Genomic DNA, 112,692 nt, shown 5'->3' on the forward strand with positions numbered 1-112,692 from the left:
TTCTACGCGACCGCCGACTGGTGTACACACGACAGGTCGTCGCTGGCCGACGAGGGCTTCATCGACAACGGCCAGATCGAATGTGGCTGGCATTTCGCCAAGTTCTGTGTGCGCACCGGCGCGGTCACCGCGCCGCCTGCGGTCCAACCGCTCGCGACCTATTCGGTCCAGGTGATCGATGACGTGGTGTACGTGGACGTAACCGGCTGAGTGACGTTCCGGCGTCCAGAACGGTTGCATCGACTGGCATTTCGCATGCTGATTAGCTCAACAAACAGTCCTCGAATGTGAACTGAAGGGAAATGATCGTGGCCATTGATGCCGGCTATCTTCGCTCGTTGGTGAATTGGGAGGAAGGCAAGATCGGGCCCGAGATCTTCGTCAGCGACGAGATCTACCGGTTGGAGCAGGAGCGCATCTTCGGGCGATCCTGGCTCTTTCTCGCCCACGACAGCATGATCCCCAAGCCGCACGACTTCTTCGCCACCTACATGGGCGGAGATCCCGTGCTCGTGACGCGGCAGCCCGACGGCAGCGTGAAGGCGTTCCTGAACGTATGCCGGCACCGGGGCATGCGGGTCTGCCGGGCCGAAGAGGGAAATGCACGGTCCTTCATGTGTACCTACCACGGCTGGACCTACGACAGTGCGGGCGAGTTGGTCGGTGTTCCGAACCTCGACGACGCGTACGACAACAAGCTGTCCCTCGGCGACAACGGCCTGGTTCAAGTCGCTCAGATCGCGAGTTACAAAGGACTGATCTTCGGCAACTTCGACCCGGCGGCGCCACCGCTCGACGAGTACCTCGGCGCGCTGAAGTTCTACATCGACGGCTGGGTCGACCATGCCGAGGGCGGGATCGAAATCCTGCCCGGCGCCATCAAGTGGACGATCAACGCCAACTGGAAACTGGCCGCCGAGCAGTTCGCCGGCGACACCTACCACGCGACGACCAGCCACCTGTCCTCGCTGCTGGCCTTCGGGCCCGGGTTCGACGCGAAGGACGGCGCACATGTGTCGCTGCGCGAAGGACACGGGGAGAGCTTCCTGTTCGAGCGGCACACCCGGTTCTCCGACGACCCGCTGGGACAGTACAACGAGAACAAGCGGCGGATCGCGCGGGAGCGGGTGGGCGACCGCGCCGACATGGTGGCCAACTTCAACGCGTTCCCGAACTTCGCCGGCCTACCCGGCTCGGCCAACATCCGCGTGTGGCATCCGAAAGGGCCGACGAAGTTCGAGATCTGGTCGTTCACCGTCGTCGAGAAAAACGCCCCTGAGGAAGCCCGTCGGGCCCAACAGATTTCCGCATCGTTCACCGAGGGTGCGGCCGGTGTCGTCGAGACCGACGACGGCGAGAACTGGGGAATGATCGGCGGCGTGCTCGAGCAGGGCTACCAGGCCCGGAAAATGGCATGGAACTACGAGATGGGGCTGGGCAGCGAGCGGGAGAACCTGGACTTCCCCGGTGAATACCATGATTCGTTCTTCGGCGAGGCCGGACAACGCGGTTTCTACCGACGCTGGCTGGAGTTCATGACGACCGAGTCCTGGCCGGTCATCCCACCCGAGGAGCGCAGTGTCGCGGTGCCCGCGGTCGCCATGAGCGATGTGGCGGGTGCCCGATGAGCGTCGGAGAGATGGTTCAACCCACCGGGGTCGGCGAGCTCGAGCAGGTTCTGCTGCAATACCGCGTCGAACAGTTCCTCTACCGCGAGGCGCAGCTGCTCGACCATTGGCAATGGGCCAGCTGGCTGGAGTTGTTCGATGAGGACATCCTCTACTGGATGCCGGTGCGCCGGAACCGGCTTCGCCGCCAACGCGGGCAGGACGAGGTTCCCGAGGGTATCGAGATGGCGCATTTCTACGACGACTACTCGTCACTGCAGATGCGAGTGAACCAGATGCACTCGGGCACGCACTGGGCAGAAGACCCGCCGTCCCGGTGCCGGCATCTGGTGACGAACGTGATCGTGCAGCCGCGGTCCGAGGTCTCCGGTGACGCCGTCGAGTACGACGTCTGGTCCAACTTCCTCGTCCACCGCAATCGGCTCGAATCCGAAACCGATATCTGGGCAGGGGAGCGTCGCGATGTGTTGCGGGTGGTGGACACGGGCTTCAAGATCGCCCGCCGGACCATTCTGCTCGATCAGAACGTCGTGCAGTCGAAGAACCTGAGCGTCCTGTTCTGATCCGCTGAGAGGATACGAAAAACCATGGTAGCCACCGAACTTCAAGTACCTTCGGAAGCCGAGTTGCACGCCGCTCTGGTTGAGCGCGCCCGGGCCCTGGCGCCGGCGATCCGCGAGCGGTCCACCCGCACCGAGGATCTGCGGCGCGTGCCGTCCGAGTCGATCACCGAGATCATCGACGCCGGGTTGGGCGGCCGCATGCTCGCGCCGCGACGGTTCGGTGGTGACGAGTTGACGCTCGACACCATGTACGAGGTCGCTGTCGAGCTCGGCCGGGCCTGCGCGTCCACGGCCTGGTGTGCGGCGTTGCTGCCCCATGACGCACACATGGTCGGGTTTTTCCAGCAGGCCGCGCAGGAGGCGGTGTGGTCGGACGGTCCCGACACCTGTATCGCGGCATCGCTGGCGCCCGCGGCCACGGTGCGCAAGGTCGACGGAGGTTATCGGCTGACCGGCAGGCATGGCTTCGCCAGCGGGGTCGACCATTCCTCGTGGGTGATCGTCAGCGGGCTGATCAAGGAGAGCGATCGCGCGGCGAATCACCACTTCCTGATCGGGCCGGGTGAGTATTCGATCGACGACGACTGGTACGCGGCAGGCATGCGGGGGACCGGGAGCAAGACGATCGTCATCGACGACGTGTTCGTTCCGGATGAATTCGCGCTTGCCGCAGCTTCTCTGGTCGCCGGCGACGGTCCGGGCAGTGAAGTGAACCGAGGCCCGCTCTACCGGCAGCCCCTGGCGCTGCACGCCGGGTTGACGTTCCTGGGCCCGATGGTGGGCACCGCTCTGGATGCCTACGACCACTTTGTCGAGTGGGCGCGCGGTCGGAGCGCCACCGCGGCATCCGAAGTCGTGCAGGAAGTGATCGCCCGCACGGCGGCCGACCTGGAGCTGGCTCAGCTGGCCGTCGGGCGGGTGCTCGCGGATGCGCGGGTGCCCGGGCGCATGGAACTCGCGGACCGGGCCGTCACGCTGCGGGACTACGACCGAGTGGCCGAACTGCTGACCGACGCGGTCGACCGGTTGTTCAAACTCAGCGGAACCTCCGGCTTTCGGGACAGCAGTCCCATGCAGCAGAAGTGGCGCGACATCCACATGATGGCGAGCCACGTGTCGTTCACCCGGGCCAACTACCAGCACTACGGCCGTATGGTGCTCGGTCTGGAGCGCGACCCCAAGCTAACCGTCTTCTGAGTCTTGCCCACAGCGTTCCCGAAGGATCATCCATGGCTGTAGTCACCCAATTGAGTTATGTGGTCGGGACGTCGAGTGACGTCCCGGCGTGGAAGAAGTACGCATCCGATGTGCTGGGAATGGAGGTGTCCGGCGACAGCGACGACAAGCTGCTGTACGTGCGCGCCGACGATCGCCATCACCGGATCGGGGTGCGAGCCGGTCACGACGAGGATGTCGCATACATCGGCTGGGACATGGCATCGAGGGAAGCGCTCGAATCGGCCGCCGCGCGTCTGGAGGAGGCCGGCGTACTCGTGACGGCGGGCAAGCCCGACGAGGCGGCCGACCGGCGCGTCATGGACTTCGTCCACTTCACCTGTCCGTACTCGCAGGTGAGGATGGAACTTGTGCTGGGGCACGAGCGGGTGTTCCGGCCGCCGTTCCGTCCGACCAGGGATCTCGCGGGCTTCAACACCGGCGAACTGGGGATGGGCCACGTCGTGCTCTACACCGCCGACCTCTACGGCGCCGCCGAGTTCTACTGCCGGGTATTGGAGTTCGGGGTCACCGACTTCGCCCACCTACCCAACTCCGATCCGTTCGCCGTGTTCCTGCACTGCAATTCCCGGCATCACTCGCTGGCGTTCATGAACATTCCCGGGGCACCGCGGCGCATTCAGCACGTGATGTTCGAGACGGTCACCATGGACGATGTCGGTCACAGCTACGACGTGTGTCTGGATCGGGGGATCACCAGTACGTCGACCGGCCGCCATCACAACGACCGGGTGTTCTCGTTCTATTTCCGCAATCCGTCCGGCTGGCATTTCGAATACGGCTGGGGTTCACGGACTGTCGATCCGCAGACCTGGACGCCCGAGAACTACACACTCAAACCAGGTTTCGCCTGGGGCCATGACGGATTGATGAGGATGGTGTGAGTACCACGATGGAATCCGCGACACAACCGTACATCGTCGGGCTCGGCGGAACACTGCGGCGCGGCTCGTCGACGGAGTCGGCGCTGCGGATCGCTCTGGACGAGGCAAGGGCAGCAGGCGCGCGCACCGAGCTCTTCGGCGGGGATGACCTCGCGCGGCTGCCGATGTACGACCCGGAGTCGGAGAACGTCGACGAGGCGGTGCGGTTGGTCGAATCCCTGCGGCGTGCCGACGGGGTGATCATCGCCTCGCCCGGGTACCACGGGTCCGTCTCGGGGCTGGTCAAGAACGCACTCGACTACATCGAGGACTTGCGCGAGGACGCGAGCCCGTACCTGTCCGGCCGGTCGGTCGGCTGCGTCACGACCGCATACGGTTGGCAGGCGGCGGTCACCACGCTGCAGACACTGCGCAGCATCGTGCATGCCCTGCGCGGCTGGCCGACTCCCCTTGGCGCGGCGATCAACTCGGCCACCACCCGTATCGCGTACGGGGAGGAGCCCGAGGATCGGGTGGGTTTCCAATTGCGCACCGTCGGTCGTGAGGTGTGTATGCGGAGTCTCGCCGCGCCCTCGGTCACCAGCGGATTGGCCGCAACCACCGGCTGAGGTTCGCACTCGGCGGTTCCATCGTTGCGGCAGACACGGCGTCAGCACCACCGGGTGCTGTCTTGATTCAGGCGTGGCCGTCCGGCCTGCGCTCTGCAGGACACTCAACGAAGAGGAGACCCGATGGCGCTGTGTCATCGTGCTGTTCGGCCATGTTCGGCCCGCCCCAGAGTTTCATCGAAGAAAGTCATGGCGGCAGCGGTGCTGTGCCTCCTCGGGTGGTCGGCGAACCCCGCCCTGCCGATCGCGTACGCCGACGAAAGCCAGTACGAGGCGTTCTACACCCCACCGGACCCGCTGGGTGACGGCGCGCCCGGGCAGTTGATCCGTTCCGAGCCTTCTCGCCTGGTGCTGGAGCCCTCCGGACAGCTCGGGGCCTACGTCGCGACCGGAACCCGGATCATGTACCGCAGCACCGACAATCGCGGCGGCCAGGTCGCGGTCACCGGTACCTACTTCGAACCGGACAACCCGTGGCCCGGCGGTGGCCCGCGCCCCCTGGTCGCATTTGCCACCGGCGTCTATGGAATCGGCGATCAGTGCGCTCCGTCGAGGTTGTTCAATCAGGGCATCCACTACGGCGGGGGACTGGACCTCACCTTCGGGTACGAGGAGATGTTCGTCGCGACGATGGTCGCGCGGGGATTCGCCGTCGTGGTCACCGACTATCAAGGGGTCGGCACACCAGGCGTCCCGCCGTCGTTCATGCGGCTCAATGCCGGTCACGCCCTCATCGACGCGGCCCGGGCGGTGTTCGCACTGCCGGACACCTCACTCGAACCTCGTGGCCCGGTGGCGTTCTGGGGATACGGCCAAGGCGGGACCGCGTCGGCGTCGGCGGTGGAACTGGCGCCACGGTATGCCCCCGAGCTCAAGGTCGTCGGAGCCTGGGCCGGTGCGCCCGCCGCCGACCTCGCCCTGGTACCACCGTTCGCCGACGGCAGCATCTTCGCCGGCGGGCTGGGCTATCTGCTCAACGGCGTCGGGGCGGCGTACCCCGAGCTGGTTCCCGGGCTGACCGGTGTGTTGACGGACAAGGGGGTGAACCTGCTGTCCCGGACCCAGAACGAATGCGTCGGCGAGACCGTGATGAGGTTCGGATTCCGGCACTACCAGCAGTATTTCACCGCCGACGTCGCCGAGCTGATCAACTCCGAGCCGTTGCGAACCGTCCTGAGCGAGCAGCGGATCGGCACGCTGAAACCCACGGCCCCGGTGTTCATCGATTCGAACCGGTTCGACCCGTTCATACCGTGGGGCGGCGCACGCCAGCTGGCGCTGGACTGGTGCGCGAAGGGCGCGGACGTCCAGTTCTGGACCAACGAGCAGCCGCCGTTCCTCAACAAGTTGGCGATCAACAACCTGCTGCCCTACTTCGTCGACGGAGAGCAGGGGATGCAGTGGCTTGCAGACCGATTCAACGGCCTACCGACGACGCCGAACTGCACGGCGATCCCGGCGTGACAGGCCGGCCGAGTAAGGAGATATCCCAGCAGATGCCTGAACACAGTTCACCGATCGCAAGGGCGTTACTGGACGCCTACGACACCCGGATACCGGTCGATCCGCCGAGCGAGAACGAGCCCGAACTCACCGTCGCGCGGGCATACGAGCTGCAGCTGCAGCAGGTCGACCACTGGGTCAGCCAGGGCAGGGTGATCAGAGGCCACAAGGTGGGCCTGACGTCGGCGGCGATGCAGCGTCAACTCGGCGTCGATCAGCCGGACTACGGCCACCTGTTCGGCGACATGTTTCATCTGGAGTCGATGCCGATCGATACCGCCGCCTTCATCAGCCCGAAAGTCGAACCGGAGATCGCGTTCGTCTTGGATCGGGATCTGTCCGGCCCCGGTGTCACAGTCGTGGATGCGCTGCGCGCAGTCGGGTACGTTTTGCCCGCATTGGAGATCATCGATTCCCGGATCCGCGACTGGCGAATCACGTTGCCGGACACCATTGCCGACAACGCCTCGTCGGGCGGTGTGGTACTGGGATCGAGGCCGGTTGCCCTGAGCGGCATCGACCTACGGCTGACCGGCTGCGTGCTGTCCTCCGGCGGCCAGGCCGTCACCACCGGAGCAGGCGCCGCGGTGCTGGGTTCCCCGATCAACGCACTCGTCTGGCTGGCGAACACCCTGGGGCCACTCGGTGTGACCCTGGCGGCGGGTTCGGTGATCCTGCCCGGTTCGCTGACCACCGCGGTGCCGGTCGCCGGAGGATCGACGGTCACCGCCTCGTTCAGCGGAATCGGCTCGGTAACCGCATGTTTCGCTGCTGACGGAGAAGGATGACAATGACCACTGCCGCGATCGTCGGCCCCGGAAACATCGGCGCCGACCTGCTGCTCAAACTCAAGCGGGCCGAGAACATCGACGTTCGGTACATGGTGGGGGTGGATCCGGCGTCCGACGGGCTCGCGCTGGCGCGAGAGCTCGGGGTCGAGGCCTCGGCCGGCGGAGTCGACTGGCTGCTCGGCCGGGACGAGCTTCCCGATCTGGTGTTCGAGGCAACCTCGGCGGCCGCGCACATCGCCAACGCGCCTCGATATGCGGAAGCCGGGATCACGGCCATCGATCTGACCCCGGCGGCGGTGGGCCCGCTGCTGTGCCCGGTGGTCAATCTTGACCTCAACCTCGATGCCGAGAACGTCAACATGATCACCTGCGGGGGCCAGGCGACCATTCCGATGGTGCGCGCCGTTTCCAGGGTTGTCGACGTCCCGTACGCGGAGATCGTCGCCTCGATATCGTCACGCTCGGCCGGACCGGGCACCCGGGCCAACATCGACGAGTTCACCGAGACCACGGCGGGCGCGCTGCAGAGCGTCGGGGGCGCCCGCCGCGGCAAGGCGATCATCATCCTCAATCCGGTGGAGCCGCCGTTGATCATGCGGGACACGGTGTTCTGTGCGATACCGCCGGACTCGGATCGCGACGCCATCACCGAATCGGTGCACCAGATGGTGGCGGCGGTGCAGCGGTACGTCCCCGGCTATCGGCTGGTTGCCGACCCTCAGTTCGAGGATCCGCAGGGCGCCTGGCGCCAGAACATGCGGGTGTCGATCTTCCTCGAAGTCCGGGGCAACGGTGATTATCTGCCGCCATGGGCGGGCAATCTCGACATCATGACCGCGGCTGCCATGCGGGTCGGTGAACTCATTTCCGCTGCCCGTCAGGGTGATTCGAAGGTAGGAGCTCGATGAACGCACCGGTTCGGTTGACCGACACCACCCTTCGTGACGGCAGTCATGCGGTGAAGCATCAGTTCTCGGTGGCGCAGGTCCGGGCGGTGGCCGCAGGCCTGGACGCTGCCGGTGTCGAGGTCATCGAGGTCACCCACGGAGACGGGCTCGACGGCTCGTCGTTCAACTACGGCTTCAGCGGCACCGATGAGCTCGAGTTGATCCGCGCCGCGGCCGAGACGGTGACCAGGGCCCGGATCGCCGTGCTGCTGCTGCCGGGGCTGGGCACGGTGCGCCATCTCCGCGCAGCGTGTGACGCGGGCGCGTCGATCGCCCGCATCGCCACCCACTGCACCGAGGCGGATGTGTCCATTCAGCACTTCGGCGCCGCGCGCGAACTCGGGATGGAGACAGTCGGTTTCCTCATGCTCTCGCACCGCGCATCGCCCGAACAGCTCGCGCGGCAGGCGCGAATCATGGCAGATGCCGGGTGCCAGTGTGTGTACGTCGTGGACTCCGCGGGTGCGCTGATGCCCGACGACCTCGCGGACCGGGTCGCGGCGTTGGTCGCCGAACTCGGCGCCGATGCACAGGTGGGCGTGCACGCACACCAGAATCTGTCTCTGGGAGTGGCCAACTCGATCGCCGGATACCGTGCCGGAGCGCGGCAGATCGACGGAACGCTGTGTGCGCTCGGTGCCGGTGCAGGCAATGCGCCCATCGAGATTCTGGTCACCGCGTTCGAGAGGATGAACGTGCCGACCGGGGTCGACGCGGACGCCATCCTCGCGGTCGCGGAGGAGATTGCGCGACCGATCATTCCGAGACTGCCTGTGTGCGACCGGAATTCGATCGTGCAGGGCCGGTACGGCGTGTACAACTCGTTTCTGCTCCATGCCGAGCGTGCGGCTGAACAGTACGGCGTTCCCGCCCACGCGATTCTCAGCAGGGTAGGCCAGCTCGGCTATGTGGGCGGACAGGAAGACATGATCATCGACGTGGCGTTGTCGCTTGCCGCGGCTCGTCCGGAGGAGGTGCTGACGTGACCAGCGCAACGCAGTGGAGTGTCTCGAAGGCCGCGGGTGTGTTGCTCGATGCGGAGACCAGCCGGGCCGACCGTGGCCCGATCACCGCCGACTGGCCGGGTCTCGACCTGAGCACCGCCTACGACGTGCAGGCCGAACTGATCGCCCGCAAGGTGGCGGCCGGGCAACACATCGTCGGGATGAAACTGGGTCTCACCTCACGGGCGAAACAGCTACGGATGGGGGTGGATTCGCCGCTGACGGCCTGGCTGACCGACGCGATGAGCCTGCCGCTCGGAGTGCCGCTCGACACCTCCGAGCTTATCCACCCCCGGGTCGAACCCGAGATCGTGTTCGTCCTCGGCAGGGAGCTGAGCGGACCGGGGATCACCGCCGCCCAGGCGATGGAATCGGTCGATGCGGTGTATGCGGGGCTTGAGGTGATCGACAGCAGGTACACCGATTTCAAGTTCACCCTGCCCGACGTCGTCGCCGACAACGCCTCCTCGGCACGGTTCGTCATCGGTGGCCTCAAACGACGGCCGGCCGAACTCGATCTGGCCCTGGAAGCGTGTGTGTTGCAGGTCGACGGGGCGGTGGTCGACACCGCCACGGGTGCGGCCGTCCAGGGGCACCCGGCCGAAGCCCTCGCGTTGGCCGCGAACGCGCTGGGCCGTCGTGGCGTCGTGTTACGGGCCGGCTGGACGGTGCTGACCGGTGGGCTGACCGATGCGGTGTTCATCCGTCCCGGCCAGCAGGTGAGCGCTCAGTTCACCCACCTCGGCACCGTCGCGCTCGGCGCGGAGTAGCGGCGCTTCAGAATCCGGGTGGACGCCGAAAACCGCCGAGCACCTCGGACAGACACTGCACGAATCGGATGGCCGTGCGGTCGTGCAAGTAGGGCGCGATCACCTGGATTCCGATCGGAAGCCCCTGACTCGTGGATCCGATCGGCGCGACCGCGGCCGGCAGATGGTTGAGCGACGCCGGTGCCACCCACGTCAGCATCTCCCGGTACGGTCGTTGCTCACCGTCGACCTGAAGCGTCCGGACCGACCACCCGGCGTCTGGGCGCTGATCGTGCGGGAAGGCGGCGGTCGGGCTGACCGGGCAGAGGAGCACGTCGACATCGTCGAAGAACTCCGCCCAACGCCGGCGGGACCGTTGGCGACGTTCGTCGAGCGCGTGCCAGTCGCGGTAACGGACTGTCAGCTCCGAAGCGAACCCGGGGATCTCTGCTTGCGCGGCGGCGTGTTCGACGAGCGCATCGTATGACGCATTCGGCTCGATCAGCCCGCTCTGTGCCATCAACAAGGGCCGGTAGAGCGCCATCGTCTCCTCAAGTCCCACTGGCCCTTTGCGCTCGGTCACCGTGGCACCCTCCGACCGCATTGCTGTCACCACGATCTCCATCGCCGCGACGAGTTCCCGGTCAACCGGACAGAACGGGTCGTCGAGCCAGGCCACCACGCGGAACTCCCGTAGCGTGCGTGCCCTCGACGGCGGCAGGTCCAACCGCCAAGCCGGTGCGTTGTCTCGGTCCGGCCCGGCAATCACATCGAGACCCAAGCTCAAGTCCTCGGCGTGCCTGGCGAGCGGGCCGATTACCGCCATGTCGAATTCGGCCAGCGAGCCGGGCGCGTGCCCGGAAACGCTTCCGTGTCTGGGCACGACACCGTAGGACGGGCGCAGTCCGTAGACACCGCAGAAATGAGCGGGCACGCGGATCGAGCCTGCGGTGTCACCGCCGAGCTCGAGTCCGGTCAGGCCCGCGGCCAACGCGGCTGCGGAACCCCCTGACGAACCGCCGGGCCCCCGCGTCGGATCCCACGGATTGTTCGTGGTTCCATACACCTCGTTGTAGGTTTGCCAGTCGCGGGCGTCGGCAGGCAGATTGGACTTACCGAATACGATCGCACCCGCCTTCCGGAGCCTGGTGACAGCATCGGCATCGATGGTCGAAACGTGGTGGCCCCAGCGCGATGAACCCCCGGTGGTCCGCATGCCTGCGACCTCGAGGCTGTCCTTGACGGTGACAGGGACGCCGTGTAATGGGCCGAGGGGTTCGCCCTGGGACACCATGCGATCGGCTTCTCGCGCAGCCGCTTTCGCCTCCCGTTCGTTCCGCGCGACGATCGCGTTGAGCTGCGCCCCGATGTTGTCTCCGCGGGTCAGATAGTGGTCGAGAAGTTCGACGCTGGACACCTCTTTGGTTGCGACAGCAGTCGCGAGCGCGCGTGCGGAACGGAATGCCAAATCATCCATGTAAACCCTCCGTGGGAAATCTGAAGCGGACGAACCTACGCGGTTGAACAGCGGTTCAGGGTCTCCGAAATGTGCTGTCGCGCACCAGTGCGACGTTCCGCCTGGCGGTCCGTTGGTTCGGATAGCCCTCAGAAGCAAGGGTTTCCGATTCGGGCGGCGTCACTTCGTCCGCCGGATACGAAATGCTCCGGCTACCAGACGGGATGGTTGCTGCGGAAGACGCCCTCGGGATCGCGGCAGCGTTTGACCGATTGCAATCGGGCAAGGGTGGCAGTGTCGAAGGCGTCGGACGCGCTCTGTTCGGGTGCGAGGAAGTTGAACGGCACCTTGGCGGTGTCCGCCTGCGCCAGTGCGTCGAGGTAGATACCCGTGCGGGCGGTCAATTCCGCGCCCATCTGCGAATTGGCCTGAGCACCGATGAAATTCACCAGGTACGGCACCGCGACGGAGCCCGCAGGAGTATCGGACGGGCGTTGCAGCGCCCCACCGAGATGGCGGATCTGCACGTTCATCAGCGGTGCCATCGACTGGGTCAGCAGCGCGTCGACGAACCGGTCCGTCAAGCCGGTGACGAGGGTTCCCTGTTGCCGCGATGCGGCGGGTTTGGTGGGCTCCTCGGCGATGGTTCCGATGTCGGTCACTGGCAGTACCCGGCGGGTGTCGGAAAGCGACCCACCGACGCGGTCGAGCGGTTGCAGCAGGGCGATGCCCGCATCGGCCCGGCCCAGATAGGTCGTGTCGATGCGGACAAGTGCAGGCGCGCCGGGAAACTGGGTGAGACTGCACCACAGGCTCAGTTCGTCGGGTGCTGTCGCGGTGATGTCGCGAAACGCTGAGAGCACCGCGGAAGCTCGCTCGGCAGGCCAGACCATCGTGCCGCCGTACACCGACGGCGCCGGTTTGAGTGCGAACTCGATTGAGGTTACGAGTGCATAGTCGCCGCCTCCGCCGCGCAGGGCCCAGAAGAGGTCCGGTTCACTGGCGTCGGTCACCGTCAGGCGCTCGCCCGCCGCGGTGATGACTTCGAAGGCGACGACACTTTCCGCGGCCCAGCCGAATTTCCGGCTGAACCAGCTCAAGCCGCCACCGAGGGTGTAACCCGTGATGCTCACCGTGGGGGAACTGCCGGCCACCCCGGTCAGGCCTGCCGGGCCTGCCACTTCCTGGACCTTGGCCCACGAGACACCCGGCCCCACCCGAGCGGTACCAGCTGCGGTGTCCACTTGCGTGTCGTTCAGTGCGGCGGTCCGGACGAGGATAGCGCCGTCCAACGCATCCGAGGCGCCATGGCCGTTGGGCTGCACGGCAATCGGCACACCTGCGTTGCGCGCAAAGTGGATCAACGCCGCCGCATCGTCAGCGTCGACAAGGTCGACGACCGCCCGCACGGATTGATCGACCGCGAGATTCCACGGGGTTCGGGCGGCGTCGAAGCCGGGGTCGCCGCTCAGCAGAACACGGCCGCGCACCGCCGACCGTAGCCCGGCCAGGCTTTCGGCCCGCGCATGGGGACGTCCGGCCGAAACCGCCGCGACGGCGAGTCCTCCGCCGATCAGGAAGTTCCTGCGACTGAACGTTGTTCCGGCCACGGTCAGTGCGCTCCGGGGCGCACGGCGCGACTCTCGACATTTGTCGCCCTTGTTGGTTCTGCCACAAGCATCTCCTGGATAAACCGGCATGAGTCAGATGCGCTGTCGCGCACCCGCACAACCATGCGTCAGGGCACTTGCCGGCGTCCAATATCGAATCGTGCTGGCTGTCATCACCTTCAGTGATGGAACCGCACGAGATTGGGCGGGCCTGAGTCAGTCGGCGCTGTCCTGCAGGCCGGTTCTGATCAGCGCCCACGCGAGTCTGCGAGCCTCTGCTGCCCGTTCGTGCATGAGCCGCCCTACGTCGGTGACCGGATTGGTCTCGGGCACGCGCCCTTCGATCACGTCGGCGTGCAGCTCCTCGGCCACTTGAATCGCCATCAGCACAGCGTCATTGACGCGATCGAGCGCGTGGCTCAGTCGGGTGTCCTCGCTCAGCAGATACGCGTTGTCCAACTCGACCGAGACCTCGTTGACCACCTGGGCGATCTGCTCGAAGATCGCGTTCATCGCGGCCTCGCGCTCGTCGCGGTCCTCGTTGCCCAGGATTCGCGCGCCCTCGCTCCACAGCGTTGCCAGCATCCTGGTGTGTGCGCCCACGGCGCGGGAGACCTCGATCATCGCCTGCCGCTGGAGCTGGCCGACGAGCTGGGTGCGCTCGGCGCGGGCCAGCGCGCGCTGCGCATCCAGCTCGGCACGGTGCGATTTCTGCTGAGCCTCCAGCTCGGCGCGGTGCCATTTCTTCGTCAGCGCGAGTTCCACGGCCGAGCGCTCGTCGGCCGCGGCCAGTTCTCGGCGCAGCCGTTCGGCGGCGTCGGCGGCATCCCGGTTGGCTTGCCGCTGGATCGTGTGCGTTTGCCAGATGGTCACAAGCACAACGACAAAGACGACCGCGCCGAAGAACCACTCCGACCTGCTGCCGAGTTCGCCCGGGCCCAGAAAGACAAACCACGCGATGGCAGCTGCTCCGGTCGCGCCGCAGACCAGCCCCAATGTGACGAGCCTGCCACCGGTCGGACGGGGAGTTTCCTGGTCGCCCGGACCAGGTACGGGAATCGGCTCGGTCACCGCGATCGACTCGCCACATTCGGAAGCGTCGGTGGCCGTTGCCGATTGCGCCAGTCCGGTCATCTTGACCTCCCGTCGAGCGAGCCGGATACCCGTTCACAATAGGGGCCACAGCGCGTGCCGCACCCGCGGGCCGCGGCGGCGTGATGTCCCAAACTGCCCGTCGCATACTCCAATTCGCGCCATAGTTCAATCCCCCCTAGCGCTGACGGACGGCCGCGCAGCCGCTACTCTCTGGTCCGACGCCATTGCATGTGATCGCAGAAGGAATGAGGGGCCCATGAGACAGAGCGCATCGTCGGACGGCGATTCGTCGATCATCGTCAGCCTCTCTGAGGCCGCGATGCACATGTACTCGGCCGCGATCGATGCCCTGCCGTTCCAGGAGGACAAGAAATTCCACAAGCGTGCCGACGTGGTGCTGTCGGGTCTGCGGAAGCTGCGGGCCGCGCTGACCGATGCGGCCGCCAGCTCCAGGCCGTCGCCGGACGTGATCGTGGCGCTCAGCGGGGTGCGCCGCCGCTACGACTCGTTGATGGCGCACGCCGCGGCAGCACCGGGTTCGAGTCTGGGCCAGCAACTTTACGTGATCCGGGTGCACGCGAAATTGTCCGCGCACGAGGTCGCCAACGGTGCCGGGCTGCGAGCAGACCTGCTCGACGAGTTGGAGGCAGGCGCGACACCGACCGATGACGAGGCAGCAAAGATCACGGCGGTCATCGCCGCGCTCGGCGGCCTGCCCGATGTCGATCACGAGGTGACGCCCGAACCGCGGCACCGCGACGAGGACCACTCCGACGAGACCCACGTCAACGGCTGGGACGACCTGGTCCTGGCCGAGAATGCCAGCTGAACAACGTAATTCGTAGGCTCGGCGGAGGCCGGGCAGTTCGTCGGCATCGCGGCGCGACGGTAGTCTCACGCCATGACAGCCGATCTGAATCTGAACCTCTCCGCCGACGAAGTCCTGACCACCACGCGCTCGGTGCGCAAACGGCTGGACTTCGACAAGCCCGTCCCGCGTGAGGTGCTGCTGGAGTGCCTCGACATCGCACTGCAGGCACCGACCGGTTCGAACGCCCAGGGCTGGCAGTTCGTCTTCGTCGAGGATCCGGAGAAGAAGAAGGCGCTCGCCGACATCTACCGGGCGAACGCCACTCCATACCTCGATCTGCCCAAGCCCGAGCGCGGCGACATCCGCGACGAGCAGATCGACTCGGTGATGAACTCGGCCAAATATCTCAACGAGAATTTCGAGAAGGCCCCGGTGCTGCTGGTTCCGTGCCTTGAGGGGCGGCCCGACGGCGCCCCGGCCGGAATGTCCGCGTCGTACTGGGGGTCGCTGCTGCCCGCGGTGTGGAGCTTCATGCTCGCGCTGCGGTCGCGCGGGCTCGGGTCGGCATGGACGACACTGCATCTGCTCGGTGAGGGGGAGAAGCAGGCCGCCGACGTTCTCGGCATCCCGTTCGATCAGTACGCGCAGGCCGGGCTGTTCCCGATCGCCTACACCAAGGGCACCGATTTCAAGAAGGCCAAGCGTCTGCCGGCCGAGCAGTTCGCGCACTGGGACACCTGGTGACCACGACAGGTGTATGAAGCCTCTGAGAAGTTTCCGGTCAAGCGCCGCACCGGTTTCGGGTCCGCGGCGTAACTGGACTCAGCCCGACGCCGTGATCAGACGGCGCCGGTGAACCCGTGTTGGCGCCACGCCTCATACGCGGCGACGGCGGCGGCGTTGGACAGATTCAGCGACCGCCGCCCCGCCAGCATCGGAATCCGCACCTGTGCGGTGATGTGCGGGTCGGCGAGCGTCTCGGTGTCCAGCCCGGTGGGCTCCGGGCCGAACATCAACACATCGCCGGGTTGATAGGCGATGTCGGCGAACGGTGTCGACGCGTGCGCGGTGAACGCGTACACGTGCGCCGGCATCAGCGCGGCCCAGGCGCTGGCCAAATCGGTGTGCACCGTGACCGACGCCAGGTCGTGGTAGTCGAGGCCGGCACGACGCAGCTTGGGCTCGGACAGGTCGAAACCGAGCGGCTCCACCAGGTGCAGCTCGCAGCCGGTGGCGGCGACCATTCGGATGGCATTGCCGGTGTTGGGAGCAATCCGGGGCGAGAAGAACAGCAGCCGAAACATTCGACGATGATCGTATGTCCGCGTGCCGCGCAGCCAGCCGGCATCCTAGGCAGCGATTGCAACGTGGTTTGCTCGATTACCACACAATCGCGCTACAGCTCGGTCACGAACTCTGTCTGTTCAGTAAGAATTGTGGAAACGGCTGCGTGTGGCTGTCATACTCGTGCAATTGCCAGGCGTTTGACGCCCGCCCGAGCGTGGGCGAAAACAGCAGGAAGCCTTATGAATCACGCCCTAGGACTGAAATGCGGACAAGCGGCCGGCAGCAGGGTCGGGCGCCGATGACCGCCTTTACCCACCTCAAACAGGCCGACGGCACGGTGGTCGAATTCGCCCCGTCCGAAGCGCTGGCCAAACGGCCGTCACGGTGGTCGCCGGCGAACTGGCCCGTTCGCTGGAAAGTGCTCGCGATCGTTCTGGTGCCGCTGATCCTCGCCGCGACGTTCGGCGGTCTGCGGATCTACGGCAGTGCCACCCAGGCGTCCGAACTCCGGCTGGCGGCCGACCGGGCCGAGTTGATCCCGGACATCGACAAATACCTGGCCGCGATGGAAGCCGTCATGGTGACGGCGACCGAGGGCGGTGACGGCACGGACGCCATGGCCGAGTTCGACGCCCGGCGATCTGACCTGCAGCAACGGCTCGACTCGACCGATGTCGTCCCTGACGTCAAATCCGCCGTGGACACCTTGCTCGGCAAGGGGCAGGAACTCGTCAAGGCCGTGGCGTCCAACTCGATCGATCTGCGTCAGCGCATCATCGGTTACGGGCCGCTCCTGCTGACCGGAGAATCCGCGATCACCGGCTCGGTGAGCAGCAACGACCACGACGTACAGGCTCAGGTCGAGGGCCTGGCGCGCGCGGTGGGCGCGCGCGGTCAGATGGCCATCCAGCAGATGATGGTCAACCGGGGCGGCGACGAGCCCGAGCCACTGTTGCGAACCTCGATGATCACGATGGCAGGCACCGAGCCGTCGACGGTCACGGCCCTCGGCAAGCTCCTCGGCGAAGGTTCCGACGAGGCCGCGTCGCTGCGCTCGGAGATGGTCAAGCGCCTCGCGATGATGTCCAACCCCGAGGTTCCGCTCGTCGGTAACCCGGAGTTGCTGCAGTCGCTGCAGACGACCGACAAGATCGCCAAGCAGATCGTTGCCGACACGACCACAGCAATCCCCGCGGCGGTCGAGAAGGCGGCCGCGGATCAGACCAGCGACGCCATCCGCGACGCGATCCTGGTTGCCGTCGCGATCATCAGTGCGCTCGTGATCGTGTTGCTGGTGGCGCGTTCGTTGGTGCGCCCGCTGCGCACCCTGCGCGACAGCGCGCTCAAGGTCGCGCACGAGGATCTGGCCAGCGAGATCGAACGGGTCCGTTCCGGCGGTGAACCCGGGACCGTCACGCCGCTGCCCGTGTACACGACCGAAGAGGTCGGTCAGGTCGCGCACGCGGTCGACGAACTGCATCAGCAGGCCGTGTTCCTCGCAGGCGAGCAGGCGCAGTTGCAGACGCAGGTGTCCGACATGTTCGAGACCCTGTCGCGGCGCAGCCGGTCCCTTGTGGACCAGCAGCTGTCGTTGATCGACCGGTTGGAGCGCAACGAGGACGACCCGGAACGCCTCGAGAGCTTGTTCCGGCTCGACCACCTCGCGGCCCGCATGCGGCGGAACGGCGCCAACCTGCTGGTGCTTTCGGGTTCCAAGGTGACCCGCGAGCACAGCGAACCGGTCCCGATCGCGACGATCATCAACGCCGCGACCTCCGAGGTCGAGGACTACACGCGCGTCGTCGCGGCCACCATTCCCGAGACCGAGATCGTCGGCTCGGCCTCCGGCGACCTGATCCACCTGCTTGCCGAACTGCTCGACAACGCCCTGCGCTACTCACCGCCGATCTCGCAGGTGCGCGTGACCGCTGTGCACGCGGGCAACGGCGGAATGGTCATCGAGGTCAGCGATGTCGGGCTGGGCATGACCGAGTCCGACCTGCGGGTCGCCAACATCCGGCTGCAGTCCGGCGGTGAGGTCAACCCCTACACCGCGCGCCACATGGGCCTGTTCGTGGTCGGCCGGCTGGCCGGCCAGCACGGCCTGGTGGTGCGGTTGCGTAGCACCATCCCGGACGAACCGAACTCGGGCACCACCGCAGGCGTTTACGTTCCGGCCGAGCTGCTGGTGCGCGACGGCCAGTCGCTCGGCACCCCGAAAGCAGACGTGGCCACCGGCGCCGCGGTCGAGAGTCTGAACGGCTCGACGCCGTCGTTCGGCGCCACCCCGCTGACCGCGGCCGGCTTCTTCGGCGCCGGCGAGCCCGAACAGCACCTGAACGGTCACGCCGATGTCCCGTTCGGCCTTTTGCCGCAGCGCAGTCCGGGAGCCAGCGGAATCTCCGAGCTTCCCGCGACTCTGGCGCCGGTCACCGCCGAGGAAACCGTTCCTGAGGAGACCGTTTCAGGGGAGACAGGGGAGCCTGCCGCCGAGTGGCCCCAGCAGTGGCCCATGGCCACTGAGGACACCGCTGCCGCAGACGATGCAGGCGATGACGAGGACGCCGAGGATGCCGTGGGCGCCGAGCGTCCCAATCAGGTGCCCACCAACACGTCGTCGTTCTTCGCGTCGCGGATCCAGGCCACCAACGGTGTGCATGTGCCCGCCGAGGCGTTCGAGCAGCCCGTCGAGGAGGCGTCGCAGACGTCCGTGGGCGACGGGGATGCGATCTATCAGTCGATGGTCACCGAGTGGGACATCGATCCGACGACGCACGCCCGCAGCGAGGATCTCGACTGGAAGACCGTATGGGAAAAGGGCTGGTCGGTGGCTGCGGCGGCGCAGGATGCGCCCGTCGAGCAGCACACCGAGGAAGGCCTGCCCATGCGTACGCCGGGCGCCAGGCTCGTGCCCGGCGGCGTCGCTGCCGCCGCGGGTGTCAACGGCCGTCACCGCAACGGTGGCGCACACCGGACCGACGACAGTGTCGGTTTCGAAGTAGCATCAACAGCCGAACCTGACAGCGGCATCTTTGCGGTGTTCCCGCCGCGCGATCCCGAAGCAGTCCGGGCGAGCATGAGCAGCCATTTTGGCGGCGTGCACGCCGGCCGATCGCACGCCCGAGAGACCAGAGGAACCGATAGCGAATGACCCGTCCATCCCAGCGCGACTCCCTGGACTGGTTGGTGTCCAAGTTCGCCCGCGACGTGTCCGGTGTGTCGCACGCGGTGCTGGTGTCAGCCGACGGGCTGCTGATGGCCGCCAGCGAGCACATGCCGATCGAACGCGCCGATCAGCTCGCGGCGGTGGCGTCCGGGCTCGCGAGCCTTGCCACGGGCGCGGCCCAGTTGTTCGACGGCGGGCATGTGCTGCAGTCGGTGGTCGAGATGGAGAACGGCTATCTGCTGCTGATGCGCGTGGGCGACGGATCCAATCTCGCGACGCTGGCCAGCCGCTCGTGCGACATCGGCCAGATCGGCTACGAGATGGCGATCCTGGTCGAACGCGTGGGCGCCGTGGTGCAATCGTCGCGTCGGACCCCGGCACGTTCCTGACAGAACTTCGTGAAAGACCTTCGAGCCCGTGGACGAATCGGAATCTGAACGGCCCAGTCTGGTACGGCCGTACACCCTGACGGCCGGCCGCACGGACTCGCGCATCCATCTGCCCCTGGAAGCGCCGGTGGAGACGCTGGACACCACGAAGGAACCGCGGTGGCCCGGCCACGACGTTCGGGGCCGGATCGTCGAACTCTGCGCCGACAGCCCGTCTGTGGCGGAGATCGCTGCACATTTATCCTTACCGCTCGGCGTGGCGCGCGTGCTGATCGGGGATCTGGTGACGCAGGGTTATCTACGGGTGCACACGACCCTCGACGACTCCGCGAGCTTTGACGAGCGCCGCGAACTGATAGGAAGGACCCTGCGTGGCCTACGAGCACTCTGACAGGCGCTCGGCCGGGGGAGCGGCCCGGCGCGCGGCCGCGTCGACGAAGATCGTCATCTCCGGCGGATTCGGTGCCGGCAAGACGACGTTCGTGGGAGCGGTATCGGAGATCATGCCGTTGCGCACGGAAGCGTTGGTCACCAACGTGTCCGAGGGCGTGGACGCGCTGGACGGAACCCCCGACAAGCGCACCACCACCGTGGCCATGGACTTCGGCCGGATCACCCTGGCCGAGGATCTGGTGCTGTACCTGTTCGGCACGCCCGGGCAGCGGCGGTTCTGGTTCATGTGGGACGACCTGGTGCGCGGCGCGATCGGAGCCATCGTGCTCGTCGACGTCCGGCGGCTGCAGGACAGCTTCGCCGCCGTGGACTTCTTCGAGGCCCGTAACCTGCCGTTCCTTGTTGCGGTCAACGAATTCGACGGTGCGCCACGGCATCCCACACAAGCCGTGCGCAAGGCGCTGGCGCTGCCCGACCACATCCCGGTGATCACCGTCGATGCGCGTGACCGCGAATCGGCGAAGAACGCGCTGATCGCCATCACCGAGTACTCGCTCAACAGCCTCACCGCACTGCCCGGCTGAGGGCATGCCGGAATTGTCTTGGATTGACGAGGAGTTCGTCGGGCGTGACTTTCGCGATGACGACCTGAGTCGGCTCCGCACCGAGCGCGTGGTCTTCACCGAGTGCGACTTCAGCGGCGTCGACCTGTCCGAGTCCGAACATTCCGGCTCGGCGTTCCGCAATTGCACGTTCCGGCGGGCCACGTTGTGGCACAGCACTTTCACCAACTGCAGCCTGCTCGGGTCGGTGTTCACCGAGGCGCGGATGCGGCCCATCAAACTCGTGGAGTCGGACCTGACCCTTGCCGTGCTCGGCGGGTGCGACCTGCGCAGCGTGGATCTGTCGGACTGCCGGTTGCGCGAGACCAGCTTGGTGGGTGCCGATCTGCGCAAGGCAGTGTTGCGCCGCGCCGACCTCACGGGAGCCCGGGTACAGGACGCCAAGCTCGAGGAGGCCGACCTGCGGGCCGCCCGCGTGGATCCCACGTTCTGGACCACGGCGAAGGTGCGCAGCGCCAAGATCGACATCGAGCAGGCGCTGGCCTACGCCGCGGCCCACGGTCTGGTCGTCGGCGGGTGACCGGGTTGGCAGGGCTGGCTGGTTCGCGTCGGAGGTCGTGAATGGATCCCCGGCTGTCGGGTCTCGACCTCCCACAGCTCTATGCGTTACACGCGTTGCTCACCGAACGCAGCGTGAGCGGCGCTGCCGCGCGCCTCGGTCGCAGCCAACCCACGCTGTCGAGTTCGCTGGCCCGCTTGCGCAGGCATTTTGGCGACGCCCTGTTGACGAGATCCGGCAATCACTATGTGCTCACCCATTTCGCCGAGCAGATCGTGCCGTTGACGAGCGTGGCGATCGCTGCTGTCGAGCGGGTGTTCGGCGCCGAGGCCGAGTTCGATCCGGCGCAGACGCGGCGCGAGTTCACGATCGTGTCGTCCGACCACGGGATGAGCGTGGCCGGCGGGCCGCTGGTGGCCCGGCTGTCGCGGGAAGCGCCAGGTGCACGTATCCGATTCACTCCGGTGACAGCATCGGCGATCAGTCGGGACGACGAGTTCTACCGCACCGTCGACGGCGTGCTCATGCCGCACGGCTATCTCGACCTGCCGCGCCGCTTGGATCTCTACACCGACGAGTGGGTGTGTGTGTTGTCGTCCGACAACACCCGCGTCGGTGACCAGTTGACAATGCAGAATCTGCAGGAATTGCCGTGGGTGACCACGTTCGTCGATCCGCTGGGCAGGGCCGCGGCGTGGCGGCAGATGGAACTTCTCGGGGTCGTCCCACGGGTCTGCGCGGTCGCCGAGTCGTTCCTCGTGCTTCCTCAGCTGCTGCGCGGATCGGACGCGATCGCGCTGGTGCAGTCCAGGGTCGCCGCGCTCAGCGCAGCCGGGTCCGAATTCCGTGTGCTGCCATGCCCTTTCGATGCGCTCCCACTCGTCGAGGCGTTCTGGTGGCATCCGATGCACGATGCGGATCCGGCGCACGCGTGGCTGCGGCAGTGCCTTTCGGAACTCATCCTTTGATATAGACAGCATCTATATATGTCATAGCCAGAATTGGCTTCCTTTCCTATGTTGGCGGTTCGAGAATCGTTGACAGCGAGGTTCTCGCTTCTCAAAGCCCAACTTCCGGGAGGTAATCGATGGCGGCGCCGACGCTGGATGTCCACGCCCACGTGTGGCTCGACGACGTCGAGGAGATTGCCCGCGCGCACCGTGGATACCAGGAGTCGGCTGAGCTCGAAAAGCGTCGCCTGGGCCTCCGATCAGCGGCGGTCAACGCCGAGCAGTGGGCCCACCTGCACGCGCTGCTAACCGACGTGACCGCACGCCTGACGGCGATGGACTCCACCGGGATCGACGCGCAACTGGTGTCGGTGGTGCCGACGCAGTATCACGGCTGGGCCGACCGAGGCCTGGCGGCACAGCTCGCCGACGCGACCAATGCAGGCGTGGCCGCGCACTGCGCGTCGGCGCCCGACCGCCTCGCCGGCCTTGGCGTTGTGCCATTGCAGCATCCCGACCTCGCGGTGGCAGCCCTGGAGAGTGCGGTGCTCGCTCACGGCCTGAAAGGAGTCGAGATAAGTTCGCACGCAGTAGATCCCGGCGGCGGAACCATCGAACTCTCCGATCCGCGACTGGAACCGCTCTGGCGCACCGCATGTGACCTCGGTGCGGTGGTGTTGCTGCATCCGTGGGGCTGCACGCTCGACGAGCGGCTCGACCGCTGGTATTTGGCGAACTCCGTCGGTCAGCCCGTCGAGCACGCGGTCGCCTTGTCGCACTTGATCTTCGGCGGCGTGCTCGACCGGTTTCCGGGTTTGCGGTTCATTGCCACGCACGGTGGGGGCTATCTACCGGCCTTCGCGGCGCGGGCCGATCACGCGTGGCGCAACCGGCGCGACGCCCGCGAATGCCTCGCACCGCCGAGTTCCTACTTGCGTCGCATGTGGTTCGACTCGCTCGTGCACACCCCCGAAGCCCTGCGCCGGCTCGTCCACGTCGCGGGCGCCGACCGCGTCCTGCTCGGGTCCGATTTTCCGTTCGACATGGGGGAGCCCGATCCGCTGGGCGCCCTGCGGACCGGTGGCCTCGATCCCGCCGAGGTGATTGCCATCGCGAGCGGTAACGCGGCCGATCTGCAGCTCATGGCCGACAAGGTCCACCTGGTCAGGAAGGAACAGTGATGACACCAGATCAATTGACCCGCGTCCGTTGGTCATCGGACGACCCAGCCCATCGGTTCGCCGTCGAAAACCCGGCGACCGGAACAACAGTGGCGACGATCCAGGGATGCGGAGCCGGCGAGGTCGACGCCGCCGTCCGCGCCGCGTTCCATGCCCACCACAACTGGAAGGCCCGCAGCCCCCGCGAACGCGGCGCGTGGTTGCGCCGGATCGCCGATGCGGTACGCGAGCACGCCGACGAGATCGCCCGGCTCGAATCCACCGACAACGGAAAGCCGTTCACGCAGGCCAGGCAGTTCGACCTCGAGGCGGCCATCGCGATCTTCGAGTTGTTCGGTGCGTTGTGCGAGAGCCTGCCCGGTGCCGTACGCGATGCCGGGCCCACGATCGACATCACCATGCTCGAGCCGTTCGGTGTCGTCGCGGCGATCGTGCCGTTCAACTGGCCGCCGCTGCACACCGCGGGCAAATTGGCACCCGCACTGGCCGTCGGCAACGCGGTCGTCCTCAAACCGCCGGAGCAGGCGCCGCTTTCGGTGCTCGGAATGATCGAGATCGCCCAGTCGATACTGCCCGACGACGTCGTGCACGTCGTGCCGGGCGGAGGCGAGACCGGTGCGGCGCTGGCCGGGCATCCGCTGGTCGGCAAGATTTCGTTCACCGGTGCGCCGTCGACCGGGGCCGCCGTGCTGAAGACCGCAGCTCACAACCTCACGCCCACGTTGATGGAGCTGGGCGGAAAGAACCCGTTCGTGGTGTTCGACGACGCCGATCTCGGTTCGGTCATCCCGTGGGCCGTGGAAGCTGCGTTCTTCAACCAGGGCGAGGCATGCACCGCGGCATCACGCATCCTGGTACACAACGATATTCACGACGAGGTCGCCGACCGCCTGGCCGCGGCGGTGACCCGACTGCGGGTCGGAGACGGTGCGGACCCGGACACCCACGTGGGCCCGCTTGTCACCGCACAGCAGCGGCGCCGCGTCGAGGAGTACATCGCCATCGGACGCGCCGAGGGTGCCACACTGCGCGCTCAGGCCGCCCTGCCCGGCGACCCGCGACTGGCCGAAGGCCATTTCGTGGCGCCCACGCTGTTCACCGGAGTGCGCCACGACATGCGGATCGCGACCGAGGAGATCTTCGGCCCGGTGACGTGCCTGATCCCGTTCGAAACCGAGGACGAGGCCGTCGAAATCGCCAACGGAACCGAATTCGGCTTGGTCGCCGGGGTCTTCACCGCCGACGCCGAGCGCGCGATGCGGGTGTCGCGCGCCATTCGGGCCGGCATGGTGTTCGTCAACCACTACCATCGCGCGTTCACCGGAACACCCTTCGGGGGTGTCGGCCACAGTGGCTACGGGCGCGAACACGCCCTGGAGACACTGCACGAATTCGGTTACAGCAAAAGCCTTCGCATGCCGTCCGGAGCTACCCCGATACCGCGCTGGGCGCCTTCGGTCGCCGTGTGCGAATTCTGATATCACCCCACCCATCCTTCAACGAGGAAGGACGCTCCATGCCCACATCCGTCGCGGTATCGCCGACACTGCGCCGCGCCGCCGTCGCTAGCTCTGTCGGCAGCGCCGTCGAGTTCTATGAGTTCACGATCTACGGATTCCTCGCCGTGGTCTTTGCGCCGCAGTTCTTTCCGGCCGACGATCCCGCGGCGTCGACACTGGCCGCACTCGCGGTGTTCGGGGGCGGGTACCTCGCCCGGCCTGCTGGGGGAATCCTGTTCGGTGCCTTGGGAGATCGGCTGGGCCGGCGCAGTGTGCTGATGGCAACCATCTTCTTGATGGGGGTGGCGTCGAGTGTCATCGGCATCCTGCCGACGTACGCAAGCGTCGGGCTCGCCGCGCCGGTACTGCTACTGGTGTTGCGGCTGCTGCAAGGAATATCGGCGGGCGGTGAGTTCACCGGCGCCCAAACCTACATCGTCGAGATGGCGCCACCTCATCGACGCGGCCTGTTCGGATCGCTGCCCGCGCTCGGCATCGGTCTCGGGTTCGCGTCTGCGGCGTTGGTCGTGGCCGCCACCACCGCGGCACTCGATCAGCAACAGATGGCCAACTGGGGTTGGCGGATGCCGTTCCTGCTGTGTCTGCCGATGACCATCGGATGCCTGTTTCTGCGGTTGCGCCTTGAGGACAGCCCGGAGTTCGTGGCGATCGTCGAGCACGCCGAAGTCAGCCGTACACCGGTGCGTGACGTGTTGAGCCGTCATCTCGGTGACGTGCTGAGAGTCGCCGCCTTGACCATCGCGGTGCTGGGGCCCGGTTTCCTGGCCAAGCTCTACCTCGGCATCCACCTCGTACAGGCGCAGGGGTTCGCCCCGGTGGCGGTGTACTCGATGCTCGGCGTCGTGCTCGTGGTCACTGCAGGGCTGTTTCCGTTGATGGGTCAGGTGAGCGACACGCGCGGCCGCAGGCCGATCGCGGCCATCGGATTCGCGGCGTCCGCGTTGCTTTCTCTGCCGCTGTTCTTGGTCGTCGACCGCGCGAGCGGCCTTTGGGTACTCGTGCCAATCGTGTTGCTGTTCAGTGCGATCGAACCGTTTGTCTCAGCCGCGGTCTACACCACGTTCGCCGAGTTGTTCCCTGGGCGTAATCGCTACACCGGCACATCCATCGGCTTCAACCTGGGCACCATCGTCGCAGCGGGGTTCGGTCCCTACCTGTGTGGGCAGTTGATCGCGGTCACCGGGTGGAACGCTGCGCCGGGTCTTTGGGGCACGGCGTGCGCGGTGCTGGGGCTGCTGGTCCTGATGCGCACCAGTGAAACCAGCGGCGGCCGGCTCGCCCGGTGAGAGGAGACATCATGCGCACACTCATCGACATCTCGGTGCCCCTGCAAGCCGGAATCGCCTCCGATCCGCCGGGTTTGCTACCCGAGATCGACTACTTCACTCATGACGACACCGCTGGCGACATACTGTCGTTCTTCCCTGGGGCCACCCGCGACGACCTTCCCGACGGCGAAGGGTGGGCCATCGAACATGTTCGGATAACGACCCACAACGGGACACATCTCGATGCGCCATACCACTATTCGTCGGTGATGGACGGCGGTGCACGCGCCATCACCATCGACGAGGTGCCGCTGGAGTGGTGCCTGCAACCGGCGGTGAAACTGGACTTCCGCCATCTCCCGGACGGCTATGTCGCAACCGCCGACGACGTGGCCGGCGAGCTCGACAGAATCGGTCACGAGCTACGGCCGTTGGACATCGTCGTGGTCAACACGTCTGCCGGAACGCGGTACGGCGCTGAAGATTACGTGTCGTCCGGGTGCGGAATGGGTGCCGAGGCCACCTTGTACCTGCTGGAGCGGGGCGTGCGGCTGACCGGAACCGACGCCTGGAGTTGGGACGCGCCCTTCGTGTACACCGCCAAGCGATATGCCCGTGACCACGATCCTTCCGTGATCTGGGAAGGGCACCGGGCCGGCCGCCGTATCGGCTACTGCCATATCGAGAAGTTGCACAACCTGGAGAGTCTGCCGGCCACCGGGTTCGAGATCGCCTGCTTCCCAGTGAAAATCGACGGCGCGTCGGCGGGCTGGACCCGCGCCGTCGCGATCGTGCCCGATAGATCGGAGTCGTCATGAGCGTCGTCATCACCGTTGCTCCCACAGGGCCCGTCGCGAGTAAGGCCGACAATCCGCATCTGCCGACTCAACCCGACGAGATCGCCGCCGCCGTCGCCCAGGCCTATCGTGCGGGTGCCGCTGTCGCGCACATCCACGTGCGCGACGCGCGCGACCGGCCCACCGCGGATCTGGCCATCGCCCGCCGCACCATGCAACTCATCACCGAGCAGTGCCCGATCCTCATCCAGCTGTCCACCGGCGTCGGGCTCGATGTGCCGTTCGAGCAACGCGCTGCGCTCGTCGAGCTGCGACCGCGGATGGCGACACTTAACCCGTGCAGCATGAGTTTCGGCACCGGTGAATTCCGCAACCCGCCTCACGAGGTGCGCCGGTTGGCCGCGCGCATGCAGGAATTGGGGGTCAAACCAGAATTGGAGATCTATGACACCGGGCACCTCGAGGCCTGTCTCCGGCTGCGTGATGCCGGCCTACTCGGCGACGGGCCGCTGCAATTCTCGATCGTGCTCGGGGTCGCAGGAGGGATGGCGGCCACCGCCGCCAACCTGGTGACGATGGTCAGCCGGTTACCCGAGGACGCGATCTGGCAGGTGATCGCCATCGGCAGAACCAATCTGCAACTGACCGCAATAGGACTGGCCCTCGGCGGCAATGCCCGCGCCGGACTGGAGGACACCCTGCACCTGCGCAAGGGCGAGCTGAGCCCCGGCAATCTGCCTCTGGTCCGGCGCGCCGTTCAGCTGGTCCGCGATCTCGACCTGCCCGTGGCGTCGGTGGACCAGACCGTGGCACTGCTCAAGCTGCCCGCCCGCTGAGCCGGGGTACCGGTACGCGAACGGCTCAGCCCTTGAGGCGGATCTTCCACCGCACGAAGCCGATGTAGAACACCGACAGCCCGGCGAGCATGGCCATGTTGAAGAGCCACGTTCCCGACGTGTGCTTCCACAGCGAGTCGTCGGGCATGATCGGCGGCTTCACCAGATCGGTCAGGCCGATGGTCGAGGCTGTCGTCGCGAAACCCCAACGGGCGGGGGTGATCCAGGACATCTGATCCAGCCCGGCCCGGCCCGTCACCGGGATCATGCCGCCGGAGAACACCAGCTGGCTCATGACCGCCACCACAAGTAGCGGCATGATCTGTTCGCTGGTCTTCGCCATGGCGGACAGTGCCAGGCCCACCGTGGCGGCGCAGACGGTACATGCGGCCATGCCGACGAACAGCTCGAACGACGCGTTGCCGAGCACGTTGGCGCCCTGGGTGGGTGCGCCGACACCGATGATCGTGATGGCGGTGACGATGCCTGCCTGGATCACGGCGAAGATGCTGTACACGCAGATCTTGGCCAACAGATACGCCGACGTGGACAGGCCGACGGCCTGCTCGCGCAGGAAGATCGCGCGCTCACCGATCAGGTCGCGCACGGTCAACGCGGTGCCCATGAAGATGGCACCGACGTTGAGCAGCACCAGCACCTGCCCCGGCTGGTTCGGCGCGTCGCTGGCCGGGTTCGGCGGCCCGAAGCCCGTCTCACCGGGCACCGACAGCGACAGCACACCCATGATGAACGGCAGCAGCGCCAAGAAGATGAAGTAGCCGCGGTCGGAGACGATCAGCCGCATCTGGCGCCTGCCGATCGTCGAGAACTGCCGCAGCAGGCTGGTGTGCGTGGGCTCGCCCAGGCTCGCCGGCTTCTCGGCGGGCGGTTTCGGCGGCGGCGGCCCGTGTTTGGCGAGATACCGCTGCTTGGCCCCCTCGGGATCACCCGCGACGGTGCTGAAGATGTCCGCCCAGTTGGTGGTGCCCAGCTCCGGGCCGATCTGGCTCGGCGGCCCGCAGAATGACGTCTTCCCGCCGGGCGCCAGCAGCAGCACCTGATCGCAGACGTCGAGATAGGTCAGCGAGTGCGTGATGACGAGCACCACGCGGCCAGCGTCGGCCAGCTGGCGCAGCATCGTCATGACCTGCCGGTCCAGCGCCGGATCCAGGCCTGAGGTCGGTTCGTCGAGGATCAGCAGGGACGGGCCGGTCAGCAGCTCCAGCGCCACCGACGCGCGCTTGCGCTGACCGCCCGAGAGCTTGTCGACGCGGGTGTCGAGATGCTTGGTCATCTCGAGTTCCTCGAGCACCTGCATGACGACCTGTTCGCGGTCAGCCTTCGTGGTGTCGGGCGGCAGCCGCAGCTCGGCGGCGTACATGAGCGCTTGCCGGACCGTGAGCTGACCGTGCACGACGTCGTCCTGCGGCACCATGCCGATACGGGATCGCAGCGAGGCGTACTCGGCGTGGACGTCGTGACCCTCGAACGTGATCGTGCCGCTGGTCGGATGCGTCAGACCGGCGACCTGGCGTGCGAACGTCGACTTGCCTGCACCGGACGGGCCGATCACCGCCGTCAGGGTGCCGGGACGCGCATCCAGCGAGATGTTGTCCAGCAGGGTCTTGTTGCCCTCGATGGTCCACGTCAGCGCGCGGACCTCGAGGCCGCCCGTGCGGGTGTCGGCCTCGGTCTCGGTGCGCCGCACCAGTGTGCCACCCGTGAAGGTGAGGTCGACGTTGCCGATGGTGACGACGTCACCTTCGTGCAGGATCGCCGAGTCGACCCGGGCGCCGTTGACGAACGTGCCGTTGATGCTGCGCTCGTCACGGATCTCGGTGCCGCCGGGCATCGGCATCAACGTGGCATGGTGCCGCGACGCCAGCACGTCGGGGATCACGATGTCGTTGTCGGTGGCCCGGCCGATCTTGACGGCTCCGGCGGGTGCGGCCGTAGTACGTCCCGGCCGCAGGATCTTGAGCATGCTGGTGGCCAGGTTGCCGCCCGGCTCACTGGTGCCGCGGCCCGCGGCAGGCGCCATGGCGGTCTGCGCTTGCGCGGCCGGTGCCGGCGGTGCCGTGGTGCGGACCGGCTGCGACTGGTAGGACTGCGGGCTGCTGGGATAACCCTGTTGCGGTGCGCTCGGATATCCGGTGTGCTGCGGGCCGCTCGGGTACCCGGTCTGAGGCCCGCTGGTGAAGCCAGACTGCGGGCCCGACGGATAGCGAGCCTGCTGGCCGGACTGGTAGCCGGTGCGGGGGCCGCTCGGTGGCTGCGTGTACGGCTGCTGCCAACCGCCGCCCGTGGGTGCCTGCGTGGGCCAGGCCCCGCTCGGGCGGCTCGCGACGGGCACCGCGGTGGTCGGCGTGCGGCCCACGTTGCCCTGGTGGCGGCCGACCTCGAAGCTGATCTGCGGCCCGTCGGGGTTGCCGATGTTGATGGTCTGGCCGTCCTGGATGTCGACCGACGGCACGCGGCGACCGTTGACGAACATGCCGTTGAGGCTTCCGTTGTCGATCGCGACCCAACGGCCCTGGTCGAAACGCAGCACGAGGTGCGCACGGGAGATCAACGGGTGGGCGATGCGGACGTCGGCGCGCAGGTCGCGGCCGATGACGACATCGTTGCCTGGGGCAAAGGTACGGGTCGACCCCTCGTACCGAACGGTTAGCGCAGGTGGGGCTGGTCGGCTCATCGGCACCAACTCTAACCGTCGTGTCACCCGAATTGCCGCGTCACGAAGGCGTGGCGCCGCGGAGCTGGTGTGATGCGTCCGCCGCGCGGGCCCGGCCGTGCAGATCGACGGCTATCGTGCGGCCTGACTCGCGTCCGCCAGTGCGGGCACGGCTTCTTCGGGGTAGCGGTCGGCGGCGTCCCACACGTCCCAGGTCTGCACTGCCCAGAAAACCCCGAACAGCAGGATCAGGGCGACTTCCACGGTGATCACGCCGTACTGGAAGTGCCTGGCGAGGAACACGACCGCGAGCACGACGGTCGCCAGCATGAGCACCGCGATCGTGGCGTAGAACCGCGCGAGGCGTTGCCGCACCGCGGCCCGCGCGTAGCACGCGTGGTACACCGCGACCAGCGTGATCGCGAGGAACATCGCGACCGCTGCGATCACGTGCGAATGCGCCATGAACCAGTCCCACAGCAGCATCGGAGCTCCTGCGATCGCGATGACGAAGAGCCCTGCGGGAAGCCACTTTTCGACACTCAACAGCGCGGTGGCGACGGTCTTCCACAGTGAGGCGGCCTCGGCGCAGTCCGGGGCCTCCGCGGTGGGAGGGGCCTGGGTGGGGCGCCACCTGCTGAGTCCCAGGTACAACGCGGCGCCTGCCGCTATCGCGACGAACAGCGCGGTGATGTTGTTGGCCACGCCACCGAACGGGTCCGGCACGGTCGGCAACCAGGGCTCGCACAGCCCGTCGCCGCCGGTCGGGATCAGCGCCACGATGAAAGCCATGAACCCGGCGAAGTTCAGCAATGCGTCTTCGCCGATGCGGCTGCCCTTGTAGGCGATCAGGCAGATACCCACGGCGCACAGGGACGCCAAGAACACCGCGTGGGTACGGGTGTAGTAGAACGCGCTGATCGAGCCCTGCAGGCAGGTGCTCTCCCAGGTGAGCACGAGTGAGACGAGGAGGAATACCACCAGCGCCACCAACCCGACCCGCACATAGCGGTAGGTGACCATGGTGTCACTGGGGGTGTTGGGGCTCACGTTACGAGTGTGTCGGGTGCTCCCGTCACGACGCAATGGGTATGGCGGTAGATCGTGGGCATACACCGATTGCAGTGTGTGCATGCCGATTTGATCGAGCTGTCCGCTTTGATGCGGTTGATCAGGTCCGGTTCGGCAAGCAGCGCCCGGCCCATCGCGACGAAGTCGAAACCTTCGGCCATCGCGCGGTCCATGGTCTCGCGGTTCGTGATGCCGCCCAGCAAGATCAGCGGCATCGTCAGCTCGGCGCGGAACTTGCGCGCGTCGCGCAGCAGATACGCCTCGTGGTACGGGTATTCGCGGAAGAACTTGTTGCCGCTCATCCGGATACCCCAGCTGATGGGCGGCTTGAAGTTCGCGGCGAATTCTCTGACCGGCGCGCCGCCGCGGAACAGGTACATCGGATTGACCAGTGAGCTGCCCGCGGTCAGCTGCAGTGCGTCCAGACCGCCGTCTTCCTCGAGCCATTTCGCGGTCTGCAGCGACTCCTCGATCGGGATGCCGCCACGCACGCCGTCGCTCATGTTGAGTTTGGCCGTCACCGCGATCTGGTCGCCGACCGCCTGACGTACCGCCCGCACCACGCCGCGGGCCACCTTGGCGCGGTTCTCCAACGATCCGCCGAACTCGTCGGTGCGCCGATTGATCAGCGGCGACAGGAACGAGCTGGCCAGGTAGTTGTGGCCGAGGTGGATCTCGACGGCGTCGAATCCGGCGTCGATGGCCAGCCGGGCCGCGTTGGCATGCGCGGCCGTGACGTCGCGGATGTCGTCGATGGTCGCCTTCTTCGCGAACCGCATCGACAGCGGATTGAAGAACCGGACGGGCGCGAGTGCTGTGGCCTTGTTGGTCCTGGCATTGGCGACCGGGCCCGCGTGCCCGATCTGCGCGCTGATCGCGGCGACCTCGGCGTGGACGGTGTCGGTGAGTTTGCGAAGCCCGGGGACGGCTTCCGGGCGCATCCAGATCTGCCAGCCGTCGGTCCGGCCGCCGGGCGACACCGCGCAGTAGGCGACCGTGGTCATGCCGACGCCGCCGGCCGCGGGCAGCCGGTGGTAGTTGATCAAATCCTCTGTGACCAGGGCGTCCGGCGTCGATGCTTCGAACGTGGCGGCCTTGATGATGCGGTTGCGCAACGTCACCGGGCCGAGCTTGGCCTCACTGAAAACATCAGTGAACACATTGGGCTGAGTGTTCATCCTGATGAGACTGCCATGCGGCCTGACACAATGGCACCCGTGGGTGCGATTGTGTTGGACGGTAAGGCCACGCGCGACGAGATCTTCGTCGACCTCAAGCGGCGAGTGGCGAAGTTGACCGAGTCGGGTCGGACGCCCGGGCTCGGCACGGTGCTGGTCGGTGACGACCCCGGGTCGCAGGCGTATGTGCGGGGCAAGCACGCCGATTGCGCCAAGGTCGGCATCAATTCGATCCGCCGGGATCTGCCTGCCGACATCACGCAGGCTGAGCTCGACGCGACCATCGACGAGCTCAACGCCAACCCGGACTGCACCGGTTACATCGTGCAGCTGCCGCTGCCCAAGCATCTCGACGAGAACGCCGCGCTGGAACGCATCGACCCGGCCAAGGACGCCGACGGTCTGCACCCGACGAACCTGGGCCGGCTCGTGCTCGGCAAGGACGCGCCGCTTCCTTGCACGCCTAGGGGCATCGTGCACCTGCTGCGCAGGTTCGACGTGCCGATCGCCGGCGCCAACGTGGTGGTGATCGGGCGAGGTGTGACCGTGGGCCGCCCGATGGGCCTGTTGCTCACGCGGCGTTCGGAGAACGCCACGGTCACGTTGTGCCACACCGGAACCCGTGACCTGCCTGCGCTGACCCGGCAGGCCGACATCATCATCGCCGCGGTCGGGGTGCCGCACCTGGTGACAGCCGACATGGTCAAGCCGGGGGCGGCGGTCGTCGACGTCGGCGTGAGCCGTGTCGACGGCAAACTGACCGGCGACGTCGCGCCCGATGTCTGGGAGGTGGCGGGCCACATCTCGCCCAACCCGGGCGGCGTCGGACCGCTCACCCGCGCCTTCCTGCTGACCAACGTCGTGGAGCTCGAAGAGTCGAAACTGGCATGACGCTCAAGGAGTTCGCCCGCAAGGTGTTCGCCGGACAGTGGCCCATCCTCGTGGTCGGGCTGATCTTCGTTGCGGCGTTCGCATTGGTCGTGGCGGGCTACTGGCGTCGCGGGGCGCTCGTCATCGGGATCGGGGTCGGAGTGGCGGCGGCGTTGCGGCTGGCCCTGACCGATGACCGGGCCGGGCTGTTGGTGGTGCGGACCCGGGGGATCGACTTCGCCACCACCGCGACGGTGAGCGCGGCCGTGCTCTACATCGCCTGGACCATCGATCCATTGGGCACCAGCTAGCACCGCTTCGCCTCGCTCGTCACCTCGAACAGAGCTGCCCACTGCGCGGCCGTGAGATCCCTCGGCAGCGCCGACGGTGTGATGCCGTTGTGGCGCAACCAGTGCCGCGGGACTCGTGGACCCACAATCTGCGCCACACCGCGGCCGCGCCCGGTGAACACTGCATGGACCAGCGCCTGGTAGCGCCGGCGGTCGGCGCCGTCGATCAGCGGTTCCCGGCGCCGCGTGATGGTCAGCAACCCGGCGTCCACGCTCGGGCGGGGACGGAACGCGTCGGCGGAAACCTTACGGGCCAAGCCGAATTCGAACCACGGCCACCACTGCGCGGTCATCATCGTTGCGCCGCCGACCGCGGCGCGGCGGCGCGCCACCTCCCACTGCATGAGCAGCACCGCGTCGGTCCATGCCGGGCTGTGCAGCAGCCGCCGCAAAATCGCGGTGGTCAGGTGGAACGGCAGGTTGCCCACCACCACGTGCTCGGTGGGTGGCAGGCGGTAGCGCAGGAAATCGGCGGTGACGACATGCGCCGTGGTACGGCGAGCCAGGCGCTCTGCTCGTCGACGGTCGATCTCGATGGCCGTCAACGGCCGCCCGAGCCGCTGCATCGGGACGGTCAGCGCACCGTCTCCGGCGCCGATCTCGACGATGGAACCTGTTGTGTGCGAGACGATTTTGACGATGTCGGCGACCACGCGACGGTCGCACAGAAAATTCTGGCCGTGCTCATGCCGGCCTTGATTTTTGGATGACACGAATACTCCGCAATCGCAGGGACGAAGCTGCTGCGGCGGATGTGTCGAGAAAGAGCAGATCCGCCGCTAGGAGATGCGGATGCGGATGAAGAAGCACGCGGCTGACATGGCCACCACCGTAGATATCCGAGCCCTTGTCGTTCAACTCATTTTCATCGGACTCACAGAAACTTGCCCGTCAGGAAATATTGCCCAGTGGGCAACATTTGGTAGTGTGGTCGGCGTGGGGCTGAGGGAGCGCAAGAAACTGGACACCCGGCGGGCGCTGAGTGACGCCGCGCTGAGGCTGATGTTCGAGCGCGGCCTGGAGAACGTCACGCGCGAAGACATCGCCAACCTGGCGGGCGTCTCCTTGCGCACGTTCACCAACTACTTCAACGGCAAGTACGACGCATTGGCGTACCGCCAGGTCGAACGCATGCGGCGCAGCATCGAGACGCTGCGCAATCGTCCGGTCGGTGAGCCGTTGTGGACGTCGGTCATTGAGGCCGTGTTGGAGCCGCTCGACGAGGACTTCGAGGACATGTATGGAGCGGAGAACGTCCTGCCCACTCGCCAGCAGCTCGCCGAGGTCCGAAAACTGTTGATGGTGCCGGAGATCCGCGATGCGACGTTCCGTGCGATGTTCGACGAATGGGTTGCGGTCATCGCCGAACGTACCGGCACCGATCCCGCACATGACATGTATCCACGACTCGTGGTGGCCGTCGTCCGCGCGGTGGGCGACGTCGCGATGGACCAGTACGCGAACGCCGATCCACCGGTGTCCTTCACCGAACTACTGCGTCAGGGGTTCGCGGCCGTCACCGCGGGACTGCCTGAACCCGAGAGGAAGAAATGAACGAGAAGACGGACGTCGTCATCGCCGGTGCCGGGCCCAACGGTCTGCTGCTGGCCGGGGAACTGGCGTTGGCCGGGGTGCGGCCCGTGGTACTGGAACAGCTGCCCGCGCCGGATGCCGAGCTGAAAGCCAACGGCATTGTCGGGCAGGCGAATCGCGTGCTCGACCTGCGCGGTCTCTACGAAATGCTCAGCGGGTCGGATCAGCCCCCGCAACCGATGGACGCCTACATCTTCGCCGGCATGCACGTCCCGTTCGGCGACCTGGCCGGCAATCCCATGTACGGCATGCTGATTCAGCAGCCGCGCGTGGTGCGTCGGCTGTCCGACTGGGTGCGTGACCTGGGCGTGGACATCCGGTGGGGGAATGAGCTCACCGGCATAGAACCGCATTCCGATCACGTGAGGTTGTCCGTGACGGGGCCGGACGGCGACTACGGTCTCGACACCACGTACCTGGTGGGCGCCGACGGTGGGAAGAGTCGCGTCAGGAAGGCAGTCGGAATCGAGTTTCCCGGGCTGACCACCGATGTCGTCGCGCGCGTCGCACACGTCAGCCTGCCCGACGAATACCGGACGGGCTACGGGGCCGTCGACGTGCCAGGCATCGGGACGATCCCCTTCGGCCACAACAGGTTCGACAAGGGGGTGTTCATCTACGTCGAGTTCGAACCGGGACGTGCCATGGTCGGCACGATCGAGTACGGCACCCTTCTGCCCGAGAATGCACCGCCCCTGACGATCGTGGAGTTGCGGGAGAGCGTTGGGCGGGTGCTCGGCGTGGATCTGCCGCTCGAGCCGCCGATTGGTCCGGGGCCGCATGCGTTGCGTCGCATCAACGGCCAGAACACGCGGCAGGCGGACCGATACCGCGAGGGCAACGTGTTCCTGGTGGGCGACGCCGCGCACGTGCACTCGGCAATGGGCGGACCCGGCCTGAACCTGGGTATGCAGGACGCGATGAACCTGGGCTGGAAGTTGGCGGCCACGGTGCACGGCTGGGCGCCACCGGGATTGCTGGACACCTACCACACCGAGCGGTATCCGGCCGGTGAGCGGGTCATGATGCACTCCATGGCGCAGGCCGCCCTGATGGCCGCGGGCCCCGAAGTCACAGCACTGCGAACTCTTTTCGGTGAGCTCGTCGCGACACCCGACGGCACGTCGCACATCGCGAACCTGCTGGCAGGATCCGACGTGCGCTACGACGTCGGTAACGATCACCGGCTGGCCGGCCGGCTGGTACCGGAACTCACCCTCGCCGATGGCCGCCGGGTCGCCCAACTGCTGCACCACGGGCGGCCCGTGCTGCTCGACCTGTCCGGCGGTGAGCACGCCGGGGCGGTGCAGGGTTGGCAGGACCGGGTCGACGTCGTCGTCGCGACCGCGACCGATCGGCCCGCTGCGGCGCTGCTGATCCGCCCCGATGGTTATGTCGCGTGGGCGGCAGACGAATTGGACGAGGACGGACTGCGCGCGGCGTTGGCCCGCTGGTTCGGAGAAGAGTCCGACGTGACCGCCCTCAGCGCATGAGGGCGCGCCGCAGGACGCCAGGATGACGGCCGAGTTTCGGGCCGAGCGCCAAGGCGAACACCGTGATCGCGAGCCACGGCCGCAGGTGTGGCCGTAGCCGTCGAATTCGCCCGTTCCCGTCGAGTTCGAACACCAGCGCATCGGTGATGGTGACGCCCGCGACCCGGGCCTCGCTGACCGCGACCCGCGTAGCGCCGTCACCGATCACCTCCTGCCAGGTCAGGTTCCGTAGGCCGCCGTACACCGTGCCGAGCAGCACTCGAAGGTCGTTGTGCCCGCGGAAAACCATCCGGCCGGACAGCGGTGAGATGAGCTCGGCGTCGGGAGCGAGTGCGGCCGCCATGGCGTCGAAGTCGCGGGTGCGGGTGGCTTCACAGAAGGCGGTCACCGAATCGGTGGTCGTTGTCATCGGGGGCGTCCTCCGGAGTCGATTGCGAATTGCAACCTACCTAACCCTAGTTCATTGTGAATTGCAATGGACTACTGTGGGCGCCGTGCCCAAGCAATCCCTCGGCGACATCGCGTGCTCCATCGCGCGGGCCGCCGACGTGGTGGGGCAACGGTGGACGCCGTTGATCCTGCGTGACCTGTTCGCGGGGATGGCGCGGTTCGAGGACATTCGCCGCGACCTCGGCATCGCATCGAACATCCTGGCCGTGCGGCTCGATGAGCTCGAACGCCACGGGATCGTGCAGCGGCATCAGTACCAGAGCACGCCACCTCGTCATGAGTACCTGCTGACCGACAAGGGCCGCGATCTCTATCCCGTGATCGCGACGCTGCTCGCGTGGGGCGACAAGTGGCTGGCCGGCGCCGACGGGCCGCCGGCGTTGCTCGTCCACACCGAATGTGGTTGCGTCACAACGGCCAAAACGGTGTGCGCACACTGCGGAGGTGAGCTCGACGCCGCAACTGCCACCGCGACGGCCGGGCCAGGCGCTCGGCCCGGCCCTGGCACCGCCGTCATCGGCGAGTTCATCCTCGGCGAGCGCCGAAAGTGAGCTTATGTGCGAGATTTCGCCGAATTCTCGTACACGAGCTCAGATTCGACGCCGTCCGCTACGGCAGTGTGGCCCGGATGCTGACCGTGACGTAGGGCAGTGCGAGCCCGGTGCTGTTGGCCAGCGCGGGGTGCGTCGCCAACAGCTCGCGCACCTGCCCGAGTGTCTTCTTGCGCACCTGCTCGGGTGAGGTGATGCAGTAGCTGCGCGACGCCACCAGGTCGATGAGGGCCTGCGGCGTCAGGTAACTCGTCCACTCCACCTGATGCCGCTCGGTGTCCGCGAACGGCTCGGGCAGCGTCACCTGATGGTTGAACGGGTCGTCCTCGTGGCCGATGATCTGGCCCAGATCCTTGACCCAGCCGAGCCGTTCGTCGCGCGTGTTCCACACCAGGCCGAGCCTGCCGCCCGGCCGCAAAACCCGGCTGACCTCGGCCACCGCACGCTCCGGATCGAACCAGTGCCAGGCCTGGGCCACCAGGACCGCGTCAACGCTGTTGTCCGGCAACGGAATCTCCTCGGCCGTCCCGAGGAGCGCAGGCGTTTCCGGCAGCGAATTGGACAGCAGCTCGAGCATCTCGGCGATCGGATCCACCGCGACCACCTTGAGCCCACGCTCGACCAGCCGCGTCGTGAGTTTGCCGGTGCCTGCACCGAGGTCCAGCACGTCACGGGCGTCGTCGGGCAACAGCCAGTCGATCGCTTCAGGTGGATAGGACGGGCGGCCACGTTCGTAAGCCGCTGCCTCCGAACCGAAGGACAGGGAACGCTGTCGCTTGGACTGGCTCACCGTTGTGCCAACTCCAGTGTTCGGCGGATCAGCTTCCCGACCAGTTCCGTCTCGACCAGGAAGCCGTCGTGTCCGTAGGCCGAGTCGACCACGTCGAGGCCCGCGCAACCCGGCAGCAGGTCGGCAAGCTCCTCCTGCAGGCGGATCGGGTACAGGCGGTCGGACGTTATGCCGCCTACCACGACCGGCACCGGACAACTCCGCAGCGCGGCGGCGACTCCGCCGCGTCCGCGCCCTACGTCGTGGCTGGAGAGCGCGTCGGAAAGGACCACATAGGTACCGGGGTCGAACCGGGCGGCCAGCTTGCCGCCCTGGTACTCCAGATAGCTCTGCACCGCGTAGCGCCCGTCGACACCGGGCTCCTCGTCGCCCTGGGCGTCGTTGCGGAACCTGGTGTCCAGCTCTTCCTCGCCGCGGTAGGTGAGGTGGGCGAACCGGCGGGCGATCTCCATGCCCGCGAGCGGGGCCCGGCCGGTGCCGTAGTAGTCGCCGCCCTGCCAATCGGGGTCGGCTTTGATGGCCGCGACCTGGCTGCTCTGGGTACCGATCTGATCGGCAGTGGCCCGCGCGCCCACGGCAAGCACCAGGCCGGCCCGGACCTCGTCGGGATGTCCGACGAGCCATTCCAGCGCGCGGGCACCGCCCATCGAACCGCCGACCACGGCGGCCACTTCGGTGATGCCCAGCGCCGCGAGTGCGGCCCGGTCAGCCTTGACCTGATCACGGATGGTCACCTGGGGAAACCGTGAGCCCCAAGGCTTTCCGTCGGGCGCGGGGGAGCCGGGACCGGTGGACCCGCGGCAACCGCCGAGCACGTTGGTCGAGATCGCGCACCAGCGGTCGGTGTCGATGGGCGCGCCGGGTCCGGCGACGCCGTCCCACCAACCGGGTGTCGGATGATCGGCGTCGGCCGGTCCGGTGACGTGCGAGTCGCCGGTGAGGGCGTGCAGCACCACCACGACGTTGTCGCGCGTGGGCGAGAGTTCGCCCCACCGCTGCACGGCGATCGACACGTCCGGCAGGACCGTGCCGTTCTCGAGGGTCAAGTCGCCGATGTGCACGATGCCGATCTCGCCCTCGGCAGGCAGTGTTGTGGTGATATCGGTTGACACGTTTGGCAATTCGATGATCGTCACTTTGCTACCACGTCGCTATCCCACGGTCGCCGCGCTAGGCGACGCCTCGTTGAACGGGCGGGCCGCGGCGAATCCCCGCTCCAGGTCGGCCAGGATGTCGTCGATGCCTTCCAGGCCGACCGCCAGCCGGACCAGGCCCGGCGTCACGCCGCTGGCGAGCTGCTCGGTCTCGTTGAGCTGCTGGTGTGTGGTCGAGGCCGGATGGATGACCAGTGACCGCACGTCGCCGATGTTGGCGACATGGCTGTGCAGCGTCAGCGCGTTCACGAACGCCTTGCCCGCTTCGATGCCGCCGGCCAGCTCGAACGCGAGCACCGCGCCGGTGCCCTTGGGCGCGATCTTGCGGCCGAGCTCGTACCACGGGGACGTGGGCAGGCCCGCGTAGTTCACCGACACGACGTCGTCGCGCCCGGCGAGGTACTCGGCGACCCGCTGTGCGTTGGCCACGTGCCGTTCAACCCGCAGCGACAGCGTTTCTAATCCCTGCGCGATGAGGAACGCGTTGAAGGGTGCGGCGGCACTGCCCAGATCGCGCAGGAGTTGCACGCGCGCCTTGAGCGCATACGCCGGCGCACCGAGCTCCGCGAACACCACTCCGTGGTAGCTGGGATCAGGTTCGGTAAAGCCCGGGAACCGGCCGTTGGTCCAGTCGAAGTTGCCGCTGTCGACGATGACCCCGGCGATCGCCGAGCCGTGGCCACCGAGGTACTTGGTGGCCGAGTGCACGACGATGTCGGCGCCGTGCGCGATCGGCTGGATGAGGTATGGCGTCGCGATGGTGTTGTCGACGATCAAGGGCACGCCGTTCTCGTGCGCGACCGCGGCGACGTTCGGGATGTCCAGGACATCGATCTGGGGATTGGAGATGGTCTCGGCGAAGAACGCCTTGGTGTTGGGCCGCACCGCGGCGCGCCACGACTCCAGGTCGTCGGGATTCTCGACGAAGCTCACCTCGATACCGAGCTTGGGCAACGTGTAGTGGAACAGGTTGTAGGTGCCGCCGTAGAGCCTGGGGCTGGACACGATGTGGTCGCCTGCGCTCGCGAGGTTGAGGATCGCGAAGGTCTCGGCGGCCTGCCCTGAGGACAGGAACAGCGCGGCGACTCCGCCTTCCAGGGCCGCGATGCGCTGTTCGACCACGTCGGTGGTCGGGTTCATGATGCGCGTGTAGATGTTGCCGGGTTCGGCGAGGCCGAAGAGCGCAGCAGCGTGGTCGGTGTCGCGGAACGTGTACGACGTGGTCTGGTAGATGGGCAGCGCGCGGGCGTTGGTGGCGCTGTCCGGCGTCTGGCCGGCGTGGATCTGCTTGGTTTCGAACGACCAGGTTTCGGGGTCCGGGGTGCTCATGGTTTGTTGTCTCCTCCGCGGAAAAGGGGTGAGAAAGGTGGGTGAAGTCGGTTACCGGGGGTCGCACACCTGCGGACGGCAGGTTCGACACGAACAGGTCACGGACAACAGCACATGGGTGGCCTCCATCAGGTTTCCCTGTCTCTCTGGGGGCCCGTACCGGACCCGCGCTTGCCTTACAGTCGCTGACGACTGCTCAACCTGGTCATCACCCGGGGCACCCCACCGCGGTTGGAGGGTTGCCGGCCAGCAAGCCGGGGCTTGTCGCTGGCGCTCATGACCGATACGAAGCCTAGCTCACAGCCTGAGGTTGAGGCCAGCCAGATCCGTACGGCGCGCCTGACCGCCTGTTCAGCTGCGTCGTCTGCGTGGGCGCCCACGCCGGCAAACCCGCTGAAGGTGGCCGCACCAAAAAGCTACTGGTCAGTAGCCAAATGTTTCACCGACCCCGTCGCACGCGAACGTGTTCCCACCGCGATACTGATAGCCGCCGAGAATCGAAACTGACGTCGGGAGTACAACACATGAGCGCCGAGCAGCCGACCATCATCTACACGCTGACCGACGAAGCCCCGCTGCTGGCGACATACGCCTTCCTGCCGGTGATCCGCACGTTCGCCGAAGCGGCCGGAATCGATGTCAAGACCAGCGACATCTCCGTGGCAGCACGCATCCTCGCCGAGTTCGGCGACTACCTGACCGACGAGCAGCGTGTCCCGGACAATCTGGCCGAGCTGGGCGAGCTCACGCAGAAGCCCGAGGCCAACATCATCAAGCTGCCCAACATCAGCGCCTCGGTGCCGCAGCTGCTGGCTGCCATCAAGGAGCTCAAGGCCAAGGGCTACGACCTGCCGGACTACCCCGGCGAACCGAAGAACGACGACGAGAAGAAGATCAAGGAACGCTACGCCAAGGTGCTCGGCAGCGCGGTGAACCCCGTTCTGCGCGAAGGCAACTCGGACCGGCGTGCGCCCAAGGCGGTCAAGGAGTACGCGCGCAAGCACCCGCACAGCATGGGCGAGTGGTCGCAGGCGTCGCGCACCCACGTGGCCACCATGAAGGGCGGCGACTTCTACCACGGTGAGAAGTCGATGACGCTGGACAAGGACCGCAAGGTTCGCATGGAGCTGGTGACCAAGTCCGGCGAGACCATCGTGCTCAAGCCCGAGGTCGCGCTCAAGGACGGCGACGTCATCGACAGCATGTACATGAGCAAGAAGGCGCTGTGCGACTTCTACGAGGAGCAGATCGAGGACGCCTACAAGACCGGCGTGATGTTCTCGCTGCACGTCAAGGCCACCATGATGAAGGTGAGCCACCCCATCGTGTTCGGTCACGCCGTCAAGGTGTTCTACAAGGACGCGTTCGCCAAGCACCAGAAGGTGTTCGACGAGCTCGGTGTCAACGTCAACAACGGCATGTCCGACCTGTACGCCAAGATCGAGGCGCTGCCCAACTCGCAGCGCGAAGAGATCATCCGCGACATCCACGCCTGCCACGAGCACCGTCCCGAGCTGGCCATGGTGGATTCGGCCAAGGGCATCACGAACTTCCATTCGCCCAGCGACGTGATCGTGGACGCCTCGATGCCCGCGATGATCCGGCTCGGCGGCAAGATGTACGGCGCCGACGGCCGCACCAAGGACACCAAGGCCGTCAACCCCGAGTCGACGTTCAGCCGCATCTACCAGGAGATGATCAACTTCTGTAAGACCCACGGCCAGTTCGACCCGACCACCATGGGCACGGTGCCCAACGTGGGCCTGATGGCGCAGAAGGCCGAGGAGTACGGCAGCCACGACAAGACGTTCGAGATCCCCGAGGACGGTGTCGCCAACATCGTCGACAACGACAGCGGCGAGGTGCTGCTGACGCAGAACGTCGAAGAAGGCGACATCTGGCGCATGCCGATCGTGACCGACGCCGCGATCCGCGACTGGGTCAAGCTGGCCGTCACGCGCGCGCGGCTGTCCGGCATGACCGTGGTGTTCTGGCTCGACACCGAACGCCCGCACGAGGCCGAGCTGCGCAAGAAGGTCAAGACCTACCTCAAGGACCACGACACCGAGGGCCTGGAGATCCAGATCATGCCTCAGGTGTGGGCCATGCGGTACACCCTGGAACGCGTCATCCGCGGGCAGGACACCATCGCCGCGACCGGCAACATCCTGCGCGACTACCTGACCGACCTGTTCCCGATCCTGGAGCTGGGCACCAGCGCCAAGATGCTCTCGATCGTGCCGTTGATGGCAGGCGGCGGCATGTACGAGACGGGCGCGGGCGGTTCGGCCCCCAAGCACGTACACCAGCTGGTGGAGGAGAACCACCTGCGGTGGGACTCGCTGGGTGAGTTCCTCGCCCTGGGCGCCAGCCTGGAGGATCTCGGCAACAAGACCGACAACGCCAAGGCCAGGGTGCTGGCCACGACGCTCGACGCCGCGACCGGAAAGCTGTTGGAGGAGAACAAGAGCCCGTCGCGCAAGACCGGTGAGCTCGACAACCGCGGCAGCCAGTTCTACCTCGCCCTGTACTGGGCCCAGGAGCTGGCCAACCAGACCGAGGACAAGGAACTGGCCGAGCACTTTGCGCCGCTCGCCAAGACGTTGGCCGAGAACGAGGCGACCATCGTGTCCGAGCTCAACCAGGCACAGGGCAAGCCGGTCGACATCGGTGGCTACTACTACCCGGACAGTGAGAAGACGACCGCGGTGATGCGTCCGAGCGAGACGTTCAACTCGGCGCTGGCCTCGGCCCACAAGTAGCCCGCCCGGACGGGGTGCGGCCGCCCGCCGGCTGTACCCCTTTCCGGACCCTCCGGTGCTTGTAATGTGGCGCGCGAGCCACGAACACGTCGAGCCGGAGGATCACGCCGTACATGTCCAAGATCAAGGTCGAAGGCACGGTCGCCGAGCTCGACGGTGACGAGATGACTCGCATCATCTGGCAGATGATCAAGGATCAGCTGATCCTGCCGTACCTCGACATCGATCTGGACTACTACGACCTCGGCATCGAGCACCGCGATGCCACCGACGACCAGGTCACGATCGACGCGGCCAACGCCATCAAGCGGCACGGCGTGGGGGTCAAGTGCGCGACCATCACGCCCGACGAGGCGCGCGTCAAAGAGTTCAACCTCAAGAAGATGTGGCTGTCGCCCAACGGAACCATCCGGAACATCCTGGGCGGCACCATCTTCCGTGCGCCCATCGTGATCAAGAACGTGCCGCGGCTGGTTCCCGGCTGGACCAAGCCGATCATCATCGGCCGCCACGCGTTCGGCGACCAGTACCGCGCATTCAACACCAAGGTCGACAAGCCCGGCACGTTCACCGTGACGTTCACCCCGGACGACGGCAGCGAGCCCATGGTGCACGATGTCGTCGAGATCCCCGAGGGCGGCGGCGTCATCATGGGCATGTACAACTTCCGCAAGTCCGTCCAGGATTTCGCGCGGGCATCGTTTTCCTATGGGCTGCAACAGAACTACCCGGTGTACCTGTCGACCAAGAACACCATCCTCAAGGGCTACGACGGGATGTTCAAAGACGAGTTCCAGCGCATCTTCGACGACGAGTTCAAGGCCGAGTTCGACAAGCGCGGCCTGACCTACGAGCACCGGCTCATCGACGACATGGTGGCCTCGTGCCTCAAGTGGGAGGGCGGCTATGTCTGGGCCTGTAAGAACTACGACGGTGATGTGCAATCGGACACCGTCGCACAGGGTTACGGCTCTCTGGGCTTGATGACCTCGGTGCTCATGACGCCGGACGGCAAGACCGTGGAGGCCGAGGCCGCGCATGGCACCGTCACCCGGCACTACCGCCAGTTCCAGCAGGGCAAGCCCACGTCGACCAACCCGATCGCGTCGATCTTCGCGTGGACCCGGGGCCTCGAGCATCGCGCCAAGCTGGACAACACCCCGGATGTCGCGCGGTTCGCCGAGAGCCTGGAGCGGGTCGTGATCGATACGGTCGAGGGTGGCGCGATGACCAAGGATCTGGCGCTGCTGATCGGTCCGGAGCAGGCGTGGCAGACCAGCGAGGAATTCCTCAACACCATCGCCGGTCAGCTCAAGCGGGCACTGGAGGCCTAACCCGTCGCGCGCGCCTGGTCGGTGTGGCTGTCGACGAACTCGGTGATGAGCTTGGTGATGCGGTCGGGCGCCTCGAACATCGGCACGTGCCCGACGCCGTCCAACGTCGTGACGACCGCGTCGGCGGCGAGGCTGTTGGTGAAATGCCTGGTGAACCGCGGCGTCGGCAGCACCCGGTCCTTCTCGCAGATCACCAGGTGGGTGGGTGTGCGCGAGTCGGCGATCTCCATGAGCCCCGCCGTGGTCAGTGCCTTGACCATGAGCTTGAAGTACGCAGGGCAGTGCGCCAGGTCATCGATCAGATCGCGCCGGTCGCTGTCGGTGATGCCGTCGGGGGTGGCGCTGACCGCCAGGTAGGCGATCTGCCGGGAGAACGGCAACCGCAGAATCCGCTCTCCGAACAGGGTGGCGGCCAATACGATTGGCATCCCGGCCATGAACTTGGCGATGATCTCGTACTTCGCGGGCGTGAAGCGGGCCCAGCCGCCCGCGGGCGCGATACCCGTCAGGGTGCGGGCACGGCCGCGGCGTTCCAGTTCGAACGCGACCCAACCGCCCAGTGAGTTGCCGACGATGTGCGCGGTGCACCAGCCGAGTGCGTCCAGGCGCCGCTCGACGTCATCGGCCAGGGTGGCGACGTCGAGCAGGAGCGGCGCGTGTGGGCCGCCGTGGTGGCCTGCCATGGTCGGGGCGAACACGTCGTAGCGGCCCGTGTCGGCGAGTTGCGGTGCGACGTACTTCCACACGCTCTGGGACAGCAGGAACGGGTGCAGCAACAGGATCGGCTCCCCGTCCGGAGTGCCCAGGTGTATCGGTGCGCGTTCGGCCATGCCGCCCGACATTAAGGCGATACCGCCGGTACCGCAAGAGGCCACCCGTGACTGTCGGTGGCCACCGGTACGGTCTATGGGCGTGAGTCCTCTGACCGTCACCACCATCAACGTCAACGGCATCCGGGCCGCGGTCAAGCAACGGTCCACCGACAACCTCGGCCTGCTGCCGTGGTTGAAGGAGACGACGGCCGACGTGGTGTGTCTGCAAGAAGTCCGGGCCGACGACGAACAGTTGGCCGATGCGCTCGCCCCCGCACTGGCCGACGGCTGGAACCTCGCGTCGGCCGAACCTCATGTGAAGGGCCGCAACGGTGTTGCGGTGTTGTCTCGGCACCCGATCGACGCGTCGCGGCGGCTGGTGTCCGACGAGTTCGCCGCGCACGGCCGTTACCTCGAGGTCGACACCGCCGACGTGACGGTGGTGAGCATGTACGTGCCGACGGGGGAGGCCGAGACCGACCGGCAGCTGGAGAAGGAGCGGTTCATGGCGACCGTCGCGGCCCGCATGGCCGAGCTGCGTCGTAAACGGCGGGACGCCGTGGTGTGCGGCGACTGGAACATCGCGCACACCGAGAACGACATCAAGAACTGGAAAGGCAACCTCAAGAAGTCGGGCTTCCTGCCCAGTGAGCGGCAATGGCTCACCGATCTGCTGGCCACCGGCTGGGTCGACGTGGTGCGGCAGCTGCACCCCGATGTCGCGGGCCCGTACAGCTGGTGGTCCTGGCGTGGCAAGGCATTCGACAACGACGCCGGCTGGCGCATCGACTACCACCTGGCGACGCCGAAGCTGGCGCAGCGCGCGATCGCGGCGCGGGTCGAGCGGGCCGAGGCCTACGCGCTGCGCTGGTCGGACCATTCCCCGGTGACGGTTCAGTTCGGCTGACGCCAATCCGGGCGCCTGCCGAGGTGGGCCAGCAGACGGTCGAAATCCGTTGTCGCCGCAGTGTTCACCGCATGCGCGAACGGAGAATTCGCGGCGTCGCGGATGTCGCCGTCCGGAATCGCCATGACCAGTGGCAGCACGGCCGCCACGACGTCGGCAGGCAGGTCGTACGGCACGCCAAGGGCGGCCGCGACGTCCCAGCCGTGCGCCACGTAGTCCACGAAATGGAAGCCGATCGCCATGGCGCCGGGGAACGTCGCGCCCGGCCCGAACTCGGGTAGCGCGAACGTGGCCTCGGGCACTCCCTCGGCGGCGAACGCGTCGAGCACGTCGCGGGCTGCCGCGGCGTAGGCGCCCGCCGGGTCGGCCCGCACCGCGTCGGCGACCGTTTCCGGGCGCCAGACCGCGTCGTCGGCGCCGTTGCCGCGCGCCGCGGCCGCGAAGCCGCGGTGTTGCACGGTCATATGGGTGAGCAGGTCGGCGAGTGTCCAGTCGGAGCACGGAGTCGGCCGCGACAGATCGTCGGGTTGCACGGTGTCGACGAGCTCGATCGATCGGAGTACGGCGGTTCGGTGGTGGGTGCGAATGTCCGCTTCAATAGTAGGCATGCGCTTACGATAAGCGCATGCACATAATATGGCAACGCTTACGCTGGTCCCATGTCGAAACGCCCGGACCTGGCGGCCATGATCGCCCCGCTGATGCGGGAGCTGATGGCCGCCGAGGAGCCCGTGCTGGCCGCCCACGGCCTGACCATGTGGGGATATGTCGTACTGCTGGCGCTGGACCGGTCGTCGATGCGAACGCAGGCCGCGCTGGCCGACTCGATCGGCGCAGACAAGACCAGGATCATTCGCACGCTCGACGAACTGCAGCGGCAGGGTTTCATCGAGCGGGAACCCGACCCCGATGACCGGCGGGTACGCCTGCTGGCGATCACCGAGGCGGGCCGAGCGGTCAAGGACGCGGCGCAGCGGGAGATCCAGCGTGGCGAGGAACGTTGGCTGGGCCAGCTGACCGCTGAGGACCGTGCGGTGTTCCTGCGGGTGCTGCGCCAGCTGACCCGCGAAGAAACCGGATGACGCCAGTGCGAAAATCGATCCATCATGAGTAGCAAGCAGGTCGTATTCTCCGGCGCCCAACCCACGTCCGATTCCCTTCACCTCGGCAATGCGTTGGGGGCCGTCACGCACTGGGCCGAGCTTCAACACGACTACGACGCGTTCTTCTGCGTCGTCGACCTGCACGCCATCACCGTCCCGCAGGATCCCGAGACGCTGCGCCGCCGCACGCTCGTGACCGCCGCGCAGTATCTGGCGTTGGGCATCGACCCGGCCCGGGCGACCGTGTTCGTGCAGAGCCACGTGCCGTCGCACACCCAGCTGGCATGGGCATTGGGCTGCTTCACGGGCTTCGGGCAGGCCTCGCGCATGACCCAGTTCAAGGACAAGTCCCAGAAGCAGGGCGCCGATGCCACCACGGTCGGCCTGTTCACCTATCCGGTGCTGATGGCCGCCGATGTGCTGCTCTACGACACGCACCTGGTTCCGGTCGGTGAGGATCAGCGCCAGCATCTGGAACTCGCGCGCGACCTCGCGCAGCGGATCAACTCCCGGTTTCCCGACACGTTCGTGGTGCCCGAGGCGATGATCCCCAAGGCCACCGCCAAGATCTACGACCTACAGGATCCGACGGCGAAGATGAGCAAGTCCGCCACCACCGACGCCGGGCTCATCAACCTGCTCGACGACCCCAAGGCCACGGCCAAGAAGATCCGCTCCGCGGTCACCGACAGCGAACGCGAAATCCGGTTCGATCAGGAAGCCAAGCCGGGCATTTCCAACCTGCTGACCATCCAGTCGGCGATCACCGGCACCGATGTCGACAAGCTCGTCGACGGCTACGCGGGCCGCGGATACGGCGATCTCAAGAAGGACACCGCTGACGTGGTCGTCGATTTCGTGACACCCATCAAGACCAGGGTCGACGAGCTGCTGGCCGACACCGCCGAACTGGAGGCCGTGCTGGCCGCAGGCGCGCGGCGGGCCAGGGAAGTGTCGGGCAAGACCGTCGAGCGGGTCTACGACAGGTTAGGGTTTCTTCAGCAAACATCGTGAACGCCGGCACGGGAGGGTGGCCGTGAACGACGAGGAGAAACCGGGGATCGTCGACCGGCTGCGGGCTCGATACCGCTGGTTCGACAGGGTGATGCGGGCGCAGGAGCGCTACAACGAGTGCAACGGCAACTTCTACGCTGCGGGCATCACGTACTTCACCATCTTTGCCCTGTTCCCCCTGCTGATGGTCGGGTTCGCCGCGGGCGGGTTCGTGTTGGCCAGCCGGCCCGACCTGCTCGCCGAGCTCGAAGACCGGATCCGCGGTGCCGTATCGGGGGATCTGGGCCACCAACTGGTCACGCTGATGGACTCGGCCATCGCGTCCCGTGGCACGGTCGGTGTGATCGGCCTGGCGACCGCGGCCTGGGCGGGCCTGGGCTGGATCGGAAATCTGCGTGAGGCGCTGAGCCAGATGTGGGAGCAGCGCGTCGAGAAGAACGGATTCGTCGGAACCAAACTCTCCGACCTGTTCGCACTGGTGTCGGCCTTCCTCGCCATGGTCGTCACCATCGGGCTCACCGCGCTCGGCGACCCTGCGCTGATGCGCAAGGTGCTGCGCTGGATCGGGCTCGGTGACGTCGCCGCGTGGGGCGGTGGCCTGCGGGTGCTGTCCATCCTGGTGTCCGTCGGGATTTCCTGGCTGCTGTTCACCTGGATCATCGCCCGGCTGCCCCGTGAGTCGGTGAGCTTCCGGAGCTCGGTCCACGCCGGGTTGCTCGCCGCCATCGGATTCGAGATCTTCAAACAGGTCGCGTCGATCTACCTGCAATCGGTGCTGCAGGGGCCCGCAGGCGCGACGTTCGGCCCGGTGCTGGGTCTGATGGTTTTCGCCTATGTCACGGCCCGGCTGATCCTGTTCGCGACGGCGTGGGCGGCGACGTCGAAAGAGAGCCTCGAAGCCATGCCGGTCCTGCCGCCGGACCCCGCGCAGATCGTCACCCGCCTGCAGGTCCACGAGGGCATCGGCGTGTCCGGCGCGCTGGCCGCCGCCGCGATGGGAGCCCTTGGTGCGCTGGGTCTTTCCCGGATATGGCGGCGTTAGGCGTCAGTGCGTGACGAGCTTGAGGCCGACGATGCAGCCGATCACGCCGAGGATGAGCAGCACCTTGAGCAGCGACGCGCCTTCCGCGCCGGTGAGCATCGCGTAGCCGACGGTCAGCGCGGCGCCGACGCCCACCCAGACGGCATAGCTGGTTCCCGGCGGCAGGGTGCGCATCGCGATTGCCAGGCCGCCCATCGAAAAGAACAGCGCCACACCGAAAACCACCGACGGTGTCAGCCGGGTGAAACCGTCGCTCTTGCTCAGCGCGGTTGCCCAGACGGCCTCCAGGACACCCGACACGATGAGAATGAGCCACGCCATGAGGAAACCTCCAAGGCTCCGTCTTGTCGCTGGCCGGGTACGGTGCCGCCTCGTCCGGTGCCATGTGCAGGCAATGTCAGTGTAACAACGCCGTAACATCACTGATTGTGACCCTGGCAACCACGTGGTCGACGGCGATGCGCCTCGACGTACCAATTGTGAACGCTCCCATGGGCGGTGCGGCCGGTGGTCGCCTGGCCGCCGCGGTGTCGACGGCGGGCGGGCTGGGCATGGTCGGGATGGGCAGTTCGGCCACACCTGAGCAGCTGAAGGCCGAACTCGCCGCGCTGGGGGAGCTCAGCCGACCGTTCGGCATCGGTCTGGTGCACTGGGTGATGCAGGACCGACCGGAGTTGCTCGACATGGCCGTAGCCGCGCGACCCGCCCTGCTCAGCGTCAGCTTCGGTGCGGACTGGGCCTGGGTCGCGAAAGCGCACGATGCGGGTGTCCGCGTCGCGACCCAGGTCGCGACCGTCGAGGCTGCACGCCGCGCCGTTGACGCCGGCGTGGATGTCGTCGTCGCGCGGGGCGCCGAAGGCGGCGGGCACGGCGAACCCACGGTCGGAACGCTGCCGCTGCTGTGCGATGTGCTCGACGCCGTCGATGTGCCGGTGCTCGCCGCCGGCGGAATCTCGTCGGCGCGTGGCGTGGCGGCGGTGTTGGCGGCCGGAGCGGCGGCCGCCTGGGTGGGCACGGCCTTCGCGGCATGCGTCGAGGCGTTGACGCCCGAAGCCGCGCGCGAGGCGCTGCTGGCCGCCGACGGCGACGCCACCGAACTGACCAGCGAATACGACGTTGCCGCCGGATACCGTTGGCCCGCAAGCATTCCTGAACGGGTTCTGCGTGGCTCACCCGTCAACGCCGGCCAGGGCGTCGGCGCGGTGCGTCACACCGTCGGGGCCGCCGACGTGGTGGGCTCACTGCGCGACGGCGCGGCGGCGCTGCTGGGGCGCTGGTCGGCGTCCTGAGCGACGATGGCCGCCAAACCGCCGAGAGCGGGCGGCGGTTTGGCGGTCGACAATGGATTTAACCTCAGCGGCAATTAGTTGTCAGGAGTTCTGGCAAATTTCTTGTCGTCTTCGAAAACAACCCATTCGCCAGTGGCCATGACGGCGGTCACCTGAAGGTCGCCGTCGAGCACCACCAGGTCGGCGGCCAGCCCCGGTGCCAGCCTGCCGACCTCGTCGAGTCCCAGGGTCCGCGCGGGTGTCGTCGCCGTCATGGCGACCGCGGCGGCCAGTGCGCCGTTGTCACCCGCGTCGGCGACGGCGGCGCGGAAGATCCGGTCCATCGACGCGGTGCTGCCCGCGATGGTGGACTGCCCGCGCACCCGCGCGACGTGGTCTGCCACGTCCACGTCGAGGGTGCCGAGCCGGAAGGAGCCGTCGGGAAGACCCGCTGCGGCCATCGCATCGGTGATCAGTGCCACCCGGCCGGGACCGGTCGTGGCGACGACGTGGCGTAACAGCGCGTCGTGCACGTGCACGCCGTCGGCGATCAGCTCGACGGTCACGCGGGGATCCTCGAGCAGGGCCAGGGCGGGTCCGGGGTCGCGGTGGTGTAGCGGGCGCATCGCGTTGAACACGTGCGTGCCGACCGTGGCGCCCAAGTCGATCGCGGCCCGGGCCTGATCGTAGCTCGCATCGGTATGTCCAACGGCGACAACGACTCCCGCCGCCACCAAGCGTTCGATGGCGTCGGAGCTTCCGGGCAGTTCGGGTGCCAGCGTGACCATACGGATCGCGCCGTCGGCCGCGCCGAGCAGGCTGTCGATCTCGGCAGGGTCCGGATTGCGCAACTGGCTGGCGTCGTGCGCGCCGCAGCGTGCCGAGCTCAGCCACGGGCCTTCCAGATGGATACCGGCGACCACGCCGGCCCGCGTCGCGTCGGTGAGGGCCGCCACCTCGGTGCGCAGATCGGTGGGCGAGGCCGTGACCAGGCTGGCCAACGTGGTCGTGGTGCCGTGTTCGCGGTGAAACCTTGCGGCCCGGACGATCTCGTCGGCCACGCCGTCCGTGTAGGACGCGCCGCCACCCCCGTGCACGTGGATGTCGACAAAACCGGGCACCACGATCGCGTCGGCGAAGTCGTGGTCCGGTCGCCGGGGCGGGGTGCCGGATCCCACGGCGACGATGCGGCCTGCCGTGGGCTGAGCCGACAATCCCGCTGGTGCCGTCTCGACCCAGCCGGGCCGGTGCACCCCTTCGGCGGTCACCACGGTGCCCGCCGCGATCAGTGTCATAGCGTCTCCGTGACCTTCCGCAGCCCGCGCGGCTGGTCCGGATCACCGCCGCGGGCGAGCGCGAGGTGCAGCGCAAGCTGTTGCAGCGGAAGGATTTCCAACAGCGGGGACAGTTCGTCGGGCACACCTGAGGGTAGCGTGATCCCGCCCGCCAGTCCGGTGAGCGCCGCGGCCGCGCCGACCCCGAACACGTCGGCGTTGCGTTCGGCCAGGCGTTCCAGCACCGGCCCCATCGCCTGCCCGCCTGCGCCCTCGGGGACGACGGCCAGCACCGGAACCTGCGGATCCACGGTGGCCAGCGGACCGTGCAGCAGGTCGGCGCCCGAGAAGGCCTGTGCCGACAGGTAGGACGTCTCCATCAGCTTGAGCGCGGCTTCGCGCGCGGTCGGGTACGAGTAGCCCCGCGCGGTGGTGATGAGCCGCTGCGCGAACCGGTACCGCTGGGCGACCTCGCGCACCAGCTCACCCGAGCCGAGCACATTCTCACCGAGGTCCGGCAAGGCGTCGACGTCGTCGGTGCCGCGGCCGAGCAGTAGTTGCAGCGCCAGCAGCTCGGCGGTGTAGGACTTGGTAGCGGCCACCGAACGCTCGGCGCCGGCCAGTACGTCGACGTGGATCTGCGCCGCCGCGGCCAGATCCGACGCGGGGTTGTTGGTGACGGCGACCGTGAGCGCACCTTGCTTGCGCGCGACTTCCACCGAGCGCACCAGATCGGGCGAACCACCCGATTGGCTCACCGCGACGTAGAGCACATCGCGAAGATCGGGACGCGCGTCGTAGACCGTCATGGTCGACGGGGACACCAGCCCGGCGGGTAGGCCGTGGTTGATCTCGACGAGGTACTTCGCGTAGAGCGCGGCATGGTCACTGGTGCCGCGGGCCACGAAGAGCACGAACCGGGGTTGGGCCGCCGCGATCTCGGCTGCGGCAGCGCGGATGCGGTCACGGCCCTCGTCGAGCAGCCGGCGCCAGACCTGCGGCTGCTCGGCGATCTCGGCGGCCATCAGCTGGCCGGGGGCGGTTGAATCAGGGCTCACTTCGTCTCCTTGTCGGCGTCACATTCCAGTAGTAGTCGTTGGGCGAGTTCTACGGCACCCCGAACCGGGTCGACCGAGAGCACTCTGACATCGGTGAACTGTTGCTCGGTGAGTCGTTGGCGCACGGCTTTCTGCAGGGCGGGCTGGTGCACCGCAAGGCCGCCCGCTAGCACCACCGGACCTTTCGATCCCAGCCGGTTTCCGACCGCGACCGCCAAGCCGGCCAGGGCGGCGCCCGCTTGGTCGACGATCTGGCGGCTGACCACGTCGCCGTCGCTGGCCAGTTCGAACACCACGCGGGCCCGGCCCGCCCAGTAGCGCCGGTCGGGCTGGGCGTAGAAGTGGTCGAGCAGCTGGCCGGGAACTGCAGGCCGCAGTCGGCGGCCAACTGCTGGCCGAGGCGGTCGGCGGGCTCGCCGTGATCCACGCGGGTGAGGCTGCGTCGCACCGCTTCCCGGGCCACCCAGTAACCGCTGCCTTCGTCGCCGAGCAGGTAGCCCCACCCGCCGGTGCGGGTCTGCCGGTCACCCCGGCGGCCCCATGCCACCGAGCCGGTGCCCGAGATGAGCGCGATGCCGTCCATCACGCCTGCGGCGGCGAGGATGAGCTGGCTGTCGTGCACCACGCGGACCCGCGCACACGGTAGGCGCACGGCGAGCAGGTCGCGCAGCCGGGCCTCGGCGGCCGGGGTCTCCACGCCGGCCGCTCCCGCGCAGACCGCCCGGATTCCGTTGGCGCCGAGGCGGTCCAGGATGACGTCGAGCTGACGACCGGCTTCCTCGATTCCCACCGACGAGATGTTGGCGCTGCCGGCCAGGGCCTCGGCGGTGACGATGCCGTTCTCGACACGCACGGCCTGGGTCTTGGAGCCGCCGATGTCGAATCCGAGTACCGCGGGCGTTGTCACTTGGTCACCGTCTCGGCGGCCGGGGACTCGGCCGGCCACGTGCCGCCGTTCTCCCAGAAGTGCCGGATATCTTCGAGCTGGCGGCCCTTGGTCTCGGGGGCGAAGCGGTACACGAAGATGAAGGCCAGCAGGGCCAGTGCACCGAAGACCACGAATGTTCCAGAACCGCCCAGGGTTTGGAGCATGGTGAGGAAGAAGCCCGCGACGATCGCGTTGGCCACGAGGTCCGAGGTCAGCATGGCGCTCGACCCCATCGACCGCAGCCGCGACGGGAAGCTCTCACCCGCATACACCCACACCAGCGCACCGAACCCGAACGTGAAGCCGACCGTGAACAGCACCGGTCGACGAGCACCAGCGACACGAACACCGCGATCAACGCGGCGACCTGGACCAGGGCGGGCAGGATCAGCAGGGCGAAGTTGCCCTGGAAGCCCATGGCCTCGAACAGCTTGGGGCTGTAGTAGACGATCGCGTTGATGCCGGTGATCTGGATGAAGAATCCCAGCACGACGACGAAGACCGTGGCGCGCCGGTAGGGCGGCCGCAGCATTTCGCGGATGGCCCCGCCGCTCTCCTCGTTGAGCGCACGGCTCATCTCGGCGATCTCCGCGTCGACGTCGGCGTTCGGTTCGACGCGCTGCAGGGCCCGGCGGGCCTCGTCGACGCGGCCTTTGAGCATGTACCAGCGTGCGGTGTCGGGCATGCGCAGCAGGATCAGGGTGACCACGATGGCGGGGACCGCGGCCAGCCCGAGCATCCAGCGCCAGCCTCCGGTGCCGGCCAGGGCATAGGCCGCCAGGTAACCGATGATGATGCCGACCACGGTGGCCACCTGGTAGGCGACCAAGAGTGATCCGCGGATGTTGGCGGGGGACGATTCGGCGACGAAGACCGGGACCACCACGACCGAGACGCCGATGGTCAGGCCCAGCAGCAGGCGGGCCACCAACAGCATGGGGACCGATACCGAAAGCGCGCACATCAGCGCGAACGTGGCGTAGGTGGCGCCGACCAGCACCATGGACTTCTTGCGGCCGATCCGGTTGGCCAGCCAGCCGCCGATGATCGCACCCGCGATCTCGCCGATCACCACCATGGTGGTGATCCACTGGACGCCCGCGGTGTCGAGGTCGAATTCCTTGGGGATGAACAGCATTGCGCCGGCGATGTTGGACAGGTCGTAGCCGTAGATGACTCCGACGCTCGCCGCGGCGACGCCCACCAGCAGGCCCAGTCGCGAGGGTGATCGGGTTTCGGTATTGCCCACTGGCGGTTCCTCTCACTGGGGGCTAATTGGTATACGCCAATTTGATGCAGGTAAGATTGGCATACACCAATTTGGCCCGTCAAGAGGTAAGTTGAAACTGATGTCCGAACCAGCTGCCCCGACCGCTCCACCTCGGTATTTCCAGGTCAAACTGGCGCTTGCCGAACTCATTGCCGGCCTCGACCGCGGGGTTTCGCTGCCGCCCGAACGCCAGCTCGCAGAACAGCTCGGCACGTCGCGCACCACGCTGCGCAAGGCGCTCGCCGAACTCGCAGGCGAAGGCGTGCTGCGTCGCACGCAGGGCAGCGGCAACTTCGTCGCCCCGCCCAAGGTGGTTCACGTCCGCCAGCTGTCGTCACTCACCGACGACCTGAAAGCCGAAGGGATGCAGGCATCTTCACAGATCCTCGGGCTGCAACGGGTACGCGCCGAGGCTGCCGTCGCCGAGCATCTGGAGATCGCTCCCGGGGAGCGTATCCACCTGCTGACGCGGCTGCGCCTGGTCGACGGCGAACCGTTGGCCATCGAAGAGGCGCACCTGCCGGGCGCGCTGCCGCGGCTCGAGGCGCACCTGACCGAGAAGGGTTCGCTGTACGCCGCGATGCGGGATTGCTACGACCGCGTCGTGCACTCCGTGGAGGACACCGTCGAGACCGCGCTGGCCACGCCGCACCAGGCCGAGTTGTTGGGGATCGCGACCGGGCAACCGCTGCTGCTGGTACACCGCACGAGCCGTGACGAGGCCGGCAACGTCATCGAGTGGACCAGGTCGGTGTACCGCGGCGACCGCTTCCGCTTCGTCGCGCGGGCCTGATTTTCTCGGCCGAGTCAGGCGAGCAGTTCCTCGACGAGTTTGAGCACCCGGCCCGCGCCGTCCTCCGCTTGCATATGGTCAGACACCCGCGCAGCGTTGGTCCGGAACCCGTTGTCGGTCATCGCCGCCCGAATCGCCGCGCCGAGGTTCTCGGAGGTGAGCCGACGCTGCGGTATCGGGGCCGGGCTCGCCCCAAGCTCGGCGAGCCGACGCGCCCAGAACGGCTGGTCACCCATCGCAGGCACCGCGACCGCGGGGACGCCCGCACGCAATCCGGCCGCGGTCGTGCCGGCCCCGCAATGATGGACCACTACGGCGGCCCGGGTGAACAACCAGTCGTGCGGCACCTCACCCACGCACAGCACGTCGTCACCCGCCACGTCCAAGCCCGCCCATCCTGACTGGACCACTGCACGCGCGCCCGCGACCTGCACCGCGTCCCGGATCACACCCGAGATTTTCTCGGCCGCGGCCCTGCTGTTGACCGTGCTGCCGAAGCCGATGACAACCGGGGCTGGCCCGGCGTCGAGGAAAGCGGTCAGTTCGGCGGACGGCTGCCATCCGGACGGACGGGCCGGCCACCAGTAGCCCACGACCTCGATGCCCGGGCGCCAGTCCGCGGGCCGCGGCAGGACCGTGGGGGAGTAGCCGTACAGGATCGGCCAACGGGCATCCGTGCGTTGTCGTCGTAGGCTCCGCGCGGGCACGTTCGGCAGCTCGAGCTCGGCCCGAAAACCGTTGATGGTCTTGCCGTACAGCGCATCGAGTACGGTTTCGCCGACTCGTGCGGCGGCCCGGTTTGTGCGCCGGCCGGCCGACCACGCGCCGAGCACGGAGGGTGGATGATCCCCGGTTGCCGACAACGGTTGCAGCCGCACGCCGACACTGGGAATGCTCAGCGCCTCGGCGAGCGGGTGGCCGGCCGGTTCGGCGAACGGCGACAGCAGCAGCACATCGAAAGGTTCGTCATGCACCGCTGCGAGCACCTGGCTGCCCAGTGCCCGCATGCCGCTCGGAGACAGAAACCTGGCCAGGCCCTTGACCGCGTCGAGCGGAGACACATCGCCGAGGGCGGCACCACCGTCGGCGAGTGGCCGGAAATCCAGTCCGCAGCCGATCACCAACTCGGCGAACATCTGGTAGGCGACCATGGTCACGCGGTGGCCCGCGTGCTGCAGTCGTACGCCCAATCCTGTCAGCGGCGCGACGTCGCCGTGGCTGCCGATAGCGATGATGCCGATGGTCGCCATCTAGCCACCCGGGGTAGCGAACACGAACAACGCCATGAATGCGATGTTGATGAAGAACGTGGCCTCCACCAAACTGACCGTGATGAGAAACGGTGTGAACAGCCGGGACTGAGCTTCGGGCTGCCGTGCCACCCCGGCGATGAACTGAGACCCGGCCAGTCCGTCGCCGATGCCTGCGCCGATTGCGCCGCCCGCCAACACGATGCCCCCGGCCAGCAGCGCATGACCCATCAGTGCGTCACTCGCCATGGGCTACCCCCTGTCTCGCGGTGGCCATCTCGAAAACCTCGACAAGCGCTTCACCGTGCCCGATCACGTCGTACTCGGCATCGCGCGCGTACTCCTGCGCAGCACTGTCGAGGGCGCCGCGCAGGATGTTCTTCATCAAAAGCGGAGGAACATCCCGGAATTCGCCGCTGCGCACGCCCTGGTCGAATATCGCCAGCGGGTCGAGAGCGGCGAGATCGCCGGTCGGCGGATGTTCCTGCACGGCCTTCGCGGCGGCCTGGTCGAGTCGCAATCCGTCGGCGTCGCGATAGCCGGCCATGAGTTCGAGCATTGCGACTGCAGCTGACCGATTCGCCGCGACGAATGCCACGTTGGCTCTGATGTAGGCGGAGAGTTTCGCCGCCGAGGTGTTCTCCGCGCGCACGGCAGGCACGATGACCGCGGCACCACGGTTGAAGATCTCGGCGAACACCGCGTCGACCACCTCGGACTTCTTGGTGAAGTGATACAACACAACGCTTTTCGCGACACCGATGTGTTCGGCGATGCGGGCCAGGGAGGCCTGCGCGTAACCGGACTCGGCGATTACCTCCAGTGCCGCATCGACGATCTGGCGGCGTCGCGCTTGCTCGGTGAAGGTTGGAACGCGTTCAGACCGCATGGTCTGAGATTAGACCGATCGGTCAGACAATCGCAAGGATCCTCCGCCCGGCAGTCCCCCGCATGCGGGCGGTACCCCCAGTGGCGGTACACCAAATCGCGCGAAATGGGGTATCGCGGCGTCTGCTCGGCAGAGAAGTCCGGCCGGGAAGTCTGGCAGGGGGAGAACTCAGTGCAGCGGGCGGCGGTTCAGTGACCGGGCGCCCATCATCAGCGCGAACACGATGATGGCGCCGACGATCGCGACGCCCACGCGCACCGGCAGGGTGTCGGCGTCAGGCAGGACCGACGCGGCCTGCGCGGCCGACGGCTCGTCGGCCTTCGGTGCCGTGAGGGAGGGGTCCGGTTCGACGAGCGTGCCGACCTTGGTGCCGGGAGGTGTCGCGAAGCCGTAGTCGAGCAGGCGAGCGGCTTGTTCCCACGGCGCGATCGGTACGCGGGTGCCCTTCATGAGCACAGCCACCAGCCGGCGGCCGTCGCGATCGGCGGCGCCGACGAAGGTCTGCCCGGCATCGTCGGTGTAACCGGTCTTGCCGCCCAGCGCGCCCGGGTAGTTGTACAACAGCTTGTTGTCGTTCTCCACCGGATAGGGCGGATTGCCGTCGCGCCCAGGGAAATCGAACGTCTGGGTGGCGACGATGTCGGCGAATACCGGGTTCTGCCAGGCGTATCGGTAGAACAGCCCGATGTCGTAGGCCGACGTGCTCATGCCGGGGCCGTCGAGGCCTGACGGTGTCGCGGCGCGGGTGTCACGCCCACCGAGCTTGCCTGCCAACACATTCAGCTTCTGCAGTGCGGCGTCCATGCCGCCGAGCTGCATGGCCAGGGCGTGCGCGGCGTCGTTGCCGGAGTGCATGAGCAGCCCGTGCAACAACTCGTTGATCGTGTACTGGCCGCCGGGGCCGACGCCGACGCGGGTGCCTTCGGCATTCGCGTCCTCCTGGGTGCCGGCAACCCGCTTGTTGAGGTTGAGCTCGTTGAGCGCGGCGGTGGCCACCAGCACCTTGATGATGCTCGCGGGGCGGTGCCGCCCGTGCGGATCCTTGGCGGCGATGACGTCTCCGGTGTCCAGGTCGGCGACGAGCCAGGCCTCCGCGGAGACGTCGTTGGGCAGCGGCGGTGTATCGGGTGCCGTGATCACGCCGCAGCTGCCGAGCGCGTCGCCGCCCATCGGCTTGGCGGGCACGGGCAGGGGACCGGGGGTGGGGTCGCCCGGTTTGGGCACCTCCGATGCGTCCACCGCGGGTGGCGTCGTCACGCGGTACGGGCAATCGGGGGCCGGATCAGCGCCCGCCACACCGGCGGTCATCACGGCGGGTACCGCCATCACTGCCAGTGCCGCGCATGCCGCAAGCGCGCGCTTCGAAGTACTCCGCCAGGTCGCCATCGTGTCCGAAGGTTAGGCGATCGAGCCCCGGATTCCGGTTTGCCACGCTGTGACGCGTGTGACTGATGTTAAAGATGGGTGTATGCGAGCGCGGGATACTCGATGCTCGACATCCATAATCTGCCGTCGCTCTCCACGACGCCCGTGACGACGCCGAAGTCTGGATGCGTCATGCGGACACCGCCGGTCGGAGCCCCGGTGTCCGGGTCGAACGCCACCACCCACACCTGCGGTTTGATGCGCGGCTGCAGCGCATCGGGCAGTCGCCAGACGAGCTGACGCAGCAGTGGCGAGAGCGGTGCCAGCTTCTCGGCCGCGGCGTTGACGGGGCTCACCAGCGCGACCCAGATGCGGCCGTCGGAGCCGGTGGAGATGTTGTCGGGCATGCCGGGTAGGTGCTCCGCCAGCGGTGTCACGGTCCCGGTGGCCGGTCCGCTCAACCAGTACTTGGAGAGCCTGCGGCCTTGGGTCTCGGCGAACACCAGCGCAGAGCCGTCGGCGGTCACGGTGACGCCGTTGGTGAAGTAGAGCCCGGTGACGAGGGTGGTCACTGTGCCGTCGGTGGCCAACCGGAACAGGCTGCCGCGGCCGCGCGCCTCGAGGATCGCCCCGGCGAAGTGCTCGTAGTGGAACTTGCTGGTGGACTCGGTGAAATAGATTGTGCCGTCGGAGGTCTCGGTGACGTTCGAGCAGAACATCAAGGGACGGCCTGCCACCGATGAGACCAACGTGGACAGTGCCCCGGTGTCCGGGTCCAGCGCCAGCAGCCCTCGGTGGCTGTCGCAGATCAGCACGCGCCCGTCACTGGCGACGTGCAACCCGAGTGGACGCCCTCCGGTGTCGGCCACCACCGCCGCGGCGCCGTCTGGCGAGACACGCACGATCCTGCCGTCGACCAGACCCGTCCACAGCTGTCCGGCCGCATCGACGACGACGTCTTCGGGTGCGTCGCCGGGCATCGGCACCACGGTCAACCGGGCGGGCGGATATTCCGGGAGCGTGCCGACGGGTGGCGGGGTCCAGCGGACCGGATCGATCGGTGGTTTACGTGCCATCCGCTTGACGCTACGCCCGAAAAGACAACGGCCGGACGGTTTCCCGCCCGGCCGTTCCTGACTTCACGTCTTACAGCAGCTTGCCCGCCTCACCCAGCACGCTGTGCAGGATGTCGTAGATCGCGTCGAACTCGGCCTGCCCGCTGATCAGCGGCGGCGCGAGCTGGATCACTGGGTCGCCACGGTCGTCGGCGCGGCAGTACAGGCCGGCCTCCCACAGCGCGGGGGTCAGGAATCCGCGCAGCAGCCGCTCGGACTCTTCGTCGTTGAACGTCTCCTTGGTGGTCTTGTCCTTGACCAGTTCGATGCCGTAGAAGAATCCTTCGCCACGGACATCGCCGACGATCGGCAGGTCGTAGAGCTTCTCCAAGGTGGCCCGGAACGCAGGAGCGGCTTCCTTGACGTGGTTGTTGAGGCCCTCGCGCTCGAAGATGTCGAGGTTGGCCAGCGCAACCGCGGACGAAACCGGGTGTCCGCCAAAGGTGTAGCCGTGGCCGAAGGTCGTCTTGCCGTCGTTGAACGGTTCGAACAGCCGGTCGCTGGCGACCATCGCGCCGAGCGGCGAATAGCCGGACGTCAGACCCTTGGCGCTCGTGATGATGTCGGGCACGTAGCCGAAGTCGTTGCACGCGAACATCGATCCGATGCGGCCGTATGCGCAGATCACCTCGTCGGATACCAGCAGCACGTCGTACTGGTCGCAGATCTCGCGTACCCGCTCGAAGTACCCCGGCGGCGGCGGGAAGCATCCGCCCGCGTTCTGCACCGGCTCGAGGAACACCGCGGCGACGGTGTCGGGGCCCTCGAACTCGATGGCCTCGGCGATCCGGTCGGCACAGTAACGCCCGAAAGCCTTCTCGTCATGCGCGTATTCGGCAGGCGCACGGTAGAAGTTGGTGTTGGGTGCGCGGAATCCGCCAGGGGTCAGCGGCTCGAACGGAGCCTTGAACGCCGGGATGCCGGTGATGGCCAGCGCGCCCTGCGGCGTGCCGTGATAGGCGATCGAACGCGAAACCACCTTGTGCTTACCGGGTTTCCCGGTCAGCTTGAAGTACTGCTTGGCCAGCTTCCATGCGCTCTCCACGGCTTCGCCGCCACCGGTGGTGAAGAACACGCGGTTCAGATCACCCGGTGCGAATCCGGCGACACGCTCGGCCAGCTCGATGGCCGGTGGCGTGGCGTAGGACCACAGCGGGAAGAAGGACAGTTTCTCGGCCTGCTTGGCGGCGGCCTCGGCAAGTTCCTTGCGGCCGTGGCCGACCTGGACGACGAACAGGCCCGACAGTCCGTCGATGTAGCTCTTGCCCTTGTCGTCGAAGATCCGGACACCTTCGCCGCGGGTGATGATGGGCGGTGTGATGCCTTCACCATGGCGGGCGAAGTGCCCCCACAGGTGCCGGTTGGCTTTTGCGGCGAGATCGGCCGATGCCGTCTCGGTGGTATCAGCGATTGTCATCGAGTTCCCCAATTATATTGCTGCTTAACAAGTTTCAAATACACAAGCGTTTCGGTGGATATCACTCCCGGCAATGCACGGATTTTGGTGTTGAGGAGTTCGAGCAGGCTGTCGTCGTCCTCGCAGACCACCTCGACGATGGCGTCGAAGGATCCTGCGGTCAGCACGACGTAGTCGACCGATTCGATGTCGGCCAGCTTCTCGGCGAGCTTCAGCGTGTCACCGGTGCACCGGATGCCGATCATGGCCTGCCGGGCGAACCCGAGCTGCAGCGGATCGGTCACCGCGACGATCTGCATGACGCCGGCGTCGACCATGCGCTGCACGCGCTGGCGCACCGCGGCCTCCGACAGCCCGACGGCTTTGCCGATGCCCGCGTACGAGCGTCGGCCGTCGGCCTGCAACTTCTCGATGATCGCTTTCGACAATTCATCGAGCTGGAAGGCGGCTCCCGGCCGAGAATGGTTCACGCGCAACGGGACGGGCTGAAGGTCGTGACCATCAGGATTGGTCATGCTCCGATTGTGCACGGAATCCGTCGTTTTAGGCAACCTAATCGATGAATTCACGCGTCTGAGGGGGCTCCGGCTGTCGTATTGCGTAGCAATCCGGTACGGCGATCGGTTAGCGTTGGGCCATGAGTGTTGCGGTGAATCTCGCGAGCAGCTGGATCGACGGGGCCCCGGTCGCGACCGGCGGCCAAACACACCGGATCATCGATCCGGCGACCGGTGACGGCGTTGCCGACTATGCCCTGGCGACCCCGGCAGACGTGGACATCGCGGTCGCCGCGGCCCGCAAGGCATTGCCGGAATGGTCGGGTGCAACGCCCGCCGAGCGTTCCGCGGTGCTCGCCAAACTCGCGAAACTGGCCGACGAACACGCCGACCAGCTGATCGCCGAGGAGGTCAGCCAGACCGGCAAGCCGGTGCGCTTGGCCACTGAGTTCGACGTCCCCGGCAGCATCGACAACATCGACTTCTTCGCGGGCGCGGCGCGGCACCTGGAAGGCAAGGCGACCGCCGAATACTCGGGCGACCACACGTCGAGCATCCGGCGGGAAGCCGTCGGCGTCGTCGCGACCATCACGCCGTGGAACTATCCGCTGCAGATGGCGGTGTGGAAGGTCATCCCCGCGCTGGCGGCCGGCTGTTCGGTTGTCATCAAGCCCGCCGAGATCACGCCGCTGACCACCTTGACGCTGGCGCGCCTGGCCACCGAGGCCGGCCTGCCCGACGGCGTGTTCAACGTGGTGACGGGCGGCGGCGCGGACGTCGGAACTGCCCTGGCCGGTCATCGCGACGTCGACGTCGTCACGTTCACGGGCTCGACCGCCGTCGGCCGCAAGGTCATGGCCGCCGCGGCCGTGCACGGCCACCGCACCCAGCTGGAGCTGGGCGGCAAGGCCCCGTTCGTGGTGTTCGACGATGCCGACCTCGACGCCGCGATCCAGGGCGCGGTGGCCGGCGCGCTGATCAACACCGGCCAGGACTGCACCGCGGCCACCCGGGCCATCGTGGCTCGTGACCTGTACGACGACTTCGTCGCAGGTGTCGCCGAGGTGATGAGCAAGATCGTGGTCGGCGATCCGCACGATCCGGACACCGACCTCGGCCCGCTGATCTCGTTCGCACATCGCGACAAGGTGGCGGGCATGGTCGCCCGGGCTCCCGAGCAGGGTGGCCGGATCGTCACCGGTGGGGTCGTGCCGGACCTGCCGGGATCGTTCTACCGCCCCACGTTGATCGCTGATGTCACCGAATCCTCAGAGGTGTACCGCGACGAGATCTTCGGCCCGGTGCTGACGGTGCGGCCGTTCACCGATGACGACGACGCCATCCGGCAGGCCAACGACACCGAATACGGCCTGGCCGCCTCGGCGTGGACCCGCGACGTGTACCGCGCGCAGCGGGCGTCGCGCGAGATCCACGCGGGTTGCGTGTGGATCAACGACCACATCCCGATCATCAGCGAGATGCCGCACGGCGGTGTCGGTGCGTCCGGGTTCGGCAAGGACATGAGCGATTACTCGTTCGAGGAGTACCTCACCATCAAGCACGTGATGAGCGATGTCACGGGTGTCGCCGAAAAAGACTGGCACCGAACGATATTCACCAAGCGGTAGCGCGGATCGCCGGCGCAGTCGGTGAGCTACTACGCTCGGGTGGGTGACCACTGCGGCGCGGGCAGACGAGTTCGAGGCGCTGCGGCCGCAATTGCTGGCGGTCGCCTACCGGTTGACGGGCACCTACGCCGATGCTGAAGACATCGTCCAGGACGCGTGGATCCGCTGGGACGCCAACCGCACCGAGATCGCCGACCTGCGAGCCTGGCTGACCACCGTCGTGAGCCGGCTGGGCCTGGACCGGTTGCGGTCGGCCGCCCATCGGCGTGAGGCCTACTTCGGTGAGTGGCTGCCCGAGCCCGTCGTGACGGGGTTCGACGGGAACGACCCGCTCAACGCGGTGGTGGCGGGGGAGGACGCGCGGTTCGCGGCCATGGTGGTGCTGGAGCGGCTGACACCAGACCAGCGAGTGGCCTTTGTGCTGCACGACGGATTCTCGGTGCCGTTCGGTGAGATCGCCGAGGTGCTCGGCGTGAGCCCCGCCGCCGCCCGCCAATTGGCGTCGCGGGCGCGCCGCGCCGTGGCAGACGGCCCGCCCCCGGTTGCCGACGACACGCACAACGAGGTGGCCGGCGAGTTGATGGCGGCCCTCGCGTCAGGCGAGCTCGATGCCGTCGTGCGCGTGCTGCATCCCGACGTGACCTTCACCGGTGACTCCAACCGCCGCGCCCCGACCGCGGCTCGCGTCATCCACGGCCCCGACAAGGTGGCCCGGTTCCTGCTGGGGCTGTCGCGGCGATACGGGCCGAACTGGCTCGCCGGTAGCCAGTTCGCGCTGGTCAACGGTCAGCTGGGGGTCTACACGCGCGGTGCCCCGGCCGCCGACGGCTACCCGGAGATGATGCCGCGCGTCACGGTCTTCTCGGTCCGCGACGGGAAAGTCTGCGCGGTCTGGGACATCGCCAACCCCGACAAGTTCACCGGATCCCCGCTACGTGGAGGTGTGCAGTGATGCCGACCGATCCAGCAGGCCTCGCCCAGACGTTCGGCAAGGTGATGTTCCGCGGCATGGACAAGATGCGGCACCGCGATGCGTTCGACATCGGGGAACCCACGGCCATTGACTTCGCGGGCTTCGACAGGTACCGGCAGATCGTGCTGGTGACCTACAAGCGATCCGGTGAGGCCGTCCCGAGCCCGATCAACCACGGGGTCGCCGACGGCAAGATCTACGTGCGCACCGACGCGTCGACCGCGAAGGTCAAACGCATCCGCAACAACCCCAAAGTGCTTGTGGTGGGCAGCAATCTGCGCGGCAAGCCCAGCGGTCCCGTCGCGGCAGGCGTGGCGCGCATCCTGCCTGAGGCAGAACACGCGCACGCCGACGCGGTGATCGCGGCCAACTGGAGCCTGCCGATGAAGCTGTTCGAGCGTGGCCTCGACCGCGGGAGTCAGGCCTTCGACATGCCCATCGCGTTCATCGAGATCAAGCCCACGGCACCCGGCACGCATCCCCCGAGTTGAAGCCTTGCTCGGTGATGCCGAGCGCCGAGTACATCCGGGCGCGCATGTTCTCCACGCCGATCTGATACGTCAGCTCGATCACGCCGTCGTCTCCGAAGCGGCGCCGCAGGTCGGCCACCTGCTCGTCGGTGACCGTGTGCGGGTCTTTCGTCATCGCGTCGGCGTAGGCGATCGCGGCGCGCTCGTCGTCATTGAACAACGGTGAGGTCGCGTAGTCGTCGATCGACTTGAGCCGGTCCACGTCGAGGTTCTCCAGGCGCATCAGCATCGAGCCGAAGTCGACACACCACGAGCACCCGACGGTGCGGGCCGTCCAGAACACCGCGAGTTCGCGAACGCTGGCGGGCAGCTTCTTCGAGCCGCCCTGCAGCAGCATCTCGTGCACGCCGTTGGCCACCATGAGGCGTGGATGATGCGCGGCCACGGTGAACGGCTCGGGCACCTCACCGAACTGGCGCTTGGCGTACCAGTACATGGCGCGGGTCAGCAGGCCGGCTTGTTTCGGGGTCACAGGGGCAATTCGTGTGGTCATGTTGGTTAGACGGGGCAGGCTCTGGGTTTGTGACACCCAATCTGAGCTTGTGTGCGAAATTTCCGGAAAACTTCGCACACAAGCTCAGGTTCGGCACACCGGGAACCGGCGAGTGGCCACTGCCGTCTTAACTGCATGCTCTTCCTGGGTTCCGAGGCACTGGCGGCGGGCAAGGTCAACCGCTATCAGCTCCGAACCCAGTACGACGCGGTGTTCCGGAATGTATATGTGCCGCGGGGAACCGAGCTCACGCCCGTTGACAAAGCCGTGGCGGCGTGGTTGTGGTCGGGCCGGAAGGCAACCCTGGTGGGGCTGTCCGCGGCCGCACTGCACGGCTCGCGTTGGATCGACGCGAAGCACCCTGCCGAGCTGAATCAGCCCAGCCAGCACAAGACGGGCGGCATCGTGCTGCACAGCGACAACCTGTGGGACGACGAGACCTGCCTCGTCCATGGCATCACGGTGACCACGCCGGAGCGAACGGCATTCGATCTGGGCCGCCGACGTGGACTGGAGACGGCCGTGATTCGCGTGGACGCGCTGCTGCAGGTCGGCAAACTCAAGCTCTCAGATGTGCAGCCACTTCTCCAGCGTCACAAGGGGATACCCGGGATTGTGCAGTTGCGCCGCGTGCTGGAGCTCGCCGACGACGGCGCTGAATCACCCCAGGAAACCAGGCTTCGGCTGGTGTTCACCGATGCAGGTATGCGGCCGACCCAAACGCAGATCGAGGTGTTCGGGCACTGGCGTGAACTGGTCGGGCGCATCGACATGGGGTGGCCGGAATGGAAGGTCGGCGTGCAGTACGACGGCGTTCAGCACTGGACCGACGCGAGCCAACGCACAAAGGACATCGACCAGAACGTCGAGTACCAGGATCTCGGCTGGCGGATCGTCCGCGTTGGTGCCGACCTGCTCCGGTATCGCCAACGCGCGATCATTGACCGCACCCGCCAAGCGCTGCGGGAGGCGGGTGCGCCCTTCTGAACGAATCTGAGCTTGTGTACGAAATTCCGGCGAAATCTCGTACACAAGCTCAGATTCGGCAAGCAAACACCTAGCGCGCAAACATCAACGCGCGCTTGACCTCCTGGATCGCCTGGGTCACCTGGATGCCACGCGGGCAGGCCTCGGTGCAGTTGAACGTGGTGCGGCAGCGCCACACGCCGTCGACCTCGTTGAGGATGTCCAGCCGCTCGGCGGCCGCCTCGTCACGCGAATCGAAGATGAACCGGTGGGCGTTAACGATCGCGGCCGGGCCGAAGTACGAGCCCTCGCTCCAGTACACCGGGCAGCTCGTGGTGCAGCACGCGCACAGGATGCACTTGGTGGTGTCGTCGAAGCGGGCCCGGTCGGTCGCGCTCTGGATGCGTTCCTTGGTGGGCGGGTTGCCGCTGGTGATCAGGAACGGCTTGACGGCGCGGTAGGCGTCGAAGAAGGGCTCCATGTTGACCACGAGATCCTTCTCCACGGGCAGGCCGCGGATCGGCTCGATGGTGATGGTGAGCTGCTTGCCGGGCTTCTTGGGCAGCAGATCGCGCATGAGCACCTTGCAGGCCAGCCGGTTGACGCCGTTGATGCGCATGGCGTCGGATCCGCACACGCCGTGGGCGCAGGACCGCCGGAAGGTCAGTGTGCCGTCCAGATAGCCCTTGACGTAGAGCAGCAGGTTGAGCAGCCGGTCCGAGGGCAGACACGGCACCCGGAAGCTCTGCCAGCCCGCGGCGTCGGGGTTCTCGGGGTTGAACCGGGCGATCTTGAGGGTCACCATCACCGCGCCCTCGGGCACAGGAGGCAGGGGCGGGTCGCCGGCTTCTGGTTTGTCGATGACGGGGGCGCTCATCAGTACTTCCGCTCCATCGGCTCGTAGCGGGTCTGGACCACGGGCTTGTAGTCCAGCCGGATGTCGGCAAGCAGTCCGGGGCCTTCCTTGTACGCCATGGTGTGGCGCATGTAGTTGGTGTCGTCGCGGTTGGGGTAGTCCTCGCGAGCGTGCCCGCCGCGGGATTCCTTGCGGTTGAGCGCACCGACCACGGTCACCTCGGCCAGCTCCAGCAGGAAGCCCAGCTCGATGGCCTCGAGCAGGTCGCTGTTGTAGCGCTTGCCCTTGTCGTGCACGGTGATTCGCGAGTACCGCTCCTTGAGCGCGTGGATGTCGGTCAGCGCCTGCTTGAGGGTCTCCTCGGTGCGGAACACCGCGGCGTTGTTGTCCATCGACTGCTGCAGTGCGGTGCGGATGTCGGCGACGCGCTCGTTGCCGTGCTCGGAGAGGATGTCCCCGACCCAGCCCACCACCATGTCGGCCGGGTTGTCCGGCAGGTCGACGAAGTTGTGGTTGTTGGCGTACTCGGCGGCGGCGATGCCCGCGCGGCGGCCGAACACGTTGATGTCCAGCAGCGAGTTGGTGCCGAGGCGGTTGGCGCCGTGCACCGACACACACGCGCATTCGCCGGCGGCGTACAGGCCCGGGATGACGTTGGTGTTGTCGCGCAGCACCTGGCCGTGCACCGTGGTGGGGATGCCGCCCATGACGTAGTGACACGTCGGATAGACGGGCACCAGTTCGGTGACGGGGTCGACGCCGAGGTAGGTGCGGGCGAACTCGGTGATGTCGGGCAGCTTGGCCTCGAGCACGTCCTCGCCGAGGTGGCGCACGTCGATGTAGACGTAGTCCTTGTTCGGCCCGGCGCCGCGGCCTTCGAGCACCTCCAGCACCATCGAGCGGGCCACGATGTCACGCGGCGCGAGGTCGACGATGGTCGGCGCGTAGCGCTCCATGAACCGTTCGCCTTCGCCGTTGAGCAACCGGCCACCCTCACCGCGCACGGCTTCGGAGATCAGGATGCCGAGGCCGGCCAGGCCCGTCGGGTGGAACTGGTGAAACTCCATGTCCTCCAAGGGAAGTCCCTTGCGGAAGATGATGCCGAGGCCGTCACCGGTCAGGGTGTGGGCGTTGGAGGTGGTCTTGTACATCCGGCCCGAGCCGCCCGTGGCGAACACGATGGCCTTGGCGTGGAAGACGTGGATGTCACCGGTGGCCAGCTCGTAGGCGATGACGCCCGTGGCCACCGGGCCGGCCGGGGTTTCGGTCAGTGCGATGTCGAGTGCGTAGAACTCGTTGAAGAACTCCACATCGTGCTTGACGCAGTTTTGGTACAGCGTCTGCAAGATCATGTGACCCGTGCGGTCGGCGGCGTAGCAGGCCCGGCGGACGGGCGCCTTGCCGTGATCGCGGGTGTGTCCGCCGAAGCGGCGCTGGTCGATGCGGCCCTCGGGCGTCCGGTTGAACGGCATGCCCATCTTCTCCAGGTCGAGCACCGCGTCGATGGCCTCTTTGGCCATGATCTCGACGGCGTCCTGGTCGGCCAGGTAGTCGCCACCCTTGACGGTGTCGAACGTGTGCCACTCCCAGTTGTCTTCCTCGACGTTGGCCAGGGCGGCGCACATGCCGCCCTGGGCCGCGCCGGTGTGCGACCGGGTCGGGTAGAGCTTGGTCAGCACCGCGGTGCGGGCGCGGGGTGCCGACTCGACCGCCGCGCGCATGCCTGCGCCGCCGGCGCCGACGATGACGACGTCGTAACGGTGTTCTTGGAGCATCGCTTAACCCCCGATGTTCGCGTCGAAGGTGACCAGGACGTAGGTGCCCAGGACCAAGGTGAATCCCGTCGCGAGCAGCAACAGCGAGTTCAGGTAGAACTTGGTCACGTTCTTGCGGGCGTAGTCACCGATGATGGTGCGCATGCCGTTGGCGCCGTGCAGGTTGGCCAGCCACAGCAGGGCCATGTCCCAGATCTGCCAGAACGGCGAGGCCCAGCGCTGCGCAACGTAGTTGAAGTCGATGCGGTACACGCCGTCCTGCCACATCAGCATGATGAACAGGTGGCCCAGCGCCAGGAAGACCAGCGCGACACCGGAGAACCGCATGAACAGCCAGGCGTACTTCTCGAAGTACGGGATGCCCCGCGGGCGGCGCGGTGCGCGCGGATGGTCGAGTGCGGCGGGCCGGTCGTGCTCACGTTCCAGTACCGGCGCCTGACGTCCGAGGCGGGATTCGCCCGCTGCAGGCGCGCTCACAGGAACCGCTCCGCCATGTGCATACCGAGTACTCCAAACGCGGCGATGAAGACCAACAGGAAGATGCCGACGGCCACGGCCAGCATCTGCTTCTGGTAGCGCGGGCCGTGCTGCCAGAAGTCGATGAGGATCACGCGGATGCCGTTGAGGGCGTGGAAGAGCACCGCGGCGACCAGACCGATCTCCATCAACCCGACGATGGGGGTCTTGTAGGTCTCGATGACCTCGTTGTAGGCCTGCGGGCTCACCCGCACCAGCGCGGTGTCGAGCACGTGTACGAACAGGAAAAAGAAAATCGTGGCACCGGTAATTCGGTGCAGCACCCAGGACCACATTCCGGGATCACCGCGATACAGGGTGCGCCGTCGTGTTTTCCTGGGTTGCGGAGCCGGTACCTCCGTCTGAGTACTCATCGGTCCCTCCAACGCCATCGGTGGACGTTTGGGACCGGTCTGTCGATTAGCCCCAAACCTCGGGGCGACTCTAAACCCATTTGTAACTGTGAACGAACTACGGTGGCGCCGTAAGAGGCTCCAACCAGCATAAAGTTAGGCTTACCTATCTCCCCGGTGGGCCGGTGAGGCGGAGGTTTCGGAATGCATTCAGTGCTTGTTCGGCGGTGGGCTCGTGTCGCCGGAAATTGACTGGAAACTGTTGCGCGCGAAAGCAATTGAAGCCTCCAGTCGCGCGTATGCACCGTATTCGGGTTTTCCGGTCGGCGCAGCCGCGTTGGTTGACGATGACCGAATTATTGCCGGTTGCAATGTGGAGAATGTCTCATATGGCCTAGGTCTCTGTGCCGAGTGTGCTGTGGTCTGTGCCCTGCATTCGGGCGGGGGCGGTCGGCTGGTTGCGCTGGCGTGTGTGGGCCCCGACGGAGGCCCGCTGATGCCGTGTGGCCGGTGTCGGCAACTGTTGCTCGAACACGGTGGGCCGGAGTTGCTCATCGACCATCCCGCCGGCCCGCGCCCCTTGCGTGAACTGTTGCCGGACGCATTCGGTCCGGACGACCTGACTCGTCGGTAAGTTCAAGCCGTCCAACGGTTCCCGCGACCGAATATCGGCAGCGACACCAACGCGGCGCCCGTGCCGGCGACGACCGCGGCGACGGTGAAGGCGAGCGCGAACCCACTGTTACCGACCAGTAGCGCCGCGGCGAGCTGGCCACCGACCGCGCCGCCCACGGTCCGGGCCACTGTGTTGGCGCCGTTGGCGCTGCCGCTCTGTGCGGGCGGGCACGCGGTGCTGACCATGCGCGGCAGCGCCGCCATGGCGAATCCCCAACCGACGCTTGCGATCGCGTAGCCCAACACGACCTGCCACAGCCCGCTGTGCGTGAGCGCGAGGGCGATCGTGCCCGCAGCGGCGAACGCCAGTCCCGTCAGCAGCGGCCCCCGGCGCCCGGTCTTGCGCTCGAGCCACGGCGTCGCCCAGCTCGCAGGCACGGTCAGCAGGGTGCCTGGCAGTAGCACGAGTGCCGCGCCCGTGACCGACAGCCCGAAACCGGGCCCGTCCGACGCGGGCAGTTCGGCCAACTTGGGCACCAGCACATAGACCGCGAACTGATTGATGCCCAAGGCCAAGGCGCCCAGATGGGCCGCGGCCAGGGCGGGTTCGGTCATCAGGGCGGGGTCGACGATCGGATGGTCGACCCGGTACTCGACGGCGGCGAAGGCGGCCAGGCCCACGGCCGCGGCGACGAAGAGGCCGACGACCGGTGCCGACGTCCATCCCCAGACCGGGCCTTGCGTGATCGCGACGAGCACGGCGATCAATCCGGCGGCCATCAGTGTCGTCCCGCAGGCGTCGAGTCCGCCGGGGTGACGCTCGGTGCTCTCCGGAACCCAGCGTGCCGCCATCGCGAGTGCGGCCGCGACCGCTACGGCGCCGATGCCGAACAGCCAGCGCCACGAGCCGTGATCGGTGACGAGCCCGCCGATCAGCAGGCCCACGCCCGCTGTCCCGGTGATCAGGCCGGACGTCACCGCGAGCCCGGCATGGATGCGATCGGCGGGCATGGCGTGCCGGACGATCGAGAACGAGAGGGGCAGCAGGCTGAGGCTGACACCCTGCACGGCGCGGCACGCGATGAGGACGCCCACGGTGGGTGCGGCCATCGCCGCGAGGGTGCCGAGCAGGTAGAGCGACAGCGTCCACAGCAGCACCTGTCGGGTGCCGAAGCGGTCACCGAGCCTGCCGATCAGCGGCGTGGTCACGGCGCTCGCGAGCAGCATCGCCGACAGCACGGCCCACGACGCCGCCGCGGTGGTGGTGTGCAGATCGCGCTGCAGCACGCCGATCGTGGGCACCAGCATGGTCTGCATGAGCCCGTACGAGAAAACCACGGCCGATACCGCGGCGAGCACCGGCCGGTATCCCGTATCGGCTGATGAGGCATGCTGGCTGGCGATGGCGCCCATGACGCTCCCTTCGGATCCTCGGCCGCTGCGAACACCGTTCGCAGCCATCGCGGGCAGCCTACTGCGAACGGTGTTCGCATGGGGTTCTTCGTGACCGGGCGGCCCGCGCTGAGTCGGGCGTCGATCACCACGGTCGCGCGCCGGATCGCCGACGACGAGGGCTTGGACGAGTTGTCGGTGCGCCGCGTCGCTCGCGAGCTCGGTACGGGAGCCGCGTCGCTGTATCGGCACATCACCGACCGCCGCCAACTGCTGACGTTGCTCGCCGAGGATCTGGCGGCCGGCTATCCCTTGGTCGAACCGGGTGGCGACCCCATCGATCGGCTGGTGGCGCAGTGGCTCGCGATGCACGACTATCTGGTCGCCCACCCGTGGGGAGCACCGCTCATCGCCGGCGGCGAGCACACGGTCTCGGCGGCGCAGCCCGTGGTCGACCGGTGCATGGCCCTCTTCGCGGACGTGGGCCTCGACGAGGCGGTTTCGCGGCGTGCCTACCGGGCGCTGTGGCGGTTGCTGATCGGCCATCTGCTGAGCAGGCACCCGTTCGGCCACCTGCAGGGCGCCCCGCCCGAGGGCGACGACTTCGAATGGGCCATGCGGGCGCTGCTGGCCGGGCTCGGCACGGAAGCCGCACAGTAGGATTCGGGCATCGACGCGCCAACCATAATCCGGACCAAACGTGACGGCGGTGTGCTGTCCGACGCCGCCATCGACTGGGTCATCGACGCCTACACCCGCGGCGCGGTGGCAGACGAGCAGATGTCGGCACTGCTCATGGCGATTTTCCTGCGAGGTATGACGCCTGCCGAGATCGCCCGCTGGACCGCGGCGATGGTCGACTCGGGGGAGCGGTTCGACTTCACCGATCTTCGCCGGGCCGGCAAGCCGCTCGCACTGGTCGACAAACACTCCACCGGAGGCGTCGGCGACAAGATCACCATCCCGCTCGTTCCCGTCGTGCTCGCGTGCGGCGGTGCGGTGCCGCAGGCCGCAGGTCGCGGCCTCGGACACACCGGCGGAACACTCGACAAGCTCGAAGCGATCCCCGGATTCACCGCGGAACTGTCCAAAGAGCGCATCCGGCAACAACTTTCCGAGGTCGGTGCCGCAATCTTCGCGGCCGGTGACCTGGCGCCTGCCGATCGCAAGATCTATGCGCTGCGCGACGTCACGGCCACCACCGAATCCCTGCCGCTCATCGCGAGTTCGGTGATGAGCAAGAAGCTCGCCGAAGGTGCGCGAGCATTGGTCCTCGACGTCAAGGTGGGCCGCGGCGCGTTCCTCAAGGCCGAGGCCGAGTCACGCGAACTCGCCCGCACCATGGTCGAACTCGGCAACGCCTACGGCGTGCCGACGCGCGCGCTGCTCACGGACATGAACCGCCCGCTGGGCCGCACCGTCGGCAATGCCGTCGAGGTGCAGGAGTCGCTCGACGTGCTCGCGGGTGGCGGACCGTCCGACGTGGTCGAGCTGACGCTCGCGCTCGCGGCCGAGATGCTCGACGCCGCAGGCATCGACGGTGTCGATCCGGCCGACACCCTGCGCGACGGCTCGGCGATGGACAGCTTCCGCGCGTTGGTCGCGGCGCAGGGCGGCGACCTGAACCGGCCACTGCCGCTCGGTGCGGCGACCGAGACGGTCACCGCGTCGCGCGACGGGATGATGGGCGACATCGACGCCATGGGCGTGGCGCTGGCGGCCTGGCGACTGGGCGCGGGCCGCGCGCAACCCGGCGAGCCCGTGCAGTCGGGCGCGGGCGTGCGGATCCATCGCAGGCCGGGCGAGCCCGTGACGGCGGGAGAGGCGGTGTTCACGCTCTACACCGACACTCCGGATCGGCTGCCCGGCGCACTCGCCGAACTCGACGGTGCGTGGTCCGTGGGCGAGAACGCGCCGTCCACCGGCCCGCTGATCATCGACCGGCTGTAGGGCCTGGGCGTGGCAGGCTCTGACGAATGACGGTGGTGACGACGAACGGCCTCATCGATGGGATCCTCGCCCGCCACGAGGTTCCCGGGAACTACCGCAACCATGTCTACCGCGGGCTGAACTACCAGCTGAAACTGCTTGGCCTGGAAGAGGTTCCGAACGACATCGCACTGGCCTGGGCGCTGCACGACATCGGCTTGTTCACCGCCGGGTGGGACTACCTGGGGCCCTCGGTGCGCCTCGTCGACCAACTTGCGGGCGACTACGACATCGATGATGTCGCCCGGGTGCGGCAGATGGTCGAGCTGCATCACAAGCTGCGGCCGTGCCGGGACACGTGGGTGGAGAGCTTCCGGGTTGCCGATCGCATCGACGTTTCGGGCGGCCTGCTGAGCGGCGGTCTCGCCCGGTCGGCAGTCAAGGATGTCGTCGCCGCGCATCCGTACGCGGGTTTCCACGGCTTTCTCGTGCGCACCGCGGCACGTTGGGCGGTGCGCCACCCGCTGCGGCCCATGCCGATGATGCGCTGGTGATTCACCCCGAGGCGTAGAGCCGGGTGATGGCATCGATGAGATCGTCGAGGCCGTCTGGCCGGTCGTCGTGGCGCCACACCAGCCGCACCGCGATGCGGGGGCCGTCCTTGATGGGCCGGTAGATGACCCCGGGGCGGGGATGGTGATGTGCGGTGGCCTCGGCCGTGGTGCCGACGCCACGGCCGGCCGCGATGGCGTCGAGCCAACTGTCGATGTTGGTGGACTCGATGAACTTGGGCTGATGCTCGGCGCCCTCCCACAACCGGCTGGTGGTGGTACCGACCCGCGGATCGATGATCACGGTGCGATCGGCGATCTCGGCCATGCTCAGGGTGCGTCGCCGTGACCACTGCGGGTCGTCGGCCGCGAATGCGGCCAGCCGCCGCTCCAGACCGACGACGATCGAGTCGAAGCGCTTGTCGTCGCCCGGGCGGCGCACGATCGCGACATCGCACAGCCCCTCGGACAGGCCCGCGGTCGGCGAGTCGTGCCGGACCAGGTCCAGTTCGATCGCGTCGTGGCGTGCCGCCCAGTCTCGTTGCAGGCGTGCGGTGTGCCGTCCCAGGGCCGCCCACGCGTACCCCAGCCGCAGCACCGCGTGGCGCGACGTCAGGAACTCGGTGAACTTCTCGGCCTCCGAAAGCACGCGCCTGGCATGCGGAAGCACCTGTTGCCCGGTGCGGGTCAGCTCGCAGCCGCGCGGCACCCGGCGCAAAAGCCGGTTACCCACGGCCTTCTCCAGCCCCGCGATGGTGCGCGAGACCGCGGCCTGTGAGACGTACAGCTGCGCGGCGGCATCGGTGAACGATCCGGCGTCCGCGGCGGTGACGAAGAACCGTAGTTCGCGAAGGCTCCAGTCCATAACCAAAGCGTATGGCACGGACAAAACATGCATTAGGTTTATGGCGTTGCGTATCCCTACCGTGAGCGCATGAGCACCCTGGAAACCACGCCCCGGGTCGCCGCCCCTCCGGACAAAGGCGGGCGCGGTGCGGGCTTTGCGCTCATGTTCGCGAGTTCGGTCTCGAACCAGGTCGGCGCCGCATTGGGGGCGTCGGCGTTCCCCGCGATCGGGCCGGTCGGCGTGGTCGCCGTCCGCCAGATCGTCGCCGCTGTGGTCCTGACGCCTGTCGTGCGGCCCAGGGTGCGTGGGCTGCGTGCCGACCAGTGGCGCCCGATCCTCGGTCTCGTGGTCGTGTTCGGCGTGATGAACCTCAGCCTGTACGCCGCGATAGAGCGCATCGGCCTGGGCCTGGCCGTCACGCTCGAGTTCCTCGGACCACTGACCGTGGCCGTCGCGAGTTCACGCCGTGCGCTCGATGTCGTCGGCGTCATGCTCGCGGGCGTCGGAGTCGTCGTGCTCACCGACCCCGGGCCCACCACCGACGTCATCGGGATCTCGCTGGGCCTGCTCGCCGCGACGGCCTGGGGCTGCTACATCCTGCTCAACCGCACGCTCGGCCTGCGGCTGCCCGGGCTGCAGGGCACCGCGGTGGCCAGTCTCGTCGCGTCAGTGGTCTGGATCCCGATCGCGCTGGGCTGGTTCGTGTTCCATGCGCCGACGTTCGCCGCGATCGGGCTCGCGGTCGCATGCGGGCTGATGTCGTCGATCGTTCCCTATGTCGCGGACCTGCTGGCTTTGCGACGCATCCCGGCCCACATCTTCGGGACGTTCACGAGCGTCAACCCGATCTGGGCGGCGCTCGCCGGTTGGTTGATGCTCGGCCAGCCGCTGGACGTCCACGAGTGGGCAGGCATTGGCCTGATCGTCATCAGCAACAGTGTGGTTTCGTCTGCACAGTTCCGCCGTGGTCGCGGATGATGGGGTCATGAGTACCCCGTTGAGCATGGAGAAGATCCGTCACGCCCCCAAGGCCCTGCTGCACGATCACCTCGACGGTGGCCTGCGCCCGGCCACCGTGCTCGATCTGGCCGGTCAGTTCGGCTACGACGACCTGCCCGCCACCGAGGTCGACGAACTCGCGACGTTCTTCCGCACCGCCGCGCACAGCGGGTCACTGGTCCGCTACCTGGAACCGTTCGCCCACACCGTCGGCGTCATGCAGACCCCCGAGGCGCTGCACCGCGTCGCGCAGGAATGCGTCGAGGATCTCGCGGCCGACAACGTGGTCTACGCCGAGATCCGCTTCGCGCCCGAACTGCACATCGACCGGGGCCTGTCGCTGGATGCGGTGGTGGACGCCGTGCTGGCGGGCTTCGCCGACGGGGAGAAGGCCGCGGCCGCCGAGGGCCGCACGATCGTGGTGCGATGCCTGGTGACCGCGATGCGCCACGCCGCGCGATCACGCGAGATCGCCGAACTGGCGATCCGGTTCCGCGACAAGGGCGTGGTGGGTTTCGACATCGCCGGGGCCGAGGCCGGCTACCCGCCCACGCGCCACCTCGACGCGTTCGAATACATGCGAGGCAACAACGCGCGCTTCACCATTCACGCGGGGGAGGCGTTCGGTCTGCCGTCCATCCACGAGGCCATCGCGTTCTGCGGGGCCGACCGGCTCGGGCACGGGGTGCGGATCGTCGACGACATCACCGAGCTCGAGGACGGTACCCAGAAGCTCGGCCGGCTGGCATCCATCCTGCGGGACAAGCGGATTCCGCTGGAGATGTGCCCCAGCAGCAACGTGCAGACCGGTGCGGCGCCCAGCATCGCCGAGCATCCGTTCGACCGGCTGGCCCGGCTGCGCTTCCGCGTCACGGTCAACACCGACAACCGGTTGATGAGCGACACCACCATGAGCCAGGAGATGTCGCGGCTCGTCGAGGCGTTCGGCTACGGCTGGAGCGATCTGGAGCGGTTCACGATCAACGCGATGAAATCTGCGTTCATCCCGTTCGACGAACGGCTCGCGATCATCGACGAGGTGATCAAGCCGCGCTACGCGGTGCTGGTCGGATAAGTGAACCGGACCGGTCCGGCGCCGCAATAGACTGCTGCAGGTGGTGAATCAGTGGGGGCCCGCAGACCAAGGTAATCCGTTCGGAACTCCTGAGGTGCGGCCCGAACCGCCACCGGTGTTCGGTGCCTCGCCATTCGGCGCCTCGCCGTTCGGTGTGCCGCCGCAGCCGGCTTGGGGACAGCAACCGGTCCCCGGGTACCCGCCGCCACCACCACCGCCGCCGCGTCGCACCGGGAAGACCATCGGGATCGTCGTTGCGGCGATAGTCGCCGTGATCGCCCTGGCGATCGGCGGCGTGGTGGTGTGGCAGTTCCGGTCCGGCGGCAGTTCGGACACCGATATGACGGCGGGGCTGGCCGAGGTGGCCTCCGGCGAAGTGCGTCCTCCCGCGGACGTCGAGCCGCCGTCTCTGAGTGCGGCGCCGACGACCGCGCGGTGGACCTATTCGCCCGGTTCGGACTCGCCGTACATGCAGGTGCTCGGCGGCGACTCGAAGACCGTCATCGTCATGGTGAAGGACTCGATCGTCGGGTTGGATGCCGCGAGCGGTTCGCAGGTGTGGCAACAGCCGTGGCCGGAGTCGAACGGCGCCTATCCCTACTGTGTCGTCGGCACGTCTGGCGAAACCGCCGTGTGTGACGGTGGTAGCAAGACCGCGGTGATTCTCGACATGAAGACGGGAAGCACCAAGAGCACGGTCTCCGACCAAGAGTCGGCCTACGCATACGGCGGAGCGGGTCTGCTGGCTGTCGTCGACAACACCCACGGCATCACGGTGCTGGACGACTCCGGTCAGCAACTGTGGAAGAAGTCGATGACGGGAACCGTCGTGCCGTTCCTGGATCAGGGCATCGTCGCGGCGCAGGCGCCCACGGGCACCCAGTTCTATGACGCCAAGACGGGCGACGACGTGTTCTCGATCGGCTTCGTCGACGATCTCATCGCCACCAGCCGAGGTATCGCGGTTGCGGTTCGTGGCAGTTCGATCGATGTCGAGCCGGGCCGATTCCCGAAGCAGCGCATCGATTTCTACTCATTCACCGGGAAGAAGGCGTGGAGTATTCCCGAGGATCAGCACTATCGGTTGCCGAAGACGTCCAGCACGGGCCGCTTCGACCTGGCACGCTCGGTGCGAAACGGAACGTCGGGTGTCGCGCTGCCGGTCGTATACAGCGAGGACAGGGGCGAGATCGCCGGCGTCGACGACGCCACAGGTGAGATCCTCTGGTCACAGCAGGTGCCGCTGGTGCCGCACACCTTGCCGAGCCTTGCCGGAATCGGCGAGCTGTGCCTGGTCGGGATCCCGACCGATGAACAGGGGCACGGCAAGATACGCGCGAGGAAGTGCACCGACGGAACCGGCGCGCTCATCGCGGCCCCCGAGGAGACCAGCAACTACAACCTCGTCGTCGCGGACGGCGACCAGACGGTCATCGGTGGCGGACAGCCCGCCACCGCATATGACGCATCGACCGGGCAGCAGTTGTGGCAGTGGGGTGAACCGGACATCGGCGCGACGGTCACGTGGGTGGGCGACGGTCTCTACGGATACGTCCGCGGCACGGTCTCGCGGCTGGCCTGAGCCGGCACCGAACGCAGATTCGACCGTCAGGCTCCCGGAAAATTCATCACGGCGCTACTGTCGGCGGCGTGATCACCGGTGCCCATGTCATCGTCTACAGCGCCGACGCCGACGCCGATCGGGCGTTCTTCCGTGACGTGCTGAACTACCCGAACGTCGACGCCGGCGGCGGCTGGCTGATCTTCAAGTTGCCGCCCGGCGAGGTGGCCGTGCATCCCGCCGACACCGCGGCGCACGAGCTGTACCTGATGTGCGACGACCTCGCGTCGACCGTCGACGACCTCGCCGCGAAAGGTGTTGCGTGCGGTGAGGTCAGTGATGAGGGGTGGGGTCTGCTGACCACCATCACGCTGCCCGGCGGTGGCGCGCTCGGCTTGTACGAGCCGCGCCACCCGAAGGCCACCGACCTGTAGGTCTTACTCCGGACGCAGCCGGGACTCCACGAAACGCTCGAGCGCTTCCCACTGCTTGACCGCCTCGGCGTACGGCGCCTCGGGCTCGTCCACCGAATCCGGGTCGAGCACGTACGCGACGAACTGGCCGAGCGGCTCGTCGGTGCTCAGCGTCTCGTCGACGGTCTTGTCCTCGGCGTAGTCGCTCACGTCGCGCAGCAACTCCACCGCGAGCTCGAGCTGGTCGTGGTCGACCGCGTCGGGGCCGTCGGCGATGTCGTCGGCGAGACCGCTCAGCACGTAGACGTTCTCCTCGGACACCTCGACCCGCAGCGAGCCGTCGGTGGCCGCTGTCCGGATGTCGTCGTAGGTCGCGAGATCCGACAGGTCGTGGTCGTGCTCGTCGGCGAGGTACCGGGCCAACGCGCGCTCCGAGCTGAAGACGCTGATGCGTCCGTTGCGGCCCAGGAAGACCGGCTCGTCGTCCAGGTAGCACCGCAGCGTGTACACCGTGTTCGAGCGGGTCAGCAACCGGACCGGGTCGATTCCGACCTTTACCCAGAAGTCCTCGTCGCCGCCGAGCACCGCGCCGTCGTCGGCGGCCTCGGCCTCGTCGGTGTCCTCGTCGCTGTCGTCGGCCTCTTCGGCCGTGTCGGCGGTGGCCACCACGTCGTCGTCTTCCTCGGGCTCGGGCGCGGGCTCCTCGAGCTCGGCCTCGGCGGCCTTGACGGCGTCGGCATCGATGTCCTCTGGCACGCTCACGATCTCGTCGATCGCGTCGAGAACGCCGTCCCAGCTGCGGTTGATCACGGTCTCGATCTCGCCCCAGCGCTTGCGGCCGCTGCGCCCGGTGAACTGGTCGAGCCCGCCGCCGAGGCTGCTCAGCACCGGGTTGCCGTTGAAGAACTTGCTGATCGCCGCGAGCTCACACACCGAACCGATCGACGACACGATCGCCAGGGTGCGGTGCAGGGAGGCCACCGAATCCTCGGTGGGCTTCTCGGCGACGAGTTCGGGCACGCCGACGATGTCGTGCCGGTGGTCCTCGGTGGGATCGAACTTGTGGGCCGACGCCTCGGTCAGCTTCTCCCAGGCCGGGTGGTCGGTCAGGTCGTTGTCGGAATTGGTGCGCGCGAACGCCGCGAGGTCGGCGACCGACTCGAACGCGAACAGATCCTCGTCCTTGCCGAGGAAGGCCTCCCATTCGTCGCCGGCGTCGCGCCAGCGCGGAGCCCACAATGTGTAAAGGTCGCCCTTGGTCAGCCCGAGCCGGACCGGCACGATGTCAGCAGCCATGCGGCACAGCCTAACGGCGTGCCCTGGGCGTCAGTCAGGTCGTCTCCTGTTGGCGGCCGAACTCCTCGACGAGGTCGTCGAACAGCCGGGCGCGCCGCTGCGCCGCCCGGTCGTCGTCGCGCCATCCCGCCACTTCCTCGCGGGCGCGCGCCAATGCCGCGAGCCGCGCGCGTGCCGCGGCCATCGCGTCGTCGTACTCAGGCGGTGGGGCGGAAGAACCCATGGAAACCCTGACCGGCGTTGGTGGTGCGGATCGGCGACAGCTGGACCGGGTCACCGGCCTCGATCATGGTGCCGTTGCCGACGACCATGGCGACGTGGCCGTCCCACACCGCGAGGTCGCCGGGCCGCAGCGCGTTGCCTGCCACGGCGGCGCCGACATCCTGCTCCTGGGCCAGCCGGGGAATCTCCAGCCCGGCTTCGCGATAGGCCCATTGCGTCAGCCCGCTGCAGTCGAGCCCGACGCCAGGGGTGGTGCCGCCCCAGTGATACGGCACGCCCAGCTGCGTCAGCGCGTGGCGCACCGCGCTGGCCGCGACCCCGTTCGGTGCCATGGCACTGCTGCCGTCGGGCAGGCGGATCGCGACGCCGTCGCCGAACAGCGCGGCTTCTTGCGCGCCCGGCCCCGATGAGAAGTCGGCAGCGCGGATACCGCCGGTGGGGCTCGACGGCAGGCCGAGGCCGGAGGTTCCGAGTCCCGGCCCGAAGCCCGACGGCGTGCCAGACCCGCCCGAGAAACCGGCAGGCACGGTGGGCGCCGTGCTGCCCACCGGGGTGATCGCAGCCGCGTGCTGATCCAGTTCGGCGCGCAGTTGTTCGACGACGGCGATGGCGTCACGCAGCGCGTCATGCGCCTCGGTCAGGAGCTCCTCGGCCACACCGGGTTCGTCGAGATGTGGTTCCAGTGCGTTCGCGCGGTGCTCGAATCCGTCGACGATGGCCTGCAGGCGCGTGCGGACCCATCCGACCGCGGCGCCGGCCTGCCGAACCCGGGCGGCGAGCAGATCCGCGCGTTCGGCCAGGGCATCTGCGGCGGCCGCGGTTTCGGCGGCGCGTTGCGCGGCGTTGTCGGCCGCAACCCCCCACCAACCGGTCCCGGCGTCGGCCCACGAGCGCCGGGCAGCCGCCGCGATCGTCCCCAAGGCGTCGCGCACATCGGTCAGGACCGGGTCGGGCGGCCCACCCGCACCGACGAGCGCCTGCACCTCGCGCAGCGGCGCCGCCAGCGCGCTCACCAACGCACTGGCCACGGTCACACCTGCGGCAGCATCCGGCGGGCGCGGTGGCCGGCCGCGTCGTAGGCGTCGGCGTTGTCCCGGGCCACGGCTCCGGCGTGCGCCGAGCCGGCACCCAGCGCGGTGACGGCGGCACTGTGGGCCGCGACGGCCGCGGCGAACGCCGTGAGGAAGCGCGCTCCGACTGGACCGAGCTGCGGGGCAGGTACGGCGCCGAGCGTGGTCGCGACCACGGTGAGGTCGGCGGCGTGCGTCGCGTACGCGCTGCCCAGGGTTCGGATGGTTGCGGTGTCTGCGAGCAGGGTGTCGACGGGCATGCGGTTAGGACGCCCGCCGCGTCCGTTCGGTTCCACCGAGTTTTTACCAGCGCTACGCGGCGTCCGGTTCGGTGGCGCCGAGCGACGTCCTCAGCCGTTCCCGGCTGCGGGAGATCCGGGACATCACGGTGCCCATCGGAATGCCCATGAGCGACGCGGTCTCGGCGTAGGTGTAGCCCTGGACGTCGGCGTAGAACACCACCTGCCGGAAGCCTTCGGGAAGCGCGCTGAGCGCCTCCCGGATCTGCCTGTCCGGCAGGACGTCCAACGCCTCCTCTTCGGCCGAGCGGCCGGCGTTCGACGAATGTATGGCGCTGCCCGCCATGTCGCTGTCGGTGATCTCGTCGACGGTGAGCTCGTTGGGACGGCGTTGCTTGCGCCGGTAGGCGCTGATCCACCGGTTGTGCAGGATCCGGAACAGCCAGGCGCGCAGATTGGTACCGGCCTCGAACCGACGAAAACCCATGTACGCGTGCATCAATGTGTCCTGCACGAGGTCTTCGGCATCGGCATCGCAGTGCGTCAGCCTGCGGGCCGAGCGCAACAGGACCGGGTAGTACTGCATGGCCTCGCACGCGAACCGGGCGGCCAGCTGGGCATCCGACTCGAGGGGCGGGGTGGCGGGTGCGGTCAAGGTCGATCTCTCCAGGGTTATCGGATTGCGGCAGGGGTGTTTTCGGCCGGCCAGTCGGCGAATCCGGTCGCGAAGACCGTGGCTCTGAGGCCGGGCAGCAGAGTCTGTTCGTCGAGTGCGGCGCCGAAATATCGTGCTGCCGTGTCGGGTGCCACCTTTGCGCCGATGAGGCCGGTGCCTCCAGCGACGACAATCTTCATCGAGATCAGACCCTCCAGAGTTGGTGAGACGCTGTTGCCAACTCAGCGTGGGGCCACCGGCGATGTGGCGGACCCTTGAGAGTCCGTAGTCGTACCGGCGCACACCGGTGGTTACTCGACCAACTTGCCGAGTGTCGACACGGGCCGCATCAACGCGGCGATCTCGTGCGGTATGCCGGGCAGCTTTTCGTGTTCGATGCGGCCTGGGCCGGCCCACACCAGATTGACCTGCAGCGACTGGTCCGGATGCGGATGGTCCGCACGGATGTGGGCGCCGCGGCTCTCCCGCCGCTCCAGCGCCGTCTCGAGCGTGGCCCGTGCCGCGATCAGCCCCGACTGCAGGTCGAATGCATGGGCCAGATCCGCGAATCCGGAGATGTCGGGATGCACCGCGAGGTCGGACATCTGGCACTCGATGTCTGCCACGGCGCGCAGGCCCGCGCGCAACCCGGCCTCGGTCCGCACCACCCCGGCGTGTTCGGACATCGTGTTGCGCACGGCGCGCTGGAGGTAGCGCACGGGCTGGGTGCCCCTGATCGTCAGCATCGCGTCGACCTCTTCGCGGGCGCGTGACACGGCTGCGAGACAACGGTTGTGCGCGGCCAACCGCGCCGAATAGGCGGCCGCGGCGCGACCGACGATCTTGCCGTACACGAGCAGTTCGATGAGCGAGTTCCCGCCGAGTCGGTTGGCCCCGTGCAGACCGCTGGCGGCCTCGCCGATCGCGTACATCCCGGCGACTCCGGTGCTGTGGTCCTCAGCCCGTACCCAGATACCGCCCATCGAATAGTGCGCGGTGGGGGAGACCTCGATCGGCGTGGTCGTGATGTCCAGCAGCTGCAGTTCCATCAAGGTCTGATACACCCGGGGGAGCCGTTGCATGATCTGGGCCGGCGGCAGGTGCGAGACGTCCAGCCAGACCCCGCCTCTCGCGGTACCGCGGCCTTCCTGGATCTCGGTGTACGCGGCGAGCGCGACCCGGTCACGGCTCGAAAGTTCCATCCGCACGGCGTCGTAGCGACGCATGAACCGCTCCCCGAGGCCGTTGCGCAGGATTCCGCCTTCACCCCGCGCGGCTTCCGAAACCACGGTTCCCGCAACATCTTCGGGCTCCAGCAGGCCGAACGGGTGAAACTGCACGAGCTCGGGGTCACGGATCTTGCCGCCCGCCTGGACCGCGAGCCGGAACGAATCTCCGGTGTTCTCGTCGCGGCGTGCCGACGTACGCCTCCAGATGCGGGTGTGCCCGCCCGTGGCGAGGATGACGGCGTCGGCATGGATCGTCACGCGCGTTCCGTCGTCGACGTCGAAGCCGTAGGCGCCGAAGACCACGTTGTCGCACACGAGCACCTGCGTGATGTAGATCGAGTCGAGAAACCGGACTCCGAGTTCGTCGGCCCGGATGAGCAGCGTGCGTTGCAGCTCCAGCCCGGTGTAGTCCCCGGCGTACGCGGTGCGGCGGTAGGTGTGGGCGCCGAAGAACCGTTGGGAGATGCGGCCGTCGCGTTCGCGTGCGAACGCCATGCCCCAGCGCTCGAGGTCGGCGATCGAGTCCGCGGCTCCCTCGGCGACGATCTGCACGGTCACCGGATCGGCCAGCAACCGGCTTTCGGTCAGCGTGTCGGCGGCGTGCTGCTCCCAGCTGTCCTCGGGATCCATCGTGCCCAGCGCGGCATTGATGCCGCCCGCGGCCAGCGTGGTGTGGGCATCGGCCTTCGGTCGCTTGCCGACCACGAGCACGTCGATTCCGCGCTCCGCGAGCTCGATCGACGCGCGCAACCCGGCTCCGCCGGACCCGATGACCAGGACCGATGTGCCGAGCTGCTGAACAGGATGATTCATCAATTCTCCATTGCGGCGGATACCTTTTGCGCCTATGGGAAAACGCCGCGGCGGCCACGGATACATCCGGCGTGCGCCGTAGTCGATGCCCGCCCGTGCCCCGACCCATTAAGGTCGCCCCATGGACGTACGGGTCGTTGACCACCCCCTGGCCGCTGCGCGGCTGACCACCCTGCGGGACGAGCGGACCGACAACGCGGGGTTTCGGGCCGCGTTGCGCGACCTCACGCTGATGCTGGTGTACGAAGCCACACGCGACGCCGCGTGCGACGAGATTCCGGTGCGGACGCCGCTGGTCGAGACGACCGGTTGCCGGCTGGCCAACCCGCCGCTGCTGGTGCCGGTGCTGCGCGCCGGGCTGGGCATGGTGGACCAGGCCCACGCGCTGATCCCCGAGGCGCAGGTGGGTTTCGTCGGCGTCGCGCGGGACGAAGAGACACACCAGCCCACGCCGTATCTGGCCTCGCTGCCCGACGATCTGAGCACCCGCACGGTGTTCGTGCTGGACCCGATGCTGGCCACCGGTGGGTCGATGGCCCACACCATCGGTCTGCTGAAGGAGCGCAACGCGGTCGACATCACCGCGGTCTGCGTCGTGTGCGCGCCGGAGGGCATCGCCGCATTGGAGAAGGTGGCGCCGGACATGCGGCTGATCACCGCGACCGTCGACGACGGACTCAACGAGATCGCCTACATCGTCCCGGGTCTCGGCGACGCGGGGGACCGGCAGTTCGGGCCGCGCTAGCGGGCCTGGACTCGGTACGATCCGCGACATGTCGCTGCAGAGTGGAGCCACCTTCGCGGGCTTCACGGTGGTCCGGCTGCTCGGGTCCGGGGGCATGGGCCAGGTGTACCTGGTTCGGCACCCGCGGCTGCCCCGCAACGATGCGCTCAAGATCCTGCCCCGGGCGCTGGCGGAAGATCGGGACTACCGCCTGCGCTTCGAGCGCGAGGCCGATGCCGCGGCCGCCCTGTGGCACCCCAACATCGTGGGCGTGCACGACCGGGGCGAGTACGACGGTCAGCTGTGGATCTCGATGGACTTCGTCGATGGTGCCGACGCGGGACAGGTGCTGCGGGAACGCTTTCCGCACGGGATGCCCCGCGACGAGGCGGTGCAGATCGTCAGTGCGATGGCCGACGCGCTGGACTACGCGCACAGCTGTGGCCTGCTGCACCGCGACGTCAAGCCGTCGAACATCCTGCTCGCCGCGCCGAAGGGCAATCAACGGCGAATCCTGCTCGCGGACTTCGGAATCGCGCGGCAACTCGACGATGTGACCGGGCTGACCGCCACCAACATGACGGTGGGTACCATCAGCTACGCCGCGCCCGAACAGCTCATGGACGGTCCCATCGACGGGCGGGCGGATCAATACGCGCTGGCGGCGACGGCGTTTCACCTCCTCACCGGATCCGCGCCGTATGCCCACTCGAATCCGGCCGTGGTGATCAGCCGCCGGTTGAGCGGGCCGGTTCCCCGGCTGGCCGAAACACACCGGGAACTCGCCGATCTGGACGGTGCGATGGGCCGGGCGCTGGCGGTCGATCCCGATCAGCGGTTCGCCAGTTGCCAGGATTTCGCCGCGGCGCTGCGGGCCGAGCGGGCGGTCACGCCCCCGCCGCCCCAGCCGTTCGAGGCGGCCGCGCCGACCATGTTCGCCCAGACACCACCGATGTTCACCGCGCACGCACCGAATGTCCATCCGGCAGGCCCGATGTCGCCTCCGGGGCCGCCGACGGTCCAGGGTGCGCCGCGGGGCCGCCGCTCGGGCGTGATGATCGCGCTGGCCGGCGTTGGCGTGTTGTTGCTGGGTGTGGTTGCGCTGGTCGCGGTCTTGCTGACGCGTGACGGGCAGCCGCAGGCCACGACGGAATCGTCGGCGACCGCGACCACCGAGCGTGCGGCACCGCCGGTGACGGTCACGGTGCCGTCCACCGTGACGGTGGCGCCCCCGTCCACGAGTTCGCGGATGGTACTTCCGGATGCGGACACGCAGGGGTTCGTCGGATACAACGGGGCCGCCCGCTGCGGTGGTCAGGATCGGGCCGTGATGATCCTGCGCACGCCGCAGTCCGCGGTGGTCATCTGCCGCGATTCGGCAGGCGCCATGTACTACCGGGGACTGCGCCTCTCCGACGGCAGCACAATCGAATTGGGCGGGGCGTCGGCTTTCGACGGTGGCTACGCCGCGACCAATCCCGAAGGCCCGACCCGGTACGAGGTCAGCCGAGACGGCCTGCGGATCGTCCAGAACGGCGACGTTCTCGCAACCGAACCCGCGGTCGAATCCGCGTCACCATAGTTCCGCAGCGCGGCAGAGCTGTTCGCCGAGCGCCTCCGCACGCTCCCTGGCCGCCGCCAGTTTGTCGGTCGGTGCGCACCGAACTTCGATGTAGGACTTGAGTTTCGGCTCGGTGCCCGAGGGCCGGACCACCACGCGGACGGTCGTGTCGGAGTCGCCGCCGGTGAAGATCAATGCGTCGGTGCGGTGTTGGCCGCGCCGGTCGAGCAGATCCTCGACCGTGACCTCGAACCCCGCCAGTTCGGTCGGTGGCTCCGACCGCAGGCGGGTCATGGCCGTCGGGGCGTCGTCGACGTGGCGCGAAATGGCCCGGGTGATGTGGACGCCGTGGGTGCGGGCGAGCTCGTCGAGCGCGTCGAGCATGGTCCGGCCCTGGTCTCGCAGGGCCGCGACCAGGTCGCAGGCCAGGATCGCGGCGCTGATGCCGTCCTTGTCGCGCACCGACGCGGGATCGACGCAGTGGCCGATCGCCTCCTCGTACGCATAGACCAGGGTGGTGCCGGGTGCGGCGGCGCGCGCGAGCCACTTGAAACCCGTGAGGGTTTCGGCGTGCTGCGCGTCGTGTGCGGCGGCGATGGCCGCAAGCATGCGTGAGGAGACCACGGTGCTGGCCACCACCGTGGCCTCGCTGACCGGGCCACGTTCGACCTGCGACAGGATGTAATCGCCCAGCAGCCAACCTGTTTCGTCACCCGACAGCATGCGCCACCCGCCCGGTGTCGGTACTCCCACCGCGCATCGGTCGGCGTCGGGATCCAGTGCGATCGCGACATCGGCAGACACGTCGGCGGCGAGTTCCAGCAGCAGGTCGGTGACGCCGGGCTCTTCGGGATTGGGGAACGGGACGGTCGGGAAGTCCGGGTCCGGCATGAACTGGGCCTCGACCACGTGGACGTCGTCGAACCCTGCCATTGCGAGTGCGTCGAGGACGTATTCGCCGCCCACGCCGTGCAGTGGCGTCAACGCGATCCGCACCGAACCGGTGGTCCGGCGTACTTTGGCCGCGCGCTCCAGGTAGTGCCTGATCTGTCCGATGCCGCTGGTTTCGACCGCAGCCCTTCGGATTTCGTCGGCGTGCGGCGCGCGGGCCACGGCTGCCTCGATGTCCCGGTCGGTGGGCGAGATGATCTGCATGCCGCCGTCGAAGAACACCTTGTAGCCGTTGTCGGATGCCGGATTGTGCGATGCGGTGATCTGGATGCCCGCGACCGCCGGGAGGTGGCGCACCGCGTAGGCGACTATGGGCGTCGGGACGGTGGCCGGCATCAGTACGACCTGGAACCCTTCGGCCGCAAGGACTTCCGCGGCGGCGAGGGCGAATTCATCCGAGCGGTGCCGCGCGTCGCGCCCGACCACGACGTGCGATCCGCCGAGGCATCGTTCTTTGAGCACCTGTGCCACGCCCCACGTGGTGCGCAGCACGACGGCCAGATTCATCGCGTCGGGACCGCCGCGCAGCGGACCGCGCAACCCGGCCGTGCCGAACCTCAGCGGTTGGCTGAACCGGCGGTCGAGTTCGTCGGGGCTGCAGGCGGAGAGTTCCGCGGCGGTCTGCGGGTCGGGATCGTGGGCGATCCACTCGGCGGCTGAGGTCGCGGTCGACGTCATGTGGCAAGTGTGCCCGCAGCGGTGTCGGAGTACGCAAGCTTGCGGAGGATCGGCGCGACGAGCATCAGCAGGTCGAACTCGAGATCGGTCAGGTTGTCCCGCATGGTGGCGTGCAGCCAGGCGTCGCGCTCGTCGCGGTCGGCCTGCAGCAGGCGGGCCCCGTCGCCGGTGATGTCGATCAGCTGGCGCCTGCGGTCATTGTCGTCGGGACGGCGCGCGATGAGCCCGCGGCCGAGCAGCTCGTTGATGCTGTCGGTGAGCGACTGTGCGCGCACGTGCAGCCGGACACCGAGTTCGGCCGGGGTGGTGGTGCCGGCCCGGCTGATCTCGCCGAGCAGTTGCAGCTGGCTCAGCGTGAGCCCGTTGTCCGGGCGGTGCCTGCGCATCTGGCGTGTGACCGCCATCATCGATTCCCGCAGCTCTGTGGCAGATGTTGCGATCATTACCAAGTTATACCTTGGTAATATCCCGGTGTATATGCATCAAACACCAGAACTTAAAAGGTAAGTCTTGGTAATATCCCGGTTCGGAGGTGGAATTCTGCGGACCAGGCTGGTGCTTCGGTGGGCCCTGCTCGCGGCGGTGACGGTCGCGGCGACGGTGCCGCTCACCCTCGTCGGCGTACCGTCGGCGGCCCTGTTCGCGGCACTCGCCGTCGGCATCGTGCTCGCGCTGGCGTCGCTGGCTCCGTCGGCGGTGCCGCGGCGCGCAGGCATCGTCGCCCAGGGTGTGCTCGGCGTCTACATCGGCACCATGGTCCACCAGGACGCGGTCGAGGCGTTGCGGTCGAACTGGTTGATCGTGGCAGCCGTCTCCGTCGCGACGCTGGCACTGAGCGTGCTGGCCGGGGTGCTGCTCGGGCTGCACCGCGATGTGACGCCGCTGACCGGGTCGCTGGCCCTGGTGGCGGGTGGGGCCTCGGGCCTGGTGGCGATCGCGCGCGAACTCGGCGGTGACGACCGCGTGGTCTCGGTGGTGCAGTACCTGCGCGTGGCGTTGGTGACCGCGACCATTCCGCTGGTGGTGACGCTGGTCTTCCGGCCCACTCGTTCGCACCCCGGTGCCGTTCCGATCCACCCCGATCAGGCGCCCTGGTACGTGAGCCTCGGCCTGCTGGTCGCCCTGGTGGCGGTCGGCGCGGTGGGCGGCCGCTTGATCCGGTTGCCCGGCGCCGGGTTGCTCGGGCCGTTGGCGCTCACGGTCGTGCTGCAGCTCACCGGACTGTCGTTCGGGCTGACCGTGCCCACGCTGCTGGTGCAGGCCGCGTACATGGTGATCGGTTGGCAGGCCGGGGTGTCGTTCACGCGAGAATCGCTGCGGGCGATCGGTCGTATCCTTCCGCTGGCGCTGACGCTGATCGTGGTCCTCGGTGTCGCCACGGCTGGCCTCGGTGTGGTGCTGGCCAACGTGGCGGGCGTCAGTCAGCTCGACGGCTACCTGGCCACGAGCCCGGGCGGCGTCTACGCGGTGCTGGCCACCGCCGTCGAGACCGGATCCAACGTGACGTTCATCGTCGCAGCCCAGGTGTTGCGGGTGCTGCTGATGTTGTTCGTCGCACCGCTGCTGGCGCGCATTCTGGCCAGGTTCGCGGGACGGGCCAAAGCGGAACCCGTTGGGGTCAGCGGCGGTTGAGACCCGAAAGTTGCACCGCCAGCTTGCGCCGCACCGCGGGCACCATGCCCGCCAGCCGCATGACGGCGTTTCGGAACGGGCGCAGCCGCGCCGACGCGGTCGCCAGTTCGGTGAGCCGGCTGGTCTGCGAGACGACGCGCTGCGCGACGCGGCGCCGGGCCTCGGCGTAGTCGTCGAGCAGTTCCTCGGGCTCGCCGTCGAGCACGCGTGCCAGGCACTCGCCGAGCGTGACGGCATCCTGGATGCCCAGGTTCATGCCTTGCCCACCGGCCGGTGAGTGCACGTGCGCGGCGTCGCCTGCCAGCAGGATGTGGTTGTCCCGGAACGCATCGGCGACGCGGTGGTGAACCCGGAATCGCGAGCCCCACACCACGTCTTCGACGACGGCCGGGTGTGCCGCCGGTCCGCGCTCGTCGAGCAGCCGCTGGACGAATGCCGTGTCGGGGTGCTGCGGGGCGTCGTCGACGGTCGCCACGATGCGATGCCTGCCGTCGGGCAGTGGCGCGACGACCACCAGGCCGGCCGGGGAGAAGTACAGGATGACCTGATCGGCCGGAACCCCGCCGGACAGCCGCACATCGGCCAGCGCAAATGATTCGCCGTAGGTGCCGCCGGTGAAGGGGATGCCGGCCTGGTCGCGCACTGTGCTGTGCATGCCGTCCGCGCCGACGACGTAACGTGCCTTGATCTCCTGGCCGTCGGCGAACGTCGCGGTCGCCCAATCGCCGTCCTGGACGATGCGGTTCACGGTCGCCGGGCGGATGACCTTTCCGCCGAGCTGTTCGAGCCTGTCGAGCAGGAATGCCTCGGTGTCGGCCTGCGAGATCATCAGCGTGTACGGGTACCGCGTGGGCAGCTTGCCGAACGGCACGCCGATGAGCAGGGTGTCGCGGTCGCGGATGGTGAACGCGGGTGTGTGGACGCCGCGGGCCACGAGTTGCGTGGTGACGCCGTAGGGCTCGAGCAGCTCGAGGGTGCGGGCGTGGACGACCGCGGCACGCGAGGTGTTGGCCCCCGCGGCCTGATTGTCGACGACGGTCACGGTGTGGCCGCGCTGCGTCAACACGATGGCGGTGGTCAATCCGACCGGGCCGGCCCCGACGATCAGCACATCTGTGGTGGACGTTTGCATCTCGACTCCTTGTCAACAACCGTTGGTCAACGCGTGTTGACTTCAACTTAGAGCTGCGGCACTGGAAAGTCAACATCTGTTGACCTAACCTGGCGGCATGAGACGCACGGCAGCCGAAGCCAAGGCGGGGATCCTCGCCGCAGCCCGCGAACGCTTTGCCGCGGACGGGTACGAGCGGGCCACCATCCGCGTGATCGCGGGCGACGCCGCGATCGACCCGGCCATGGTCATGCGTTACTTCGGGAGCAAGGAGGGGTTGTTCGCGGCCGCGGCCGAGTTCGATCTGGACCTGCCGGACCTCACCGAGATCGCGGCCGAACGACTCGGCGCCGCACTGGCCGCCCATTTCGTCGAACGGTGGGAGCGCGACGAGGCACTGCAGATCCTGCTGCGGGTGGGCGTCACCAACGAGGCGGTCGCCGAGCGGATGCGCACGATCTTCGCGGCACAGCTGGCGCCGGTGATCGTGAAAGCGACCGCGAATCCGCAGGAGGCCCCGGTGCGCGCGAGCCTGGTCGCCTCGCAGGTGCTCGGCATGGCGCTGTGCCGGTATGTGCTGGCCTTCCCGCCGTTGGCGGGGATGTCACGCGAGGATGTCGTCGCCTGGATCGGCCCGGCGCTGCAGCGGTATCTGACCGTGTCAGAGCCGCGCGATGACAGCGGCGAGTAGCGAGCCCATCCGGGTCGCGGACCGGCGGCCCGCCTCAAGCACCTCGGCATGGCTCAACGGCTCGCCGGTCATGCCCGCTGCCAGGTTCGTCACGAGGGATACGCCCAGGACGTCGGCGCCCGCGGCGCGGGCCGCGATCGTCTCGTGCACGGTCGACATGCCGACCAGATCGGCGCCCAGGGTGCGCAGCATGCGGATCTCGGCAGGCGTCTCGTAGTGCGGCCCGGGCAGTCCCGCATAGACACCGTCGGGCAGGTCGGGGTCGATCTCGCGGGCGATCCCGCGCAGCCGCGGCGAGTACGCGTCGACCAGATCCACGAACTGTGCCCCGACCAACGGTGACCGGGCCGTCAGGTTGAGATGGTCGCTGATCAGCACGGGCTGGCCGATCTCGTACTCGGGCCGCAGGCCGCCCGCGGCGTTGGTGAGGATCACCGTGGTCACCCCTGCCGCGGCCGCGGTGCGCACGGGATGCACCACATGCTGCAGGTCGTGCCCCTCGTACGCGTGGATGCGGCCGACCAGGACGAGCACGCGATGCGCACCGATCCGAACCGACAGCACCTGCCCGCCGTGACCTTCGGCGCTGGGCGGAGTGAACCCCGGCAGCTCGGCCATCGGCACCACCGCGACCGGGTCGCCCAACTGCGCCACCGCGGGTGCCCACCCCGATCCGAGGACCACCGCGACGTCGTGGTGGTCGACGCCGGTGCGGTCGGCGATCGCGGCTGCAGAGTCGTCGGCTTCGGTCACAGTTCGGCAGCCTAACCGGCGGTGAGATACTGCGAGGATGCCCACCGCCACCGCTGCGCTCAGTGTTGAGGATGCCGTCAACCGGCGCCGTGGCGACCTCATCGCGCTGTCCCATTCGATTCACGCCGAACCCGAGCTGGCGTTCGCCGAACATCGCAGCTGCGCCAAGACCCAGGCGCTGGTGGCCGAGCGCGGCTTCGAGATCACCGCGGCGCCTGCTGGGCTCGACACCGCATTCCGCGCGTCGTACGGCGCCGGGCCGCTGGTGATCGGGATCTGCGCCGAGTACGACGCGCTGCCCGAGATCGGGCACGCGTGCGGGCACAACATCATCGCGGCATCGGCGGTCGGCGCCGCGCTGGCACTGGCCGACGTGGCCGACGAGCTGGGCCTGACGGTGGTGCTGCTCGGCACCCCGGCAGAAGAGCTCGGCGGGGGAAAGGTGTTGATGCTCGACGCCGGAACCTTCGACGACATCGCCGCCTCGGTCATGCTGCACCCGGGCCCGGTCGACATCGCGGCCGCGCGCTCGCTCGCGCTCTCGGAGGTGACTGTCGACTACACCGGGCGCGAGTCGCACGCCGCGGTGGCGCCGTACCTGGGCGTGAACGCCGGCGACGCGGTCACCGTGGCGCAGGTGGCGGTCGGCCTGCTGCGCCAGCAGTTGATGCCGGGCCAGATGGTGCACGGCATCGTCACGCACGGAGGTGAGGCCACCAACGTGATCCCGGGACGGGCCGAGCTGCGGTACACGATGCGCGCTGCCGACATGGCGGCACTGCGGGCGCTGGAAGGCCGCATGGCGGGCTGCTTCGAGGCCGGTGCGCTCGCGACGGGATGTACGCACCAGGTGACCGAGACGGCGCCCGCTTATGCCGAACTGCTGCCCGATCCGTGGCTCTCGGAGACCATCCGCGCCGAGATGATCCGGGTGGGCCGGGAGCCGCTGCCGCAGAGCGTCGAGGCCAGTGTGCCGCTCGGCAGTACCGACATGGGCAACGTGACCCAGGTGATGCCCGGCATCCACCCCGTGATCGGCATCGACTCGGGTGGCGCGTCGATCCATCAGCCCGCGTTCACCGCGGCAGCGGCAGGCCCGAGTGCCGACCGCGCCGTGGTCGAAGGGGCAATCATGTTGGCGCGCACCGTGGTTCAGCTGGCCGAGACACCGGCTCAACGGGACCGGGTGCTTGAGTTGAAGGAGGCGCGGGCGTCATGAGTCTGGCCGACGTGGCAGATCGTTGGCTGGAGGCCAACTACGACGAGATGGTGTCGTGGCGCAGGCACATCCACGCCCATCCGGAGTTGGGGCGCCAGGAGTTCGCCACCACCGAGTTCGTCTGCAACCACCTCGCCGAGGCCGGGCTCAACCCCAAGGTGCTGCCCGGTGGGACCGGTCTGACGTGTGACTTCGGGCCCGAGGACGGCCCGCGCGTGGCGTTGCGGGCCGACATGGACGCGCTGCCGATGGCGGACCGGACCGGAGCGTCCTACGCGTCGACGGTGCCCAACGTGGCGCATGCCTGCGGACACGACGCGCACACCGCGGTGCTGCTCGGGACCGCGCTGGCCCTGGCCTCGGCGCCGGAACTGCCGGTCGGCGTGCGGTTGGTGTTCCAGGCCGCCGAGGAGCTGATGCCGGGCGGCGCGATCGACGCCGTCGCTGCCGGCGTGCTCAACGGTGTGTCGCGGATCTATGCACTGCACTGCGATCCCAGGCTCGCCGTCGGCCGGGTGGCCACGAAGCCGGGCCCCATCACGTCGGCGGCCGATTCGATCGAGATCACGCTGCACTCACCGGGCGGCCACACGTCGCGGCCGCATCTGACCGGCGACCTCGTGTACGGGCTCGGCACGCTCATCACGGGCCTGCCGGGTGTGCTGTCGCGCCGTATCGATCCCCGGCACAACACCGTGATGGTGTGGGGTGCGGTCAACGCCGGGGTCGCCGCCAACGCCATTCCGCAGATCGGCACACTGGCGGGCACCATCCGGACCGCCAGCCGCGACACCTGGCTGACTCTCGAATCGATTGTGCAGGAAGTCGTTTCCACACTGCTGGCACCGCTGAACATCGAACACAGCCTCAATTACCGCCGTGGCGTGCCGCCCGTGGTCAACGAGGAAGTGTCGACGCGCATCCTCACCCACGCGATCGAGGCCGTCGGCCCCGACGTGCTCGCCGACACCCACCAGTCCGGCGGCGGCGAGGATTTCTCGTGGTACCTGGAGGAGGTGCCCGGCGCGATGGCCAGGCTCGGCGTGTGGAGTGGGCTGGGCCCGCAGCTGGACCTGCACCAGCCGACCTTCGACCTCGACGAGCGCGCGCTCGGTGTCGGTGTCCGCACGCTGGTCAACATCATCGCCGCGTCATAGACCCTCTTTGCACCGCGAGCGCGCGTGTCTGTTGCCCGCCACGCCGCATGTCATCGGCAGTTTTGCCGCGCTCGCAGCGTCGCGAGTACCCATAAGCTGTCGAGGGTGACGGCGTATCCCGACGAAGAACTGGCGGCGTCGACCGCAGCGTTGCGCGAAGCGCAGTCGTTGCGGCAGCGGTTGGCCGTGGCCGGCCGTGAAGCCGACGAGTGGTCCGCGGTGGCCGCGACAGCCAAAGCGCGGACCGCGCACGAGGCCCGCGATGTCCGCAAGCTGGAATCCCTGTCACTGACGATGATCCTGACGCGCCTCAAAGGCTCTCATGGTGACGACGTGGCTCGCCAACGGGCTGAGCACGAGGCTGCTGAGTACGAGTACCGCGTGTGTCAGGAGCGCGCCGACGCGCACCAACGCGTCGTCGACGATCTCCAGCGCCGGCTCGACAACCTCGGCGACGTCGACGCAGCCTATGAGCGCGCACTCGCGGCCAAGGAGCAATGGCTGCAACGCAATGGCGGCGCGTTGGCCGTCACACTGCTCGAAAATGCCCAGCGGCGAGGGCGATTGACCGCCGAGCTCAAGGAGATCGCGGAGGCGCAGGCCGCGGGCATCGGCGCCCTGCAGAGTCTGCACGCCGCGGCCGAACAGCTCGGCAGCGCCGTGACATGGACCAGGTACGACGCCTCCCGAAGCGGCGAGGCACTGGCCATGGTCGGCAAGATCGACCTGCTCGAAGAGCTGGCCGAGCGGATGCGGGCGGTCGATCTGGCCCTCAAGACGTTCGGCACCGAACTTGCCGACATCGACATGGCAGGTCTTCGGATGGTCGACCTGAAGTGTTCCGCAACGTTTTTCGAAGTGTCGTTCGACAACATCTTCACCGATATGGCCTTGCACGAGCGGATCGTCGAGGCGCAGGGCGATGTCGCGGCGGCCATCGACGGTACGAACCAGATCTGGGTGCGCCTCGAGGAGCGACGACTGCGCCATGCCGACGAATTCGCGCGACTGGTGGCACAGCGGGACAGGCTGGTGCTGCGCGCCTGATCCGCTCCCCAGACACCGGTTGTGCACAGATTGTCATTCATCCACAGCCAGGGCGTCTGCCTCTTCCAAAGTGCTTGCGCGGCATCGACCATCGTCGTCATGGACCCACACCTCGGCCTACTTCTCGACACCCAAGGCGGTGTCGCCACCAGTGCTCAGATCATGAGCCTCATCACCCGGCACGCCTTCGACTGTGCCGTCGATACCGGTGAGCTGGAACGAATTTGGCACGGCGTCTATTGCCGCGGGGAACCGACGGACAACCTCCGACTGCGCGGGCTCGATCTGTCGTGTGGTCGCAAGGTCGCGGCCTGTCTCGGCACCGCTGCCGCGATGTACGGCTTCGACACCGAAGGCCCGCCTGATCTACACGTGCTCAATCCGCCCGGCCACCAGTTGCGGTCGGCCGACGGTTTGGTCGTGCATCGGCGCGATGGTGCGCCGTTGACAATCGTCGACAACCAACACGCGACCGCGCCGGCGTGGACCGCCATCGAGGTGGCGCGGTCGTTACGCCGGTCGCGGGCCTTGGCAACGCTCGACGCCGCGCTCCGCAGCGAAACGTGTACGCGAGCCGGTCTTTGGCAGGCGGCCTTGGCGCAGGCCGGGCGGCGGGGCATCGTCAACGTCCGGAATCTCATAGCCTTGGCCGACGGGCGCGCCGAATCTCCGATGGAGAGCGAGGCGAGGCTGGTCATGCTCGACGGTGGCCTGCCCGTGCCGGAACTGCAGTACGAGGTCGTCGACGGCAACGGTGAACTCAGGCGGCTCGACTTCGCGTGGCCGCACCAGTGGCTGGCCGTCGAGTACGACAGCCTGGACTGGCACGGCAATCCCGACGCGCTGCGTGACGACCGCAGGCGTACCGCGGCATTGATGGACGTCGGCTGGACCGTCATCGCGGTCGTCTTCGAGGACGTCCGGCACCGGCAAGGAGAGATGGTCGCGAGGATCAATGCACAGTTGAGTCACGCTCGTGCGGCGTGAGAGTGCGCAGAATGCTGACGACACGCCGTGCGCCCGCCGACAGACACGCACGGTCGCATGCTGAAGAACCGCCTACGGCCCGATGTTGCGCGCCGGGCGGGTGCGCAGGTCGTGCACGTACTCGGGCGGTGCCCCGGCGATCTCGGCCGCGTCGGCCATCACCCCGATGTAGCGGGCGGACGGCAGCCCGCCTTCCCACGCGTCGACCACGTACAGCCAGGCCAGCACGGGATCGGTGCTGGTGTCCGACGACAGCCGGTCCACGCGGCAGCGGATCTTCTTGTGGAAGCCGAGTTCCGAACCCTCCCAGCGATCGAGCGACTGCTCGTCGGCCGGCGTCATGTCGTAGAGCACCACGAACACCTTCGACAGCGGATCCTCGACCACGGTGGCCAGCGCGCCTTCCCAGCCGATGTCCTCCCCGCCGAAGGTCAGCCGCCAGCCGTGCAACCAGCCGGTTCCCGCCATGGGGGAGTGCGGAGCCCGTTCGAGCATCTGCTCCGGATGCATGTTGGACCCGTAGGCGGCGTAAAGCGGCACGGTAAGACAGCTTAGTGCGCAAAGTTGGTTAGGTTAGTGCGGTGGCAACCCGCATCGTGATTCTCGGCGGCGGCCCCGCCGGTTATGAGGCGGCGCTGGTCGCCGCAGCACGCGGCCCGAAGGTCGCTCAGGTCACCGTCGTCGACTCCGACGGAATCGGTGGCGCCTGCGTGCTGTGGGACTGCGTGCCGTCGAAGACGTTCATCGCATCGACAGGTGTGCGGACCGAGCTGCGCCGCGCCCCCAATCTGGGCTACTCGCTGGACCTGTCCGAGGCCAAGATCGAGCTGCCGCAGATCAACGAGCGGGTCAAGACGCTGGCTGCCGCGCAGTCCGTCGACATCGCCGAGCGGTTGCGCAGCGAAGGCATCGACCTCATCGCCGGCCGCGGGGAGCTGATCGACGATGTCCCCGGCATGGCGCAGCATCGCATCAAGGTCACCGGTCCGGACGGGCGGGTGCAACAGCTGACGGCCGACGTCGTACTGATCGCCACCGGCGCCAGCCCGCGCGTGTTGCCCAACGCGGCGCCCGACGGCGAGCGCATCCTCAACTGGCGTCAGCTCTACGACCTCGAAACCCTGCCCGAGCATCTGATCGTGGTGGGTTCGGGCGTGACGGGTGCGGAATTCGTCAACGCCTACACCGAGCTGGGCGTGACGGTGACCGTCGTGGCCAGCCGCGATCAGATCCTGCCGCACGAGGACTCCGACGCCGCGGCCGTGCTGGAGGCCGTGTTCTCCGAGCGCGGCGTGACGCTGATCAAGAACGCGCGTGCCGAATCGGTCACCCGCACCGACACGGGTGTGTGCGTGAAGATGGCCGACGGACGCACCGTCGAGGGCAGCCACGCGCTGATGACGGTCGGTTCGGTGCCCAACACCGGCGGACTGGGGCTCGACCGGGTCGGCATCGAGCTCGGGCCGGGCAACTACCTCACGGTCGACCGGGTGTCGCGCACCTCGGTACCCGGCATCTACGCGGCCGGTGACTGCACGGGCCTGCTGCCGCTGGCGTCGGTGGCCGCGATGCAGGGCCGCATCGCGATGTACCACGCGCTGGGCGAGGCGGTCGCGCCCATCCGCCTGCGCACGGTGGCTGCCGCGGTGTTCACGCGCCCAGAGATCGCCGCGGTCGGGGTGCCGCAGGCCAAGATCGACGACGGGTCGGTACCCGCACGGACCCTCACGCTCCCGCTCAACACCAACGCCCGGGCCAAGATGTCGAGCCTGCAGCACGGCTTCGTCAAGATCTTCTGCCGTCCGGCCACGGGTGTGGTGATCGGCGGAGTCGTGGTGGCGCCGATCGCCTCCGAGCTGATCCTGCCGATCGCGCTGGCCGTGCAGAACGGCATCCCGGTCGACGAATTGGCCCAGACGTTCTCGGTCTACCCGTCGCTGTCGGGTTCGATCACCGAGGCCGCGCGTCAGCTCATGAAACACGACGATCTGGACTGAACCGGGCCCGGACTCGGGCCGTGGCGGCGAGCAAATGCCGATCGGGCCACGTAGCCTGAGGGACGTGACTGACCCGATCTCAGCACCGGGCGACGGGCAAACCTTTCTCAGCCCCGAGCAACGGGCGCAGGCCTGGCAGCAACTCGGCGACGAACAGTTCGACGTGGTGGTCATCGGCGGCGGCGTGGTGGGGGCCGGGGCGGCCCTGGATGCGGCGACGCGGGGCCTCAAGGTCGCGCTGGTCGAGGCCCGCGACTTCGCCTCCGGAACGTCCAGCCGCAGCTCCAAGATGTTCCACGGCGGGCTGCGCTATCTGGAGCAGCTCGAGTTCGGCCTGGTGCGCGAGGCGCTGCATGAGCGTGAGCTCAGCCTGACCACGCTGGCGCCGCACCTGGTCAAGCCACTGCCGTTCCTGTTCCCGCTCACCAATCGGTGGTGGGAGCGGCCCTACATCGCGGCTGGCATCTTCCTGTATGACCAGCTCGGCGGGGCCAAATCGGTTCCGGCGCAGAAGCATCTGACCAAGGCCGGGGCGCTGCGCCTGGCGCCGGGCCTCAAGCGCAGTTCGCTCATCGGCGGCATCCGTTACTACGACACCGTGGTGGACGACGCCCGGCACACCATGACGGTCGCGCGCACCGCGGCGCACTACGGCGCGGTGGTCCGCACGTCGACCCAGGTCGTGTCGCTGCTGCGGGAAGGTGATCGGGTCACCGGCGTGCGGATCCGTGACTCCGAGGACGGCAATGTCACCGAAGTGCGCGGACACGTCGTGGTGAACGCGACGGGCGTGTGGACCGACGAGATCCAGGCGTTGTCCAAGCAACGCGGCCGGTTTCGGGTCCGTGCGTCCAAGGGCGTGCACATCGTGGTGCCGCGGGATCGGATCGTCAGCGAGGTGGCGATCATCCTGCGCACCGAGAAATCGGTGCTGTTCGTGATCCCGTGGGGTACGCACTGGATCATCGGCACCACCGACACCGACTGGAATCTCGACCTCGCGCATCCCGCCGCGACCAAGGCCGACATCGACTACATCCTCGGCCACGTCAACACCGTGCTGGCCACCCCGCTCACGCATGACGACATCGACGGCGTCTACGCCGGGCTGCGGCCGTTGCTGGCCGGTGAGAGCGAGGAGACCTCCAAGCTGTCGCGTGAGCACGCCGTGGCCGTGCCCGCGCCGGGACTGGTGGCGATCGCGGGCGGCAAGTACACCACCTACCGCGTGATGGCTGCCGACGCGATCGACGCGGCCGCCGAGTTCGTGCCCGCCCGGGTGGCGCCGTCTATCACCGAGAAGGTTCCGTTGATGGGTGCCGACGGGTATTTCGCGCTGATCAACCAGACCGAGCACGTCGGTGCGCACTACGGCCTGCACCCGTACCGCGTGCGGCACCTGCTGGACCGCTACGGCTCGCTGATCGGCGAGGTGCTCAAGCTCGCCGAAGACGATCCCGTGTTACTGGAGCCGATCACCGAGGCGCCGGTGTACCTCAAGGTCGAGGCGGTCTACGCGGCCGCCGCCGAAGGCGCCCTGCACCTGGAGGACATCCTGGCGCGGCGCATGCGGATCTCGATCGAATACCCGCACCGCGGTGTCGATTGCGCCCGTGAGGTTGCGGAAGTGGTTGCGCCGGTGCTGGGTTGGAGCGCCGAGGACGTCGACCGCGAGGTGTCCACCTACATCGCGAGGGTCGACGCCGAGGTGCGCTCGCAGCAACAGCCCGACGACGAATCGGCTGACGCACTGCGGCAGGCCGCGCCGGAGGCACGCGCCGAGATCCTTGAGCCGGTGCCCCTGAATTGACGGGGCGGTGAGGAGACCCGCGCCACTCCCGGTGCGCGACGGCCTCGGCCCGGCGCGGTTGCGGTTGCTGGGCGGCAACGTGTTCCGCGAATTGCAGGCCCGCTTCGGCATCGGCGCGAAAGTGCTTGCCGGGGAGGTACTTCGGCCGGACGGCACGGTGGTCGACGAGACCACGACGCTGCCGGCAGGCGCACACGTCTACTTCTACCGCGACCTGGCCGACGAGACCCCGGTGCCGTTCGACATTCCGGTCCTGTACCGCGACAACGACATCGTGGTGGCCGACAAGCCGCACTTCCTGGCCACGATGCCCCGCGGCAGCCACGTCGCGCAGACCGCGCTCGTGCGGTTGCGCCGCGACCTGGGCCTGCCGGAGCTGAGCCCCGCGCACCGGCTGGACCGGCTCACCGCGGGGGTGCTGCTGTTGACCGCGCGCCGCGAGATCCGTGGTGCGTACCAGACCTTGTTCTCCCGCGGGCTGACGCGCAAGACGTATCTCGCCCGCGCCGCGCACCGAGCCGATCTCGACTTCCCGATCACGGTGCGCAGCCGAATCATCAAGCAGCGCGGTCGGTTACAGGCCACCGAGGAACCGGGCGAACCGAACGCCGAAACGGTCGTCGAACACCTCGGCGGCGGCCTGTACCGGCTCACTCCGCACACCGGCCGCACGCATCAACTGCGCGTGCACATGGCCGCCCTCGGGCTGCCGATCACCGGTGACCCGCTGTATCCCGAAGTCATCGACGTTGCCGCCGACGACTTTTCGACCCCGCTTCAGCTGCTCGCGCATCGCCTCGAGTTCGACGATCCGGTGAGCGGGCAGCGGCGCGCGTTCGTCAGCTCCCGCACGCTGTGAGCGCCGAACTCAGCCGGATCCCGCGTCGATCACCGCGCGGTTGCGTGCGGCGACCGCGGGCAGATCGACCTTGACCAACCGCCGGTCGTAGCTCAGATATCCGTTGACCTCGTTCTCGACATCGGTGGTCTGGGTGTAGACCGCGCCCGAGATCCCGGTGTCGCGCACGAGAGTCTCGAGTTCGCGGCTGACGTCGATGTAGCGCTGCGTCAACCGGGCCTGGTCGTCGGTCATCTCATAGGCCTCGGGCCTGCCGGGCCAGCGGTTCTTGTCGAGCACGAGACCCACACCGCCGTACTCACCCACCACCACCGGGCGGTCGCCCTGCACCGCGGGCGGCCGGGGACCGACGTAGGTGTGGGCGTCGTAGACGTCACCGGCGCCGCTGTCGCCGCGCGACTGGCAACAGTTGGCCCCGCTGTTCGGATTCACCATGCGGCTGGGGTCGCGGGCCTTCACGGCGTCGGTGATGCGCGCGGTGTCGTACTCGCCCCAGCCCTCGTTGAACGGCACCCAGCCGACGATCGACGTGACACTGCGCAGTTGATCGATCATCTCGGCGAGCTCGTCCTCGAAATGCCGCTTGGCGTCGGGCGGCGGGTCCGGGGCCGGCCCTGGCGGAACCTCCAGCGAGACGCCCAGCGACGGCATGTCCTGCCACACCATGAGCCCCAGCCGGTCGGTCCAGTAGTACCACCGCGCCGGTTCCACCTTGGCGTGCTTGCGGACGAAGTTCAGACCCAGCGCCTTGGTCTTCTCCAGGTCGAACTTCAGCGCCTCGTCGGTCGGCGCGGTGTAGATGCCGTCGGGCCAGTAGCCCTGGTCGAGTACGCCCTGCAGGAACATGATCTTGCCGTTCAGCGCGATCCTCGGCCTGCCCTTGGCGTCGCGGACCGTGCCGATCGTGCGCAGTCCGCCGTAGCTCGCCACCTCGTCGAGCACCTGGCCGGACCGGCTCATGAGCCGCACCTTGAGGTTGTACAGGTAGGGGTCGTCAGGGGTCCAGAGGTGGGGTTTGGGCACCCGCACCCGCACGGGCCGCCCGGGATCAGCCGTCGCGATCGCGACGTCCTTGCCGTCGGGCCTGGTGGCGACGACCACGGTGCGGCCGTAGTTGGTCGCCGACACCCGCGGCGTGATCGTGAAACCGGTGAGGTCAGAGGTGACGTCGAGCTGGTCGACGTGGGTCATGGGCACCGGTTCGAGCCACACGGTCTGCCAGATGCCCGACGCGCCGGTGTAGGTCAGGCCGCGCGGATTGTTGCGCTGTTTGCCGACGGGGAAGCCGCCGGCCTCGTTGCGGTCCTCGACCCGCACGGTCAATTCCTGGGCCCGCGACCGGCGCAGCGCATCGGTGATGTCGGCACTGAACGACGTGTAGCCGCCTTCGTGGTGGGCAACCTTGCGGTTGTTCACCCATACGGTGGCGATCTGGTCGACGGCCCCGAAATGCAGCAGGATGCGTTGCCCACGCCAGGTCGCAGGCACCTTGAACACCTTGCGGTACCACATCCGGTCGTCGTGGCGCTGAATGCCCGACAGTGCGGATTCGGGTGGGTAGGGAACCAGGATCCGTTCGCGGAACTCGTGTGCCGGGGGTGGCGTCTCAGTCGGCGCCGACCGGCCCGTGTAGTCCCATCCGCCGTTGAGACTCAGCCAGCGCGAGCGGGTCAGCTGTGGCCGCGGGTATTCGGGCAGCGCGTTGGACGGGCTGACCAGATGAGTCCAGGGAGTGGTCAGCGGCGGAGTCTTCTGTTGCCAGGCTTCGGCGGCCTGGGCCTGCGCGTTGACCATCGCGGTCACGATCGCCAGACCTGAGCCGAGGGCGACCCCCGCCGCCGCGGCGCGTCGTTTCCCACGCGCGTTCCTGCCTCGCCTGCGTCCCGGCTTGCGGCCGGTGGCCATGTTCACCCCCAGGTCGGTAATCGCTGTGGCTGATGCGCGATGCCCCCGAATCGCCATCTCAGCCCTGACCAGCCACACATCGAGCAACTCACGACGAACGAAATCCGGCTGGTCGAGCGGGAACTCGAACTCACTGGCTAACAGTGCTACGGCCGAGCCGGATTCCCTGCGTGCAGCGCAGGTGACCGATGTGGGCATCTTCGCCACGTCGGCGTGGCCGTCAAGTTCAATGTACTGCAATGCCATACGCTACCCGACGAGCGGCCGGTGCGGCCGTCGGCGATCATGCCCATGCCGTCCTCGCCAGATAGCCCTGCCAGCAGTCAGCAAACTCCATGGACTATCGTGGTTCGGCGTCGATGCGTTACAGGGATCGCGCAGAACTGACACGTGTTCTACTGACGGGGTGGACCGTCAGAGATTTGATCGCCTGTTCGACATGAGCGAGCGCACCGTCATCGTGACCGGCGGAACCCGCGGCATCGGGTTGGCGCTCGCGGAGGGCTTCATCCTGGCGGGTGCTCGGGTGGTGGTGGCCAGCCGCAAGGCCGACGCGTGCGCGGCTGCCGCCGAACATCTCCGCGCGCTCGGCGGTCAGGCCGTCGGAGTGCCGACGCACAGCGGCGACATCGACGCGCTGGGGGCGCTCGTCGAGCGGACGGTCGCGGAGTTCGGTGGCGTCGACGTCGTCGTCAACAACGCGGCCAACGCGCTGGCCCAGCCGCTCGGCCAGATGACGCCCGAGGCGTGGGCCAAATCCTACGAGGTGAACCTGCGGGGACCGGTGTTCCTGGTCCAGCACGCACTACCGCAATTGCGGGCCAGTCCCCATGCGGCGGTGCTGAACATGGTGTCGGTGGGCGCCTTCAATTTTGCGCCGGCATTGTCGATCTACGCGTCGGGCAAGGCGGCGTTGATGTCGGTGACGCGATCGATGGCCGCCGAGTTCGCGCCACACGGCATTCGGGTCAACGCGCTCGCCCCAGGGCCGGTCGACACCGACATGGTGCGTAACAACCCGCAGGAGGCCATCGACCACATGGTCGGCGGCACGTTGATGAAGCGGCTGGCGAGCCCTGACGAAATGGTCGGCGCCGCACTGCTGTTGTGCTCGGACGCCGGCAGCTACATCACCGGCCAGGCCGTCATTGTCGACGGTGGCGGAACGCCTCGCTGAACTCCGTGACGTCGCCGTCGATCCCGGGTTTGATGAATTGGGCGCAGAACCGGGCCGATTCGGACGTCAACTTTCGCTGCGCCACCCCTGGACGCCGACGGCGATCATCCGTAGTTGCTTGACCGCCGTGCGGTGGATCTCATCCACGGACTGTGCGTCCCCCGCGTCCTCAAGGGCCTCGGCGATCGAGATCATCGCGTTGACGAACAGGCTCGCCAGGATGTTGAGATCCTCGCTGCTCCAGTCCTTCAGGCCGGGGAAGCGGGCCAGGTCGATCGCGAGTTCGGAAGTGATCAAGCGGATTTCGGTGCGGATCGCATAGCGCAGCACCGAGACCCCGCTGGAGCGTTCGCGCGAGATGAACCGCCAGTGTTCGCGGCGTTCGTTCACGCTGCCGATGAGAATCTCCGCCGACGACTCGATGACGTGCGCGGGATCGAGCTTGCCAGCGCGCGCGCCACGCAACATGTCGCGCAACGACCGGAAGGACTCGTCGATCAGCACCAGGCCCAGGGCGTCCATCGAGTCGAAGTGCCGATAGAAGGCCGCGGGGACGATGCCTGCCTCGCGCGTCACCTCGCGCAGGCTCAACGAGCTGAAACTCCGATGTTCCAGGAGCTTGAGCGCCGCGGCGATGATGGCCCGCCGGGTGGCCTCTTTGCGCTCATCCCTGGACAGCGTGTCACGCGAACGCGACGGTCGCGGCGACTCCGCGCGTCGTGTTCGTGAAGTCGGCGTACGTCTGTTCACTGATGTGAAGCGTAACACAACCAGCAATTTTGTCGTTGACAGTACCGCGGGTAACGGCGCACTGTGTACACATGTTCACTCAAACGTTGGCGGCAGGAGTTCGCAGGCGGGTATCCAGCTCGTCGCTGGTGAACCTGCTCACCGGCCCGCACGGTGTGGATCGCTACACCGAGCTGGTCGAACCGACCTGGACGCGTGGCGATGCCCGCGCCAAGGTGATCGCCGTGCGGCGGCAGACGTCGCGCAGCGTCACGCTGACCCTGGAACCGAACGAGGCGTTCAAAGGTTTCCGGGCCGGCCAGCACATCAACCTGTCCGTCGAGATCAACGGCCGGCGCCGTACGCGCTGCTATTCCCCGGCCAGTGCCGAGGGGGCGGGCTCGATCGAGCTGACCATCGGGCGCCACGAGGGCGGCTTGGTGTCGAACTACCTGTGTGATCACGCGTATGCGGGGATGGTGCTTGGGCTCGACTCGGTCGGGGGAGATTTCGTCCTGCCCGACGAGCTGCCGCGGCGCATCCTGTTCGTGTCCGGGGGCAGCGGCATCACGCCGGTGTTGTCGATGCTGCAGACGCTGCGTGCACAGGCGTTCACCGGTGAAGTCGCGTTCGTGCACTACGCGCGCAGCGCCGACGAGGCCAGTTACCGCACCGAGCTCCGTGCCATGCGGACCGCCGGTGTCCGGGTGCTGCACGGGTACACCCGCAACACCGACGGGACCGACCTCGAGGGGCGTTTCGGGCCTGAGCATCTCGCCGTGGCATTTCCCGATGGAGCGCCCGACGCGGTGTTCGCCTGCGGGCCCACCGAACTGCTCGATGCCGTCCGGGAATTGCGTCCGGACGTGCGGTCGGAGAGTTTCGTGCCGCCCGTGTTCAGCATTCCTGCCGAATCGACCGGCGGGACGGTCAAGTTCACCACCAGCAATGTCGCGGTGACCGACGACGGTCAACCGCTGCTGGTGCAGGCCGAGGCCGCCGGTCTGACGCCCGAGAGCGGATGCCGCATGGGTATCTGCCACAGCTGCACCCGGTTCAAGACCCGCGGTGCGGTGCGCAACCTCATCACCGGCGCGGTGTCCAGCGCCGATTGCGAAGACATCCAGATCTGCGTCACCGCCCCCGTCGGTGACGTCGACATCGATCTCTGAACTACCCGAAAGGAGCTGTCATGTCCGAGAACAAGAAGTACAGCCTCACCCCCGAGCAGGCGGAAGCGTTCGGCGCCGAGCTCGACGCGATCCGCGAGCGCGTCATCGCCGACCTCGGTGAGCGCGACGCCACCTACATCCGCAACATCATCAAGACCCAGCGCAAGCTCGAGGTCGGTGGCCGCGCGCTGCTGTTCGCCTCGATCTTCCCGCCGTTCTGGCTGGCCGGCACCGCCATGCTGGGGATCTCGAAGATCCTCGACAACATGGAGATCGGCCACAACGTCATGCACGGCCAATACGACTGGATGGGCGATCCGGCCATCTCCAGCAAGGCTTTCGAGTGGGACACCGCCTGCCCGGCCGACCAGTGGCGGCACTCGCACAACTACATGCACCACACGTACACCAACATCGTCGACATGGACCGCGACATCGGCTACGGCATCCTGCGCATGAGCGAGGACCAGAAGTGGTCGCCGTACTACCTCGGCAACCCGGTCTACGCGTTCCTGCTCATGGTGTTCTTCCAGTACGGCGTCGCGCTGCACGAGCTGGAGACCGAGCGCATCCGGTCCGGCGAGATCAGCATCGCCGACAAGAAGGATGTGCTGCGCGGCATCTGGGCGAAGACCAAGCGCCAGACGCTCAAGGACTACGTGGCCTTCCCACTGCTGGCCGGCCCGTTCGCGCCGTTCGTGTTCGCCGGCAACATGACCGCCAACCTCATGCGCAACGTGTGGTCGTACATGATCATCTTCTGCGGGCACTTCCCGGAGGGCACCCAGGAGTTCTCCATCGAGGAAACCGAGAACGAGTCCCGCGGTCAGTGGTACTTCCGGCAGCTGCTCGGTTCGGCAAACCTGACCGGCGGCAAGCTGTTCCACATCCTCAGCGGCAACCTGTCCTTCCAGATCGAGCATCACCTGTTCCCGGACATCCCGGCACATCGGCACGCCGAGATCTCGGTCGAGGTCCGCGAGATCTGCGAGCGCTACGGCCTGCCCTACAACACCGGTCCGCTGTACAAGCAGTTCGGCACCGTCGTCCGCAAGATCGTGCGGCTGGCGTTCCCGTGGGGCGGCGGCAGCAAGGACGCCGCGCCTGAAGTCGCGCCCGAATCGGAGCCTGCTGCCGAGCCTCAGGCCGCTGCCGAGTCTCAGGCGGGTGTCGAACCCCAGGTTGCTCCGGAGCCCCAGCCCGGTGCCGAGTCCCAGGCAGAAGCCGCCGAGACCGACCGCGAGCTGGTCCTGGTCAACTGACCTCCAGGCTGCGCTGGAGCAGCACAGTATCCAGCCAGCGCGAGTGCTTGAAACCCACCGAACGCAGCCGCCCGGCCTCTGCGAAACCGTACCTACGGTGCAGAGCGAACGAGGCGGCTGCGTCTTCGGTGTCCACGACCACGGCGATCACCTCACGCACCCCCGCCGCCGCGCAGCCGGCGAGCAGTGCCTGCAGCAGCGCTGCGCCGATGCCGCGCCCGGTCGCCTGGGGAGCCAGGTAGATCGAATTCTCCACGGTGTGGTCATAGGCCGGGCGGGCCTTCCACGGCGCGCAGTACGCGTAACCCGCCACCTCACCGTCGAATACCGCAGTGAGGAACGGCAATTCACGCTCCCGCGCAGTGGCGAGCCTGCGGTCCCACTCCGCGCGGTCCGGCGGCGTCAACTCGAAAGTGGCGACCCCCGTCTGCACGTGGTGGGCGTAGATGGCGCCGATGGCGTCAAGGTCGTCCGCTGACGTGGGGCGCACGACGACGGCGTTGCTCATGACTTCACCTTAGGGATCGTCTTCTTCGGGTGGGTGGAAGAGTTCTTCGGGGTGCCAGTAGTGGTTGATGCGGTCTTGGCCTGTGTCGAGAAGGGGTGGTGGGATCCATTCGACGCGGCCATCGGGGCGGATGCGGGTGGTCCAGCCGTTGTCGGTGACGAGGCGGTTTTGGGGTCCGCAGGCCAGGGTGAGGTCGGTGATGTCGGTTCGGCCGCCTGCGACGAAGTCGGCGCGGGCGTGGTGGGCTTCGGCGTGGTAGGCGGGTCCGGTGCAGCCGGGGACCGTGCATCCGCGGTCGCGGGCGTAGAGCACGATGCGTTGTCCGGGGGTGGCGATGCGTTTGGTTCTGCCGAGGTAGAGCGGGATTTCGTGGTGGTCGTCGAAGATGACGAGGTAGTGGTTGGCGTGGCTGGCCATGCGGATGACGTCGGACATGGGTAGGGCGGTGTGACCGCCGGTGGTGGCGATGCCGGTGCCGGTTTGTAGTTCGCGCAGGGTGGTGGAGACGACGACGGTGACGGGTAGGCCGTTGTGTTGGCCGAGGTTGCCGGAGGCGAGCATGGCGCGCGCGACGGCTTTCCAGGCGTCGTGGCGGCGTTGGGGCAGGGTGCGGGTGTCTTTCGTGGCAGCCGCGGGCTTGGATTCGGCGGTCTCGGTATTGGTCTTGGTTTCGGCTGTATCTGCAGGCTGGGCCGCGATCAGGGTGTCGGGGGTGTCGTCGGGCGGCTCGGCGTTGGTGTCCTCGTCGGTGGTGGAGGCGGGTTCGGTGTCGGGGTTCTCGTCGTCGGGGTTGCATTTGCCGGGGGCGGCCCATTTGGCGTCGATGGCTTCGAGGTAGCTGCACAGTTCGGCGTCGGCGAAGCCGGTGACTTTGCGCAGGCCGTCGGCGTCCTGGGGGCCCAGGGTGATGCCGCGGCGGCGGGCGCGGCGGTCTTCGACGGGTTCTTCGCCGTCCTGGTTGAGGTGGAAGGCGATGCGTTCGGCGCTGCGTCGCAGGGTTTCGGGGGTGTTGCCGATGGCGATGCGGGTCAGGTCGGTGTCGATGTGGGCGATGGTGGCGTCGTCGAGGGGGATGGGGGGTTTGTTGATGAAGTTGCGGATGATGGCGACGTGTTCGGCGTTGATCTGCCCGGTGGCCTGGGCGGCGGCGGTGTCGGGTAGCAGCGGAGGGAGGGCGTCGCCGTTGAGCGTGGTGCGGGGGCCGAGGTCGTGGGCTTCGGCGACGCGGCGGCGGGCTTCGGTGCGGCTGATGCGTAGCCGGTGGACCAGTACGTCGGCCCAGTCTTTCGCGCCGATGTCTTTGGCGGTGGTGCGGGTCTGGATTTCGGCGAGCAGGGCGTGGTCGACGGTGGGGGCGTGGCAGGCTTGGGTCTCGCGGCGGGATTGCAGCTCAAGTAGTTCGGGCAGGGTCAGGCTGGTGTAGGTCAGGGTGGCCAGTGTGGCGCAGGCCGCGTCGTAGTCGGCGTAGGCGGCGAATACCGCCTCGCGATCCACGACGCTGGTCGAATGCATGTTCGAATTCTATCGCGGTCCGCCGACGACCCGGCGAGTTATCCCCAGCTTGTACTTCATCCACAGAACTTGGGGCGCAAGACAATTAGACCTTGACATCACCTCTGGCAGGCTGGGCACCAGAACGTCACGCGCTCGCCGCTCGCATCGGTTTCGATCAGCGTCCCGCAGCGTCGGCACGGTTCGCCCGCGCGGCCGTACACCCAGAGTTGGCGGCCTCGGCGAGTGTCGCCGGTGGTCGTCCGATTGACTCGGGATCTGTTGAGCCACAGCATGTCCCGCGCTCGCTGCACGACACGCAGCGGATCCTTCACGGCATCGACCGGCGTGGTGGGGCGGTGGCCGAAGACGAAACACAGCTCGTTGCAGTACACGTTGCCGACGCCTGCCATGACCCGCTGGTCGAGTAGAGCTTCCGAAATAGGCCGGGCCGGATCCGCCGTCAGGTTGGCTGCCGCGGTGCGCGGCTCCCAGTCCGGTCCCAGCAGGTCCGGACCGAGGTGCGCGACCGCGTCCATGTCGGCATCGCGATCGAGCACTTCAAGGACACCGAGGTCGATCCCGGTGGCGCGGGCATCGGCGGTTTCCAGGACGATTCGCACCCGGTGTGCCGCGCCGCCGGACCAGCCGACCCGCCAACTGCCCTCCATCTTCAGGTGCGAATGGATGCTCGCCGGCCCGACGCGGATGAACAGGTGCTTGCCCCGGCTGAGCACCTCGTCCACGACCTGTCCGGTGAGATCGACAGTGGCATAGCGCGGTACTCGAATGTCACAGCGCGTCAACGTTTTTCCCACGAGTGCGGTACGCAGTGCGGTGGCGGTGTGGAAGACGGTGTCGCCTTCGGGCATGCCCTCAT

110 protein-coding genes, 3 pseudogenes and 2 riboswitches (1 of these 115 only partly in view) are annotated in these 112,692 nt (G+C 67.6%); of the genes and pseudogenes, 63 read left to right on the forward strand and 50 right to left on the reverse strand.

The genetic code is table 11. From position 1 onward, the window contains the following. The 11 genes from G6N67_RS22380 to G6N67_RS22430 all read left to right on the forward strand — a co-directional run. Window positions 1–210, forward strand: partial view of a non-heme iron oxygenase ferredoxin subunit gene (locus tag G6N67_RS22380; protein WP_051578437.1) — the 3' portion only. Its footprint begins 123 nt before the window's first position; 210 of the gene's 333 nt are visible here — the last part of the coding sequence; the start codon falls outside the window, past its left edge; it ends in the stop codon at window positions 208–210. Window positions 211–302: 92 nt separating this feature from the next. Continuing rightward, window positions 303–1,628 carry an aromatic ring-hydroxylating oxygenase subunit alpha gene (locus G6N67_RS22385; protein WP_036428829.1) on the forward strand — a complete coding sequence of 442 codons (1,326 nt, stop codon included), beginning with the start codon at window positions 303–305 and terminating at the stop codon, window positions 1,626–1,628. Window positions 1,629–1,639: 11 nt separating this feature from the next. Then, the gene (locus G6N67_RS22390; RefSeq protein ID WP_036434310.1) at window positions 1,640–2,191 is read left to right on the forward strand and encodes an aromatic-ring-hydroxylating dioxygenase subunit beta; all 552 of its coding nucleotides are present in this window, start codon (window positions 1,640–1,642) and stop codon (window positions 2,189–2,191) included. A 24-nt stretch (window positions 2,192–2,215) separates the two neighbouring features. Beyond that, window positions 2,216–3,388 carry an acyl-CoA dehydrogenase family protein gene (locus G6N67_RS22395; protein ID WP_036428828.1) on the forward strand — a complete coding sequence of 391 codons (1,173 nt, stop codon included), beginning with the start codon at window positions 2,216–2,218 and terminating at the stop codon, window positions 3,386–3,388. 32 nt (window positions 3,389–3,420) lie between these two features. After that, window positions 3,421–4,311: a VOC family protein gene (locus G6N67_RS22400; protein WP_036428826.1), complete on the forward strand. Its 891-nt coding sequence runs from the start codon at window positions 3,421–3,423 to the stop codon at window positions 4,309–4,311. An 8-nt stretch (window positions 4,312–4,319) separates the two neighbouring features. Continuing rightward, a complete protein-coding gene (locus tag G6N67_RS22405; protein WP_036428825.1) occupies window positions 4,320–4,919 on the forward strand; it encodes an NADPH-dependent FMN reductase in 600 nt (199 codons plus the stop codon). A 189-nt stretch (window positions 4,920–5,108) separates the two neighbouring features. Beyond that, the gene (locus tag G6N67_RS22410) at window positions 5,109–6,383 is read left to right on the forward strand and encodes a lipase family protein (RefSeq protein ID WP_081812394.1); all 1,275 of its coding nucleotides are present in this window, start codon (window positions 5,109–5,111) and stop codon (window positions 6,381–6,383) included. Between the two features lie 32 nt (window positions 6,384–6,415). Beyond that, the gene (locus G6N67_RS22415; protein ID WP_036428820.1) at window positions 6,416–7,210 is read left to right on the forward strand and encodes a 2-keto-4-pentenoate hydratase; all 795 of its coding nucleotides are present in this window, start codon (window positions 6,416–6,418) and stop codon (window positions 7,208–7,210) included. Then, window positions 7,207–8,121, forward strand: a complete 915-nt coding sequence (locus G6N67_RS22420) for an acetaldehyde dehydrogenase (acetylating) (protein ID WP_197747928.1) — start codon at window positions 7,207–7,209, stop codon at window positions 8,119–8,121. Before G6N67_RS22415 ends, G6N67_RS22420 begins: the two co-directional genes overlap by 4 nt. Next, a complete protein-coding gene (dmpG, locus tag G6N67_RS22425; protein WP_036428815.1) occupies window positions 8,118–9,146 on the forward strand; it encodes a 4-hydroxy-2-oxovalerate aldolase in 1,029 nt (342 codons plus the stop codon). The genes G6N67_RS22420 and dmpG overlap by 4 nt, the downstream gene beginning before the upstream one ends. Continuing rightward, complete coding sequence (locus G6N67_RS22430) at window positions 9,143–9,934, forward strand: 2-keto-4-pentenoate hydratase (protein ID WP_036428814.1); 792 nt, start codon at window positions 9,143–9,145, stop codon at window positions 9,932–9,934. Before dmpG ends, G6N67_RS22430 begins: the two co-directional genes overlap by 4 nt. A 7-nt stretch (window positions 9,935–9,941) precedes the next feature. Here the strand turns inward: G6N67_RS22430 and G6N67_RS22435 are convergent, their stop codons facing one another. The 3 genes from G6N67_RS22435 to G6N67_RS22445 all read right to left on the reverse strand — a co-directional run bounded on the left by G6N67_RS22435 (window position 9,942) and on the right by G6N67_RS22445 (window position 14,113). Then, window positions 9,942–11,390 carry an amidase gene (locus G6N67_RS22435; RefSeq protein WP_036428812.1) on the reverse strand — a complete coding sequence of 483 codons (1,449 nt, stop codon included), beginning with the start codon at window positions 11,388–11,390 and terminating at the stop codon, window positions 9,942–9,944. 191 nt (window positions 11,391–11,581) lie between these two features. Next, window positions 11,582–12,979, reverse strand: coding sequence for an FAD-binding oxidoreductase (locus G6N67_RS22440; protein WP_230022143.1), 1,398 nt, complete (start codon window positions 12,977–12,979; stop codon window positions 11,582–11,584). 216 nt (window positions 12,980–13,195) lie between these two features. Further along, a complete protein-coding gene (locus tag G6N67_RS22445; protein WP_036428809.1) occupies window positions 13,196–14,113 on the reverse strand; it encodes a hypothetical protein in 918 nt (305 codons plus the stop codon). A 217-nt stretch (window positions 14,114–14,330) separates the two neighbouring features. Here G6N67_RS22445 and G6N67_RS22450 point away from each other — a divergent pair, with 217 nt between their 5' ends. Both G6N67_RS22450 and G6N67_RS22455 read left to right on the forward strand, forming a co-directional pair. Continuing rightward, a complete protein-coding gene (locus tag G6N67_RS22450; RefSeq protein ID WP_036428807.1) occupies window positions 14,331–14,903 on the forward strand; it encodes a hypothetical protein in 573 nt (190 codons plus the stop codon). 84 nt (window positions 14,904–14,987) lie between these two features. Beyond that, window positions 14,988–15,629, forward strand: coding sequence for a nitroreductase family protein (locus tag G6N67_RS22455; protein WP_036434306.1), 642 nt, complete (start codon window positions 14,988–14,990; stop codon window positions 15,627–15,629). 95 nt (window positions 15,630–15,724) lie between these two features. On the opposite strand, the gene G6N67_RS22460 is transcribed toward G6N67_RS22455, so the two are convergent. After that, window positions 15,725–16,189 (reverse strand): tRNA (cytidine(34)-2'-O)-methyltransferase, encoded by a 465-nt coding sequence (locus tag G6N67_RS22460; RefSeq protein ID WP_036428805.1) that lies wholly within the window; start codon window positions 16,187–16,189, stop codon window positions 15,725–15,727. Between the two features lie 281 nt (window positions 16,190–16,470). Between G6N67_RS22460 and G6N67_RS22465 the strand changes: the two genes are divergently transcribed. The 11 genes from G6N67_RS22465 (at window position 16,471) to G6N67_RS22515 (ending at window position 27,794) form a co-directional block, all read left to right on the forward strand. Then, on the forward strand, window positions 16,471–19,323 hold the full coding sequence (locus tag G6N67_RS22465; RefSeq protein ID WP_063835131.1) for a HAMP domain-containing sensor histidine kinase: 2,853 nt from the start codon (window positions 16,471–16,473) through the stop codon (window positions 19,321–19,323). Beyond that, complete coding sequence (locus G6N67_RS22470) at window positions 19,320–19,727, forward strand: roadblock/LC7 domain-containing protein (protein ID WP_036428802.1); 408 nt, start codon at window positions 19,320–19,322, stop codon at window positions 19,725–19,727. The genes G6N67_RS22465 and G6N67_RS22470 overlap by 4 nt, the downstream gene beginning before the upstream one ends. Before the next feature lie 28 nt (window positions 19,728–19,755). Beyond that, a complete protein-coding gene (locus G6N67_RS22475) occupies window positions 19,756–20,118 on the forward strand; it encodes a DUF742 domain-containing protein (RefSeq protein ID WP_036428801.1) in 363 nt (120 codons plus the stop codon). Then, the gene (locus G6N67_RS22480; protein WP_036428799.1) at window positions 20,099–20,704 is read left to right on the forward strand and encodes a GTP-binding protein; all 606 of its coding nucleotides are present in this window, start codon (window positions 20,099–20,101) and stop codon (window positions 20,702–20,704) included. Before G6N67_RS22475 ends, G6N67_RS22480 begins: the two co-directional genes overlap by 20 nt. Before the next feature lie 4 nt (window positions 20,705–20,708). Continuing rightward, window positions 20,709–21,263, forward strand: coding sequence for a pentapeptide repeat-containing protein (locus G6N67_RS22485; RefSeq protein ID WP_036428798.1), 555 nt, complete (start codon window positions 20,709–20,711; stop codon window positions 21,261–21,263). Between the two features lie 41 nt (window positions 21,264–21,304). Further along, complete coding sequence (locus G6N67_RS22490; protein WP_036428797.1) at window positions 21,305–22,210, forward strand: LysR family transcriptional regulator; 906 nt, start codon at window positions 21,305–21,307, stop codon at window positions 22,208–22,210. A gap of 119 nt (window positions 22,211–22,329) precedes the next feature. Further along, on the forward strand, window positions 22,330–23,373 hold the full coding sequence (locus G6N67_RS22495; protein ID WP_036428794.1) for an amidohydrolase family protein: 1,044 nt from the start codon (window positions 22,330–22,332) through the stop codon (window positions 23,371–23,373). Beyond that, on the forward strand, window positions 23,373–24,851 hold the full coding sequence (locus G6N67_RS22500; protein WP_036428792.1) for an aldehyde dehydrogenase family protein: 1,479 nt from the start codon (window positions 23,373–23,375) through the stop codon (window positions 24,849–24,851). Before G6N67_RS22495 ends, G6N67_RS22500 begins: the two co-directional genes overlap by 1 nt. A 38-nt stretch (window positions 24,852–24,889) precedes the next feature. Continuing rightward, window positions 24,890–26,179 carry an MFS transporter gene (locus tag G6N67_RS22505; protein ID WP_036428791.1) on the forward strand — a complete coding sequence of 430 codons (1,290 nt, stop codon included), beginning with the start codon at window positions 24,890–24,892 and terminating at the stop codon, window positions 26,177–26,179. 11 nt (window positions 26,180–26,190) lie between these two features. Further along, window positions 26,191–26,979 (forward strand): cyclase family protein, encoded by a 789-nt coding sequence (locus G6N67_RS22510; protein WP_036428790.1) that lies wholly within the window; start codon window positions 26,191–26,193, stop codon window positions 26,977–26,979. Next, on the forward strand, window positions 26,976–27,794 hold the full coding sequence (locus tag G6N67_RS22515) for a beta-keto acid cleavage family enzyme (protein ID WP_036428788.1): 819 nt from the start codon (window positions 26,976–26,978) through the stop codon (window positions 27,792–27,794). The genes G6N67_RS22510 and G6N67_RS22515 overlap by 4 nt, the downstream gene beginning before the upstream one ends. 25 nt (window positions 27,795–27,819) lie before the next feature. Here G6N67_RS22515 and G6N67_RS22520 read toward each other — a convergent pair whose 3' ends face one another. From G6N67_RS22520 to G6N67_RS22530, 3 genes are all read right to left on the reverse strand, one after another. Beyond that, the gene (locus G6N67_RS22520; protein WP_036428787.1) at window positions 27,820–30,489 is read right to left on the reverse strand and encodes an FHA domain-containing protein; all 2,670 of its coding nucleotides are present in this window, start codon (window positions 30,487–30,489) and stop codon (window positions 27,820–27,822) included. Window positions 30,490–30,600: 111 nt separating this feature from the next. After that, complete coding sequence (locus tag G6N67_RS22525) at window positions 30,601–31,491, reverse strand: hypothetical protein (RefSeq protein ID WP_036428786.1); 891 nt, start codon at window positions 31,489–31,491, stop codon at window positions 30,601–30,603. A gap of 23 nt (window positions 31,492–31,514) precedes the next feature. Then, window positions 31,515–32,717: an NADH:flavin oxidoreductase gene (locus G6N67_RS22530; protein WP_036428785.1), complete on the reverse strand. Its 1,203-nt coding sequence runs from the start codon at window positions 32,715–32,717 to the stop codon at window positions 31,515–31,517. Window positions 32,718–32,756: 39 nt separating this feature from the next. Between G6N67_RS22530 and G6N67_RS22535 the strand changes: the two genes are divergently transcribed. Both G6N67_RS22535 and G6N67_RS22540 read left to right on the forward strand, forming a co-directional pair. Then, window positions 32,757–33,608 (forward strand): bifunctional methylenetetrahydrofolate dehydrogenase/methenyltetrahydrofolate cyclohydrolase, encoded by an 852-nt coding sequence (locus G6N67_RS22535; protein ID WP_036434299.1) that lies wholly within the window; start codon window positions 32,757–32,759, stop codon window positions 33,606–33,608. Continuing rightward, a complete protein-coding gene (locus tag G6N67_RS22540; protein WP_036428784.1) occupies window positions 33,605–33,898 on the forward strand; it encodes a DUF3017 domain-containing protein in 294 nt (97 codons plus the stop codon). Before G6N67_RS22535 ends, G6N67_RS22540 begins: the two co-directional genes overlap by 4 nt. Here the strand turns inward: G6N67_RS22540 and G6N67_RS22545 are convergent. Then, window positions 33,895–34,650, reverse strand: a complete 756-nt coding sequence (locus tag G6N67_RS22545) for a 23S rRNA (adenine(2058)-N(6))-methyltransferase Erm(40) (protein ID WP_036428783.1) — start codon at window positions 34,648–34,650, stop codon at window positions 33,895–33,897. The genes G6N67_RS22540 and G6N67_RS22545 overlap by 4 nt on opposite strands. Before the next feature lie 223 nt (window positions 34,651–34,873). Here G6N67_RS22545 and G6N67_RS22550 point away from each other — a divergent pair, with 223 nt between their 5' ends. Both G6N67_RS22550 and G6N67_RS22555 read left to right on the forward strand, forming a co-directional pair. Continuing rightward, a complete protein-coding gene (locus tag G6N67_RS22550; RefSeq protein WP_036434296.1) occupies window positions 34,874–35,491 on the forward strand; it encodes a TetR/AcrR family transcriptional regulator in 618 nt (205 codons plus the stop codon). Beyond that, complete coding sequence (locus tag G6N67_RS22555; protein ID WP_036428780.1) at window positions 35,488–37,023, forward strand: FAD-dependent monooxygenase; 1,536 nt, start codon at window positions 35,488–35,490, stop codon at window positions 37,021–37,023. The genes G6N67_RS22550 and G6N67_RS22555 overlap by 4 nt, the downstream gene beginning before the upstream one ends. Here the strand turns inward: G6N67_RS22555 and G6N67_RS22560 are convergent. Further along, window positions 37,013–37,432, reverse strand: coding sequence for a nuclear transport factor 2 family protein (locus tag G6N67_RS22560; RefSeq protein ID WP_051578435.1), 420 nt, complete (start codon window positions 37,430–37,432; stop codon window positions 37,013–37,015). The two genes, G6N67_RS22555 and G6N67_RS22560, sit on opposite strands and share 11 nt — an antisense overlap. Window positions 37,433–37,517: 85 nt before the next feature. Here G6N67_RS22560 and G6N67_RS22565 point away from each other — a divergent pair, with 85 nt between their 5' ends. After that, the gene (locus tag G6N67_RS22565) at window positions 37,518–38,024 is read left to right on the forward strand and encodes a winged helix-turn-helix transcriptional regulator (RefSeq protein WP_036434292.1); all 507 of its coding nucleotides are present in this window, start codon (window positions 37,518–37,520) and stop codon (window positions 38,022–38,024) included. Window positions 38,025–38,082: 58 nt separating this feature from the next. On the opposite strand, the gene G6N67_RS22570 is transcribed toward G6N67_RS22565, so the two are convergent. From G6N67_RS22570 to G6N67_RS22580, 3 genes are read right to left on the reverse strand one after another with little or no spacing between them, the layout of a single operon-like run. Beyond that, a complete protein-coding gene (locus G6N67_RS22570) occupies window positions 38,083–38,814 on the reverse strand; it encodes a class I SAM-dependent methyltransferase (protein ID WP_036428779.1) in 732 nt (243 codons plus the stop codon). Continuing rightward, window positions 38,811–39,950, reverse strand: a complete 1,140-nt coding sequence (gene metX, locus G6N67_RS22575) for a homoserine O-acetyltransferase MetX (RefSeq protein ID WP_036428777.1) — start codon at window positions 39,948–39,950, stop codon at window positions 38,811–38,813. The genes G6N67_RS22570 and metX overlap by 4 nt, the downstream gene beginning before the upstream one ends. Window positions 39,951–39,965: 15 nt before the next feature. Then, window positions 39,966–41,297 (reverse strand): bifunctional o-acetylhomoserine/o-acetylserine sulfhydrylase, encoded by a 1,332-nt coding sequence (locus G6N67_RS22580; RefSeq protein ID WP_051578434.1) that lies wholly within the window; start codon window positions 41,295–41,297, stop codon window positions 39,966–39,968. Between the two features lie 162 nt (window positions 41,298–41,459). After that, window positions 41,460–41,579, reverse strand: a riboswitch (SAM riboswitch). A 242-nt stretch (window positions 41,580–41,821) separates the two neighbouring features. Between G6N67_RS22580 and G6N67_RS22585 the strand changes: the two genes are divergently transcribed. Both G6N67_RS22585 and G6N67_RS22590 read left to right on the forward strand, forming a co-directional pair. After that, complete coding sequence (locus G6N67_RS22585; RefSeq protein WP_036428775.1) at window positions 41,822–44,059, forward strand: NADP-dependent isocitrate dehydrogenase; 2,238 nt, start codon at window positions 41,822–41,824, stop codon at window positions 44,057–44,059. A gap of 113 nt (window positions 44,060–44,172) precedes the next feature. Further along, complete coding sequence (locus tag G6N67_RS22590) at window positions 44,173–45,393, forward strand: NADP-dependent isocitrate dehydrogenase (RefSeq protein ID WP_036428774.1); 1,221 nt, start codon at window positions 44,173–44,175, stop codon at window positions 45,391–45,393. Here G6N67_RS22590 and G6N67_RS22595 read toward each other — a convergent pair. Further along, window positions 45,390–46,223, reverse strand: coding sequence for an epoxide hydrolase EphH (locus tag G6N67_RS22595; RefSeq protein WP_036434288.1), 834 nt, complete (start codon window positions 46,221–46,223; stop codon window positions 45,390–45,392). The genes G6N67_RS22590 and G6N67_RS22595 overlap by 4 nt on opposite strands. 76 nt (window positions 46,224–46,299) lie before the next feature. On the opposite strand from G6N67_RS22595, the gene G6N67_RS22600 reads away from it, so the two are divergent. Next, window positions 46,300–47,112 carry an exodeoxyribonuclease III gene (locus G6N67_RS22600; RefSeq protein WP_396899079.1) on the forward strand — a complete coding sequence of 271 codons (813 nt, stop codon included), beginning with the start codon at window positions 46,300–46,302 and terminating at the stop codon, window positions 47,110–47,112. Here the strand turns inward: G6N67_RS22600 and G6N67_RS22605 are convergent. Continuing rightward, entirely contained in the window at window positions 47,100–47,720 is a 621-nt protein-coding gene (locus G6N67_RS22605; RefSeq protein WP_036428772.1) for a TIGR03086 family metal-binding protein, read from the reverse strand. The genes G6N67_RS22600 and G6N67_RS22605 overlap by 13 nt on opposite strands. A gap of 51 nt (window positions 47,721–47,771) precedes the next feature. On the opposite strand from G6N67_RS22605, the gene G6N67_RS22610 reads away from it, so the two are divergent. Genes G6N67_RS22610 through yhjD form a run of 3 tightly spaced genes read left to right on the forward strand, consistent with a single transcriptional unit; the run spans window position 47,772 to window position 50,271 of the window. Next, a complete protein-coding gene (locus tag G6N67_RS22610) occupies window positions 47,772–48,194 on the forward strand; it encodes a MarR family winged helix-turn-helix transcriptional regulator (protein ID WP_036428769.1) in 423 nt (140 codons plus the stop codon). 24 nt (window positions 48,195–48,218) lie between these two features. Further along, entirely contained in the window at window positions 48,219–49,229 is a 1,011-nt protein-coding gene (gene trpS, locus G6N67_RS22615) for a tryptophan--tRNA ligase (RefSeq protein ID WP_036428768.1), read from the forward strand. 22 nt (window positions 49,230–49,251) lie between these two features. Further along, complete coding sequence (gene yhjD, locus G6N67_RS22620; RefSeq protein WP_036434284.1) at window positions 49,252–50,271, forward strand: inner membrane protein YhjD; 1,020 nt, start codon at window positions 49,252–49,254, stop codon at window positions 50,269–50,271. A 3-nt stretch (window positions 50,272–50,274) separates the two neighbouring features. On the opposite strand, the gene G6N67_RS22625 is transcribed toward yhjD, so the two are convergent. Next, window positions 50,275–50,592, reverse strand: coding sequence for a DMT family transporter (locus G6N67_RS22625; protein WP_036428766.1), 318 nt, complete (start codon window positions 50,590–50,592; stop codon window positions 50,275–50,277). 12 nt (window positions 50,593–50,604) lie between these two features. Continuing rightward, window positions 50,605–50,669, reverse strand: a riboswitch (guanidine-III (ykkC-III) riboswitch). Here G6N67_RS22625 and G6N67_RS22630 point away from each other — a divergent pair. Then, a complete protein-coding gene (locus G6N67_RS22630) occupies window positions 50,655–51,560 on the forward strand; it encodes a nitronate monooxygenase (protein WP_407663290.1) in 906 nt (301 codons plus the stop codon). (Overlaps the previous riboswitch by 15 nt.) Window positions 51,561–51,634: 74 nt before the next feature. Here the strand turns inward: G6N67_RS22630 and nagA are convergent, their stop codons facing one another. From nagA to G6N67_RS22650, 4 genes and pseudogenes are all read right to left on the reverse strand, one after another. Then, complete coding sequence (gene nagA / locus G6N67_RS22635) at window positions 51,635–52,834, reverse strand: N-acetylglucosamine-6-phosphate deacetylase (RefSeq protein WP_051578433.1); 1,200 nt, start codon at window positions 52,832–52,834, stop codon at window positions 51,635–51,637. After that, complete coding sequence (locus tag G6N67_RS22640; RefSeq protein WP_051578432.1) at window positions 52,831–53,838, reverse strand: SIS domain-containing protein; 1,008 nt, start codon at window positions 53,836–53,838, stop codon at window positions 52,831–52,833. Before G6N67_RS22640 ends, nagA begins: the two co-directional genes overlap by 4 nt. A gap of 29 nt (window positions 53,839–53,867) precedes the next feature. Then, window positions 53,868–54,778, reverse strand: a pseudogene (locus G6N67_RS22645) (N-acetylglucosamine kinase). Continuing rightward, window positions 54,775–55,937, reverse strand: a pseudogene (locus tag G6N67_RS22650) (MFS transporter). The pseudogenes G6N67_RS22645 and G6N67_RS22650 overlap by 4 nt, the downstream one beginning before the upstream one ends. A gap of 211 nt (window positions 55,938–56,148) precedes the next feature. On the opposite strand from G6N67_RS22650, the gene G6N67_RS22655 reads away from it, so the two are divergent. After that, window positions 56,149–56,862, forward strand: coding sequence for a GntR family transcriptional regulator (locus G6N67_RS22655; RefSeq protein ID WP_036428761.1), 714 nt, complete (start codon window positions 56,149–56,151; stop codon window positions 56,860–56,862). A 14-nt stretch (window positions 56,863–56,876) separates the two neighbouring features. On the opposite strand, the gene G6N67_RS22660 is transcribed toward G6N67_RS22655, so the two are convergent. From G6N67_RS22660 to G6N67_RS22690, 7 genes are all read right to left on the reverse strand, one after another. After that, window positions 56,877–58,112, reverse strand: coding sequence for a glycosyltransferase (locus G6N67_RS22660; RefSeq protein WP_036428758.1), 1,236 nt, complete (start codon window positions 58,110–58,112; stop codon window positions 56,877–56,879). Next, window positions 58,113–58,361, reverse strand: coding sequence for a F0F1 ATP synthase subunit C (locus tag G6N67_RS22665; protein WP_036428757.1), 249 nt, complete (start codon window positions 58,359–58,361; stop codon window positions 58,113–58,115). Beyond that, window positions 58,351–59,001: a TetR/AcrR family transcriptional regulator gene (locus tag G6N67_RS22670; protein ID WP_036428756.1), complete on the reverse strand. Its 651-nt coding sequence runs from the start codon at window positions 58,999–59,001 to the stop codon at window positions 58,351–58,353. Before G6N67_RS22670 ends, G6N67_RS22665 begins: the two co-directional genes overlap by 11 nt. A 168-nt stretch (window positions 59,002–59,169) precedes the next feature. After that, window positions 59,170–60,387, reverse strand: coding sequence for a D-alanyl-D-alanine carboxypeptidase family protein (locus tag G6N67_RS22675; protein WP_036428755.1), 1,218 nt, complete (start codon window positions 60,385–60,387; stop codon window positions 59,170–59,172). 68 nt (window positions 60,388–60,455) lie between these two features. After that, window positions 60,456–61,442, reverse strand: coding sequence for an SMP-30/gluconolactonase/LRE family protein (locus G6N67_RS22680; protein ID WP_036428754.1), 987 nt, complete (start codon window positions 61,440–61,442; stop codon window positions 60,456–60,458). A gap of 70 nt (window positions 61,443–61,512) precedes the next feature. Continuing rightward, complete coding sequence (locus G6N67_RS22685; protein ID WP_036428752.1) at window positions 61,513–62,898, reverse strand: aspartate aminotransferase family protein; 1,386 nt, start codon at window positions 62,896–62,898, stop codon at window positions 61,513–61,515. Beyond that, entirely contained in the window at window positions 62,895–63,413 is a 519-nt protein-coding gene (locus tag G6N67_RS22690; RefSeq protein WP_036434279.1) for an Lrp/AsnC family transcriptional regulator, read from the reverse strand. Before G6N67_RS22690 ends, G6N67_RS22685 begins: the two co-directional genes overlap by 4 nt. Window positions 63,414–63,535: 122 nt before the next feature. On the opposite strand from G6N67_RS22690, the gene G6N67_RS22695 reads away from it, so the two are divergent. The 3 genes from G6N67_RS22695 to G6N67_RS22705 are packed head-to-tail and all read left to right on the forward strand — an operon-like array spanning window position 63,536 to window position 66,487. Then, a complete protein-coding gene (locus G6N67_RS22695) occupies window positions 63,536–65,023 on the forward strand; it encodes a gamma-aminobutyraldehyde dehydrogenase (protein ID WP_036428751.1) in 1,488 nt (495 codons plus the stop codon). Window positions 65,024–65,066: 43 nt separating this feature from the next. Beyond that, complete coding sequence (locus tag G6N67_RS22700) at window positions 65,067–65,975, forward strand: sigma-70 family RNA polymerase sigma factor (protein WP_036428750.1); 909 nt, start codon at window positions 65,067–65,069, stop codon at window positions 65,973–65,975. Continuing rightward, window positions 65,975–66,487: a PPOX class F420-dependent oxidoreductase gene (locus G6N67_RS22705; protein ID WP_036428747.1), complete on the forward strand. Its 513-nt coding sequence runs from the start codon at window positions 65,975–65,977 to the stop codon at window positions 66,485–66,487. The genes G6N67_RS22700 and G6N67_RS22705 overlap by 1 nt, the downstream gene beginning before the upstream one ends. Here G6N67_RS22705 and G6N67_RS22710 read toward each other — a convergent pair. Continuing rightward, a pseudogene (locus tag G6N67_RS22710) lies at window positions 66,450–67,034 on the reverse strand (carboxymuconolactone decarboxylase family protein); the annotation flags it as partial. The gene G6N67_RS22705 and the pseudogene G6N67_RS22710 overlap by 38 nt on opposite strands. A gap of 120 nt (window positions 67,035–67,154) precedes the next feature. On the opposite strand from G6N67_RS22710, the gene G6N67_RS22715 reads away from it, so the two are divergent. After that, window positions 67,155–68,006, forward strand: coding sequence for a putative endonuclease domain-containing protein (locus G6N67_RS22715; protein WP_036428741.1), 852 nt, complete (start codon window positions 67,155–67,157; stop codon window positions 68,004–68,006). Window positions 68,007–68,076: 70 nt separating this feature from the next. Here G6N67_RS22715 and G6N67_RS22720 read toward each other — a convergent pair whose 3' ends face one another. The 4 genes from G6N67_RS22720 to sdhC are packed head-to-tail and all read right to left on the reverse strand — an operon-like array spanning window position 68,077 to window position 71,506. Continuing rightward, window positions 68,077–68,862: a succinate dehydrogenase iron-sulfur subunit gene (locus tag G6N67_RS22720; protein ID WP_036428739.1), complete on the reverse strand. Its 786-nt coding sequence runs from the start codon at window positions 68,860–68,862 to the stop codon at window positions 68,077–68,079. Next, entirely contained in the window at window positions 68,862–70,616 is a 1,755-nt protein-coding gene (gene sdhA, locus G6N67_RS22725; RefSeq protein WP_036428737.1) for a succinate dehydrogenase flavoprotein subunit, read from the reverse strand. The genes G6N67_RS22720 and sdhA overlap by 1 nt, the downstream gene beginning before the upstream one ends. A 3-nt stretch (window positions 70,617–70,619) precedes the next feature. After that, on the reverse strand, window positions 70,620–71,093 hold the full coding sequence (locus G6N67_RS22730; protein ID WP_036428734.1) for a succinate dehydrogenase hydrophobic membrane anchor subunit: 474 nt from the start codon (window positions 71,091–71,093) through the stop codon (window positions 70,620–70,622). Next, window positions 71,090–71,506: a succinate dehydrogenase, cytochrome b556 subunit gene (gene sdhC, locus G6N67_RS22735; protein WP_073904996.1), complete on the reverse strand. Its 417-nt coding sequence runs from the start codon at window positions 71,504–71,506 to the stop codon at window positions 71,090–71,092. Before sdhC ends, G6N67_RS22730 begins: the two co-directional genes overlap by 4 nt. 214 nt (window positions 71,507–71,720) lie before the next feature. On the opposite strand from sdhC, the gene G6N67_RS22740 reads away from it, so the two are divergent. Beyond that, a complete protein-coding gene (locus tag G6N67_RS22740) occupies window positions 71,721–72,119 on the forward strand; it encodes a cytidine deaminase (RefSeq protein WP_036434277.1) in 399 nt (132 codons plus the stop codon). Window positions 72,120–72,121: 2 nt separating this feature from the next. Here the strand turns inward: G6N67_RS22740 and G6N67_RS22745 are convergent, their stop codons facing one another. Continuing rightward, entirely contained in the window at window positions 72,122–73,513 is a 1,392-nt protein-coding gene (locus tag G6N67_RS22745) for an MFS transporter (RefSeq protein ID WP_036428730.1), read from the reverse strand. A 78-nt stretch (window positions 73,514–73,591) separates the two neighbouring features. On the opposite strand from G6N67_RS22745, the gene G6N67_RS22750 reads away from it, so the two are divergent. From G6N67_RS22750 to G6N67_RS22760, 3 genes are read left to right on the forward strand one after another with little or no spacing between them, the layout of a single operon-like run. Then, complete coding sequence (locus G6N67_RS22750) at window positions 73,592–74,152, forward strand: TetR/AcrR family transcriptional regulator (RefSeq protein WP_036428727.1); 561 nt, start codon at window positions 73,592–73,594, stop codon at window positions 74,150–74,152. A 9-nt stretch (window positions 74,153–74,161) separates the two neighbouring features. Next, on the forward strand, window positions 74,162–75,442 hold the full coding sequence (locus tag G6N67_RS22755; RefSeq protein WP_163642530.1) for a thymidine phosphorylase: 1,281 nt from the start codon (window positions 74,162–74,164) through the stop codon (window positions 75,440–75,442). A 26-nt stretch (window positions 75,443–75,468) separates the two neighbouring features. Then, the gene (locus G6N67_RS22760) at window positions 75,469–75,975 is read left to right on the forward strand and encodes a hypothetical protein (RefSeq protein ID WP_036428724.1); all 507 of its coding nucleotides are present in this window, start codon (window positions 75,469–75,471) and stop codon (window positions 75,973–75,975) included. Window position 75,976: 1 nt separating this feature from the next. Here the strand turns inward: G6N67_RS22760 and G6N67_RS22765 are convergent, their stop codons facing one another. After that, window positions 75,977–76,837 (reverse strand): LysR family transcriptional regulator, encoded by an 861-nt coding sequence (locus G6N67_RS22765; protein ID WP_036428723.1) that lies wholly within the window; start codon window positions 76,835–76,837, stop codon window positions 75,977–75,979. A 69-nt stretch (window positions 76,838–76,906) separates the two neighbouring features. Here G6N67_RS22765 and G6N67_RS22770 point away from each other — a divergent pair, with 69 nt between their 5' ends. The 4 genes from G6N67_RS22770 (at window position 76,907) to G6N67_RS22785 (ending at window position 80,888) form a co-directional block, all read left to right on the forward strand. Continuing rightward, complete coding sequence (locus G6N67_RS22770) at window positions 76,907–77,797, forward strand: EamA family transporter (protein WP_308289832.1); 891 nt, start codon at window positions 76,907–76,909, stop codon at window positions 77,795–77,797. Between the two features lie 7 nt (window positions 77,798–77,804). Then, complete coding sequence (locus tag G6N67_RS22775) at window positions 77,805–78,893, forward strand: adenosine deaminase (RefSeq protein WP_036434274.1); 1,089 nt, start codon at window positions 77,805–77,807, stop codon at window positions 78,891–78,893. Window positions 78,894–78,933: 40 nt separating this feature from the next. Then, window positions 78,934–80,475: a BamB-related PQQ repeat family beta-propellar protein gene (locus G6N67_RS22780; RefSeq protein WP_131524548.1), complete on the forward strand. Its 1,542-nt coding sequence runs from the start codon at window positions 78,934–78,936 to the stop codon at window positions 80,473–80,475. 68 nt (window positions 80,476–80,543) lie between these two features. Then, on the forward strand, window positions 80,544–80,888 hold the full coding sequence (locus G6N67_RS22785) for a VOC family protein (RefSeq protein ID WP_036428717.1): 345 nt from the start codon (window positions 80,544–80,546) through the stop codon (window positions 80,886–80,888). A gap of 3 nt (window positions 80,889–80,891) precedes the next feature. Here G6N67_RS22785 and satS read toward each other — a convergent pair whose 3' ends face one another. From satS to G6N67_RS22820, 7 genes are all read right to left on the reverse strand, one after another. Further along, on the reverse strand, window positions 80,892–82,163 hold the full coding sequence (gene satS / locus G6N67_RS22790) for a protein export chaperone SatS (RefSeq protein ID WP_036428715.1): 1,272 nt from the start codon (window positions 82,161–82,163) through the stop codon (window positions 80,892–80,894). A gap of 34 nt (window positions 82,164–82,197) precedes the next feature. Then, the gene (locus tag G6N67_RS22795) at window positions 82,198–82,386 is read right to left on the reverse strand and encodes a hypothetical protein (RefSeq protein ID WP_036428704.1); all 189 of its coding nucleotides are present in this window, start codon (window positions 82,384–82,386) and stop codon (window positions 82,198–82,200) included. Further along, window positions 82,361–83,413 (reverse strand): C40 family peptidase, encoded by a 1,053-nt coding sequence (locus tag G6N67_RS22800; RefSeq protein ID WP_036434273.1) that lies wholly within the window; start codon window positions 83,411–83,413, stop codon window positions 82,361–82,363. The genes G6N67_RS22795 and G6N67_RS22800 overlap by 26 nt, the downstream gene beginning before the upstream one ends. 2 nt (window positions 83,414–83,415) lie before the next feature. After that, window positions 83,416–83,715, reverse strand: coding sequence for a type VII secretion target (locus G6N67_RS22805; protein ID WP_235684055.1), 300 nt, complete (start codon window positions 83,713–83,715; stop codon window positions 83,416–83,418). A 52-nt stretch (window positions 83,716–83,767) separates the two neighbouring features. Further along, window positions 83,768–84,349: a sigma-70 family RNA polymerase sigma factor gene (locus G6N67_RS22810; RefSeq protein WP_036428701.1), complete on the reverse strand. Its 582-nt coding sequence runs from the start codon at window positions 84,347–84,349 to the stop codon at window positions 83,768–83,770. Window positions 84,350–84,366: 17 nt separating this feature from the next. Beyond that, window positions 84,367–84,549: a hypothetical protein gene (locus G6N67_RS22815; protein ID WP_036428699.1), complete on the reverse strand. Its 183-nt coding sequence runs from the start codon at window positions 84,547–84,549 to the stop codon at window positions 84,367–84,369. A 111-nt stretch (window positions 84,550–84,660) separates the two neighbouring features. Next, the gene (locus G6N67_RS22820) at window positions 84,661–86,391 is read right to left on the reverse strand and encodes an L-aspartate oxidase (protein ID WP_036428697.1); all 1,731 of its coding nucleotides are present in this window, start codon (window positions 86,389–86,391) and stop codon (window positions 84,661–84,663) included. 121 nt (window positions 86,392–86,512) lie between these two features. On the opposite strand from G6N67_RS22820, the gene upp reads away from it, so the two are divergent. Continuing rightward, window positions 86,513–87,136 (forward strand): uracil phosphoribosyltransferase, encoded by a 624-nt coding sequence (gene upp, locus G6N67_RS22825; RefSeq protein WP_036428695.1) that lies wholly within the window; start codon window positions 86,513–86,515, stop codon window positions 87,134–87,136. Window positions 87,137–87,164: 28 nt separating this feature from the next. Further along, entirely contained in the window at window positions 87,165–88,697 is a 1,533-nt protein-coding gene (locus G6N67_RS39590) for a serine/threonine-protein kinase (protein WP_051578431.1), read from the forward strand. On the opposite strand, the gene G6N67_RS22835 is transcribed toward G6N67_RS39590, so the two are convergent. Next, window positions 88,689–90,305, reverse strand: a complete 1,617-nt coding sequence (locus G6N67_RS22835) for a phospho-sugar mutase (protein ID WP_036428694.1) — start codon at window positions 90,303–90,305, stop codon at window positions 88,689–88,691. The two genes, G6N67_RS39590 and G6N67_RS22835, sit on opposite strands and share 9 nt — an antisense overlap. Beyond that, window positions 90,302–90,748: a MarR family winged helix-turn-helix transcriptional regulator gene (locus G6N67_RS22840; RefSeq protein WP_036428692.1), complete on the reverse strand. Its 447-nt coding sequence runs from the start codon at window positions 90,746–90,748 to the stop codon at window positions 90,302–90,304. Before G6N67_RS22840 ends, G6N67_RS22835 begins: the two co-directional genes overlap by 4 nt. Window positions 90,749–90,860: 112 nt before the next feature. Between G6N67_RS22840 and G6N67_RS22845 the strand changes: the two genes are divergently transcribed. Further along, window positions 90,861–91,937: an AbrB family protein gene (locus G6N67_RS22845; RefSeq protein ID WP_407663291.1), complete on the forward strand. Its 1,077-nt coding sequence runs from the start codon at window positions 90,861–90,863 to the stop codon at window positions 91,935–91,937. Here the strand turns inward: G6N67_RS22845 and G6N67_RS22850 are convergent. After that, complete coding sequence (locus tag G6N67_RS22850; protein WP_036428690.1) at window positions 91,924–93,069, reverse strand: FAD-dependent oxidoreductase; 1,146 nt, start codon at window positions 93,067–93,069, stop codon at window positions 91,924–91,926. The two genes, G6N67_RS22845 and G6N67_RS22850, sit on opposite strands and share 14 nt — an antisense overlap. 97 nt (window positions 93,070–93,166) lie before the next feature. Between G6N67_RS22850 and G6N67_RS22855 the strand changes: the two genes are divergently transcribed. Beyond that, window positions 93,167–93,739, forward strand: a complete 573-nt coding sequence (locus G6N67_RS22855) for a TetR/AcrR family transcriptional regulator (RefSeq protein ID WP_036428688.1) — start codon at window positions 93,167–93,169, stop codon at window positions 93,737–93,739. On the opposite strand, the gene G6N67_RS22860 is transcribed toward G6N67_RS22855, so the two are convergent. Beyond that, window positions 93,710–94,492 carry a purine-nucleoside phosphorylase gene (locus G6N67_RS22860; RefSeq protein ID WP_036428686.1) on the reverse strand — a complete coding sequence of 261 codons (783 nt, stop codon included), beginning with the start codon at window positions 94,490–94,492 and terminating at the stop codon, window positions 93,710–93,712. The two genes, G6N67_RS22855 and G6N67_RS22860, sit on opposite strands and share 30 nt — an antisense overlap. Window positions 94,493–94,529: 37 nt before the next feature. Between G6N67_RS22860 and G6N67_RS22865 the strand changes: the two genes are divergently transcribed. The 4 genes from G6N67_RS22865 to G6N67_RS22880 all read left to right on the forward strand — a co-directional run bounded on the left by G6N67_RS22865 (window position 94,530) and on the right by G6N67_RS22880 (window position 98,902). Continuing rightward, window positions 94,530–95,711, forward strand: coding sequence for a M20 family metallopeptidase (locus G6N67_RS22865; RefSeq protein WP_036428684.1), 1,182 nt, complete (start codon window positions 94,530–94,532; stop codon window positions 95,709–95,711). Further along, window positions 95,708–96,868: a M20 family metallopeptidase gene (locus tag G6N67_RS22870; protein ID WP_036428681.1), complete on the forward strand. Its 1,161-nt coding sequence runs from the start codon at window positions 95,708–95,710 to the stop codon at window positions 96,866–96,868. The genes G6N67_RS22865 and G6N67_RS22870 overlap by 4 nt, the downstream gene beginning before the upstream one ends. Window positions 96,869–96,973: 105 nt before the next feature. Continuing rightward, a complete protein-coding gene (locus G6N67_RS22875; RefSeq protein WP_036428679.1) occupies window positions 96,974–97,915 on the forward strand; it encodes a hypothetical protein in 942 nt (313 codons plus the stop codon). A 99-nt stretch (window positions 97,916–98,014) separates the two neighbouring features. After that, window positions 98,015–98,902 (forward strand): type IV toxin-antitoxin system AbiEi family antitoxin domain-containing protein, encoded by an 888-nt coding sequence (locus tag G6N67_RS22880; RefSeq protein WP_036428678.1) that lies wholly within the window; start codon window positions 98,015–98,017, stop codon window positions 98,900–98,902. Window positions 98,903–98,974: 72 nt separating this feature from the next. On the opposite strand, the gene G6N67_RS22885 is transcribed toward G6N67_RS22880, so the two are convergent. Beyond that, the gene (locus tag G6N67_RS22885; protein WP_036428675.1) at window positions 98,975–99,442 is read right to left on the reverse strand and encodes a gamma-glutamylcyclotransferase family protein; all 468 of its coding nucleotides are present in this window, start codon (window positions 99,440–99,442) and stop codon (window positions 98,975–98,977) included. Window positions 99,443–99,483: 41 nt separating this feature from the next. On the opposite strand from G6N67_RS22885, the gene G6N67_RS22890 reads away from it, so the two are divergent. The 3 genes from G6N67_RS22890 (at window position 99,484) to G6N67_RS22900 (ending at window position 103,568) form a co-directional block, all read left to right on the forward strand. Further along, entirely contained in the window at window positions 99,484–100,899 is a 1,416-nt protein-coding gene (locus G6N67_RS22890) for an NAD(P)H-quinone dehydrogenase (protein ID WP_036428673.1), read from the forward strand. A 64-nt stretch (window positions 100,900–100,963) separates the two neighbouring features. Further along, window positions 100,964–102,709 carry a glycerol-3-phosphate dehydrogenase/oxidase gene (locus tag G6N67_RS22895; protein ID WP_036428672.1) on the forward strand — a complete coding sequence of 582 codons (1,746 nt, stop codon included), beginning with the start codon at window positions 100,964–100,966 and terminating at the stop codon, window positions 102,707–102,709. A gap of 7 nt (window positions 102,710–102,716) precedes the next feature. Beyond that, a complete protein-coding gene (locus G6N67_RS22900) occupies window positions 102,717–103,568 on the forward strand; it encodes a pseudouridine synthase (protein WP_036428670.1) in 852 nt (283 codons plus the stop codon). Between the two features lie 9 nt (window positions 103,569–103,577). Here the strand turns inward: G6N67_RS22900 and G6N67_RS22905 are convergent, their stop codons facing one another. After that, window positions 103,578–105,362, reverse strand: coding sequence for a glycoside hydrolase family 2 protein (locus G6N67_RS22905; RefSeq protein ID WP_036434264.1), 1,785 nt, complete (start codon window positions 105,360–105,362; stop codon window positions 103,578–103,580). A 517-nt stretch (window positions 105,363–105,879) separates the two neighbouring features. Here G6N67_RS22905 and G6N67_RS22910 point away from each other — a divergent pair. Further along, complete coding sequence (locus G6N67_RS22910) at window positions 105,880–106,650, forward strand: SDR family NAD(P)-dependent oxidoreductase (RefSeq protein ID WP_036428669.1); 771 nt, start codon at window positions 105,880–105,882, stop codon at window positions 106,648–106,650. A 66-nt stretch (window positions 106,651–106,716) separates the two neighbouring features. Here G6N67_RS22910 and G6N67_RS22915 read toward each other — a convergent pair whose 3' ends face one another. Next, on the reverse strand, window positions 106,717–107,400 hold the full coding sequence (locus G6N67_RS22915) for a TetR family transcriptional regulator (RefSeq protein WP_036428668.1): 684 nt from the start codon (window positions 107,398–107,400) through the stop codon (window positions 106,717–106,719). Between the two features lie 71 nt (window positions 107,401–107,471). On the opposite strand from G6N67_RS22915, the gene G6N67_RS22920 reads away from it, so the two are divergent. Continuing rightward, the gene (locus G6N67_RS22920) at window positions 107,472–108,551 is read left to right on the forward strand and encodes a ferredoxin reductase (protein ID WP_036428667.1); all 1,080 of its coding nucleotides are present in this window, start codon (window positions 107,472–107,474) and stop codon (window positions 108,549–108,551) included. 20 nt (window positions 108,552–108,571) lie between these two features. After that, window positions 108,572–109,813 carry a fatty acid desaturase family protein gene (locus G6N67_RS22925; RefSeq protein ID WP_163642270.1) on the forward strand — a complete coding sequence of 414 codons (1,242 nt, stop codon included), beginning with the start codon at window positions 108,572–108,574 and terminating at the stop codon, window positions 109,811–109,813. Here the strand turns inward: G6N67_RS22925 and G6N67_RS22930 are convergent. The 3 genes from G6N67_RS22930 to nei2 form a co-directional block, all read right to left on the reverse strand. Continuing rightward, window positions 109,806–110,321 carry a GNAT family N-acetyltransferase gene (locus G6N67_RS22930; RefSeq protein ID WP_051578430.1) on the reverse strand — a complete coding sequence of 172 codons (516 nt, stop codon included), beginning with the start codon at window positions 110,319–110,321 and terminating at the stop codon, window positions 109,806–109,808. The two genes, G6N67_RS22925 and G6N67_RS22930, sit on opposite strands and share 8 nt — an antisense overlap. Before the next feature lie 9 nt (window positions 110,322–110,330). Beyond that, the gene (locus G6N67_RS22935) at window positions 110,331–111,833 is read right to left on the reverse strand and encodes an HNH endonuclease signature motif containing protein (RefSeq protein ID WP_036428664.1); all 1,503 of its coding nucleotides are present in this window, start codon (window positions 111,831–111,833) and stop codon (window positions 110,331–110,333) included. A 98-nt stretch (window positions 111,834–111,931) separates the two neighbouring features. Then, window positions 111,932–112,684, reverse strand: a complete 753-nt coding sequence (gene nei2 / locus G6N67_RS22940; RefSeq protein ID WP_036428661.1) for an endonuclease VIII Nei2 — start codon at window positions 112,682–112,684, stop codon at window positions 111,932–111,934. Between the last annotated feature and the right edge of the window lie 8 nt (window positions 112,685–112,692).

The sequence above is a fragment of the Mycolicibacterium mageritense genome (assembly GCF_010727475.1).
In the GTDB taxonomy this organism is placed as follows: domain Bacteria; phylum Actinomycetota; class Actinomycetes; order Mycobacteriales; family Mycobacteriaceae; genus Mycobacterium; species Mycobacterium mageritense.

Bases quoted from the DNA above. Each gene is read 5' to 3' on its own strand.
- G6N67_RS22385 (WP_036428829.1), top strand. From the start codon at position 303: ATGATCGTGGCCATTGATGCCGGCTATCTTCGCTCGTTGGTGAATTGG.
- G6N67_RS22390 (WP_036434310.1), top strand. From the start codon at position 1,640: ATGGTTCAACCCACCGGGGTCGGCGAGCTCGAGCAGGTTCTGCTGCAA.
- G6N67_RS22395 (WP_036428828.1), top strand. From the start codon at position 2,216: ATGGTAGCCACCGAACTTCAAGTACCTTCGGAAGCCGAGTTGCACGCC.
- G6N67_RS22400 (WP_036428826.1), top strand. From the start codon at position 3,421: ATGGCTGTAGTCACCCAATTGAGTTATGTGGTCGGGACGTCGAGTGAC.
- G6N67_RS22405 (WP_036428825.1), top strand. From the start codon at position 4,320: ATGGAATCCGCGACACAACCGTACATCGTCGGGCTCGGCGGAACACTG.
- G6N67_RS22410 (WP_081812394.1), top strand. From the start codon at position 5,109: ATGGCGGCAGCGGTGCTGTGCCTCCTCGGGTGGTCGGCGAACCCCGCC.
- G6N67_RS22415 (WP_036428820.1), top strand. From the start codon at position 6,416: ATGCCTGAACACAGTTCACCGATCGCAAGGGCGTTACTGGACGCCTAC.
- G6N67_RS22420 (WP_197747928.1), top strand. From the start codon at position 7,207: ATGACAATGACCACTGCCGCGATCGTCGGCCCCGGAAACATCGGCGCC.
- dmpG (WP_036428815.1), top strand. From the start codon at position 8,118: ATGAACGCACCGGTTCGGTTGACCGACACCACCCTTCGTGACGGCAGT.
- G6N67_RS22435 (WP_036428812.1), bottom strand. From the start codon at position 11,390: ATGGATGATTTGGCATTCCGTTCCGCACGCGCGCTCGCGACTGCTGTC.
- G6N67_RS22445 (WP_036428809.1), bottom strand. From the start codon at position 14,113: ATGACCGGACTGGCGCAATCGGCAACGGCCACCGACGCTTCCGAATGT.
- G6N67_RS22450 (WP_036428807.1), top strand. From the start codon at position 14,331: ATGAGACAGAGCGCATCGTCGGACGGCGATTCGTCGATCATCGTCAGC.
- G6N67_RS22460 (WP_036428805.1), bottom strand. From the start codon at position 16,189: ATGTTTCGGCTGCTGTTCTTCTCGCCCCGGATTGCTCCCAACACCGGC.
- G6N67_RS22465 (WP_063835131.1), top strand. From the start codon at position 16,471: ATGACCGCCTTTACCCACCTCAAACAGGCCGACGGCACGGTGGTCGAA.
- G6N67_RS22470 (WP_036428802.1), top strand. From the start codon at position 19,320: ATGACCCGTCCATCCCAGCGCGACTCCCTGGACTGGTTGGTGTCCAAG.
- G6N67_RS22485 (WP_036428798.1), top strand. From the start codon at position 20,709: ATGCCGGAATTGTCTTGGATTGACGAGGAGTTCGTCGGGCGTGACTTT.
- G6N67_RS22490 (WP_036428797.1), top strand. From the start codon at position 21,305: ATGGATCCCCGGCTGTCGGGTCTCGACCTCCCACAGCTCTATGCGTTA.
- G6N67_RS22495 (WP_036428794.1), top strand. From the start codon at position 22,330: ATGGCGGCGCCGACGCTGGATGTCCACGCCCACGTGTGGCTCGACGAC.
- G6N67_RS22500 (WP_036428792.1), top strand. From the start codon at position 23,373: ATGACACCAGATCAATTGACCCGCGTCCGTTGGTCATCGGACGACCCA.
- G6N67_RS22505 (WP_036428791.1), top strand. From the start codon at position 24,890: ATGCCCACATCCGTCGCGGTATCGCCGACACTGCGCCGCGCCGCCGTC.
- G6N67_RS22510 (WP_036428790.1), top strand. From the start codon at position 26,191: ATGCGCACACTCATCGACATCTCGGTGCCCCTGCAAGCCGGAATCGCC.
- G6N67_RS22515 (WP_036428788.1), top strand. From the start codon at position 26,976: ATGAGCGTCGTCATCACCGTTGCTCCCACAGGGCCCGTCGCGAGTAAG.
- G6N67_RS22520 (WP_036428787.1), bottom strand. From the start codon at position 30,489: ATGAGCCGACCAGCCCCACCTGCGCTAACCGTTCGGTACGAGGGGTCG.
- G6N67_RS22525 (WP_036428786.1), bottom strand. From the start codon at position 31,491: ATGGTCACCTACCGCTATGTGCGGGTCGGGTTGGTGGCGCTGGTGGTA.
- G6N67_RS22530 (WP_036428785.1), bottom strand. From the start codon at position 32,717: ATGAACACTCAGCCCAATGTGTTCACTGATGTTTTCAGTGAGGCCAAG.
- G6N67_RS22540 (WP_036428784.1), top strand. From the start codon at position 33,605: ATGACGCTCAAGGAGTTCGCCCGCAAGGTGTTCGCCGGACAGTGGCCC.
- G6N67_RS22555 (WP_036428780.1), top strand. From the start codon at position 35,488: ATGAACGAGAAGACGGACGTCGTCATCGCCGGTGCCGGGCCCAACGGT.
- G6N67_RS22560 (WP_051578435.1), bottom strand. From the start codon at position 37,432: ATGACAACGACCACCGATTCGGTGACCGCCTTCTGTGAAGCCACCCGC.
- G6N67_RS22580 (WP_051578434.1), bottom strand. From the start codon at position 41,297: ATGAGCACCCCGGACCCCGAAACCTGGTCGTTCGAAACCAAGCAGATC.
- G6N67_RS22585 (WP_036428775.1), top strand. From the start codon at position 41,822: ATGAGCGCCGAGCAGCCGACCATCATCTACACGCTGACCGACGAAGCC.
- G6N67_RS22590 (WP_036428774.1), top strand. From the start codon at position 44,173: ATGTCCAAGATCAAGGTCGAAGGCACGGTCGCCGAGCTCGACGGTGAC.
- G6N67_RS22595 (WP_036434288.1), bottom strand. From the start codon at position 46,223: ATGGCCGAACGCGCACCGATACACCTGGGCACTCCGGACGGGGAGCCG.
- G6N67_RS22600 (WP_396899079.1), top strand. From the start codon at position 46,300: ATGGGCGTGAGTCCTCTGACCGTCACCACCATCAACGTCAACGGCATC.
- G6N67_RS22605 (WP_036428772.1), bottom strand. From the start codon at position 47,720: ATGCCTACTATTGAAGCGGACATTCGCACCCACCACCGAACCGCCGTA.
- G6N67_RS22610 (WP_036428769.1), top strand. From the start codon at position 47,772: ATGTCGAAACGCCCGGACCTGGCGGCCATGATCGCCCCGCTGATGCGG.
- trpS (WP_036428768.1), top strand. From the start codon at position 48,219: ATGAGTAGCAAGCAGGTCGTATTCTCCGGCGCCCAACCCACGTCCGAT.
- G6N67_RS22625 (WP_036428766.1), bottom strand. From the start codon at position 50,592: ATGGCGTGGCTCATTCTCATCGTGTCGGGTGTCCTGGAGGCCGTCTGG.
- G6N67_RS22630 (WP_407663290.1), top strand. From the start codon at position 50,655: ATGTGCAGGCAATGTCAGTGTAACAACGCCGTAACATCACTGATTGTG.
- nagA (WP_051578433.1), bottom strand. From the start codon at position 52,834: ATGACACTGATCGCGGCGGGCACCGTGGTGACCGCCGAAGGGGTGCAC.
- G6N67_RS22640 (WP_051578432.1), bottom strand. From the start codon at position 53,838: ATGGCCGCCGAGATCGCCGAGCAGCCGCAGGTCTGGCGCCGGCTGCTC.
- G6N67_RS22655 (WP_036428761.1), top strand. From the start codon at position 56,149: ATGTCCGAACCAGCTGCCCCGACCGCTCCACCTCGGTATTTCCAGGTC.
- G6N67_RS22660 (WP_036428758.1), bottom strand. From the start codon at position 58,112: ATGGCGACCATCGGCATCATCGCTATCGGCAGCCACGGCGACGTCGCG.
- G6N67_RS22665 (WP_036428757.1), bottom strand. From the start codon at position 58,361: ATGGCGAGTGACGCACTGATGGGTCATGCGCTGCTGGCCGGGGGCATC.
- G6N67_RS22670 (WP_036428756.1), bottom strand. From the start codon at position 59,001: ATGCGGTCTGAACGCGTTCCAACCTTCACCGAGCAAGCGCGACGCCGC.
- G6N67_RS22675 (WP_036428755.1), bottom strand. From the start codon at position 60,387: ATGGCGACCTGGCGGAGTACTTCGAAGCGCGCGCTTGCGGCATGCGCG.
- G6N67_RS22680 (WP_036428754.1), bottom strand. From the start codon at position 61,442: ATGGCACGTAAACCACCGATCGATCCGGTCCGCTGGACCCCGCCACCC.
- G6N67_RS22685 (WP_036428752.1), bottom strand. From the start codon at position 62,898: ATGACAATCGCTGATACCACCGAGACGGCATCGGCCGATCTCGCCGCA.
- G6N67_RS22690 (WP_036434279.1), bottom strand. From the start codon at position 63,413: ATGACCAATCCTGATGGTCACGACCTTCAGCCCGTCCCGTTGCGCGTG.
- G6N67_RS22695 (WP_036428751.1), top strand. From the start codon at position 63,536: ATGAGTGTTGCGGTGAATCTCGCGAGCAGCTGGATCGACGGGGCCCCG.
- G6N67_RS22705 (WP_036428747.1), top strand. From the start codon at position 65,975: ATGCCGACCGATCCAGCAGGCCTCGCCCAGACGTTCGGCAAGGTGATG.
- G6N67_RS22715 (WP_036428741.1), top strand. From the start codon at position 67,155: ATGCTCTTCCTGGGTTCCGAGGCACTGGCGGCGGGCAAGGTCAACCGC.
- G6N67_RS22720 (WP_036428739.1), bottom strand. From the start codon at position 68,862: ATGAGCGCCCCCGTCATCGACAAACCAGAAGCCGGCGACCCGCCCCTG.
- sdhA (WP_036428737.1), bottom strand. From the start codon at position 70,616: ATGCTCCAAGAACACCGTTACGACGTCGTCATCGTCGGCGCCGGCGGC.
- sdhC (WP_073904996.1), bottom strand. From the start codon at position 71,506: ATGAGTACTCAGACGGAGGTACCGGCTCCGCAACCCAGGAAAACACGA.
- G6N67_RS22745 (WP_036428730.1), bottom strand. From the start codon at position 73,513: ATGGGCGCCATCGCCAGCCAGCATGCCTCATCAGCCGATACGGGATAC.
- G6N67_RS22750 (WP_036428727.1), top strand. From the start codon at position 73,592: ATGGGGTTCTTCGTGACCGGGCGGCCCGCGCTGAGTCGGGCGTCGATC.
- G6N67_RS22760 (WP_036428724.1), top strand. From the start codon at position 75,469: ATGACGGTGGTGACGACGAACGGCCTCATCGATGGGATCCTCGCCCGC.
- G6N67_RS22765 (WP_036428723.1), bottom strand. From the start codon at position 76,837: ATGGACTGGAGCCTTCGCGAACTACGGTTCTTCGTCACCGCCGCGGAC.
- G6N67_RS22770 (WP_308289832.1), top strand. From the start codon at position 76,907: ATGAGCACCCTGGAAACCACGCCCCGGGTCGCCGCCCCTCCGGACAAA.
- G6N67_RS22775 (WP_036434274.1), top strand. From the start codon at position 77,805: ATGAGTACCCCGTTGAGCATGGAGAAGATCCGTCACGCCCCCAAGGCC.
- satS (WP_036428715.1), bottom strand. From the start codon at position 82,163: ATGGCTGCTGACATCGTGCCGGTCCGGCTCGGGCTGACCAAGGGCGAC.
- G6N67_RS22795 (WP_036428704.1), bottom strand. From the start codon at position 82,386: ATGGGTTCTTCCGCCCCACCGCCTGAGTACGACGACGCGATGGCCGCG.
- G6N67_RS22805 (WP_235684055.1), bottom strand. From the start codon at position 83,715: ATGCCCGTCGACACCCTGCTCGCAGACACCGCAACCATCCGAACCCTG.
- G6N67_RS22815 (WP_036428699.1), bottom strand. From the start codon at position 84,549: ATGAAGATTGTCGTCGCTGGAGGCACCGGCCTCATCGGCGCAAAGGTG.
- G6N67_RS22820 (WP_036428697.1), bottom strand. From the start codon at position 86,391: ATGAATCATCCTGTTCAGCAGCTCGGCACATCGGTCCTGGTCATCGGG.
- upp (WP_036428695.1), top strand. From the start codon at position 86,513: ATGGACGTACGGGTCGTTGACCACCCCCTGGCCGCTGCGCGGCTGACC.
- G6N67_RS39590 (WP_051578431.1), top strand. From the start codon at position 87,165: ATGTCGCTGCAGAGTGGAGCCACCTTCGCGGGCTTCACGGTGGTCCGG.
- G6N67_RS22835 (WP_036428694.1), bottom strand. From the start codon at position 90,305: ATGACGTCGACCGCGACCTCAGCCGCCGAGTGGATCGCCCACGATCCC.
- G6N67_RS22840 (WP_036428692.1), bottom strand. From the start codon at position 90,748: ATGATCGCAACATCTGCCACAGAGCTGCGGGAATCGATGATGGCGGTC.
- G6N67_RS22850 (WP_036428690.1), bottom strand. From the start codon at position 93,069: ATGCAAACGTCCACCACAGATGTGCTGATCGTCGGGGCCGGCCCGGTC.
- G6N67_RS22855 (WP_036428688.1), top strand. From the start codon at position 93,167: ATGAGACGCACGGCAGCCGAAGCCAAGGCGGGGATCCTCGCCGCAGCC.
- G6N67_RS22865 (WP_036428684.1), top strand. From the start codon at position 94,530: ATGCCCACCGCCACCGCTGCGCTCAGTGTTGAGGATGCCGTCAACCGG.
- G6N67_RS22870 (WP_036428681.1), top strand. From the start codon at position 95,708: ATGAGTCTGGCCGACGTGGCAGATCGTTGGCTGGAGGCCAACTACGAC.
- G6N67_RS22880 (WP_036428678.1), top strand. From the start codon at position 98,015: ATGGACCCACACCTCGGCCTACTTCTCGACACCCAAGGCGGTGTCGCC.
- G6N67_RS22905 (WP_036434264.1), bottom strand. From the start codon at position 105,362: ATGGTCAACGCGCAGGCCCAGGCCGCCGAAGCCTGGCAACAGAAGACT.
- G6N67_RS22920 (WP_036428667.1), top strand. From the start codon at position 107,472: ATGTTCACTCAAACGTTGGCGGCAGGAGTTCGCAGGCGGGTATCCAGC.
- G6N67_RS22925 (WP_163642270.1), top strand. From the start codon at position 108,572: ATGTCCGAGAACAAGAAGTACAGCCTCACCCCCGAGCAGGCGGAAGCG.
- G6N67_RS22930 (WP_051578430.1), bottom strand. From the start codon at position 110,321: ATGAGCAACGCCGTCGTCGTGCGCCCCACGTCAGCGGACGACCTTGAC.
- G6N67_RS22935 (WP_036428664.1), bottom strand. From the start codon at position 111,833: ATGCATTCGACCAGCGTCGTGGATCGCGAGGCGGTATTCGCCGCCTAC.
- nei2 (WP_036428661.1), bottom strand. From the start codon at position 112,684: ATGCCCGAAGGCGACACCGTCTTCCACACCGCCACCGCACTGCGTACC.